Source organism: Streptomyces sp. NPDC047061 (assembly GCF_040643955.1).
Lineage (GTDB): Bacteria > Actinomycetota > Actinomycetes > Streptomycetales > Streptomycetaceae > Streptomyces.
Map to the genome: position 1 here is coordinate 1 of NZ_JBEYVI010000025.1, position 113413 is coordinate 113413.

The following is a 113413-nucleotide window of genomic DNA, read 5'->3' on the forward strand; positions in this document are numbered from 1 at the left end:
GCATGAATGAGAGACGGAAACGACGATACCCACGGCTCGGATTCGACCCGGATTCGACCCCACGAGTTTGTTTAGCCGATAAACATACGCCCTGAACTGCGGAAATGCAGAGCGGCAGACGAGTCGGGCTGTACGCCGGGTTCTGTTCCGGGGGTTCCTCGCGGAGCCCTCGGTGACGGCCATCCATCTAGGGCCGGTGTTGCCACCGGCCTCGTGCGGTCTACCCGGGGGCTCGGGCGGGCAGCCCTCGAACGTCCCCGCAGAAGCACCGGGGTGCTTCCTCTTGACCTTGCTCCGGGTGGGGTTTACCTAGCTGCCCAGGTCGCCCTGGGCACTGGTGGTCTCTTACACCACCGTTTCACCCTTACCGAGGACCGAGGTCCCCGGCGGTTTGCTTTCTGTGGCACTGTCCCGCGAGTCGCCTCGGGTGGCCGTTAGCCACCACCCTGCCCTGTGGAGCCCGGACGTTCCTCGGGAAGCCCCCTAGGGGGACTCCACGCGGCCGTCCGCCCGGCTCGTCTGCCGTGTCGACCATGTTACCGGGCGCTCCGGCCTCTTCGGTGCCGAGGACGCCGTCGCCAGCACCGAACCCGCCAGGATCAGCGCGAAGGACACGGCGATCGTCGGGGTGAAGCTCTCGTTCAGGAAGAGGGCACCTGCCGCGACCGCCACCGCCGGGTTGACGTACGTGATGACCGTCGAGCGGGTCGGGCCTATCTCCTTGATCAGTTCCAGGAAGGCCACGAAGGCCACCGCCGTGCAGAGGACGCCCAGGGCGAGGAGGGAGAGCAGGGCGTTCGTGGAGGGGAGGGAGGTGGGCCAGGTCGCGGCCGCCGCCGGGGCGTAGACCAGGGTCGCCAGGGTCAGGCACGGGGCTATCAGCTGCAGCGTCGGGACGTCCTTCAGGCGGCGGGCCGCTATCAGGGGGGCCGTGGCGTAGCCGATCACCGTGAGGAGGACCTCGCCCAGGGAGCGGGCGTCGCCGCCGGTGAGATGGGGGATGGTGAGGACGGCCACGCCGGCCAGGCCGATCAGGAGGCCTGCGATCCGGCGGGCGCCCAGGTGTTCGCGCTCGCCGCCGAAGTAGCGTGCCGCGACCACCCCGACGATCGGTACGCCCGCTATCAGCAGGCCCGCCGTCGAGCTGGACAGGTGGCGTTCCGCGTCGGTCAGCGTGAACCACGGGCCCATGATCTCTATGCACGCGAAGGCCAGCATCGGGCGCCAGTGGGTGCGGAGGGTGAGCCACAGGCCGCCCTGGCGGATCGCCAGCGGGAGGAGGAGCAGGGCGCCCACCGCGCAGCGCGCGAACACCACCGTCGACGGGGACACCTCGTCCACCGCCACCTTGATCATCAGATAGGGAATTCCCCAGATCACTCCCATGAGGGAGAACAGGAACCAGCCGCGTGCAGTCATGCGCCAAGCATCGGTGTCAGTACCGTGCCGCGTCTTGAACGCTGTTGCGGTACGCCGCCGGGGTCACCCCCAGCACCCGGCGGAACCAGCGGGTCATGTGGGCCTGGTCGGCGAAGCCGACGAGCGTGGCGGCCTCCGCGGGGCGCAGGCCCGCATCCAGGAGGGCACGGGCCCGGGTCACCCGGTACTGGGCCAGCCACGCGTACGGCGGGACGCCCATCGTCGTACGGAAGGTCCGCAGGAGCTGGTAGCGGGAGAGGCCCAGGTCGGCTGCCAGGTCGGCGAGGGAGGGAGGGGCGGTGAGTTCGTCGGCCAGGCGGTCTCGGACGCGGAGGGATATGCCGTGGGCTCCGGGGATCTCATCCCTCGCCGGCCGGGCCGTGGAGTGGCGCCGGGACAGGGCCGTCAGCAGCCAGGGGAGGCGGGTCTCGGCCTCCAGGGGGTCCGGGCAGGCGGCGAGTTCGATGTGGGCCTGGCGGAGGGCCGCGGTCAGTTCCGGGTCGTCGACGACCGGGTCCCGGAAGTGCGGTACGGCGTCCAGCGTGCCGTCCGCCAGCAGGGACGGGGCCACGTACAGGGCGCGGTAGGCGTAGCCGTCGGTCGGGGTGGCCGGGCCGCCGGTGTGCATCTCACCGGGGGCCAGGACGACGATCGCACCGGGGCCGGTGTGGATGTGGCCGCCCCGGTAGCCGATCACCTCGGAGCCGGCGACGCACACCCCGATCGAGAACTCGGCGTGCGTGTGCGGGGCGTACACGTGTTTGTCGAAGCGCGCGGTCAGCATGTCGAGCGGCGGGCCGCAGCGGCCCAGCCGTGCTCTTGTCCACCGTGCGTGTTCAGCCACCTTCGGCACCCCCTTGCGCTAAGGGTGCAACGTCCGCAGGCCCCGTTTCCATGCCGCGTCCAGGTCGGCGTCGTCCGGGAAGCGGCCGTGGATCTCCAGGATCACCATCCCGTGGGCGAACGCCCAGGTGGCGCGGGCGAGGTCGAGATCTCCGCCGCAGGCCCGCAGGAGGGGCAGAGCGGCCCTGTCCTCCAGTCCCGGCGGCAGGAGGGGACGGGGCAGGGGGCGTTCCGTGGCCAGGCAGTACAGGTGGGGGTGGGCCAGGGCGTATGCGCGGTACGCCTCGGCCAGCGCCTCCAGGGAACCGGGGGTGCGGGACGCCGCCGACTCCAGTGCCGCGGCCGACTCCTCCAGCATCTGCGCGATGAGTTCGACCTCTACGGCGTGCTTGTCGGGGAAGTGCTTGTACAGCGACGGCGCCTTGATGCCCAGGCGGTCGGCCAGGGTGCGCATGGTGAGGACGGCGGGGCCGGACTCCTCCAGCAGTTCCCGGGCCGCCGCCACGATCTGCCGTGCCCTTGCCGTCAGGCGCTCAGTCGCGTCAGTCGTGTCAGTCACGCTGGAAACCCTCCATCGTCCGCAGCCCGTACCCGAAAGCGCGATCGTACGAGATGTGGGCCAGCCAGCCGCAGAGGGCGGCGCACGCCGGGGGCCAGGTGAAGCAGGGCTGCGCCGCGTACGCCGCCAGCAGGATCAGCGGCACCAGCGCACGGTGCATCGCGTTGTAGTACGGCACCGCGCGCGGCGGCAGCTGGCCCTTCGCCATCCGGGGTGCCTCGTCCGCGGCCACCAGGAAGGTGAGGTCCGGGAGGATCAGGAAGAGCAGGGCGAGGGCGCCGGCGAGCCAGCCGTGGTTCACGCCTTCGAGGATCGCGAACACCGTCCAGAACAGGGCGGCGGCCAGCCACGCCGCGCGACGCGCCACCGTGGTGGCGCGGAGGGCCGGGGTGACGTTCGTGGTGCTGGTCATGGCTGCCTCCCGAGGGCGCTTCAGCTAACGTCGTTAGCCACGACGGTATAGCTAACGCCGTTAGCCGTCAAGCGGGTGCGGTCACGACACCATCCGCTCCAGCGCGTCGAACGCCGACCCCATCCGCTCCCGGTGGTCCGCGACGATCTCCGCGAACCTGTCGCCCGCCAGCTGGCGGCGCACGGAGGTGACGCACACCGTGCGGTACGCGGCGACGGTCACGGCCGCCACCAGGTCCGGGTCGGCGAGCCCGGCCTCGGCCAGCGCTCCGGCCAGCGCCCGTTCCACCTCCTCGACCGCCTCACGGGCCCGGGCCCGCAGCGCCGCCGAGTCGGCCACGACCGGCCAGAAGCCCGCGAAGTTCTCGCCCACCCCGCCCAGCGGATGCCGCGCGTCGATGAACCGGAAGGCCAGGCGGCGCAGCGCCGCGAGCGGGGCCTCGCCCGGCTCGCGGTCCCGCACCGCCCCCGCGAAGGCCGCGACGGCCTCCGGGATGCGGTCGAGGAACAGGTCCTCCTTACGGGGGAAGTAGTTGAAGACGGTCATCGCCGAGACCCCGGCCGCCCGCGCGACCTCCGCGACCGTCACCTGGTCGAAGCCGCGCTCGCGGAACATCACCGTCGCCACGTTCGAGATCCGCTGCCGCGTCTCCCGCTTCTTGCGCTCCCGCAGGGACTCCCCTGGCCTGTTTTCATCGATCACGAGAAAACTATAGCCGCTCGAAAATTTTAGTGACTACAGTGAAGTCATGAGCGAAAGCATGCGGAGTGCACGGACTGCACGGACTGCACAGAAGAACGACTACGACGTGGTGGTGGCCGGGGGCGGGCCCGTCGGGCTCTTCCTCGCCTGCGAGCTGCGGCTCGGCGGCGCGGACGTGCTGGTCGTGGAGCGGCTGGCCGAGGTGGACGAGACCATCAAGGCGGGCGGGATGAACACGGCGGGCGCGGTGACCCTCTACCGGCGCGGGCTCCTGCCCGACCTCACGGCGGCCTGGGAGCGGAACCGGTGGCGGATGCGGGCCTTCCTCGGGGACCGGGACCAGGGCCAGGACCGGAACCGAGACCAGGGCCAGGACCGGAACCGGGAGCAGAGCCAGGACCGGGAGCAAGGTGCCGGCGCACCCCGGACTCCCCCGAGGACTCCCCCGAAGTTCGCCGGGCACTTCGCCGGGATCATGATGCGCGGCGACCTGTTCGACGACTCCGACCCCGCGTTCGCCGACATCGGCCCCGCCGACGGCGTCGGTCTCGGTGTCCCGCAGGTGGAGCTGGAGCGGATCCTGGGCGCCCGCGCCGAGCGGCTCGGCGTCGAGGTCCGCCGGGGCGTGGAGCTCACCGGCTTCGACGCGGACGCCGACGGAGTCGTCGTGGACCTCGACGGGGACGCGACGGTCCGAACCGGGTGGCTCGTGGGGTGCGACGGCGGCCGGAGTACCGTCCGCAAGCTCGCCGGGTTCGACTTCCCCGGGACCGAGCCGGAGATCACCGGCTATCAGGCGGTCGTCGAGATGAGCGGCGGCGAGCGGCTCGGGGTCGGATGGAACACCACCGACGTGGGGACGTACGTCAACGGGCCCTTCCCCGGCCGGATCCTCACCGTCGAGTTCGACGGGCCGCCCGCCGACCGCTCCGCGCCCGTCACCGCCGAGGAGCTGCAGGCCGCGCTGCGCCGGGTGTCGGGGGTGGACGAGGTGACCATCCACGAGGTGCACTCCTCGACCCGGTTCACCGACAACGCCCGGCAGGCGAGCGGCTATCGCAAGGGCCGGGTGCTGCTCGCGGGGGACGCGGCGCACGTGCACTCGCCGTTCGGCGGGCAGGGGCTCAACCTCGGGCTCGGCGACGCCATGAACCTCGGCTGGAAGCTCGCCGCCGTGGTGCGCGGGCTCGCGCCCGAGACCCTGCTCGACAGCTACACCGCCGAACGGCACCCGATCGGCGCCTGGGTGCTCGACTGGACCCGCGCCCAGATCGCCGTGATGCGCCCCGACCGGCACGCCCGCGCCCTGCGCCGGGTGGTCACCGATCTCGCGCTGACGACGACCGGGACGACGTACCTCGTCAAGCAGATCTCCGGCGTCTGGCAGCACTACGACCTGCCCGGCGACCACCCGCTGACCGGGCAGAGCGCCCCGGACCTGGAGCTTTCCGACGGCACCCGGCTCGGCGACCACCTGCACGCCGGCCGGGCCGTCCTCCTCGACCTCGCCGACGACCCCAGGCTGCGCGCCCGGGCGGAGGGCTACGGCGACCGGGTGGAGGTCGTCACCGTGGGCTGCCCGGGGCGGCCGGAGCTGACCGGTCTCCTCGTCCGGCCCGACGGGTTCGTGGCCTGGGCCGCGGACGGAGACGGAGGCGAAAACGGTCAGGGAGACGGTCGGGGAGACGACCTCGACGACGTCCTGAGCCGCTGGTTCGTCGCCGCCTGAGCCTCGCGTCCGGCGGCTCCCGGACCGCCGCACGACAGCTCACGCGGGCGCGAAGCGCACCTTCGTAGTCCCCGGGTCGGCCTCCGTCAGCCGGACCGGCAGCCGCTCGCCCAGCGGAAGGGGCTCGCCGGCCTCGATCCGGCCTATGACGGCGGGCTGCTGCAACAGCACCTTCCCGACGGTCGGCCGGTGCGGCTCGACCTCCACCACGCACCCGTCGAAGATCTCGCCGACCCGGTCCTTGAGCAGGGCCGCCTCGACGATGTCGACGCATTCCCGCTCCACCGTGCCGGCCCGTCGCGCCCCCTCGGCCATCTGCTTGGGGAGCGTGTCCAGCGCCATCGGCACCCAGTCGGGCGGCTCCTCCCCCGCGGCCGCCGCCAGGCACAGCTCCGAGGCGTAGCGGTCGGCCAGGCGGCGCAGCGGCGCGGTGCAGTGGGCGTAGGGGGCGGCGACGGCCGCGTGGGTGGTGTGCGAGGGGAGGGCGCCGTCCTGGAAGACCGTGTAGCCGGCGCCGCGCAGGAGTGTGGTGCACTCCTGGAGGAAGGCCGCGTGGCGGGGGCGGCGCGGGTTCAGGGAACGGATCAGCGCGGCGTACGAGACATGGTGCGGCCACTCGATGCGCAGCGCGTGCGCGGTACGGCGCAGGCGGGCGACCGCGCCGTCGGGGGCGACCGGGAGGGTGCGCAGGACGCCGGTGCCGTAGGCCAGCATCATCTCGGCGGCGGCCATGCCGGTGAGCAGGGAGATCTGGGCGTTCCAGGCGTCGGCGGGCAGCGGGGCGCGGTAGGTGAGCTCGTAGGTGTGGTCGTACTCGACGATCTCCTGCTCCGGCACGTTGAGGGAGATGCCGCCGCGCTCCACCTCCAGGCGTTCGCGGGCCTCGCCGATCTCCTTGAGCAGGGCGACGGGCTCCTCGGCGGTGCCTTCGTCGATCCGCTTCTGCACGCCCGCGTAGTCGAGCTTGGCCCGGCTGCGGACGAGGGCCCGGCGGACGTCGGCGGTCCGCGTCCGTCCGTCTCCGTCCAGGTCGATGGTCCACAGGACGGCCGGGCAGGTCTGGCCGGGGAGCAGGCTGGCCGCGCCCTCGCTCAGCACGGCGGGGTGCAGCGGGACCTTCTCTTCGGGGAAGTAGAGGGTGTTCACGCGGTGGTGCGCCTCGGAGTCCAGCGCGCCGCCGGGTACGACGAAGGCCGCGACGTCGGCGATGGCGTACCGGACGCGGTAGCCGCCGTCGTGCCGGGACAGGTGCATGGCCTGGTCGAGGTCCTCGGCGGTGGGCGGGTCGACCGTGAAGAAGGGGATGTCGGTCGCGTCGTGCCCGGGCACGGCCGGGAACCTGGCGACGCCCTCGGCCTCCTGGAGGACCTCGGGCGGGAAGCTCTCGGGGACGTGGAGGTCGGCCCGGAGCGCGGCGAGCGCGGCCCGGAGGGGGGCCTCGGGGGCACCCTTGACGCGGATGTGGCGGCTGGGCATAGGACGAGCGTAGTCACAGGACGCCGGTCCGGCCCCTTACGCTGGCGCGAAGCGTTGATGATGAACGTCGTTGGTGAAGAGGAGTACCTGTGCTGGTCCTGCTGCCGCCCTCGGAGGGCAAGGCGTCCTCGGGCCGTGGTGCCCCGCTGAAGCCGGAGTCGCTGTCCCTGCCGGGGCTCGCGGCGGCGCGCGAGGCGGTGCTGGCCGAACTGGTCGACCTGTGCGCCGGTGACGAGGAGAAGGCCCGCGAGGTGCTCGGGCTGAGCGAGGGGCTGCGCGGCGAGGTCGCCAAGAACGCGGCGCTGCGGACGGCGGGCGCGCGGCCGGCCGGGGAGATCTACACCGGGGTGCTGTACGACGCCCTCGGCCTCGCCGCCCTGGACGCCGCGGCGAAGAAGCGGGCCGCGCGGTCGCTGCTGGTCTTCTCGGGGCTGTGGGGTGCGGTCCGGGTGACGGACCGGATCCCGTCGTACCGGTGCTCGATGGGGGTGAAGCTGCCGGGGCTGGGCGCGCTGGGTGCGCACTGGCGGGGGCCCATGGCCGAGGTGCTGCCGGAGGCGGCCGGGTCGGGGCTGGTGCTGGACCTGCGGTCGGCGGCGTACGCGGCCGCGTGGAAGCCGAAGGGGGAGGTGGCCTCGCGGACGGCGACCGTGCGGGTGCTGCACGCGCCGACACGGAAGGTGGTCAGCCACTTCAACAAGGCGACGAAGGGGCGGATCGTACGGAGTCTGCTGGCCGCCGGGATCGCGCCGGGTGGTCCGGCCGAGCTGGTGGAGGCGTTGCGGGAGCTGGGGTACGAGGTGGAGGTGGCGGCGCCTGGGAAGGCGGGGCAGGCGTGGTCGCTGGATGTGCTGGTGACAGAGGTCCACTGACGCCACCGGTGACAGAGGGTCGCTGACGCCACCGGCACCCTGTCGTATTGCAGCATGCGCAACGCTCTTTGCGCGCTCTGCATCGCCTCGGCAGGATGTTCGTCATGCCCACCTCCCTGCTGGACCTCGCGCCCGTCGTGCCCGTCGTAGTGATCGAGGACGCCGACGATGCCGTGTCGCTGGCTCGGGCGCTGGTGGCCGGTGGGCTGCCCACCATCGAGGTGACCCTGCGGACCCCGGCCGCGCTCGACGCCGTCCGGGCGATCGCCGGTGCGGTGCCGGAGGCGGTGGTCGGGGCGGGGACCGTTCTGACACCGGAGCAGGTGACGGAGTGCGTGGCGGCCGGAGCGCGGTTCCTCGTCAGCCCGGGGTGGACGGACGGGCTGCTGGCGGCGATGGCCGCGTCCGGGGTGCCGTACCTGCCGGGGGTGTCGACCGCCTCGGAGGTGGTGGCGCTGCTCGAACGCGGGGTCCGGGAGATGAAGTTCTTCCCGGCGCAGGCGGCGGGCGGCACGGCGTATCTCAGGTCGCTCGCCGGTCCGCTGCCGCAGGCGCGCTTCTGCCCGACGGGCGGGATCGGCCCGGACAACGCGCCGGAGTACCTCGCCCTCCCCAACGTCGGCTGCGTGGGCGGCACCTGGATGCTTCCGGCGGATGCCGTGGCGGCCCGGGACTGGGCCCGTGTCGAGTCGCTGGCCCGGGCCGCGGCGGGACTCGGGCCTGGGCCGAAGGCCGGGCTCAGGGACGCAGGTGGGACGTCTCGTTGAAGAGCCGTACGCTCGCGTTGCCGTCCGCGTAGTACGCCACCGCCGACAGCGAGGCCGCCGACAGTTCCATGCGGAACAGGGACTGGAGCGGGGCGCCGAGGGCGAGTTGCACGAACGTCTTGATCGGCGTGACGTGCGTGACGAGCAGGACCGTGCGGCCGGCGTAGGCCGCGATCAGCTTGTCCCGGGTGGCCGCGATGCGCTCCGCCGTCTCGGCGAAGCTCTCGCCGCCGCCGGTGGGGTGGGCCGACGGGTCGGCCAGCCAGGTGGTCAGGTCGTCGGGGTAGCGCTCGCGGACCTCGCCGAAGGTGAGGCCCTCCCAGTCGCCGAAGTCCGTCTCCTTGATGCCCTCCTCGATCGTGACGTCGAGGCCGAGGCGCTCGGCGACGGCCGCGGCGGTCTGCCGGGTGCGGGTGAGGGGGGAGGCGAGGATCGTCTCGATCGTGCCGCGGCGGGCGAGGGCCTCGGCGGCGCGCTGCGCCTGCTCCCGGCCGACGGGAGAGAGTTCCGGGTCGGTGCCGCCGCTGCCGGAGAAGCGTTTCTGGGGGGTGAGGGGGGTTTCGCCGTGGCGGAGGAGGACGAAGGTGGCGGGGGCGCCGAGGTCGGGGGCCGAGCTCCAGCCGGGGGTCGCCACACGGCTCGCGGCGCGGGTGTCGGCGGTGGTCCTGTCGGCCGTCGTCACAGTGCCGGTGCGTGGGGGCTGGTCGCGCAGTTCCCCGCGCCCCTTTCGGGGCGCTGCCGGTGCGGTTCGTTCCTTCGCGCCCGCATCCAGCTCAGCCATGGACACCGCAGCCGACCACTGCTCGCCCCGCTTGCCCGCGTCCATCGCCTCGTTCGCCAAGCGGTCCGCGTGTTTGTTCTGCTCTCTCGGGATCCACTCGTACGTGACCTGGGCCGCCGGGAGCACCCGGGCCGCCTCCGCCGCCAGCGGCTTCATGTCCGGGTGCTTGATCTTCCAGCGGCCGGACATCTGCTCGACGACCAGCTTGGAGTCCATGCGGACGTGGACGGTCGCGGAGGGGTCGAGGTCGTGGGCCGCGCGCAGGCCGGCCAGGAGGCCGCGGTACTCGGCGACGTTGTTGGTGACGACGCCGAGGTACTCGGCCGCCTCCGTCAGCGTCTCGCCGGTCGCCGCGTCGATGACCACCGCGCCGTAGCCGGCCGGCCCCGGGTTGCCCCGGGAGCCGCCGTCCGCCTCGACGATGAACTCCCTTGCCACGTAAGCCCCTTGAGTGTTCCTGCTGCGGTGTTCCTGGTTCCTACAGACCCGACTCGGACGTGCGCACCAGGATGCGGCGGCAGTTCTCGCAGCGCACCACGGTGTCGGGTGCGGCCGAGCGGATCTCGGCCAGCTCGGTGATGGCGAGCTCCTGGCGGCAGCCCTGGCAGGTGCGGGCGTACAGCTTGGCCGCGCCGATGCCGCCCTGCTGCTCGCGCAGCTTGTCGTAGAGCTTGAGGAGGTCGGCCGGGACCGAGCCGGCGATGACCTCGCGCTCCTTGGTCACCGTCGCCACCTCGGCGTCGATCTCCTCGGACGCGGAGTCGCGGCGCGCGGTGGCCTCGTCGATCCGGCCCTGGACCGCGCCGACCCGCTCGGACAGCTCGGCGACCCGCTCCTGCGCGGACTCGCGGCGCTCCATGACCTCGAGGACGACGTCCTCCAGATCGCCCTGGCGCTTGGCGAGGGAGACGATCTCCTTCTGGAGGTTCTCCAGGTCCTTCGGGGAGGTGACCGCGCCGGAGTCCAGGCGCTGCTGGTCGCGGGCCGCGCGCTGGCGCACCTGGTCCACGTCCTGCTCGGCCTTGGTCTGCTCGCGGGCGGTGTCGCTCTCCTCGGTCTGCCCGGCCACGAGCAGGTCGCGCAGCTGGGTGAGGTCCTTGGTCAGCGACTCGATCTCGGCGTGCTCGGGCAGCGACTTCCGCTTGTGCGCCAGCTGCTGGAGGCGTACGTCCAGGGCCTGGACGTCGAGGAGTCGGATCTGGTCGGCGGGCGCGGCGTTCAGTTGGGGGCTCCAAGGGACGGTGAGTGGCTGGTCCAGGGGTCGGTGACCGTCTTGGAGACGTGCACGCGAAGGTCCCAGCCGTGGCGGTCGGAGATTTCGTCGAGCTGGGCTGCGGCCAGCTCGCACCAGGGCCATTCGGTGGCCCAGTGCGCCGCGTCGAGCAGCGCGAGGGGGCTTTGGGCCACGGCTTCGGAGGCCGGGTGGTGGCGCAGGTCGGCGGTGAGGAAGGCGTCCACCCCGGCGGCGCGCACGACGTCGAAGAGGCTGTCGCCGGAGCCGCCGCTGACGGCGATCGTGCGGACGAGGGCCTCGGGGTCGCCGGCGACGCGGATGCCCTGGGCGGTGGCGGGGAGACGGGCCGCGGCCCGTTCCGCCAGCTCCCGGACGGTGACGGGGTGGTCCAGCTCGCAGACGCGGCCCAGGCCCCGGCGGCCCTCCGGGTCCGTCGGGTCCGGGACCAGGGGGCGTACGACGCGCAGGTCCAGGGCGCCGGCGAGCGCGTCGGAGACGCCCGGGTCGGCGGTGTCGGCGTTGGTGTGGGCGACGTGCAGCGCGATGTCGTTCTTGATCAGGGTGTGCACGGCCCGGCCCTTGAAGTGGGTGGCCGCGACCGTCGTCGTACCGCGCAGGTAGAGCGGGTGGTGGGTGACCAGCAGGTCGGCGCCCAGCTTCACCGCCTCGTCGACGATCTCCTGGACCGGGTCGACGGCGAAGAGGACCCGTGCGACCTCCTGGTCGGGGTCGCCCGCGACCGTACCGACCGCGTCCCAGGACTCGGCCCGTTCGGCGGGCCACAGGTTGTCCAGCGCGGCGATGACTTCTGACAGACGGGGCACGGGGAAAAGGCTACCTGCCTGTTCCACGGGGCTGTACCTGCTCGCCCATGGGAGGCAACGCGCAGCACACCTGCCCCCGTTTCCTCAGGCGAATCGCCGAGTGTGCACCCGTATGTGTGAAGTCGTCGGCGGCCGGTGCCCCGCCTGTGCGTACGAAAACTAGTTTCGTGGCCGGAGGTGACCGAACGATGACGGCCTGTGCGATCGAACCCTCGGCTGCGGACGAGGACGACAGCGCGCCGGGGGCGGGCTGCACCATCACGGTGGACGGGGCGTACGCGGCCCGGCTGGCCCAGCAGGATGGTTCCTGCTTCCCGGAGCGGTGGACGCTGGACGGCCCCGAGCCGTACGCCGTTCCGCTCCCCGGCAACCAGCCGGAGGAGCCGGGCACGGAGGTGCAGCCGATGGGCGACGGGCGGGTGCTCATCCGCCGGCTGGTGGACGGGCGGCACCACTTCGCCCTGCTGTACCCGACCGGGCCGGGCACCGGTGAGCTGCCGCTGGGCGCGGTGGAGTGCCCGGACGGGGGTGCCGACGAGGGCGCCTCGCTGCTGCGGCTGCTGCCGCCGGCGCCGGGGGGTGTGCGGGCGTACGCGCTCGCCGTGGGGCCGCGTTCGTCGGTGGTGTGGCTGGTGGCGGGCGGGGCCTTCGGTCCTGAGCGGCTCGCGGTGGTGCCGGGGCGGTGTTCGGGCGGGGTCTGGCTGGACCGGGACGGGCGGATGCTGGCCCTGGACCGGGAGCTGGGCGGGCGGACCAAGGCGGTCGTGGTCGACCTGGAGCGGGGCGGCGAGGTGTCACCGCTGCTGCAGATCGCGGCGGACAGCGACGACCGGCTGCTGCTCGCCGACCCGGACAGCGGGCTGATCCTGGTCGGCTCGGACGCGCCCAGCCCCGGGCAGGAACGGTTGGGCTGGGGTGTCCTCGGCAGCACGCTGCCGGTGCGCTTCCCGGAGAGCCTGCGGGTGCCGGAGTGCCCGGACTGCGTGGTGACGCCGTTCGCCGTGCAGCCGGGGCAGGTGCTGGTGCCGGAGAGCTGCGGGGTGGCGCTGCGGATCGACGGCCCGCTCGGCAGCTGGGTGGGCGCCTGGCGGCCCAGAGCGCGCAGGATGTGCCATCTCCCGGCGCCGGAGGGGTGGTTGTCCGGCGCCGGGCTGTGGACGCAGGACGGGGTGCTGCGCCTGCCGTACGCCACGGGGGAGGTCCCGTGCGGCGTGGCGGCGGTGGCGGTGCCCTGGGGGGAAACGGGGGGTTCGGGGGAGACGGGGGAAACCAGGGGAACGGGGGAGTACGGGGGGCCGGGGGACGCGGGCCCGGGGGATCCGGTTCATGACGGCGCGGCTGCCGGGGCGTCGGGTACGCCCGGGGAGCAGGCGGAACCGGATCCCCCGGGACCTGTCGTGGCCCGCCCGGTGCCCTTGCAGCAGGCCCCGTTGGCCCGGCTTGTAACGAACTAGCACCGGACGGCGTGCCCGCCTGGATCCGCCCCGTGGTGCGCCCGATAAACTCGGCGCGCTGTAGAAAGATCATGTTGACGGGGTGAATTCTTCCGATGAGCGACGCCAGCACGTCCCAGCCGCTGTCCGCCGACCTTCAGGAAACGGACGGCCACGGCAAGCACCGCGGTCATGTCTCGGGGCAGGAGAGCGAGACGGCCCCCAGCGGCCGGCACCGCAAGCCGGAGCCGGCCGAGACGGCGGCCTGACGGGGGTAGGCAGTTAGGTAGGCAGGGGGCTCACCGGTTGGCTGGTGAGCCCCCTTCTTCATGCCCTGCCCAGTGGTATGTCACATGCCACCCTCGGCGCTATGTGACATATCACTGCCGCTTCAGCCCCAGCACCTCCGCCGCCGCGAACGTCTCCCCCGCCGGCCGGTCCGCGTAGTGCGGGGTGAGCAGGGCGTCGAGTTCGTCGTAGCTGAAGGTGTCCTGCTTGCTGTCGAACTTGGCCTGGACGCGCGGTCGTTCGACGATCGCGACCATGCCGCCGTGGACGACCAGCAGCTGGCCGTTGATCCGCTCGGCGGCCGGGGAGGCCAGGTAGCCGACGAGCGGGGCGACATGCTCGGGTGCGAGCGGATCGAGTCCCTCGGCGGGCTGCTCGAACCCGGCGAAGACGTCCTCGGTCATCCGGGTGCGGGCGCGCGGGCAGATCGCGTTGGCGGTCACGCCGTACTTGGCGAGGGCGAGGGCGGTGGAGGTGGTCAGGCCGACGATCCCGCCTTTCGCGGCCGCGTAGTTGGGCTGTCCGGCGGAACCGGCGAGGAAGGCCTCGGAGGAGGTGTTGACGATCCGGCCGTAGACCTTCGCGCCGCCCGCCGCCTTGGACCGCTCCCGCCAGTGCGCCGCCGCGAAGTGGGTGGTGTTGAAGTGGCCCTTGAGGTGGACCCGGATCACCGAGTCCCACTCGTCCTCGGTCATGGAGAAGACCATGCGGTCGCGCAGGATGCCGGCGTTGTTGACGAGGATGTCCAGCTTGCCGTAGGTGGTTGTCGCAAGCGTGAGAAGGTCTCGCGCCTGTGAGAAGTCCGCGACATCGCCGGTGTGGGCGACCGCCCGGCCGCCCGCCGCGCGGATCTCCTCGGCGACCTGCTCGGCGGGTGCCGCGGAGGCGGCGCCCGAGCCGTCGCGGCCTGGCTGGCCGAAGTCGTTGACGACGACGGCCGCGCCCAGCCGGGCCAGTTCGAGTGCCTCGGCCCGGCCGAGGCCGCGACCGGCTCCGGTCACGATCGCGGTGAGTCCCTCCAGCGGCCTCTCCGGCATCGACATGCGGCGGCTCCTCCTCAGATCTCTATGCAGGTGCGCAGCGCGGTGCCCGTGCGCATCTGGTCCAGGGCCTCGTTGATCTCCGCCAGCGGCACCCGGTGGGTGATCAGGCCCTCCAGGTCGATCCGGCCGGCCCGCCACAGGGCGATGGTGCGCTCGTAGGAGCGGACCACGTCTCCGCCGCCGTACATGGAGGGCAGGATCCGCTTCTCGTCGAAGAACAGCTCGAACATGTTGAGCTGGAGGAAGTCGTCCATGGCGCCCGCGCCGACGACCACGAGGGTGCCGCCGCGCCGGGTGTTCTCGTACGCGGTCCGGGCGGTGGCGGACTTGCCGACGACCTCGAAGACGTAGTCGAAGCCCTCGCCCGCGGTGACCTCCTGCTTGGCGCCGGGCAGTTCGTCGGGCGAGACCGCCTTCGTCGCCCCGAACCGGAGCGCCGACTCGCGCCGCGACTCGACCGGGTCGACGGCGACGATCTCGGCCGCGCCCTTGAGCCGTGCCCCCTGGATCGCCGAGATCCCGACGCCCCCGCACCCGATCACGGCGACCGACGAACCGGCTTCCACGTCGGCCGTGTTGAGGGCCGCGCCGAGCCCGGTGGTGACCCCGCAGCCGATCAGCGCGGCGATGTCGAAGGGCACGTCGTCCGGGATCGGCACCGCGCACCCGGCGTCGACCACGACCTCCTCGGTGAAGGTGCCGGTGCCCGCGAAGCCGAAGATGTCCGCGCCGGAGCGCCGGAAGTTGGGGGTGCCCGCGTTCATGAAACCGGCCAGACACAGCTCGCTCTGCCCGCGCTTGCAGGCGGGACAGGCACCGCAGGCCGGCAGCCAGCAGACGACCACCCGGTCGCCGGGCTTGACCCGGGTGACGCCCTCCCCCACCTCCAGGACCTCGCCCGCGCCCTCGTGGCCCGGCACGAACGGTCCCGGCTGCGGCAGCACCCCGCTCATCGCCGACAGGTCCGAGTGGCACAGCCCTGTGGCGCGCACCCGGATCCGCACCCTGCCGGGCCCGAATCCCACCGCCTCGACGTCGTCGAGGACGTCCAGCTTCTCCTGGCCGATCTCGTGCAGTACGGCTGCGCGCATGGTGCGGCTCCCCTCAACTGCTCAGCTGCTCAACTGATCAAGAGTGTTCGACGATCGTGTCGGCGAGGACCGGCGCGTCCTCCCGCTCCACCGCGCTCACGGCGACCCGGACCTGTCCGTCGCTCCGCCACATGCGGATGCACAGCGTCTCCCCCGGGTACACCACGCCCGCGAACCGGGTCCCGTACGACCGCACCCGGCTCACGTCCCCGTCGAGCAGCGTGTCCACGACCGCCTTGAGCGTCATGCCGTAGGTGCACAGCCCGTGCAGGATGGGCCGGTCGAAGCCGGCGCGCTTGGCGAAGTCGGGGTCGGCGTGGAGCGGGTTGTAGTCGCCGGAGAGGCGGTAGAGCAGGGCCTGGTCCTCGCGGATCGGGCGCTCGACGGTCCGGTCGGGCTCGCCCGCGGGCGGGTCGAGCCGGGTCGAGGGGCCACGGTCGCCGCCCCAGCCGCCTTCTCCTCGTACGAAGATCTGGGCGTCGTTGGTCCACAGCGGGCCGTCGGCGTCGGCGACGTCGGTGCGCATCACCAGGACGGCCGCCTTGCCCTTGTCGTACACGGCGGCGATGCGGCCGGTGGCGGTGGCGGTGCCCGCGGCCGGGATGGGGCGGTGCAGGGTGAGGGACTGGCCGCCGTGCAGCACCTTGGCGAGGTCGACGTCGACGCCGGGCATGGACAGTCCGCTGATCACCCCGGGCGAGCCGGCGCCCGCGACGGTGGCGAAGCTGGGCAGCACGTGCAGCCGCGTCTCCAGGGTGTAGCGGAGTTCGTCGGGGTCGGTGGCGGGGCGGCCCGCGCCGATGCCGAGGTGGTAGAGCTGGACGTCCCGGCGCTCCCAGCCGATCTCTCCCGACCGGGGTTCGGCGGCGAGGGCCTTGGCTGCGTCGATGGGCATACGGCTCCTGAGGTGTCTCAAGACCTCGGCACGGCCGTCCGCACCGTCGGCCGCACCGAGGTCGTCCACGGGGCGGTCCAGGGGGTGTCCGGCGGATCACGTCGGCGTCGCGGGCCCTGGCAGGCGCGGCCGCCGCACCAGTTCCCGCTCGGCCCGGCCGACAGGCGACGTCTCCTGCGGCCAGCCTGATCCGCCGGACCCTCCCTAGAACGCGTTCCAGTCCAGCGCCCCTTGTATAGCCCAGCGCCCGTGACTTGTGAAGTCTCCTGACGGTGTGTCAGTTCGCTTGACGCCCGGGACATTTGTCCTGCCGAAGTCCGTACGTGCGCATCTGCCGGGCGGGCGGCCCGGATCCGTAGCGTCGTACCCATGACGCGGGCACAGTGTGCCGCCGTGTCCTTCGCGGGCACGGCGCCGGCCTTCTGGCCGCCGGTGTTCGGTTCGTACGCTGTGCTGTCGTACCGCCGGTCCGGACGGACCGGCCGACCGGGGGAGCGAGAGATGTACTGGACGCGAGGAGTCCGCCGCCGGCTGCGCGACTGGCGGGCGGCGCAGGAACGGTGGAAGGCGGACATGCGGGCCTTCCGGGCCACGGAGAAGGAGGCACGCCGGACCGGCGCCGGGGTGCCGGAGCAGCCGGGTCCGACGCCGACCCCGTTCTCCCTGCTGCCCTGGCTGCTGATGGGGCTGGGCGCGTTCTCCAACCTGTTCCAGGGCAAGACCGCCGATCCGTGGGTCGGCGGCCTGGGACTGCTCACCTTCAACTCCCTCTACATCTACGTGGCGGCCCGCGCCTTCGTGAAGGAGAAGCGGCAGGCGCCCTCGACCCGGGTGGCGCTGGCCCTGATGGCCGCGGTCACCTGCGGCCTCGCCGGCGGCTACGGCGGCAGCTGGCAGCTGTTCTTCCCGCTGCTCGGGCTGGCGACGGGCGCGGTGCTACGGGGCGAGCAGCTGCGCTGGGCCGGCGCGGCCGTCGCCACGCTGGCGGGTGCGGTCACCGCCGGCCGCGACGGCTGGAACGGCCTGAACATCGGGTACGCCACCTGGATCTCGACCATGGTGACGGCGGCGATCCTCGGTCTCTCCGAGGCGGTACGGGAACTGCGCGCCGCCCGCGAGCAGTTGGCGCACCGGGCCGTCGAGGAGGAGCGGCTGCGGTTCTCCCGTGACCTGCACGACCTGCTCGGCCACACCATGTCGGTGATCGTGGTGAAGTCGGAGGCGGCCCGGCGGCTGGCGCCGCGGGACATGGACGCGGCGCTCGCCCAGATCACCGACATCGAGTCGGTGGGCCGGCAGGCGCTCACCGAGATCCGCGAGGCCGTCACCGGCTACCGCGAGGGCAGCTTCGGCACCGAACTGGACCGGGCCCGCTCGGTGCTGGACGCGGCCGGGGTGGAGCCGGTGGTCGGCCGCTCGGGTGCCCCGCTCGCCCCGCAGACCGAGGCGCTGCTGGGCTGGGTGGTGCGGGAGGCGGTCACCAACGTCGTACGGCACTCCGGCGCGAGCCGCTGCGAGATCACGGTCGACGGCAACGCCGAACGGGTCCGCCTCACCGTCGCCGACAACGGCACCGCCACCGGTCCCGCCGACGGACCCCGTCCGGAGGGCGCCGGCGGGACCGGGCTGAAGGGGCTGACCGAGCGCCTCGCGGCGGCGGGCGGCTCCCTCAGGGCCGGCCCGGCGCCGCGCGGCGGCTTCACGGTCACCGCGGAACTGCCCGTCGAGGCGCTGGAGCTGCTGACCTCAGCGGCTCCTACGGCGCCCACGGCGAGCTGACGGCCCAGCTCACGTCGTCGGTCCAGGACGTGGCGCTGTCCCAGGCGTTGGACCCGCCGTCGCTCGCTATGTAGAGGTTGTAGTTGTAGTGGCGCAGGTATTTCGTCGGGTAGTTGTACGACGCGAAGGACGTGCCCGTACCGCTCTTGCCGGTCGTCGGACAGAACGTGGCGTCCTGTCGGAACGTGGTGGTCCCGTCCATGGGCTGCCGGTAGATCTTGAAGTTGTAGTGGCGCAGGTAGTCGCCGGGATAGTTGCGCGACTCGAAGGAGACGCAGGAGCTGTCGGCGAGGCCGGGGCGGACGATCCAGGTGGCGTCGCTCTTGTCGAGGGCGGAGCTGCCGGAGGTGATGGCGGACAGGATGCCGGCGTTGTTCTGGTGGCGGACGTAGTCGCCGGTGCAGCAGGACGTCGTGGCCCGGAGGGAGATCTCCGAGGCGGAGTCGAGGGTGCCGGTGGAGCCGGTGGCACCGCCGTAGCCGACGGAGACGATGTTGGACTGGACGGTGTCGTCGGCGGCGTCGGTCGGGATGCCGGAGGTCATCACGCCCTCGAAGAACGAGCCGATGGAGCCGTTGCTGTTGTCGCCGCCGGTGCCGAGGACGATCGCGCCCTCCTGGTGCATCGGGGAGTAACCGCTGCTGGTGCTGGGCTCACTGCCGGAATAGGTGGTGGCGAGACCGCCCGATTGTGCGTTTCCCCATTTCAGTGCGAAATGGTCCTGCCCGTTGTTCTTCAGCAACGCGGTGACGAACGGTATCGCCCCGGTGCCCGTGTTGGACGAGTTGGTGCTGTAGCCGAGGTTGGACTGGAACAGCCCGTTCTCCAGGTCCGCCTGCACCCAGGGGCCGGAGCCGTAGCAGGGCGAGAACCAGCACTCGGTGCCGAAGTTGATGGCGTCCATGTGGCCGTTGCCGGTGTCCTGGTTGTTGGTCTCGGCGTTGCCGTAGTCGAAGCAGCAGCTGCCGTTGACATGGGTGCCGGAGGTGACCATGTACATCCCCTCGGCACCGCCGTTGGTGGCGACGCCCGAGGTCGAGTTGTCCCGGTAGCCCATGCCGGCCGAGATCTCCAGGCCGTAGACCTGGTGCCCGCCGACGGTCACCGGCAGCGCGTCCGCCGGGGCGCCGACATCGGCCGCGCCGGCCCCGCCGGCGCCCTCGACCGTGAGGTCGTTGTGCTTGCTGGACTGGTCGTAGATCCTGGTGATGATGCAGGTCGTACCGGCGCAGAAGGAGTTCTGCGCGGCCGCGTTGGCGTAGCCGCCGGTGGCCAGCAGGCCGATGTTGGCCGTGGCGCTGTCCGAGGCGCGCTGCACCTGGTAGAGGGAGCCGCTGTACGACGAGTACAGCGCCCGGACCATGCTGTGCGCGGCGACGCACGGGGTGCCGGCGGCGGCGTAGACGTCACACGGCAGCGAGCTCGCGGCGGACGCCTCGGGGGCGCCGGCCCCGACGACGAGCGCGGCGACGGTCGCGAACGCCGCGAGCACGGACAGCACGGCTCTCCTGACACGCGGCGGACAGGAGCGCAGGACTCGTGCAGGCACTGAGAACACGGTGCACCTCTTCTTGGTTCCTCGTAGGGCGGTGCGGGTTCTTGCCGTCCGGTATCCCGAACGTTGTTCGATCGAAATACCGAACCTATTCAGCTGTCGAAATACCGACCATTCGCCGGCCATTCAGGGAATTGCAGAGGTGATTGTTTGAGCACGGTCAACCGCCGTCAAGCCCTGCGGCGCGGAACAATAACCACTCTTTAATGGCCGGGTCCGGAGCTAGGCTTGGGCTGTGTACGAGCCTGCGAACGAGATGCCCCGGGACCACCGGCCCGCCAAGTCCATCAGGGTGCTGCTCGCCGAGGACCAGGGGATGATGCGCGGGGCTCTCGCCTTACTGCTCGGGATGGAGCCGGACATCGAGGTCGTCGCCCAGGTCGGGACGGGCGACGCGATCACGGACGCGGCGCTGCTGCACCGGCCCGACGTGGCCCTCCTCGACATCGAACTGCCGGGCATCAGCGGCCTGGAGGCGGCGGCGGAGCTGCGCGAGCAGGCGCCGGACTGCCGGGTGCTGATCCTCACCACCTTCGGGCGGCCGGGCTATCTGCGCCGGGCGATGGAGGCCGGGGCGGCCGGGTTCCTCGTCAAGGACGGGCCGGTGGAGGAACTCGCCCAGGCGATCCGGCGGGTGCTCACCGGGGAGACCGTGGTCGACCCGGCGCTCGCCGCGGCCGCGCTCAGCGCCGGGCCGAGCCCGCTCACCGCCCGCGAGTGCGACGTGCTGAAGGCATCGGTGGACGGCGCGACCGTCGCCGACATCGCGGCGAAGCTGCATCTGTCGGAGTCGACGGTCCGCAACTACCTCTCCGCCGCGATCGGCAAGACCGGCACCCGCAACCGCGCGGAGGCGGTACGGGAGGCCCGGCAGCAGGGGTGGCTGTGAGCTACTTGATCACCCCCGCCGTGTTGTTCCCCTGCCCCGCCGGCCCCAGGCACACGAACCAGCCCACCGGGGAGCCGGCGGCGACGGTGGGCCGGACGATGACCTTCGTGCCGCCGTCGAAGTAGCACTCGACCAGCTGAGCGGTCTTGGCGACCCGCCCCACCACGAGCCGGTCGTCCTTCTCGGCGTCGCCCTTCCTCAGCGGCAGGGAGTCGAACACGATGTCCCGGCCCGCCATCCGGTCCCACCGGGTGACGCTGTCGAAGAGCACCTCCCTGGAGCCGCTGCCGTCGCCGTCGTACAGGCTCGCGAAGTACGAAGTCCTGCCGACCAGATGCGCGAGGTCGGGCAGCGCGTCGGCATCGATGCCGAACTTCCGCATCGCGTCCAGCTGCGTGACCGCCTCCGCCTTGTCACGCGGCGCTCCCCATACGGACAACACCACGCGCCAGCGCTTGCCCTGGTCCGTGCCGTGGGCCAGCTCCGTGACCTGAGGCTTCAGCACGTGCCGTACCTGGGTGGCCACCTGTGTCCGGTGCTCCCCGGGCAGCCCCGCGAACGCCAGCGTGGCCCCCGCCGAACCGCCCAGCACCACCACCGCCGTGGCCGCCACCGCCCACCGCCGTGCCCGGCGCCGACGCCCGCCGCGCAGCACCGACTGGACGGGGGCTATACCGATCTCGACCTCGTCCGCGGCGTCCGCGAGGAGGAGGGCGATGTCCGACTCCGTCTGTGTCATGCCGTGGTTCTCCCGGTTCCCGCTCATCACTTGCGCCCTCCCTGCGTCACCGTGTCGGCCAGTCCCGGTATGGCACGGAGTTTCGCGATCCCCTTGGCCGCATTGCTCTTGACCGTGCCGACCGAGCAGCCCATCGCCTCCGCCGCCTGGGTCTCCGTCAGGTCCTCCCAGTAGCGCAGCACCACCGCCTCCCGCTGCCGTGGCGGCAGCTCGGCGAGCGCCTTGAGCAGGGTGCTGCGGTCGTCGGCCTGGGCGATCCGGTCCCCCGTGTCCGGCACCTCGCGCACCAGGCCCGAGTCGTCCTTCGGTGCGAGGAACTCCTTGAGTTTCCTTCTGTGCCTGCGCGCGTGCGCGTTGATCATCACGCGCCGCACGTACGCCTCCGGGTCGTCGGCCGAGCCGACCCTCCGCCAGGCCACGAAGACCTGTTCGAGCGTCGACTGGACCAGGTCCTCGGCGGCGTGCTGCTCCCCCGTGAGGAGAAATGCCGTACGCAACAGCCGCGGCCAGCGGCCGACCATGAAGCTCTGGAACTCCTCGTTCCGAGCGTCCTTCCGCTCCCCCATGGGCACCTCCTAGATACAAGAAGGAGTCCACGAGCCGCCCGGACCGTTGCCCGCCGCGCCAGAATTCTCCGGCCCACTCCGCGACCGCCCTCCGGCCTACGTCGCGACGGCGCCCCGGTCTACTTCGCGAAGACCGTCCGGCGCGGCAGCCACAGCAGCATCAGGACCGCCCCGGCCGGCAGCAGCCCGGTGCTGGTGCGGAAGGCCGCCGCGTACCCCTGGGTCAGGGCGGCCGCCCCGCCGTCCGGGCCCGTCCTGGCCGCCGCGATCGTCGACATCACCGCGAGTCCCAGCGAACCGCCCATCGTCCGCGAGGTGTTGACCAGCCCCGAGAGCAGCCCGGCCTCGGCCGGCGCCGCCCCGGACGTGGCCAGCGCGGCCAGCGGGGTCCTTCGCGCAGGGCGCCCCGCCCTTCGGGGCCGGGGTGAATGCGTGCTCCCGCGGAGCGGGACAGGGATGAGTAGCCGCCAGGGCAATTCCTCGTCTCCGCGCACAGGCCTGAGGGCGGCCTCGGATGGTCGGTGGTGGCAAGTCGAGGGCTTTGTGGCCGGGGATTCCCTGGGGGCATGGTGTGTGGGTCACTCTCATGGGTGATGTTGATCGAAGACATACGTGGGTGGGGAACGGGGTGGCTAGGTTCACGGCATGTCACGTTTCCGGATGTACCCGACGTCTGCGCAGGCGGAGCAGATGCTGCTGCACTGCGCGCACGCCCGGTACGTGTGGAATCTGGCTGTGGAGCAACATGCGTACTGGAGGCCGGGCCGGGGGTCCGGGCCGGGTTTTGCGGAGCAGTGCCGCCAGCTGACCGAAGCGCGTGCCGAGAACGAGTGGCTTGCCGCCGGGAATGCGGACGTGCAGCAGCAGGCCCTGAGGGACTTCGCCAAGGCCAGGAACGCTCGCTTTGCCTCCGGCTTTGGTGAGCCGACCTGGCGCAGGAAGCACGTGCACGAGGGTTTCCGTGTCATCGGTACTGATCGCGTACCCGAGTACGAGCCCGACGGCAGCGCGAAGCTGAACCCGAAGAACGGTAAGCAGGTCATGGGCCGTTCCGTGGTCGTGCAGAAGCTCAACCGGCGGTGGGCGCGGGTGAAAGTGCCCGGCTGTGGCTGGGTGCGTTTCCGTCTCACTCGTGCCGCACTGCCTGCCGCGAAGACGTTCCGGGTCACCTTCTGCAACGGGCAGTGGCATGTGGCGTTCGCCGTCGTCCCCACACCGATCGACGCGCCGACGGCCGACGGGGTCATCGGCATCGACCGGGGCGTTACCATCACGGCCGCTCTGTCCGACGGCCGGAAGCTGAACTGCCCGCAGCTCACGGTCAAGGAGCGCGCGCAGATCCGCAAGCACAAGCGGCGCGCAGTTCGTGCGCCCAAGGGAAGTGGTGCCAGGGCCACCGAGTACGCGAAGGCCGCCCGGTTGAAGGCACGTGAGGCGAACCGGCGCAAGGACTGGTGCGAGAAGACCAGCACCATGCTTGCCCGCACCTACGACGTGATCCGCTTCGAGAAGCTGAACATCAAGAACATGACCCGCTCGGCGAAGGGAACCATCACCGAGCCGGGTAAGAACGTCCGGCAGAAGGCCGGGCTGAACCGGGGCATCCTTGCTCAGGGCTGGGGTCTGCTGAGGCGGCGCACCGAGCAGAAGGCTCCGGGCCGGGTCGAGGATGTGCCCGCGCCGTACACGAGTCTGCGGTGCAGTGCCTGTGGTTGGATCGAGAAGAAGTCGCGCAAGAGCCAAGCCGACTTCGTCTGCGTGTCCTGCGGGTTCACCTGCAATGCCGATGAGAACGCAAGTATCAACGTCGCGGCAGGACAGGGCGGGATCCCCCGCCCCCGGCAAATCAGCCGGTGCCGGAGGGGTGACAGCGGCCATCGGCCGTTCGAGCGCCCGTGAACCTCAACCCACCTGGGTTGGAATCCTCCTCTTTTGAGAGGGGGAGGATGTCAAATGCAGAACATCGCCGACAGTACGGCGGGATATTCGTGGGTCGTCCGCGGCTTCGAGCATGAGTGTCATGCTCCCAGCCCGGCTGCGGTCCTTGTATCGGCTTTTCGGCCCGCCCGGCCCTAGGTCCCCGGTCGTACGGCCCGCTCCTACGGCCTACGCCGCCGTCCGGAACAGCGTCACCACGGCCGCCCCGCCCAGTCCGATGTTGTGCGCGAGCCCCACCCGGGCGCCGGGCACCTGCCGGTCCCCGGCCGAGCCGCGCAGCTGCCAGACCAGTTCGGCGGTCTGTGCGAGCCCGGTCGCGCCCAGTGGATGCCCTTTGGAGATGAGCCCGCCGGAGGGGTTCACCACCCAGCGCCCGCCGTACGTCGTGGCGCCGGACTCCACGAGCTTGCCCGACTCGCCGACGGCGCACATGCCGAGCGCCTCGTAGGTCAGCAGTTCGTTGACCGAGAAGCAGTCGTGCAGTTCGACCACGTCGACGTCCTCGATGCCGAGGCCGGCGCGGTCGTACACCTGGCGGGCCGCCGCCCGGGACATCGGCTGTCCGACGACGTCGATGCACGAGCCGGACGCGAAGGACTCCTCGGTGTCGGTCGTCATCGCCTGCGCGACGATCTCGACGAGCCCGGTGAGCCCGCGCCGTTCGGCGAACCGTTCGGAGACGACCACGGCCGCCGCCGCGCCGTCGGAGGTGGGCGAGCACTGGAGTTTGGTGAGCGGGCGGTGGACGGTGCGGGAGGCGAGGATGCCGGGGACGTCGTACACGTCCTGGAACTGGGCGTACGGGTTGTCCGCGGAGTGCCGGTGGTTCTTGGCGGCCACTGCGGCGAGCTGTGCCTCGGTCGTGCCGTACCGCTCCATGTGCTCGCGGGCCGCGTCGCCGAAGATCTGCGCGGTGGGCGGGGTCATCTCGAAGCCGTGCCGGGCGGCCATGACGCCGTAGTGCCGGGCGACGGGGGAGGTCGAGAAGTCGCCCCCGTCGGCCCCGCTCCCGAGCGCGCCCCTTTTCATCTTCTCGAAGCCGAGGGCCAGGACGCAGTCGGCCGCTCCGCCCTCGACCAGCTGGCGGGCGAGCATCAGGGCGGTCGCGCCGGTGGCGCAGTTGTTGTTGACGTTGTAGACGGGGACGCCGGTGAGACCCAGTTCATAGGCGGCGCGCTGGCCCGCGGTGGAGGGCTGGAAACAGTAGCCGACGGGAACCTGTTCCACCTCGCGGTAGGTGATCCCGGCGTCGGCGAGCGCGGAGCCGCCGGCCTCCCGGACCATGTCCCAGTACTGCCAGTCCCGACTCTCGGGCTTCTCGAACTTGGTCATTCCGACCCCGGCGACATACGCCTTCACAGCAGCCATGACGCGGGAGATTAGAACACGTTCCACAAACAGGCCAGACCCTGACGGTGGATCAGAAACCCATGGGACGGTCAAGGATTCGTTAGCAGCTCGAAGCGACGGAATAGTTGCCTGTGCATACGAGGTTTACCGTGCACTTATCCCGCACGCATGCCGTACTTCCCGTCACTCTCTCGGCCCGGAGGCCCCACCCCATGACGCACACGACCGACCAGCCCACCCGGGGCGCGAGCGGGGCCGTGGTCCCGGTCCTCGCCTTCGCGGGCATCGTGGTCGCGGTGATGCAGACCCTGCTCGTTCCGGTCATCAAGGACCTCCCGCAGCTGCTGGGCACCGAACCCAGCAACGCCACCTGGGTCCTGACCTCGACGCTGCTGTCGGGCGCCGTGGCCACCCCGATCATGGGCCGCCTCGGCGACCTCTACGGCAAGCGGCGGATGCTGGTCCTGAGCCTCGCCGTGATGGTGGTCGGCGCGCTGGTCAGCGCGCTCACCAGTGACCTGCTCACGATGATCGCGGGCCGGACCCTCCAGGGCTTCGCCATGGGCGCGATCCCGCTGGGCATCGGCCTGATGCGCGACATGCTGCCGCGCGAGAAGCTCGGCTCGGCGATGGCCCTGATGAGCTCCTCGATCGGCGTCGGCGGCGGCCTCGCGCTGCCCGCCGCGGCCCTGGTCGCGCAGCACATGGACTGGCACGCCCTGTTCTACGGCGCGGCCGGCCTCGGCGTGCTCTCCATAGCCCTGACCTTCCTCGTCGTACCGGAATCCCCGATGCGCGCGGAGGGCTCCTTCGACGTGGCCGGCGCGATCGGCCTGTCGGCCGGTCTGGTGCTGCTCCTGCTGCCCATCACCAAGGGCAGCGACTGGGGCTGGTCGTCCGGCACCACGCTGGGCCTGTTCGCCGCCTCGGTGGCCGTCCTCCTCCTCTGGGGCGTCTTCGAACTGCGCCACTCCGCCCCGCTGGTCGACCTGCGCACCACGGCCCGCCCGGCGGTGCTCTTCACGAACCTCGCCTCGATCATGGTCGGCGTCAGCTTCTACGTCGTCTCGCTGGTCCTGCCGCAGCTGCTCCAGCTCCCGAAGGCCACCGGCTACGGCCTCGGCCAGTCGATGGTCACCGCCGGTCTGCTGGTCGCCCCGCTGGGCCTGACGATGATGTTCACGGCGCCGGTCTACGCCCGCCTCTCCGCCAAGTACGGCCCGAAGACCACCCTGATCCTCGGCATGCTGATCATCGGCATCGGCTACGGCGCCGGTCTCGGCCTGATGAGCGCGGCCTGGCAGAGCCTGGTCATCGCGGTCGTCCTCGGCGCCGGCATCGGCCTCGCCTACTCCTCCCTCCCGGCGCTCATCGTCGGCGCGGTCCCGGCCTCGGAGACCGGCGCGGCGAACGGCCTCAACACGCTGATGCGGTCCATCGGTACGTCCGTGTCCAGCGCCGTCATCGGCATGGTGCTGGCCAACACGGCGAACCACGTGGGCGGTGTCGCCGTCCCGACCATGCACGGCTTCCGGGTCTCGTTCCTGATCGCCACGGGCGCGGTCGCGGTGGGCCTGGTGCTCGCCCTGCTGCTGCCGAAGCGGAGCCGGCCGGCCGAGGTCGCCCAGCACACGCAGCTGCGGGCCAGCAGCGAGGAGGACGCCGTGCTCGCGGGCGCCGAGGAGGTGCTGCGGGGCTTCCGCGGCCGGGTCCTGGACGCCGCGGGCGTGCCGGTGGCCCGCGCCAAGGTGACCCTGATCGACCGACGGGGGCGGCAGGCGGGGGCGACGCTGTCCGCCGAGGACGGCACGTACGCGCTCGCGGTGCCGGCCGAGGGGGCGTACGTCCTGGCCGCGAAGGCCGCGGGTCACGGTCCGCTCGCCTCGTCGGCGACCCACGCCGGGGACGACCGCGCGGTCGACCTGGACCTGGCGCTGCCGGGGGAGACGGTCAGCGCGTAGCACTCCGTGGGGGTGGCCGCGAGTACGACGCGGTCACCCCCGCTTGCTGCGGGACCCGCGCGCTCCGCTGCGCCGTCTGCCGACTGCGGCGCCGTCGTGGCTGGTCGCGCAGTTCCCCGCGCCCCTTCGGGGCGCTGCCGAGGGCGCCGCGCCCGGTTCAGCCCGCTGCCGCGCGCTCCCCCGCCGGGCGCCTGCGGGCGGTCGGGGTGGTGAGGGACGGTGGCTGCCAGACGCCGTCGGCCCGGTAGAGGTCGGTGCCGGGGGCCACGATGTCGTCGATGCGGTCGAGCACCTCGTCGTCGAGGACCAGCTCGGCCCCCTTGAGGAGCGCGGTGAGCTGGTCCATCGTGCGCGGGCCGATGATCACCGAGGTCACGGCCGGGTGCACCAGCGGAAAGGCGACGGCCAGCTCCGGCAGGGTGCAGCCCGCCTCCTCGGCGAGCGCGACGAGCCGCTCGACGGCCGCGTACTTCGCGGCGTTGCCGGGAGCGGCGGGGTCGAAGCGCTGCGGAGAGAGCTTGGCCCGGCCCGTGGTGAGGTCGACCGGCCGGCCCTCGCGGTGGGCGCCGGAGAGGAATCCGGAGGCGAGCGGCGACCAGGTCAGCACGCCCATGCCGAGGCGCTGCGCGGTGGGCAGCACGGCCCGTTCGATGCCGCGGGCGAGCAGCGAGTACGGCGGCTGCTCCGTGCGCATCCGCATCAGCCCGCGCCGCTCCGCCACGTGATGTGCCTCGACGAGGTCCTCGGCGGGGAACGTGGAGCAGCCGAACGCCCGGATCTTCCCCGCCGTCACCAGGTCGCCGAGGACGGACAGCGTCTCCTCGATGTCGGTGGTGTGGTCGGGGCGGTGCACCTGGTAGAGGTCGATCCAGTCGGTGTCCAGCCGCCGCAGGCTGTCCTCGACGGCCTTGAGGATCCAGCGGCGCGAGTTGCCGCTGCGGTTGCGGCCCTCCCCCAGCGGAAAGTGCACCTTCGTGGCCAGCACCACGTCGTCGCGCCTGCCCTTGAGCGCCTTGCCGACGATCTCCTCGCACTCACCGGCCGAGTACATGTCGGCGGTGTCCACGAAGTTGATGCCGGCGTCGAGCGCCGCGTGGATGACGCGGGCACCGTCCTCGTGGTCGGGGTTGCCGATGCCTCCGAACATCATCGTGCCCAGGCAGTGGGTGCTGACCTCGATGCCGGTCTTGCCGAGGACGCGATAGCGCATGCCGGTGCTCCGTCACAGGTGTGGGGTGGGTTGGCGGCGTCAGTGTAGGTCTTGGAGTGCACTTCAGAGCCAGCCCCCGCGGCCAACTTCCGTGCCACACAACCGGCTTGGCGGGCGTGGCGCGCTCCGGCGGTCCCCGGGCAGCGCCGCCCGGGGCGCGCCGGCGGCGCTGCCGCGCACCCCGGCCGGCCGGCCCGCGGAGCGGGTGCGGCAGCATGGAGGTCCGGACAGTCGTACGAGTCACGTGTCAGGAGTCACGCGTCACGAGTGAGTCGTACGCGTCACGAGTCAGTCGTACGCGTCACAAGTGAGTCGTACGCGTGAGGAGTGAGAGGAAGCCCATGACCGCGGCAGCCCCCAAGCCCGAGATCCTGGCCGCGTTCGAGGCGGCGAAGGGGTTCATGCCCGTCGGTGAGGGGCTCGCCCTGTACGCGGCCGCCGTCGAGGCGGGGCGGCTCGGCCTCCCGTTGCTGGAGGTCGGGACGTACTGCGGGCGCTCGACGGTCCTGCTGGCCGACGCGGCCCGCGCGGCCGGGGTCACCGCGCTCACCGTCGACCACCACCGGGGCAGCGAGGAGCAGCAGCCGGGCTGGGACTACCACGACCCGGAGACGGTCGACCCGGAGATCGGGCTGATGGACACGCTGCCCGCCTTCCGCCGCACCCTGCACCGGGCGGGCCTGGAGGACCACGTCGTCGCCGTCGTCGGCCGTTCCCCGCAGATCGCCGCGTTCTGGAACTCCCCGCTCGGCTTCGTCTTCATCGACGGCGGCCACACCGACGAGCACGCCACCGCCGACTACGAGGGCTGGGCCCCCCATGTGGCCCAAGGCGGCCTCCTTCTGATCCACGATGTCTTCCCGGACCCGCAGGACGAGTTCACCGGGCAGGCCCCGTACCGCGTCTACCTCCGCGCCCTGGGGTCGGGCGCCTTCACCGAGGTCTCGGCCCACGACTCGCTGCGCGTCCTGCGGCGAACGGGGGCGGGGATCTGAGGGCGCGGTTAGAGTCGCAGACGTGTCGTACACAGGACCGGAATTCGATCCCCCGCAGCAGCGCCGGTTCCGGCGGGCGCCGCTCGCCGTCGGTCTCGCCGCGCTGGTGCCCGGTGCACTGCTCGGCTGGGTGCTGTACGAGGGGGTCGGCAAGCCCGGCGGGGGCGGTGCCGGGCAGGCGGGCTCCGCGGTGCCCGAGTCGGCGGCCGCGGCGCCGTCCGACGACGCCAAGGTGCCCGGTGCGAGCCCGAGCGCGAGTGCGGCCCGACCGTTGCGGGGCAAGGTCGTCGTCATCGACCCGGGGCACAACCCGGGGAACTTCCAGCACACGTCCGAGATCAACCAGCAGGTGAACATCGGGACGAACTGGAAGGAGTGCGACACGACGGGCACCTCCACCAACGCCGGGTACACCGAGGCCCGCTTCACCCTCGACGTCGCGCACCGGCTGCGGACCCTGCTGGAGCGGCAGGGTGCCACGGTGAAGTTCACCCACGACGGGGACCGGCCCGCCTGGGGACCGTGCGTGAACAAGCGGGCCGAGATCGGCAACGCCGCGCACGCCGACGCGGCGATCTCCATCCATGCGGACGGCGCCCCGGAGGGCGACCGCGGCTTCCACGTCATCCTCCCGGCCTCCGTGCACTCCGGCGCCGCCGACACCCGCCCGATCCTCGCCTCCTCCCGCGCCCTCGGCGAGCGCGTCGAGACCGACTTCGCGAGGGTCACGGGCAGCGCGCCGTCCAACTACGTCGGCAACGGCACCGGTCTCGACGTACGCAAGGATCTCGGCGGTCTCAATCTGTCAACGGTTCCCAAGGTGTTCATCGAGTGCGGCAACATGCGCGATAGCAAGGACGCGGCACTGTTGACCAGCGGTGCCTGGCGGCAGAAGGCGGCGCAGGGAATCTCTGAGGGAATCGTGAGTTTCCTGCGCGGGTAGGCAACGGCGGGCCCCTCCGGGCGGACACCCTGATCGTTCGGACGATAGTGTCCTTCCTACGATCGATTCCTATGATGAGGGGCAGATCCCCGCGACGCCTCCTCCGCCGACGAGACGACCCACGAAGGACCTGAAGTGAATATCCGCTCCCTCACTAGAGGCGACGGCGCGGTGATCGGAGCAGCGGTGTTGCTGTTCGTCGCGTCGTTCCTCGACACGTTCGACAAGTCCGGCAGCGGTGCCCCGAACGCCTGGGACAACCTCGGCCTGGTGATGAGCATGTACGTCGGCGGCATCGCCGGCGCGGTCCTGATCGTCCTCGCCCGGGCACTGCCGCAGCCGTTCAAGTTCGTCGGCCTCGACCTGGGCCAGATCGGCGTCGGCCTCACCGTGTTCTCCGTGTGGACGGCGTTCTGGTCGACCATCGACCCGCTGGGCGCGTTCAGCGACCAGTTCAACGGCGCCGACATCGGCGCCGGTTCCGGTCTGATCCTCGGCCTGATCGCGACGCTGGTGCTGGCCGCGGCCGCGATCGCCACCCCGCTCGTCCCCGCCCTCCAGGCGGCCCTGGTCCCGGCCCCCAAGCCGCCGGCCCCGCAGCCCTACGGCGCCCAGCCCCCCGGCGGCTACGGCTACCCGGGTGCCGCTGCCCCGCAGCCCGGCCAGCCCTACGGCGCCCAGCCGCAGCCCGGCCAGCCGTACGGCCAGCAGCAGCCCCCGGCCGCCGCGCCGCAACAGCCGCAGCCGGCCGCGGACTTCTCGCCGTTCTGGTTCGCCGTCCCGGTGGCGCGGCCGCTGTTCGCGGAGGACGGCTCGACCGCCCCGATCGCCGAACTGGCGCCCGGCACCTGGTACTTGGCGGTCGAACAGCGCGGTGTCGCGCTGGTGGCCCAGACCCAGGACGGCCGCCGCGGCGTGCTGCAGGACACCTCCGGGATCCAGCGCGGCTGAACAGCCCGGCGCATACGGCCCCTTGCCCTTCCGGGTGAGGGGCCGTTGTCGTACAGTCGCCCGGCGATTGTCCGACGTGCGGTCAGGAGGCGGCCATGCGGCTCGGGTTGGCACTCGGCTACTGGGGGCGCGGGCCCTCCGCGGACCATGTGCCGCTGGCGCGGGAGGCGGAGCGGCTCGGGTACGACTCGGTGTGGACGGCGGAGTCCTGGGGCTCGGACGCCTTCACCCCGCTCACCTGGATCGCCGCGCAGACCTCGACGATCAAGCTGGGTACGGCCGTTGCCCAGATGGCGGCCAGGTCGCCGACCACCACCGCGATGCACGCGCTGACCCTGGACCATCTGTCCGGGGGCCGGATGCTGCTGGGGCTCGGACTGTCCGGGCCCCAGGTGGTCGAGGGCTGGTACGGCCGCCCGTTCCCGACGTCGCCGCTGACCGCGACCAGGGAGTACGTGGACGTCGTACGCCAGGTGCTGCGCCGGGAAGGGCCGGTGGCGGTGGACGGGCGCTACCACCCCCTCCCGTACCGGGGGCCGGACGCGACCGGCCTCGGCAAGCCGCTGAAGCCGATCACCCACCCGCTCCGGGCCGGCCTGCCGGTCCTGCTCGGCGCCGAGGGGCCGAAGAACGTCGCCCAGACGGTCCGGATCGCCGACGGCTGGCTGCCGCTGTACTGGGCGCCGAGCCGGCCCGAGGTGTACGGCCCGGCGGTCGCCGACCTCCCGGAGGGCTTCCTGGTCGCGCCCATGGCGCAGGTCAAGGTCTGCGACGACGTGGCGGCGGGGCTGCTGCCCGTGAAGGCCATGCTCGGCTTCTACATCGGCGGCATGGGCCACGCGGCCCGCAACTTCCACGCCGACCTGATGGCCCGCATGGGGTACGAGGAGGAGGCGCGGCGGATCCAGGAGCTGTTCCTGTCCGGGCGGCGGGAGGAGGCCGTGCTGGCGGTGCCGGACGCGTTCGCCGACGAGATCTCGCTGGTCGGCCCGCGCGAACGCATCGCCGAGCGGCTGGAGTTGTGGCGCAAGGGCCCGGTGACCGACCTGCTGGCCCTGGCACCGGACCCGCACACCCTGCGGGTGCTGGCCGAGCTCAACTCCTAGCGGCTGTCCGGCGTCGGCGGTTCAGCGGAAGACGGCGAGCGGGTCCAGGGTCAGCTCCCGGGCCTGGCGGTTCCAGCTGCGCACCTTGCCCAGGCAGCGAGCCTGGAACTCGACGCCGTCCGGGTACTCCTCGTCCCGGAACTCCTCGCGGACCCCGGAGACCGAGCAGGTCATCCTGACGTGGGCCGGCTCGTCCGGGGCCACCCCGTAGCCGGCCCGCAGCACCAGGGTGCGGTCGCCCAGCCTGCGGGCGGTGAAGCGGCCGGTGACCCAGACGAACTCCGACATCACGTCGCTCAGCGCGACCCGCTCGGCGTGCCGCTCCCGCAGCCGCTCGCCGAGCGCCCGGTTGGGCACGAGCCGGTCGGTGAGCAGGTCGGCGTCGACGACCACGTCCTCCTTGCGCATGGTGTCCATGAGCAGCCTGATCACGGTGATCGGGGTGTTCTGCCTGACGTACTTCGTGACGCGTTCCCGGGTGATGTCCTGGGTCGCGCTCCCGTCCCCGATGCCGAGCCGGCCCCTGAGCCCGAACCCGGTGGTGACGTTGGTGCGGTCGGCGACCTCCTGCTCCAGGGCCGCCGCGAAGCCGCCGCTCTGGAAGAGGTCCATGACCCGCTGCTCGTGCAGGTAGAAGCACATGCCGTGGACGGTCCGCCCGCCCCCGCGGCTGCGCCGCCGGCGGACGAACACCGTCACGCCGTACCCGGCGAGGACCGCCCAGCCCAGGACCGTCAGCGCCCACAGGAGGGCCCACGGCCACCCCCACACGCCCCACCACTCGCTGTCAACGGCAGCCACGGATCTCCTTGAAGGCCTCGGAGAGGGAGGAGAGCCCGGCATCGACCATACGGCCCCCGGTGGCCGTGGCGGCCCGCTCCAGGGCGCCGGCGTCGGCCTCTCCGAACGGAACGGTGAACGTCGGCACCGCCTGGGCCGTGCGGCCGAGTGCCTCGTACCGGCGCAGGAACTCCCCGTACGACAGACCGGAGTTGCTCTCGCCGTCGGTCATCAGGACGATCGCCACGGGCCGTTCGGGCTGTGCGCGCACCGCGTCGGCGGCGATCCGGTAGCCGCGGTCCAGCGCCGACCACACGGCGGTGGCGTCGTCGAAGCCGCCGTCGGCGACCACCCGGCCGAGGGCGCGCAGATCGGCGTCGTCGCGGACGGTCACCGTGCGCTCCTGCAGGACCCGGCCGCCGAAGCGGACGACGGTGAGCCGCTCCCCGCGGTAGAAGCGGGTGAACTTGCCGCCGGCGGACCGGTCGGCGCCGCTCAGCCCCGCGAACGCGGCGCGCAGTCCGGCGATCCGCCTGCCGCGCATCGAGGTGGAGAAGTCCAGCAGGAACACCACCTGGTCGGCGGTCGGGTCGGTGGGATCGCCGTAGTCGTCGACCAGTTGCTCGACGACGGCGAGCCGGTCCGGGAAGGACAGGGCGTTGCCGACGGAGGCGCGCAGCGCGGGTGCCGGGGTGACGTCCGGATTGACCGGCCGCCGGTGCGTCGTCTCCATCAGCCTGCGCTGTGCGTCGGCGCCGAGCAGCCAGTCCACCACCTTGCGGTACGCCTCCCGTTGCGCGGGGTGGAGGAGCAGCAGCGGGAAGTCGGAGAGCACCATGCCGTCGTCGGGACGGACGATCTCCAGGGGTTCGCGGAGCTTCTTCGTGGCGTTCAGGGAGAGCAGTTCGGACTCGTGGGCGATCAGGGCGTTGGCCCGGTCCTGGTGGGCCGGGTAGCCGGCGAGCAGGTCGCGGGAGCTGGCGCCGGTCAGGGTCTGGCCGGAGCGGAAGCCCCGCAGCCGGTCGCAGGAGACGTCCTGTGCGCGCAGTGCGCTGCCGGTGCCGGCCGCCGCCGTGGCCACGCCGACCAGCGCGGCCCGCCCGGTGTCGCTGCGCCGCGGGTCGGCCATCCCGAACCGTACGACGCCCCGGGCGGCCGCGTCCGCGATGTCGGCCCAGGTCAGCCGGGACCCGGGCACCCCCTTGCGGAGCCGCTGGGCGACCGAGGGGGTGAGCCCGACCACGACCGGGGAGCGCATGATCGGCGTCGACTCGGGCCGTGCCGTGCTCTTCCCCGACGCCTGCAGCCGCAGCAGGAACGACCGGTCCGAGACCGGCCAGGCGAGGTCGTACGAAGAGTAAGAGGAGTCCGAGGAGTCCGAGGAGTGCGACGGCGTCCCGGCGGCGGCCGGCTGCCCGGCCAGGTCGGCGGTGGCCTCGTACGACATGTCGAGGCGCACCCCGGTGTCCCGTGCGAGGTCGTCCAGCAGCGGTGCCACGTCGGCGAGTTCGGGGCTGGCGAGGACGCGCAGGGTGACCCGGGCGTCGTCGCCCCCGCCGCACGCGGTGGTGAGGGCGGCGGGCAGGAGCAGGGCGAGGGCCAGGCAGGCGGTGCGAACGGCCCGTGCGTACCGGCTCACTGGTCGTCCTCGACCGGCGGCGGGCAGTCGCCGACGTAGGTGATGATGTCCTCCAGGACGTCCAGGGCGGGCTCGTACACCTTGGTCCGGTCGGTGTTCTGCCGGGGTACCTGGATGCCGTGGTCGCGCAGGTACGCGTTGAGCCGCTCGCTGGTGCCGTCCTCGCCGCTGAACCGCACCCGGAAGCCGAGTTCGACGGCGCGGTCGCGGAGTTCGGGGTCGCTCTGCATCAGGTCGACGAGCCGGTCGCCCTTGGGGCTCAGGGAGATCAGCTGGGGCTCGGTGAGGGCGTAGGGGGTGGGGTAGAGCAGGACGCGGCCGGTGTCCTGCCGGTGGTACCTGTCGTGGTACTCGATCTGGTGGGCCAGGTACTGGTGTTCGTAGATGACCGAGACGGGTGCGATGCTCTCGCCCAGGTCGGAGAAGTAGCTGTCGGCCTGTTCGTCGGCCCACATGCCCTGGAGGTCGATCAGGGGCCTGACCTTCTCGGCGAGCCTGCGCACGGCGGCGGAGGCGGCCTCGGGGTCGTCGGTGTCCGTCGTGCCGGGGGTGGTGTTCCCGCCCGCGACGAAGGACAGGATGCTCAGATAGGTGCCGGCCGAGTTGGACTCGCAGACGCTGGAGGTGCGCACCAGCACCCGGCCGCTGTTGCTGCGGCCGCTGACCTTGTGGTAGCCGATGCCGTTCCAGGTGTCGGCCTTGCGGCCGGAGCCGTCCTTGAGGCTCTTCGGGTCGTCCTTGCCGTCGAGCAGCCCCATGAAGCGGCGCATGTCGAGGTCGTAGTAGAGGGTGTGGTCCGCGTCCGAGCCGGGCTGGGGGTGTGCCACCCCGGCCTTCACCAGGGTCTTGGCGTAGTCCCGGAAGGTCGCGAGGACGAGCGGGGTGACGAAGGGGCGCGCGGACCTCGCGCTCGTGCCGTGCTGCCGGTCGAGGATCATCTTCGCGGCGGGCTGGCCGGACGGGAAGACGACGTCCATGCCCTTGAGGGACTGGGTGGCGATGCCCCGGGAGCCGAGGCGGTGGATGTCCACCCGGATGCCGTGCCTGAGCAGCAGCCGCTGTACCTCGCGGTCCTTGAAGAAGTCGGACTTGGAGGCCATCTTGGCCTCGATGGTGACGACGCTCCGGTAGGGCCGGGGCACGTCGGCGGGGAGCAGCAGGGAGAGCGGGCCGGCCAGGGCCAGCGGAAGGGCGAGCAGGACGCGGCGGGGGAAGCGGCGCCGGGGTCTTCGGCCTATGCCGAGCCGGGGCTCGTCGGCGGTGACGGGTCTGGAGTCGGACACCTGCGCTCCTGCCTCTCCGGGGGCAGGATCATCGGGCACCGCCTCGAACAGTCCCCGCCGGAAGCGTCAACTCCGGCCGAACACGGGGCGAACGGCACACCGGCGCCGCACTACCCACAACTCCGTTCGCTAGTGGGTGAGTTGAGCCGCCGAGGGCACCTGGTCGGTGACCGGCGCTCCCGCGCTCTTCCCGGCTTCCTTCACGCTGTTGATGACGTCGTTGAACGAACTCGCCGCGTTCGGGTCGCCCTTGCGGAGCTTGGCCGGCAGGTCCTTCAGCCCGTCGATCGCGGCGGAGAGCGGTGCGATGGCCTTGGACAGCAACGGGTCGCCCTCGGCGTTCCGCTTGGCGGCCTTGAGCCGGTTGTAGGCGAACCCGCCCGCGGCGGCGGCCTTGATCAGGGCGAAGGTACGGCCGTGGGCGCCCTTCTTGAACTTGCCGGCCTTCCACGGCTTCACGATCCACTGGTAGGTCGCGCCCGCGGCGAGACCCGCGTTGGCGACGAACCGCGTCTTGGCGAGTCTCTGTTTCTGCGCGGACGTACTCGGACTGGGCGTGTCGGCCACCGGGGCCGCCACCATACCGGTGTCGACGGACTTGCTCCGGGTGCTGCCGCCGCAGGCGGTGACACCGGCGACCAGGGCGCAGCAGAGGGTGAGCGTGACGACGAGGCGTCGTATCGGTACGGGCACGGGGTCCTCCCGTGAGTCTCGATGTCCTCCCCGAGCGGTTCCTTCCTCCGGAAGCCTCACCCAGACGGCCGCACCTCGCCACTCGGGGGAACGCCGTTCAGGTTTCAAAGACCCTTCGGCGGCAAGGCGCAGGGTATGTCCTCTGAACGCGGTGCCAATCAGGCCGGTCGGGTCGTCGCGATCGTCGCCGACGTCATGGCCCTCATCCTGGGCCTGTGGATCCTGATGTACCTGTTGGACGCGAACCGGGCGAACAGCCTGGTCCAGTTCGTCCACAACGCGGCCGACTGGCTGGCCGGCTGGTCACACGACCTGTTCACCTTCCACAAGGCGTGGGCGCGGGTGGTGGCCGGCTACGGCCTGGCCGCGGTGGTCTACCTCTTCATCGGCCACGCGATCGCCAACCGCATGCACCGCCACTGACACGAGTGAAAGCGCCCCCGTAAGGGGCGCGGGGAACTGCGCGACCAACCCCCACGGCGCCGCACCCGCCGTACCACAGTTCCCCCCGCCCCACTAGGCGCAACAATCCACCTCAAGTCCGGAAGGCAGCTCCCCGCCCCCGAACACCGCACACGTCGCGTCATGCCCCCCGAGCGCGGCCACCGCCAGCAACAACGACCCCGCCGTCCACGTCGTCAGCTCCCGCGGCCAGATCGCGTCGTCCTCGAAGACGTACCCCGTCCAGTACAGCCCCGACTCGGCGTCCCGCAGATGCTGGATGGACTGGAGGATCTCCAGCGCCCGGTCGGACTCCCCCACCGCCCACAGCGCCAGCGCCAGCTCGGCCGACTCCCCGCCCGTCACCCACGGGTTGGGGACGACGCACCGCACCCCGAACCCGGGCACGACGAACCGCTCCCAGTCCTTCTCGATCCGCGCGCCCGCCTCCGCACCGGTCAACGCCCCGCCCAGCACCGGGTAGTACCAGTCCATCGAGTACCGGTCCTTGTCCAGGAACCGCTCGGGGTGCTGCCGTATCGCGTGCCGCAGCGCGCCCACCGCCAACTCCCAGTCCGGCTGCGGCTCCTCCCGCTGCTCGGCGATGGCGAGCGCACAGCGCAACGCGTGATGGACGGACGAACTGCCGGTCAGCAGCGCGTCCTTGGTCGCCGTGCCGTCGTCCTCGCGGCGCCAGCCGATCTCCCCGCCCGGCTGCTGCAGCCGCAGCACCCACTCGACGGCCGCGTAGACGGCCGGCCACATCCGGTCGAGGAAGGTGTCGTCCCCGGTGGACAGGTAGTGGTGCCAGACGCCCACGGCGAGGTACGCGACGAAGTTGGACTCGCGGGCGCGGTCGGTGACGTCGTCGTGCGCGCCGTCGGCGTAGGCCGCGTACCAGGAGCCGTCCTCGTTCTGGTGCTCGGCGAGCCAGGCGTACGCCCGCTCGGCGGCCGCGTGCTCCCCGGCCGCATCGAGTGCCATCGCGGCCTCGGTGTGGTCCCATGGATCGAGGTGGTGTCCCCGGAACCACGGGATCGCGCCGTCCTCCCGCTGCACGGCGAGGATGCCGCGGACGGTCGCGGCGGCCTGCTCGGCGGTGAGGACCCCGGGCAGGACGAGGTGTTCTGTCCGGGGGGTGGTCACTTGGCGGCCACCCCGGCCTTGTCGGAGACCGCGGCCTTGTCGGAGACCGTGGGCAGGTGCGGCTTGGTGGCGTACACGACGAAGCTCTTGCCCATGACCGGGTTCAGCGCCTGCTCGGCGACGCGCGTGGCCAGCGGCTTCTTCATGATGTCCCAGACCAGCAGCTTGTGGTACGCCCGCACCGGCAGCGCCTTGTCGTTGTCGACGCCGAACGCGCACTTCAGCCACCAGTACGGCGAGTGCAGCGCGTGCGCGTGATGGCTGCCGTACGGCCGCAGACCGGCCTCCTTGATCTTCCCGACCAGCTCGTCCGCCTTGTAGATGCGGATGTGGCCGCCCTCGACCTCGTGGTAGGCGTCGGAGAGCGCCCAGCAGACCTTCTCGGGGCCGTAGCGGGGCACGGTGACGGCGATCCGGCCGCCCGGCTTCAGCACCCGCACCATCTCGGCGAGCACGCCCTTGTCGTCGGGGATGTGCTCCATCACCTCGGAGATGATGACGACGTCGAAGGACTCGTCCGGGAAGGGCAGGGCCAGGGCGTCGCCCTCCATGGCGGTGGCCGTCGCGCCCGCCGGGGCCTCGCCGGCCTCCTTCATCGCCGCGAACCACTTGGCGACCTCGCGGATCTCCTCGGCGTTCTGGTCGAGGGCCACGACCCGGGCGCCGCGCCGGTAGCACTCGAAGGCGTGCCGGCCTGCCCCGCAACCGAGGTCCAGGACGCGGTCGCCCGGCGCGAGCGGGAACCGGGAGAAGTCGACGGTCAGCACGTGGCCCTGCTTTCACTCTCGTCACGAACACCAGCTGAGGCCGCTGAGCGGCCGGGACTGCGGGGCGCGGAGGGGGCGACGGCCGCGGCCTCCGAACGGGCGGACACGGCGGCGCCCGGGCCGCCCGCTCCGCCCGCGGCGCGGGCGATCGCCTCGCGGTAGCGGGCCACCGTGCCCTCCGCGGCGCGCGCCCACGTGTAGTGCCGCAGCACCCGCTCACGGCCCGCGTGGCCGAGCCGCAGCCGCAGCTCCGCGTCGCCCAGCAGCCGGTTCAGCCCGGCGGCCAGCGCGTCCGCGTCGCCCGGCGGTACGGCCAGGCAGGTCTCCCCGTCACGCCCGGCGACCTCGGGGATCGCGCCGCCGGTCGTCGCGACCAGCGGGGTGCCGGTCGCCATGGCCTCGGCGGCGGGCAGCGAGAAGCCCTCGTAGAGCGACGGCACGCAGGCGACCTCGGCCGACCGGACCAGGTCGACGAGCTCGGCGTCGGAGATGCCCTTCACGAACTCGACGGCGCCGTCGAGGCCGTACCGCTCCACGGCCTGCGCGACGGGCCCCTCGGTGGGCCGCTTGCCGACGACGACGAGGTGGGCGGCGGGGTGCTCGGTCCGTACCTTGGCGAGGGCCTCGACGAGGAAGACCAGTCCCTTGAGCGGGACGTCCGCGCTGGAGGTGGTGACGATCCGGCCGGGCACCTGGGGGACGGCCGGATTCGGCGCGAAGAGATCGGTGTCGGCGCCGATGTGGACGACGTGGACGCGGTCCTCGCGGACGCCGAGGTGGTCGACGATCTCCTGGCGGGAGGTGCCGGAGACGGTGAGCACGGAAGGCAGCCGGCGGGCGACCCGCTTCTGCATCCGGGTGAAGGCGTACCAGCGCCGTACGGAGTACCGCCGTTTCCATCCCTCGGCGGCGTCCAGCTCCAACTGCCGGTCGACGGTGATGGGATGGTGGATGGTGGTGACGAGGGGGGCGCCGATGTCCCCCAACAGGCCGTATCCCAGGGTCTGGTTGTCGTGGACGACGTCGAACTCCCCGGCGCGGGCACGCAGATGGCGGCGGGCGCGCAGGGAGAAGGTCAGCGGCTCGGGGAAGCCGCCGGTCCACATGGTGGCCACCTCGAGGGCGTCGACCCAGTCCCGGTACTCGCCCCGCCCGGGCGTCCGGAAGGGGTCCGGGGAGCGGTACAGATCGAGGCTGGGCAGCTCGGTGAGGGTGAGGTCCGGGTATCCCTCGCCGAGGACGTCGAGGACGGGGTACGGCTGGGATCCGATGACCTCGACCCGGTGCCCGAGCCGGGCCAGCTCGCGCGACAGGTGCCGTACGTAGACACCCTGGCCGCCGCAGAACGGGTTCCCTTTATAGGTGAGGAGTGCGATGTCGAGCGGTCGCTCGCCGTCGGCCGCGGGTTCCTCGTCGGCACCCGCCCGCCTGGCCTCAGCGGTCACTCTGGGCCCCCTTCTCCCTGCACTTTCCCGTGAGGTTACGCCGGGACGCTAATCTAGAACAAGTTTCAGACTTGATCGTTCAAGAGGCTCTGAATCTACCGGCAGGTAGGGGCGGAGTGAGCAGTGGATCAGGTGATTCGCGCCACGACGGGAACCCCTGCCATGCTGTCTGATCACTCGCCCTGAGCACTGCCCTCACCGACTGTCACGGACGGGACCCATGCCTGCGGAAGCCAAGGTGGACATCGGCGCCGGATCGGCCACCCCGCCGCTCACCGAGCGGCAGGAGGCCCGGCGCCGCCGGATCCTGCACGCGAGCGCCCAGCTGGCCAGCCGGGGCGGTTTCGACGCGGTGCAGATGCGCGAGGTGGCCGAGTCCTCCCAGGTGGCCCTGGGCACCCTCTACCGCTACTTCCCGTCCAAGGTCCATCTGCTGGTCGCGACCATGCAGGACCAGCTGGAGCACATGCACGGGACGCTGCGCAAGAAGCCCCCGGCGGGCGAGACGGCGTCCGAACGGGTCGCCGAGACCCTGATGCGGGCCTTCCGCGCCCTGCAGCGGGAGCCGCACCTGGCCGACGCGATGGTCCGGGCCCTCACCTTCGCCGACCGCAGCGTCTCCCCCGAGGTGGACCAGGTCTCCCGGCAGACGACGGCGATCATCCTGGACGCGATGGGCCTGACCGACCCGACGCCCGCCCAGCTGTCCGCCGTCCGGGTGATCGAGCACACCTGGCACTCGGCCCTGATCACCTGGCTCTCGGGGCGCGCCTCCATCGCCCAGGTGAAGATCGACATCGAGACGGTGTGCCGCCTGATCGACCTGACGGAGCCGGACGAGGAGCCGTAGGACGGACGAAGGCCCCACAGGGCGCAAGGAGGCCGCCGTGGGGCCGTGGGGCATGCGAAGACCTACGAGACGGGTTCCCTTCGCCGGCATGGTCCGGATCAGGTGATGGGGGTCGCCGTCCGGCCCTACTGCTGCCTTCCGGCCTCTCAGCCCGACCGTCGACGTCGGCACCGGCGGATGCTTCTGCATCTGCGTCACGCCAGAGTCGGCTACTCCGCTCGGACTCCCTCACTCGCCTCGTAGGCTGATTCCAGGATAGAACGCGCGGAGCATATGGGAACCCCCAACGAGGGATTTTTTGGATTTTTCCTGATATAAGCCGACCGGTCGGCTACCCCACGGTCTCCAGCCCGCTCCAGCTCCGCCCGATCGCGGTCTCCCCCGCCCACCGCTCCAGCAGCAGCCGGGCCTCCTGCTCCGGGGCCGCCAGGGACACCTGCTGGGCGCCACCGTGCGCCGAGCGCTGCTGCTCGTGGGTGCCCTCGCTGCAGCAGGCGCAGAGCACCTCCACGCTGCTCGCGGGTTCGGCGCCGAAGTCGTGCTCGACGAAGAGGGCGACCAGCGCGTCCAGGTCGGCGGCTTCGCCCGCGTTCACCGTCACCTCCAGGGTGGGCAGCTCGGAGGCGCGGAAGAGGAGCAGTTCGTCGAAGACGGGGAACTCGCGGCCGTCGACCACCCGGTGCCCCTTGGGCTCGCCGTCGTGCACGACGATCTCCCCGAACCGCCGCCCGCCCGTGACGGGCACGTTCATGATCCGTCCCCGGGTGGGGCAGAGCCGGTCGATCCACACCACCTCGCGCTCACCGCCGGTGTCGAGCCGCACGCAGGCCGCCCCGAACCGCCCGTCGATCTCCCCCTCGCCCTCCGGGAGTTCGATGCCGAAGCCGGTCCAGGCGTCCCGGGCGGTGGCCCAGTCGCCCTGGATGGTGGCCGCGATACCGAGGTTCCAGAACGCCGGGTCACCCTCCCCACGCGGCGCCCGGGCGGCGGCCTCGCGGCCCAGCGCGTACGCCTTCGCCCAGTTGCGCAGGAACTTGTGGGCGAGCGCGGCGTCGTACCACCACACGGCGCTCTGCTTCTCGTCCGGGAAGTGTGCGAGGACCTGCTCGAAGAGCCCGGCGGCGGTCAGCCACTCCTCGGCCTCCCAGGCCTGGTAGGCCTCCTTGATCAGGCCCTTGGCCTCCGACTTGCGCACGCTTCCCGCCCTGCTCGCTCCGTTGAAACCGCAGGAGCGTATCCCAGGGCACCGACACTCCACCGAGTCCGGCCCGGCGGAAAGTGTCTGGCGAGGCACGTCCGCCTGATCGGAGAATCTCCCCCATGGCACTCATCCACCACACCACCCTCAAGCCCACCAAGGTCGAACTCCTCGCCGGCTGGCTCCCCACCCGCCCCTGGTACCACGGCCCGGCCGCGCCGGAGTTGGTGAAGGCCGGCGGCTTCCGGCTGGACGATCCGGCGGGCGAGGTCGGGATCGAGTTCATGGTCGTCACCGCCGGGCCGGGGGCGTATCTCGTGCCGCTCACCTATCGCGGCGCCCCGCTGGAAGGCGCCGAGCACGCGCTCGTCGGCACCATGGAGCACGGGGTCCTCGGCACCCGCTGGGCCTACGACGGCTGCCACGACCCGGTCCTGACCGCCGGGTTGCTCGCGCTGATCGAGGGGCGCACCGAGGCGCAGGCGCAGAGCATCACCGACACCCCGGACCGTGAGGTCGAGCGTTCCTACGCCGGCGAGGGCCCCGTGCCCGGCCTCGGTGCCCCCGTCGACACCGACGAGAGCACCGAGTTCGCCGTACCGGGCGCCGGTCCGGTCCTGCGGCTGCGGCGGGTACTGGAGCCCGGCTCGACACCGCCCGACGGCACGGCCGGGCAGGTCACCGGCGCCTGGCAGCAGCCGGACGGCAACCGCGCCCGGGCGGTGTTCGCGACCCTGGGAAGGATCTAGTCCTCCGGCGGGAACACCGGCTCCCCGCTGCCCAGCAGGGTGATCGTGATCGCTTCCACCGGGCAGCTCTCCGCCGCGTCGAGGACCTTCCCGTTGGCGTCCGTCTCCGGGTCCACGGGGTGGGACTGCATGGCGGAGTCGAGGCGGAAGGAGCCGGTGGCGCGGTGGACGCACTGGGCCGAGCCGATGCAGATCGAACGGTCGACCTCGACGTGCCAGCGGTCGCCCATGGCGGCCCCTCACCCCTCCCAGCCGGCCGGCAGGTGGATCATCTTGTGTTCCAGGAACTCGCCGTACCCCTCCGGGCCGAACTCCCGTCCCAGACCGGAGTTCTTGTAGCCGCCGAAGGGGCCCAGCATGTCGAGGCTGAAGGTGTTCACCGAGTAGGTCCCGGTACGGACCTGCCGCGCGACCTCGATGCCGTGCGCCACGTCCGCCGTCCAGACGCTTCCGCTCAGCCCGTAGTCCGAGTCGTTCGCGATCTTCAGCGCCTCGGACTCGTCGCCGTAGGGGAGCAGGCAGATCACCGGCCCGAAGATCTCCTCGCGCGCGATCCGCATGGAGTTGTCGACGTCGCCGAAGAGGGTGGGCTCGACGTACCAGCCCTTGTCCAGACCGGGCGGCCGTCCGCCGCCGGTGAGGATCTTGGCCCCCTCCTCCTGGCCGATCCGGATGTAGTCCAGGTTCCGCTGCTGCTGGCGGCGCGCGACCAGGGGGCCCACCTGGGTGGCCGGGTCCAGCGGGTCGCCGACCTTCAGGGCGCTCGCCGCGGCGGCGAAGGCGTCGGCGAACTCGTCGTAGCGCGAGCGCGGGACGAGGATGCGGGTCTGGGCGACGCACGCCTGGCCGTTGTTCATCCAGGCCGCCGGGACGATGCCGGCGACGGCGGTGGCCACGTCCGCGTCCGGCAGCACGACGGCCGCCGACTTGCCGCCGAGTTCCAGGGTCACCCGGGTGAGGTTCTTCGCGGCGACCTCCATCACTCGCTTGCCGGCCGCGACCGAGCCGGTGAAGGAGACCTTGTCGACGCCCGGGTGGGACACGAGGTACTCGCTCACCTCGCGGTCCGCCGGCAGGATGGAGAGCACCCCGTCCGGCAGTCCGGCCTCCTTGGTGATCTCGCCGAGGATGTAGGCGTCCAGCGGCGATTCCGGGGACGGCTTGAGCACCACCGTGCAGCCGGTGAGCAGCGCCGGGGCCAGCTTGGCGGCCGCCACGAACTGGGGCACGTTCCACGGCACGACGGCCGCCACCACCCCGACCGGCTCCCGGCGCACCAGGATCTTCCCGAGCACCCCGTCGCGCGTCTCCTCGTACGTGAAGTCACGCGCGACCCTGATCGCCGCGTCCCACACCATCATCGCGCCGAGCGCCTGCGCGAGGACGCTCCAGGAGTACGGCGAACCGTTCTCGGAGGAGATCACCCGGGCGATCTCCTCGTGCCGCACGGCGATCGCGTCCTTGATGCGGGTGACGACCCCGATCCGCTCGTCGAGCGTCATCCGCGGCCAGGGCCCCTCGTCGAAGGCCCGCCGCGCCACCGCCACCGCCCGGTCCACGTCCTCCCGCGAGGCATGCGGCACCCGCCCGAAGACCTCCTCGGTGTGCGGCGAGATCACCTCGATGACGTCCTTGCCCAGGGGGTCGGTCAACTCCCCGCCGATGAACAGCTGTCCGTGTTCCAGGAACTCGGTCATGGCGCCCCGCCACCCTTCCCTGACGATGTCTCAGAACTGATACCAGTTCTAGTTGAAGGAAGCCAGGGGCGGGAACGAATAGGCTCTCACCAGCGCTTTTGCCACTGCTGAAGGGGCGCCCTCGACGCCCCTTCAGGGCTAGGCCTCCGAGGCCGGCCGCCATTCCCGGGCGAGCAGCCCGAGCAGGACCTCGTCCAGGAACTCGCCCATCACCCAGGCCGAGGAGCGCAGGACGCCCTCGCGGACGAAGCCGTTGCGTTCGGCGGCGCCCAGCATCGCGGCGTTGTCCGAGAGGGTCTCGACCTGCAGGCGGTGCAGGCCGCGTACGACGAAGCCGTAGTGGCACAGCACCGCGACCGTGTCGGTGCCGTAGCCCTTGCCGCGGGAGGCCGGCAGCAGACCCATTCCGAGGTGTGCGCTGCGGTTGTGGTTGTCGATGCCCCACAGCACGGCGGAGCCGACCAGCGTGCCGCCCGCCAGCTCCACCACGGAGAACCTGACGCTCCCCTCGTCCTTGTGGTCCACCGAGAGTCGCGGGTCCTGCGAGCCGGGCGCGACCGGTCGCCACGGCCTGTCGTCGGACCGCGAGGAATGGACCACGTCGTTGTAGAGCTCGGCCCGCAGGACCGGGAAGTCCTCCTCGTGCCGGGCCCTGAGCCCGACCGTGCTGCCTGTAAGCATGCGAGCTTCCTATCCGGCCGCGCCGACTGGCGGCAAACGAATATGCGGCCGGGCCCCCTTACTCGTACCGGTACTTCAGCGAATCCGACTCCGTCTGCTCGATGTCGGCGATCGTCAGCTCCGGCATCCTCAGCTGGGCCAGCGTCACCTCGGCCGAGGTCGGCTGGGCGTCCGCCGGCAGCCACTGCTCCGGCTTCCAGGCCCCGCTGCGCAGCAGCGACTTGGGGCAGTGCGGGTAGACCTCCTCGATCCCCACCACGAGCGCGCTGGCCGGCGGCTTGCCCACGGCGGTCAGCTGCGACAGCAGCTCCGGGCGGGTGGAGACGCAGGCCCGGCCGTTCACCCTGAGCGTCGTGGTGCGCCCCGGGATGACGAACAGCAGCCCGGCCCGGCCGGTGGCGACGACGTTCTGCAGGGTGTCCAGCCGCTTGTTGCCGGTCGCGTCCGGTATCGCCACCGTCCGCGCGTCCAGGACGGCGACGAATCCGGCGGGGCCGCCGCGCGGGGAGACGTCGCAGTGGCCCTCGGCGTCCGCGCTGGCGACCAGGACCAGCGACGAGCAGCCGATCAACCGCCGGGTCTGCTCGGTGAGTTCGGTCATCTGCTTGCGTACGGCCGCGGCGCCGGGCAGCTCGTAGGCCCGGCGCAACGCCTCCTGGTCGGGCACGGCGTCGAGGCGGAGCGAGTCGAAGGCACTGCCGGCAAGTGGGAGCGTCATGTCCCCGACCCTAAAGGGCCGACCCGCGGCCGAGCCCGGCCGGTGAGCGCCGGCCGGGCGGAGGCACTCGCGCGAGTCGCCAAGCGCGCAAAGTGCCGTCAAGTGAACTTGCCAGGGGCCAGTCTGACGGTTCATCAGTTCTCGTTATAGTGAGGAACGGCCGTGGGGCCGGCGGGACCGGGCGGGGGCGGAGGAGGGCTGATGACGGACAGTCTGGGCGAGTCGGCGGAGGCGCGGTCGGCGGAGGCGCGATCGGGGGAGGCACAGTCGGGGGTGGCGGTGCGGGATCTCGGCGGGGGTGTGCGGTCGATCGCCGTACCCATTCCGGACAATCCGCTCGGCCACACGCTGGTGTACATGATGGACACCGACCGCGGGCCGGTGCTGGTCGACACCGGGTGGGACGACCCCGGGTCGTGGGACGTGCTGGTGGCGGGGCTGGAGGCGTGCGGTACGGGCGTCGGCGAGGTGCACGGGATCGTCATCACGCATCACCATCCCGACCATCACGGGCTGTCGGGGCGGGTGCGCGAGGCGTCCGGGGCCTGGATCGCGATGCACGCGGCCGACGCGGCGATCGTGCGGCGGGCCCGGGAGACCCGGCCGGATCGGTGGTTCACGTACATGGCGGCGAAGCTGACGGCCGCCGGGGCGCCGGACGAGCACGTGGCGCCCTTGCGCGGCGGACCCCGCCGCCGAAGCGCCCCGCCCGGCCTCGCCCCCGCCCTCCCCGACCGCGAGATCCTCCCCGGCGAACTCCTCGACCTGCCCGGCCGGCGGCTGCGTGCCGTCTGGACGCCGGGACACACCCCCGGCCACGTCTGCCTGCACCTGGAGGAGCAGCACCCCGCCCGGCTACCGGGCCACGGTCGCCTGTTCTCCGGCGACCATCTGCTCCCCGAGATCACCCCGCACATCGGCCTCTACGAGGACCCCGACGACGCGACCGTCACCGACCCCCTCGGCGACTACCTCGACTCCCTGGAACGCGTCGGCCGGCTCGCCCCGGCCGAGGTGCTCCCGGCCCACCAGCACACCTTCACCGACGCACCGGGACGGGTACGGGAGCTGCTGGCCCACCACGAGGAGCGCCTCTCCGGCCTGCTCTCCCTCCTCCGACAACCGCTCACGCCATGGGAGTTGGCCGTGCGGATGGAGTGGAACCGGCCTTGGGACCAGATCCCCTACGGTTCCCGGAACATCGCCGTCTCGGAGGCCGAGGCCCACCTGCGGCGCCTGGTGAAGCTGGGGCGCGCGGAGGCGGTGGCGGGGAGCGAGCCGGTCACGTACGTGGCGGTGTAGGCGGTTCGACGGTCACCGCCCCAACCCGGGCCACCCGAAGCTCAGTTGACGGCGCTCTCGGAGGTGATCAGCATCTCCGCCAGGTCGGCGAGGGTGGCCAGCTGGCGGGGGTTCATCTGCGGGGCGCGGGCCGCCAGGCGGACCAGGCCGCTCTCGCGGAGCCGGGAGAGCGGGTCGGCCTGGGCCTCCAGGCCCTGGAGCACCGGCTGGAGCGCCTCGTACAGCGCCTCCGGCTCGTCGGCGGTGAAGAAACCGGCCGGCAGGCCGAAGAACCGCCGCAGCCGGTCGGTGTGTTCGAGGCTCGGCAGCCCGCTCTTGCGCCACTCGCTCAGCCACTGCCTGCTGGTGCCGGCGATCGCCGCCAGCTCGCCCAGCGAGTACCGCTTGCCGTCGGGGCGGCGCCGGTTCTCGCGGATGAAGTCCAGCCGCTGCCGCACCCGTTCGGCGAGCCCCGCCTCGGGCGCGGCGCCGCCCGCGAGGAGTTCGGCGACCACCCCGACCGGGATCCCGGTGCGGTACGACAGGTCGGCCACGTCCAGCACCTCGGGCAGCCGTCCGGGGCGTCCGGTCAGCTCCCCGAGCCGTTGCAGTGCGCCGGTCAGCGGGGCATGGGCGTCACTCACCAAGGTCCCCCTGGACACGCGTGGTTGGTCGGTCGGCCGAGCAGACGCGAGGCTATCGAATCACCGGTCCCGGCCACCAGACATGACAAGGACCACTGCACAAGGGGGCAGCAATCGTTGACATGTGACGGACCGGCAGGAAAGGATCACGTCACCAGGCCACGGTCGAACCGACCCGCCCCGGGTGCCGCCTATGGGGGAGCGGCATCCGGGGCGACCAGCCACCCCGCCTCCTCCCAGAAGGTGAGGCGAACCGATGCCGCAGCCCGTCCTGCTCCTCGGTGCCGGCCGCCGGCGCGCGTACGACGAGTTCGTGCTGACGCGTGTCGCCGCGGTCCGCCCGGTGCTGCTGGTGGACGCCGCACCGCCGGCCTGGGCACAGCAGTGCCTGGCCGGTCACCTCGCGGCGGACCCCGGCAAGGGCGGCGCGACGGCATCGGCGGTGGTGCGCTTCGCGGCCAGGCACCGGGTCCGCGGCGTGCTGACCCACACGGGCGAGTACGCGGTCGCCGCCGCCACGATCGCCGGGCAGTTGGGGCTGCCCGGCACCTCCCTCGCCGCGGCCGCCGCGTGCAGCGACCCGCCCGCGCTGCGCGCGCTGCTGGCCGGCCGCGCGGTCCCCGTCGACGACGACCCCGGCCCGCCCCGCGTCTCGGCCGAGACGGTCGTCCTCGACGGCGAGATCCGCATCGCCGCCATCACCCGTACGACCCTGGGCCCGGCGCCCGCCCGGCAGCCGCTCCGGCACACCGTGCACGCCCACGACGGCCTGCTGCACAACCGTTTCCTGCGGCTGGCCGTCGACCGCACCGTGCACGCCCTCGGTGTCGGCCGGGGTGTCCTGCACATCGGCCTCACCCTCACCGACCGCGGCCCCCGGGTCACCGACGTCGCCCCACACCTCCCGGGCGACCTGATCCCGCTGCTCGTCAAGCGGGCCACCGGTGTCGACCTCGCCCAGGTCGCGGCCGCCCTCGCCACCGGCGAGGTGCCCGACACCACGCCGACCCGGCAGCAGGCGGCCGCGATCCAGTTCGCCTACCCGGCCGCCACCGGCCGCCTCGACCACCTGGGCCTCTCCCCCGACGCCGCCCACGAGCCCGGCGCCGACCGCATGCTCCTCACCGGGCACGCCGGCGACCACGTCACCGCGGGGCCGCACGCCACCGCCGCCGACCGGCTGGCCCTCTGGGTGGCGGTGGGCGAGACCCCGGCCGACTGCGACGACGCCCTGCGCCGGATGGCCCGCCACCTGTCCGCGGGCATCGCCCCGCTCGCGAACGCGGCCTGAAGGCTCTTCTGCTCCCGCGGACATGTCCCTGCGCCGGCCGGAGGACGGCGACCTGCCGGTCTTCCGGCAGCAGTTGGCGGATCCCGAGTCAGCGGACGGCAGCCGCGTCCAGGAAACACCACGACGACCGTGGCCTTATGGACGCCGGAGATCCGGATCATTCGCCGTCGGCGCCGATGACCGAAACGTCGCTGGTGCGGTTATGGAAGATACGAGAGAGTTCACCCCTCCATTCTGATTCGGCATACCACAAGGGGTGATGTGTATGCGTTTACGGCGCGCGGCGACGGTCATGGCAACGGCCCTGGGGCTGTTCGCCATTTCAGCACCCGGAGCATCCGCGGCCTCCGGGTACTACCTGGTCAACGTGAACAGCGCGAGATGTCTTGCCATCGGCAGCGCGAGCACGGCACAGGGCGCGCATGCGATCCAGTGGACCTGCGAGTCCGGACACGCCGAACAGCAATGGGCATTCACCACGGTGGCTTCGTATACGTACACCATCACGAACGTCAACTCCGGTCAGTGTCTGGCGATCGGAAACGCCAGCAGCACCAACGGTGCCGCAGCTATTCAATGGCCCTGCGAAACAGGTCACGCCGAACAGCAATGGGTTCTCTACAACGACGGGCACCTGCAGAACGTGTCGAGTGGTCTGTGCCTTGCCATTGGTTCCGCCAACACCGCCAACGGCGCCGGCGCCATCCAGTGGAACTGTGAAGGATGGGCGGACGGAACCCACCCGGAACAGGAGTGGGCGCTGGCCACCTGAGGAACTGCACACGAAGACCGGGAGGCGCCGAGTGGGCGCCTCCCGGTCGGAGTCGACGGCGAGGAAAGCGAAGGAACTCGTTTCTTGACAGGAAGTTGAGAAGGAAGCCCCTTCATGGCCTCGCCGTGGGCAACGCTAGCACTCAGCCGGGGATCAGGTCGCGCAGGTTTTCGAGGGTGATGATCCGTGAATCCGGGTGCAGTCCCTCGGGACGTTCGAGCCCGATGTACGTCACGGGATCCTCGGGGACCCGCTCGCCGTCCCACAGGTCCACGGTCGTGGTGTCGCGGGACATCAGGTCGATCAGGTACCCCACCGTCAACTGCTCGCGCTCCACGACGGCGCGCACCAGGTTCGACACGGACACCTGGTTCTCCTCGACCCGGTTGGCCGCCGAGACGCCCCTCAGGTACAGGTGCAGCCACTTCGCGCGCCACCGGCCGTCGTCCCCGCGCTGGAACACCAGCGGCAGCGCCACCCGGCCGGCCCCGCGCAGCTCCGACTTCATCCGCACGGTGCGCGGCTCGAACGGCCGGCCCTTCTGCTCGCCGTCGCGCAGCATGAAGCCGAAGAACGACTCCTCGACCTCCTCGAATCCTTCGCCGGCGTAGATGTTGACCTGCGGAACGACGAATGTGCTGCGTACTCGGTCCAGGGACAGGCTGATGAACTCCGAGGCGCCGTCGGGTGCTTCGGTGATGTCGCCCGAATGCACGCCCCCGACGGCCTTGAGGTTCGTGTAGGAGAGCCAGGAGTCGGTGCTGTAGTCGGCGTGGAGAAGCAGCGCCGACAGGTCGTAGTCGGTCCGGCTCCTGGTCTCCTTCCAGTACACGAAGAAGCGCAGTTGTTCACCGTCGACCTCGGAGAGGGACCCTCGGGGCAGTACGCCGAGCCCGGCCTCGGTCGCCCGGCCGCTGAGCGGAAGCGCCACGTCGAGGATGTCGGGGTCGAGCAGCAGCCGGCCCGGCACCGGGAGCCGACGGCGTATCTCGGTGTCGAGGGCGGCGATCAGGCGATCGCGGTCGGCGGCCGGTACCGGCGGCCGCTGGTCGGAGGTCACCCAGGCGCGGCCCCGGCGGTTGACGAAGATCCGGGGTTCGCCGCTCTCGGCTGCCCGGTTGTGGAAGTGCTCGCGCACCGAGAGCGCGACCCGGCCGGAGACGTCGGGAGCGACCTGCACCGCGGCGGCCACCACCGCGTCCCGTTCCTCCTGGTCGGCGGCGATGCGCAGCAGGAGGTCCAGGGCGCGGAACAGCTTGCCGGGAGCGGACTTCAGCAGCTCCACCGCACCGATGACGTCGAACGCGTCGAGCAGCCTCTCGATCCGGCTGTCGAAGGACCGTGCCTCCTTGTCGCCCCGCGCGACCGCGAACACGTCGGCGGCGTGCGGCCAGCGCGGGTACTCGTGCGGATGGAGTCGCTCGCCGAGCCGCTTGAAGGGTTCCCGGTGCGCGTGCACGTCGGCGAGCTTCGCGGGGTTCGCCGCGACCACGGCGTCGAGACCCGCCAGCAGCCCCCGGCGCAGCGGCCGCGACAGCGCCCGGAACCGGGTCGGCTCCTGCAGCGTCACGTCGCCGCCCGACAGCGCGCAGGCCAGCCGCAGCACGTCGGTGACGGTGTCGAGGAGGAGGTCCGCCCCGACACCGAGCCGGGCCTCGTTGACGACCGCCCGGTTCTCCCGGACCGGGATCGCCTCCGGCTGGGGGCCGAGCGCGCACCGCTCCGCGAGGGCCTTGAGGTCGCGCAGGTCGTCCTCGCCCAGCGGGGTCGCGCAGCCGGCCAGGGACAGGTACAGGTCGGTGAGTTCGTCGTCCAGGTCCCGGCCGAGATGCAGGACGGTGACCCGGTCACCCGCCGAGGCGATCAGTTCGTCCTGCGCCGCCAGCATGTCCTCGTAGGTGTGCTGGTACCGGCCGTACGAGGGGAGACCGAGCAGGTCCAGGACCCCGCTCCGCAGCTGCGCCAGCACCTTCCCGCGCGACTTCTCGTCGCCGAGCGCCTTCGCCACGCACTGCATCCAGAACTCTTCGGTGTCCGGCACGTTCGCCGGGAAGTCGATGAAGTACGCGTTGTGCCGGACGTGGTCGCCCACCATCTCGCTCACGGTGCGCAGCGTCCGTCTGGCGGTGTGCAGGACCGCGGCCTCGGACCGTCCCGACAGCCGCTCCAGCAGTTCCGCCGAGAGTTTGAAGCCCACGGACGTCAGTGCCGCGTCGAACTGCCGTGCGGCGACGGCTCCTTCCCCGTCGGAACCCGCGGGGGAGGGAAGGCGGTGGGTGTGCCGGATGACCAGCGATTCGAGACTGTGCGCCATCCGGGGATGGTCGCAGAGGTGTGCGATCCGGTGCACGAGAATTACGGGGGAAGCTCGTACGAACCACCCTAGAACGCGATCGCCCGTATCAACTCGCCCGCTTCTCCCAGCACTTCGACTTCCTCCCGGCTTTGGTCGGCCCGGGCAGCCGCTCCAGCACCAGTTCGGTACGGGACCCGGACGGCCGCACCCGGGGCGCCGGGTACCCGTGCTCCCGTACGTACGTCATCACGGCGCCCTCGGCGGCGGCGTCCCCCCAGCCGTCCCGGTCCCGGCGCAGCACCCATGCCTCGTCGATCTCGTACACGTCGGCCGAACGCCCCGAGCCGAGCAGTCTCCCCGTCATGGCCTGACCATAACGAAACGGTCCCCGCACAGCCCCCTCTCAGCTTCCGCCGGGCGGCCGGTAAGGTAGCCGGGTCGTCATCACCCGTACGGGGGGAAGCCGGTGCAATTCCGGCGCTGACCCGCAACCGTGAGCCACACCCTCTGTGGCAAGCCGGACCGCCGCGCCCGGGACGTTGATCGGCTCATGTGCGCCGGCGCCCGCCGTCGCACGGCACCGTCGAGGTTTACGGAGCCGAGCCGCCGGGGTGTCCCGTGCTGCCCGGCTCCCCGCAGGGAGAGGCACCCGCCGACCATGACCGTCCTCCGCCGCACCGCCGGGGTGCTGGCCGCCACCGCCGTCATCGGTACCGCCACGCCCGCGACGACCGCACTGGCCGCCGACATGGCCGCCGGCACCGCGTCCCCCTCGCCCTCCGCGTCGGCGGTCCTCCCGTCGGGGCTGTACGGCGGTTCGGACCCGAAGTACGACGGCGTCTGGCGCCAGTCCCTCGCCCTGCTGGCCCAGCGCGCGGTGGGGGTCACCCCGGCCGCGAAGGCGGTGGACTGGCTGGCCGGACAGCAGTGCGCGAACGGCTCGTTCGCCGCGTTCCGCGCCCAGCCGACGGCGGCCTGTGACGCCAAGGTGACCGTGGACACGAACAGCACGGCGGCCGCCGTACAGGCGCTGAAGGCGGCCGGCGGCCACGACGCCGCCGCGGACAGGGCCGTGAACTGGCTGAAGTCGCAGCAGAACACGGACGGCGGCTGGGGCTACGCCCCCGGCTCGGCCAGCGACACCAACTCCACCGGCGTGGTCGTCGGCGCGCTCGCGGCGGCCGGCGCGAGCGCGGACAGGTCGCCGTACGCCCTCCTCGCCAAGTGGTCCCTCCCCTGCGACGAGGACGGTGGCGGCGCCCTCGCCTACCAGCCGGACAAGCAGGGGAAGCTCGCCGCCAACGCGGACGCGACCGCGGCCGGGGTGCTCGGCGCCCTCGGCAAGGGGTTCGTGACGACGGCCGGGAAGGCGTCGGCGGAGGGCAGCCATGCCTGCGCGGACTCCGCCAAGGCCCTCACCCGGGAGGCGGTGGCCCGCAACGGTGCCGCGTACCTGGCGGACGCCACCTCCGCCAAGGGCCACCTCGTCTCCGCGCTGCCCGGCGCCGAGCCCCAGCCGGACTACGGCAACACCGCCGACGCGGTCGTCGCCATGGCCGCGCAGGGCTGGACGAAGCCGGCGAAGAAGCCGTACGCGTGGCTGGAGGCGCACGCCGTGCCGTGGGCGGAGCAGAGCGGGCCCGCGGCCTACGCCGAGCTGATCCTCGCCGCGCACGCGATGGGCGCGGACCCGCGCGACTTCGGCGGGACGAACCTCGTGACGGCGCTGAACGCGACGGGTCCGGCGCCGCAGGCGGCCACGGCCGCCGCGAAGCACACCGAGGAGAAGAAGTCGGGCAACAGCGTGTGGTGGATCGTCGGCACCGGTCTCGTCGGAGGTATCGGCATCGGCTTCCTGCTCAGCGGCCGCCGGAAGCAGCAGCAGCTGTGACCGCGGTCCGCCGGGCCGCGCTGCTGCTCCTGGCCGCGCTGACGCTGTGCGCGGCGGCCGCCGGGCCGGCGGCGGCCACCGGTTACCGCTACTGGTCCTTCTGGGAGCGGGACGGCGCGCGCTGGACGTACGCCACGCAGGGCCCCTCCACCGCGCGGCCCGCCGACGGTTCGGTCGAGGGTTTCCGCTTCGCGGTGAGCGAGGACTCGGCGGACGCGTCGCGGCCGCGCGGCACGGCGGACTTCGGGACGATCTGTGCCGGCACGCCCGCCGTGGCGGGCCGGAAGCGGGTGGGGCTGGTCGTCGACTTCGGCACGGCGGCGGACGCGTCCCCGGGAGAGCGGCCGCCTGCGCGGCGGACGGCCTGTGCGGTGGTGTCCGAGGACGCGACGACGGCGGAGGCGCTGGCGACGGTGGCGAAGCCGCTGCGGTACGACACGAACGCGTTGCTGTGCGCGATCGGGGGATATCCGGAGCGGGGGTGCGGGGAGAAGGTGGCCGCGGGGGGTACGTCGGACAGCGGGCCGTCGGTGGGGCTGCTGGCGGGTGCGGGAGTCGTCGCGCTTCTCGCCGCGGGGGCCTTCTGGCAGGCGCGGCGGCGCAGGAATGGGTGACATCGCGGGTCGGTGGGGGCCGGCCGCGCAGTTCCCCGCGCCCCGCACGGGGCGCAAGCGCGGGCGAGTGTCCCTGCACCCCGGCGCCTGGTGGCTCTGGTCGCTCTCTCTCGGGGTCGCCGCGTCCCGTACCAGCAACCCCCTCCTCCTCGCCCTTCTCGTTGCGGTCACCGCCTACGTCGTGGCCGTCTGCCGGAGCCGGGTCGCCCCCTGGTCCCGCTCCTACGCCGCCTTCGCCAGGCTCGCCCTCGCCGTCCTCCTCGTCCGCCTCGCCTTCACCGTCGTCCTCGGCTCCCCCGTCCCCGGCGCGCACACCCTCGTCACCCTCCCCGAAGTGCCGCTCCCGCACTGGGCCCAGGGCATCCGGCTCGGCGGCCGGGTCACCGCGGAGGCGCTCGTCTTCGCCCTGTACGACGGCCTCAGGATCGCCACCCTCCTGGTCTGCGTCGGCGCCGCGAACGCGCTCGCCAACCCGGCCCGGCTGCTCAAGTCCCTGCCCGGTGCCCTGTACGAGCTGGGCGTGGCCGTGGTCGTCGCGCTCACCTTCGCACCGCACCTGGTGGCCGACGTGCAGCGGCTGCGGGCCGCCCGGCGGCTGCGCGGCCGCCCCGACTCCGGCATCCGCGGCCTGCTCCAGGTCGGACTCCCGGTCCTGGAGGGCGCGTTGGAGCGTTCGGTCGCCCTCGCCGCCGCGATGGACGCGCGCGGGTACGGCCGCAGCGCCGACGTCCCGGACCGGGTCCGCCGTACGACGGCCGTGCTCACCCTCGGCGGCCTGCTCGGCATCTGCGCGGGAACGTACGGGCTGCTCACCGCTGAAGGCAGCGGCTACGGAATGACCTTGCTGCCGGCCGGGGTGGCCGCCGCGCTGGCGGGGCTGCGGCTCGGCGGCCGGCGTTCGCCGCGCACCCGGTACCGGCCGGACCCGTGGGACGCGCGGGCCTGGCTGGTGTCCGGGGCCGGCGCCGCGGTCGCCGCCCTGCTCACCCTGGCGTCCGTCCGTGATCCGGACGCCCTGCATCCCGGGGTCGTACCGCTGGTCGCCCCCACGCTTCCGCTCTGGCCCGCGGCCGCCGTGCTGCTCGGCCTGCTGCCCGCTCTCATCGTTCCCGGGGATCCCAAGGACCCCAGGGAGGAGCCGTCGTGATCCGTTTCGAGGACGTCTCCGTCACCTACGACGGCGCGGACCGACCCGCTGTGCAGGATGTCGACTTCGAGGTGCCGGAGGGTGAACTCGTCCTCCTGGCCGGCCCGTCCGGCACCGGGAAGTCGACGGTTCTGAACTCCGTGAGCGGGCTCGTGCCGCACTTCACCGGCGGCACCCTGGGCGGGCGGGTGACGGTCGCCGGCCGGGACACCCGCACCCACCGGCCGCGCGAACTCGCGGACGTCGTCGGCACGGTGGGCCAGGATCCGCTCGCCCACTTCGTGACCGACACCGTGGAGGACGAACTCGCCTACGGGATGGAGTCGTTGGGGATCGCCCCGGCGGTGATGCGGCGGCGGGTGGAGGAGACCCTCGATCTGCTGGGGCTCGCCGAGCTGCGGGACCGGACGATCGCCACGCTCTCGGGCGGGCAGCGGCAGCGGGTCGCGATCGGGTCGGTGCTCACCCCGCATCCCGCGGTCCTGGTGCTGGACGAGCCGACCTCCGCGCTCGACCCGGCCGCCGCCGAGGAGGTGCTGGCCGTGCTCCAGCGGCTGGTGCACGACCTGGGGACGACGGTGCTGCTGGCCGAGCACCGGCTGGAGCGGGTCGTGCAGTACGCCGACCGGGTCGTGCTGCTGCCGGGGGACGGGGCCGCGCCGGTGTGCGGGACGCCCGCCGAGGTGATGGCCGTGTCGCCGGTGTGTCCGCCGGTGGTGGAGCTGGGGCGGCTGGCCGGGTGGTCGCCGCTGCCGATGACCGTACGGGACGCCCGGCGGCGGGCGGCGGCGGCCGGGTTGCGGGAGCGGCTCGCCGGGCGGGTCCCGGAGCAGCGGCCCGTTTCCGGTCGCGGGGGTGGTCGTGTGAGCGGTTCCGCGGTCGGCGCGGCGGCTCCGCTCGCCGAGGTCCGTTCCCTCGCCGTCCGCCGGGGCCGGGTCGACGCGCTGTGCGGCGTCGACCTCACCGTCGCCCCCGGGGAGACCGTGGCCCTCATGGGGCGCAACGGCGCCGGGAAGTCCACGCTGCTGGGCGCACTGGTCGGGCTCGTCGAGCCGGGCTCCGGCGCGGTGCGGGTCCGCGGCGCGGTCCCGCACCGCACGCGCCCGCGTGACCTCGTGCGCCTGGTCGGACTGGTCCCGCAGGAACCGCGTGACCTGCTGTACGCCGACACGGTCGGGGCCGAGTGCGCGGCCGCCGACCGGGACGCGGGGGCGGATTCCGGGACCTGCCGCGGGCTCGTGTCCGACCTGCTGCCCGGGGTCGCGGACGACACGCACCCCCGTGATCTCTCCGAGGGGCAGCGGCTCGCCCTCGCGCTCGCCGTCGTCCTCACCGCCCGCCCGCCGCTGCTCCTGCTCGACGAGCCGACCCGGGGCCTGGACTACGCGGCGAAGGCCCGGCTGGTGGGCGTGTTGCGCGGGCTCGCCGCCGACGGGCACGCGATCGTGCTGGCCACGCACGACGTGGAGCTGGCCGCGGAGCTCGCGCACCGGGTGGTGCTGCTCGCGGAGGGCGAGGTCATCGCGGACGGGCCGACCGGCGACATCGTCGTCTCCTCGCCGTCCTTCGCCCCGCAGGTGACGAAGATCCTCGCGCCGCAGCGGTGGCTCACCGTGGCCCAGGTCCGGGAGGCGCTGACATGACCGGCGCACCCCCTCCCCGTATCCGGTCGCGTCCCCGGGCGAGGTCCCGCGCCGAGAACCCCGTGCGGCTGGGCCCCCGCTCCCTCGCCGCCCTGCTCCTCGTCAGCGCCGTCGGCGTGGTCGCCGTCGGCTGGCCCTTCCTCGCCCCGCCCTCCTCCCGGATCGCCTCGCACGCCCAGGACGCACCCTGGCTCTTCGCGGGGCTGCTGGTGCTGCTGGTCGCCGTGCTGGCGGCGACGATCGCCGAGTCGGGACTCGGTCCGAAGGCGGTCGCCATGCTGGGCGTGCTGGCCGCGACCGGGGCGGCGCTGCGGCCGGTCGGCGCCGGCACCGCCGGGATCGAGCCGATGTTCTTCCTGATGGTGCTGAGCGGGCGGGTCCTCGGGCCGGGCTTCGGGTTCACCCTGGGCTCGCTCACCATGTTCGCGTCGGCGCTGCTCACCGGCGGGGTGGGGCCGTGGCTGCCGTTCCAGATGCTGGCGATGGGCTGGTTCACGATGGGGGCCGGCCTGCTGCCGGGCGCCGGTCGGCTGCGCGGCCGCGGGGAGCTGGCGCTGCTGGCGGGGTACGGCTTCGTGGCCGCGTTCGCCTACGGCACGGTCGTCGACCTGGCGGGCTGGCCGCTGCTGGCCGGCACCGCCTCGAACCTCGCCTTCGACCCGCACGCCGGGCCCGCCGCCAACCTGGCCCGTTTCCTCGCCTACAGCCTGGCCACCGCCATGGGCTGGAACCTGGGCCGGGCCCTGTGCACGGTCGTCCTCACCCTTCTCCTCGGTCCGGCGCTGCTGCGGGCGCTGCGCCGGGCCACCCGGCGGGCCGCCTTCGAGACCGCGGTCACATTCGACGGTCCCGGGACGTGAGGCGCCGTACGCGCCAGGTGACCGGACCGGTGAAGCACCCCACATGACCCACGTCACCTACGATCCGGAACAGTAGTCAGACTTTTCCCTTTTGTCCGTTTCGCGACCCTAGCTGACCTGCGGTTTGAGAGCCACGCCACACAACGGACCATCGACGCGTATGCGACCACCACTAGTAAACGGGGTGATTGCGGACAGGTTTCCGGCCTGCTTGTCTGGACGACGTCGCCAGGCGCCACGAGCCCACAGCGGGCCGCGGCGCCGACGCATACGGACGGCCCTCACGGGTGGTTCCGGAGCACGGCGACTCCCTGTCCCCGACGAAAGAGGTTCTCCGTGTCCGTGTCCTTCATCCGCCGCATCGCTTCCCCGAAGAAGGCCCTCACCACCGCCGCCGTGGCCGCTGCCGCCGCCGGCATGGCCCTGACCGCGGCGCCCGCCCAGGCCGCCACCACGTCGGCCTCCTCGGCCCAGTCGATCGCGCACAAGATGATTCCGGACGCCGCACAGTTCAACGCGTTCAGCAAGATCGTGTCGCACGAGAGTGGCTGGAACATCTCCGCCACCAACTCCTCCTCCGGCGCCTACGGCCTGGTCCAGGCCCTGCCCGGCTCGAAGATGGCGTCCGCCGGCTCCGACTGGAAGACCAACCCGGCCACCCAGATCAAGTGGGGTCTGGACTACATGAACTCCCGCTACGGCAGCCCGACCGCCGCCTGGAGCTTCTGGCAGGCCAACGGCTGGTACTGAGCCGCCGACCCGCGCGCGCCCGCGGTCGATCGCGGCCGAGCCGCGCAGCCGCCGCTGATCCCCGGCACCGCGCGCCCCTGAACTCCGGCACCCTCGCCCCTCCTCCTGGGCGAGGGTGCCGACGCATGTCCGGACAGGGCGCCGACACAGGTGCGGCCGCGCTGCCGCGGCATGTCCGGCCGTGGTGCCGACGTGCGGTCCGCCGTGGTGCCGACGCACGGCCCGCCGTGGTGCCGACGTACATCCGGCCGTGCTGCCGACAGGCGGCCGACCGTGGTGCCGACAGGCGGCCGACCGTGGTGCCGACACCCGTCCGGCCGTGCCGCCGACGTGCGGTCCGCCGTGGTGCACTGGGCCCGGAGCCAGCCCACCCGCCGGACCGCCGGAGGAACGATGACGACGGCCACCCCGCCCCGCGACCCCGAGACCCGCGGTGTGCGGCTGGTGGCCGTGCTGCTGGCGCTGATGCTGGTGAGCGGCCTGATCGACGCCGTCAGCTATCTCGGCCTGGGCCATGTCTTCACCGCCAACATGACCGGCAACGTGGTGATCCTCGGCTTCGCGGCCGCCGGGACGCCCGGCTTCTCCGTCCCCCACTCGGCGACCTCGCTGGCCGCCTTCATGCTGGGCGCGGCGATGGGCGGCCGGGTCGCGGCCCGGTTCGCCGTCGGCTCCCGGCGCCGGTGGATGCGGGTGACGCTGGCGGCGGAGGCGACCCTGGTGGCCGGGTCGGCCGTGCTGGCCTTCGCCGGCTCCGGCACGCCGGCGACCAGGTACGTCCTGATCGCGCTGACCGCCTTCGCGATGGGGCTGCGCAACGCGAACGTCCGCAAGCTGGGCGTGCCCGACCTCACGGCGACCACGGTCCTCACCACCACCCTGACCGGACTCCTCTCCGAGTCCCGCCTCGGCGACGGCACCAGCCACCGCTCCCCGCGCCGGGCGGCAGCGGTCGTCGCGCTGTTCGCCGGCGCGGTGCTGGGGGCATGGCTGATCAGCGACCACAGCCCGGGGGTGCCGCTGCTCGTCGCGGCCGCCGTGTCCGGGGTGCTGGCGGTGGTCGCGTCGGGCAGGGAGTGACAGCGCGTCTCGGGGGAGGCAGGAACGGGGGCGTAGGGAGGGGGTGCTCCTGCCTCCCTCGGGACGGGCCGGCGGCGCCGGGAGCCGTCGGCCCGCGTCCGGAGGGGGTTACGACGTCGTGACCCCTACGTCGTGACCCGGAGGTGTTTCACGCCGTTGATCCACGCCGAGCGCAGCCGGTCCGGGTCGCCGACCAGCCGGAGGCCCGGCATCGCGTCGGCGATCGCGTTGAAGATCAGGTCGATCTCCAGGACGGCGAGGGACTTGCCGAGGCAGTAGTGGGGGCCGCCGCCGCCGAAGCCGAGGTGGGGGTTGGGGTCGCGGGTGATGTCGAAGGTGTCGGGGTCGGCGAAGACCTCGGGGTCGTGGTTGGCGGAGGCGTAGAAGACGCCGACCCGGTCGCCCTTGCGGATCAGTCTGCCGCCCAGTTCGGTGTCCTGGGTGGCGGTGCGCTGGAAGGAGTTGACCGGGGTGGCCCAGCGGACGATCTCCTCGGCGGTGGTCGCGGGGCGCTCGCGCTTGTAGAGGTCCCAGGCGTCGGGGTGGGTCAGGAACGCGTGCATGCCGTGGGTGATGGCGTTGCGGGTGGTCTCGTTGCCGGCCACCGCGAGCATCAGCACGAAGAACCCGAACTCGTCGGAGTTGAGGTTGCCCTCGTCCTCGGCGGCGACCAGCGTGGAGACGATGTCCTTGGCCGGGCACTGCTTGCGGTCGGCCGCCATGTTCATCGCGTAGGCGATCAGCTCGGTGGCGGACTCGGCGCCCACCTCCTCGGTGATCGCGTACTCCGGGTCGTCGTACGAGATCATCTTGTTGGACCAGTCGAAGATCTTGGCCCGGTCGTCCTGCGGGATGCCGATCAGTTCCGCGATCGCCTGGAGGGGGAGCTCGCAGGCGACCTCGGTGACGAAGTCGAAGGGGCCGGAGTGGGCGCGGGCGGCGTCGACGATCGACCCGGCGCGGGCGCGCAGCCGCTCCTCCAGGGCGCGGATGGAGCGCGGGGTGAAGCCGCGCTGGATGATCTGGCGGACCCGGGTGTGCTCGGGCGGGTCCATGTTCAGCAGGATCAGCCGCTGGGCGTCGATCGCGTCCCGCTGCATGTGCTCGGTGAAGCGGATGATCGCCGTGTTGAGCCAGGACGAGAAGATCTCGGGGTGCGTGGAGACGTACTTGACGTCAGCGTGCCGGGTGACGGCCCAGTAGCCGTCGTCCTGGAAGCCGGCGAGGCCGTGCGGCTGTTCGATCCAGCGGACCGGTTCGGCCTGCCGCAGTTCGGCGAACTCCGGGAGCGGCACCCGGTGATGGAGCAGGTCGGGGTCGGTGAGGTCGAACCCGTCGGGCAGCGCGGGACAGGGCATGAGCGACTCACTCCCACCGTGTACGAGCCTGGACATGTGGTTCCGACGCGTGCTGGCGACGCGTTCTGACGGTCCATCAGAAAGGACCGGTTGCCGTGAAGGTAATAACGGGTTCTACAAGTCGCAAGGGGCACGGTCCCCCCAATTGCATGCACCCCCCTTGCGGTTGTGGACGGACTGTCAGCAGACTGCACGCAGAACTAGTACGCGTTCTAGTTCTGCGTGGCGGGCCGGGCCGGGACGCCCCTGCGCCGCGCGGGTGACCGAGGAGAGGACCGAGCCCCCATGGCCGCGGAACCCGTGATCGTCGAAGCCGTACGCACCCCCATCGGCAAGCGCGGCGGCGCGCTCGCCAACCTGCATCCCGCCTACCTCCTGGGCGAGACCTACCGTGAACTCCTCGGCCGTACCGGCATTCCCGCCGACGCGGTCGAGCAGATCGTCGGCGGCACGGTGACCCACGCCGGCGAGCAGTCCATGAACCCCGCGCGCACGGCCTGGCTGACCATGGGACTGCCGTACGAGACCGCGGCCACCACCGTCGACTGCCAGTGCGGCTCCTCGCAGCAGGCCTCGCACATGACCGCCAACATGATCGCCGCCGGGGTCGTCGACGTCGGGATCAGCTGCGGGGTCGAGGCGATGTCGCGGGTGCCGCTGGGCTCGGGCTCCAAGCACGGTCCGGGCAAGCCGTTCCCCGACGAGTGGAACGTCGACCTGCCCAACCAGTTCGAGGCCGCCGAGCGCATCGCCCGCAACCGGGGCCTGACCAGGCAGGACGTCGACGCGCTCGGGCTGCTCTCGCAGGAGCGGGCGGCGCACGCCTGGGCCGAGGAACGCTTCAAGCGGGAGTCCTTCGCCGTCCAGGTGCCGACGACGGAGGAGGAACAGCACGCGGGGCAGGGCATGTGGCGCCTGGTAGACCGGGACGAGGGGCTGCGCGACACGTCGGCGGAGGCGCTGGCGGGCCTGAAGCCGGTGATGCCGACGGCGGTCCACACGGCCGGCAACTCCTCCCAGATCTCCGACGGCGCCGCCGCCATCATGTGGGCGTCCAAGCGGATGGCCCGCGCCCTCAAGCTCCGCCCCCGGGCCCGGATCGTCGCCCAGGCCCTGGTCGGCGCCGACCCGCACTTCCACCTCGACGGCCCGATCGACGCGACCCGCGCCGTCCTCGGCAAGGCCGGCATGACCCTCAAGGACATCGACCTCGTCGAGATCAACGAGGCGTTCGCGTCCGTGGTGCTCAGCTGGGCCCGGGTCTTCGAGCAGAACCTGGACAAGGTCAACGTCAACGGCGGCGCGATCGCCCTCGGCCATCCGGTGGGGGCCACCGGCGCCCGCCTGATCACCACCGCCCTGCACGAACTGGAACGCACCGACAAGGAGTTCGCCCTCATCACGATGTGCGCGGGCGGCGCCCTGGCAACCGGGACGATCATCCAGCGCCTCTGAGAAACGCCCCGAAGTTCAGCGCCCCGAAAGGGGCGCGGGGAACTGCGCGACCAGCCACGACGGCGCCGCGGCCGAACGACGACGCATCACCCGGGAGCCAGCACCGTCACCGGCTCCCGGTCCCCCCTGTCGGCCCCCGCCCCCCGCAGGGCCCGCGGCCCCTGCAACAGATACCCCACCCCGAAGCCCGCGCCGACCACCGCCGCGCCGCCCACCGCGTCCAGGACCCAGTGGTTGCCGGTGCCGATGATCGCCGACACCGTGAGGAGGGGGTGGATCAGGCCGAAGGCCTTGAGCCACCACTTCGGGGCGACGACGGCGATGACGATCCCGCACCACAGGGACCAGCCGAAGTGCAGCGAGGGCATCGCCGCGTACTGGTTGGTCAGCTGGGTGAGCGTGCCGTAGTCCGGCTTGGCGAAGTCCTGCGGGCCGTGCACGGTGTCGATGATCCCGAGGCCCGGCATCAGGCGGGGCGGGGCCAGCGGGTAGAGCCAGAAGCCGATCAGGGCGAACCCGGTGGCGAAGCCGAGGGCGGTGCGCGCCCAGCGGTAGTCGACCGGGCGGCGGACGTAGAGGACGGCGAGGACGGTCAGCGGGACGACGAAGTGGAAGGACTCGTAGTAGAAGTCGAGGAAGCTCCGCAGCCAGCCGATGCCGTACACGGTGTGGTTGGCCCAGTGCTCGATGTCGATGTGCAGGAACCGCTCGATGTCGTGGATCTGGTGCCCGTGGCGCTCGGCCCGGGCCCGCCCGGACGTGCCGGTCCCGTCCCCGGCGGCGGCGAGCCGGATCTGCTGGTAGGCGAAGTAGACCAGCCGCATCGCGACCAGTTCGAGGAAGAGGTTGGGGCGGGTCAGCACCCGGCGCAGGGACGCGGCCAGCGGGACCTGCCGGAAGCGGGCCGGGACCGGCTCCGCGTAGTCCGTCGGGATCGGCCGCAGGAACTCCGGGGCGCTGCGGGACAGGAAGGGGACGACCGTGGCCGCGGCCAGGGCGGCGAGCAGGATCGTGTTGTCGCGCACGGGCACGAAGAGCGACTGGTTCGGCAGCATCGCCTTGGCGGGCAGCGTCATCACGAGGACGACCACCACCGGCCACACCGGCCGGTCCGCGGCGCGCCGCCCGGCCCGGCCGACCACCGCGAGCAGCACCCACAGCAGCTGGTGCTGCCAGGCGGCGGGCGACACCGCCACCACCGCGCAGCCGGTGATCGCGACCGCGAGCAGCAGCTGCCCGTCGCGGGCGTAGCGCACCGCCCGGCGCAGCGCGAGGACGGCCACGGCCGCGGCGAGCGCCAGGAACAGGACGATCTCCAGCGGGCCGCTCAGCCCGAACCGCAGCAGGGCACCGTGCAGCGACTGGTTGGCGAGCGCGTCGGCCTCGCCGCCGAGGCCGACGCCGGCCATGTGGTGGACCCAGTAGGTGTACGAGTCGTGCGGCATCGCCGCCCAGGCCAGCACCGTGCAGGCGGCGAAGGTCGCGCCGGTGGCGAGGGCGGCCCGGCGGCGGCCGGTGAACCACAGCAGCGGGGCGAACAGCAGCAGGGCCGGCTGGAGGGCGGCGGCCAGGCCGATGCACACCCCGCTGTCGCGCTGCCCGCGGGCGGCGAAGCAGCCGAGCAGGACGAGCAGGACCGGGATGATGCTGGTCTGGCCGAGCCAGAGGGTGTTGCGGACCGGCAGCGACAGCATCAGCAGGCTGATCGCGACCGGCGCGGCCAGCAGCGAGGTGCGGCGGCTCGCCGGCTGGGGCAGCGCCCGGGCGGCGACCAGGCCGAGGGCGACCACCAGCAGCAGCGTGCCGAAGGTCCAGCCCCAGCCGAGGGCCTGCTCGGCGGCTCTGGTGAGCGGCTTGAGCACGAGCCCGCCGAAGGGGGTGCCGGTGAACTGCGTCGAGTCGTACAGGGAGCCCTTGACGTGCAGCACGCCGTCCGGGCCGACCCAGGTCTCCAGGTCCGTCAGCCGTTCCCCGCTCGGGGTGCTGAGGACGGCGGCCACCTGCCGTACGGCGAGGATCGCGGCCACCGCCCACAGGCCGAGCCGGGCCATTCTGAACCGCGCTCCGGCCTCCGCCCCGCCGAAAGCCTCCCCCTGCCGTCCTCCGTGCTCCACGTTCGCCACGCCCCGCCGGCCTCCCGCCCCGTCCCGCGCATCGTTCTGAGAACCCTAAGAGGCTCCCACCGCCTCTGGACAGAGACGCAGGCAACCCCCTCGTCACCTGACGTCCGCCCGTCTTTTGTCCGGAAGACGACAGTGCGCGAGGGGTGGGGTCGCCTCCACGGAGCGCGACAAGGATCACAGTGCGCGGCCCGCATACGGCCGCGGGAGCGGGCAGACGTCCCTGCGCACAGCGCGTTTGGCTGCACTGTGCAGGTAAACGCGTACGTGACGTAACGCCCCCAAGTACTCCTATCGTCACTTTCCGGCTCGTCCGCCGCCGTACGGGCCGCACCCCCCTGTCCCCCACGAAAGGTAGGCGAGCCCCGTTTTGGCGACCGCCACAGCCGTCATCCCGTCCCCCCGCACAGCCACCGCCCCCGGTCCGGCCCCCACCGTCACCGACCCCGCGCTGGTGAGGCGCGCCGTGAAGGCGGCCGCGCTCGGCAACGCCATGGAGTGGTTCGACTTCGGCGTCTACAGCTACATCGCGGTGACCCTGGGCAAGGTCTTCTTCCCGTCCGGCAGCCCGACCGCCCAGCTGCTGTCCACGTTCGGCGCCTTCGCCGCGGCCTTCCTGGTCCGCCCGCTCGGCGGCATGGTCTTCGGACCGCTCGGCGACCGCGTGGGCCGCCAGAAGGTCCTCGCCGTGACCATGATCATGATGGCGGCGGGCACCTTCGCGATCGGCCTGATCCCGTCCTACGCGACGATCGGCGTCGGCGCCCCGCTGCTCCTCCTGGCCGCCCGGCTGGTGCAGGGCTTCTCCACCGGCGGCGAGTACGCGGGCGCGTCCACGTTCATCGCCGAGTACGCGCCGGACAAGAAGCGCGGCTTCTTCGGCAGCTGGCTGGAGTTCGGCACGCTGGCCGGCTACATCGGCGGCGCCGGCCTGGTGACCCTGATGACCGCGCTGCTCTCCTCCGACGACCTGACGTCCTGGGGCTGGCGGATCCCGTTCCTGATCGCGGGCCCGATGGGCATCATCGGCCTCTACCTGCGGATGCGCCTGGAGGAGACCCCGGCGTTCGCGGCCGAGGTGGAGAAGTCCGAGCGGTCCCGCCCGAAGGTCCCCCTGCGCGAGATGATCACCGGCCAGTGGCGGGCCCTGCTCCTGTGCATGGCCCTGGTCCTGGTCTTCAACGTCACGGACTACATGCTGCTGTCGTACATGCCCAGCTATCTCACCAGTGAGCTGAAGTACGACGAGACGCACGGCCTGCTGGTCGTCCTCGGCGTGATGGCGCTGATGATGGTCGTCCAGCCGTTCGCCGGAGCCCTGACCGACCGCGTCGGCCGCCGCCCGGTGATCGCGGCGGGCTGCGCGGGCTTCCTGGCCCTCTCCGTCCCCGCCGTCCTCCTGATCCGCCAGGGCAGCCTGCTCGCGGTCGGCCTCGGCATGGGCGCCCTGGGCCTCCTCCTGGTCTGCTTCACGGCGGCGATGCCGGCCGCCCTCCCGGCCCTCTTCCCGACCCGGGTCCGCTACGGCTCCCTGTCGATCGGCTTCAACATCTCGGTCTCCCTGTTCGGCGGCACGACGCCGCTGGCGGTGACGGCCCTGATCGGAGCGACGGGGAACCTGATGATGCCCGCGTACTACATGATGGCCGCGGCAGTGATCGGCGGCTTCGCGGCCTGGCGCATGGCGGAGACGGCAGGACAGCCCCTGCCCGGTTCAGCACCGTCGGTGGAAGCGCCCCGATAGAAGCGGTTGCGGTCGTGGACGGCTGCGGGTGTGTGGGGGCTGGTCGCGCAGTTCCTCCCCCAGCCTTCGGCCGGGGGTACCCCCAGCGCCCCTTCGGGGCGCTTCTGTGGGCGCATCCCCTACGGTTCCGTCGTCTCCGACTCCAGTGCCGTACGGGTGGCCGTTCCGTACACCCCCGGCTCGTCGGTCAGGATCCCCCGCGCCAGCTGGTACGTCCGCACCGCGTCCTCGGTCGTGCTGTCGTAGTGGCCGTCGGCCTTCCCCGTGTAGAGGTTCAGCTGGGCCAGCCGCTGCTGGAGTTCCGTCACCTCCGCCCCGGTGTCGCCGGGGCGGAGGACCGGGGGCGAGGTGGGCTGCGCGGAGGCCGCCGCACCCGTCGTCGACGCGGACTCGGTCGGTGTGGCCGAGCGGGAGGCGGTCCGGGACGGGGCGGCACTCGACGGCGCGGGGGACGGGGAGTGCGACGCGCTGGGGCTCGCGGACCCGGACGGCGCCGAGGAGGAGGGCGCGGATCCCCGCGACGTCACCGGCGCCGCGGCCGAGGGTGACGCCGTGCTCGGGGTCACGTCCGGGACGCTCTGCCGTACGTCCGCCGGTGCCGCCCGGTCCCGCGTCGGCGTCGCGCGGGCGAACATCCCGCTCGCGAACCCCGCCACGGCCAGGATCCCGGCCACCGCCCCGGCGACCGCCAGGAGCAGGGCCCACCGGGGACGCCGGCGAGGAGCTTCCGGCGCTTGTGGCACCGCGTCGAGGGCGTCGGCGGGCACCGCCCGCAACGGCACGGTCGCCTCGGCCGCGACCGGCACAACCGGCGGCCCCGCCGCCACCGGCAGCGGCGCGGTCTCCCCGCCGTCGCCGTCGGCGTAGGCACCGGCGTCCGGGTCCGTGTCGCCCGCGATGGCGACGTACGGCCGTATCCGCAGCGGGTCGAAGTCCTCCGCGGCCGCCTGTTCGGCCGTGCGCGCGTCGCGCAGGGCGTCGGAGGCGCGCTGGTTGCAGTCGCAGGAGGGGGAGCCGTCCGGCCCCTTGGGCGTCCCGCACTCCGGGCACTGATGGCCCCCGGTGGTATCCGTCACGGCGTTCCTCCCTCCCCTCACGAACTCCACAGATTATGCAGAGCGTCCACACGTACGTTCGCCGAAACCTCCCGTCTCCCTCCCGTGTCACAGGTCCTGAAGCGGACTCGACGGGCCATACCGGGTGACACCGTCCACGATGGAAGATGGCCGAAAGCCCCGGGAGGTCTCCATGGCCCTGGAAACGACGCACACCCCGGCGAAGGACGCGGAACGCGTACCCGGCAATGTGCTGGTCCCGATCGGCGCGCTGCTGCTCGGGCTGCTGCTGGCCGCGCTGGACCAGACGATCGTGTCGACGGCCCTGCCGACCATCGTCAGCGACCTCGGCGGGCTCGAACACCTTTCCTGGGTGGTCACCGCCTACCTGCTGGCCTCCACCGCCGCCACCCCGCTGTGGGGCAAGCTCGGCGACCAGTACGGGCGCAAGCGGCTCTTCCAGCTCGCGATCGTGATCTTCCTCGTCGGGTCGGCGCTGTGCGGGATGGCCCAGGACATGGGCGAGCTGATCGGCTTCCGCGCCCTGCAGGGGCTGGGCGGCGGCGGGCTCATGGTGCTGTCGATGGCGATCGTCGGGGACATCGTGCCGCCCCGCGACCGCGGGCGCTACCAGGGGCTGTTCGGCGCCGTGTTCGGCACGACCAGCGTGCTCGGGCCGCTGCTCGGCGGACTGCTCACCGAGCAGCTGAGCTGGCGCTGGGTGTTCTACGTCAACCTGCCCGTCGGCGTCGTCGCGCTCGCCGTGATCGCCGCCGCACTGCACATCCCGCGCCGGAGCGCCCACCACGTCATCGACTACCTCGGCACCTTCCTGATCGCCGCCGTCGCCACCTGCCTGGTGCTGGTGGCCTCGCTGGGCGGGACGACCTGGGCGTGGGGCTCGCCGCAGATCATCGGGCTCGCGGTCCTCGGGGTCGTCCTCGCCGTCGCCTTCGTGGCCGTCGAGCGGAGGGCCGCCGAACCCGTGCTCCCGCTCAAGCTCTTCGGCATCCGCACCTTCACCCTCGCCGCCGTGATCAGCTTCATCGTCGGGTTCGCGATGTTCGGCGCGATGACCTATCTGCCGACCTTCCTCCAGGTCGTGCAGGGCATCTCGCCGACCCTGTCGGGCGTGCACATGCTGCCGATGGTGATCGGCCTGCTGCTGTCGTCGACGATCTCCGGGCAGATCGTCAGCCGTACCGGGCGCTGGAAGGTGTTCCCGGTCGCCGGCACCGGTGTGACCACCCTCGGGCTGCTGCTCCTGCACCGGCTCGACGAGCACAGCTCGACCGCCGCGATGAGCGGCTGCTTCTTCGTCTTCGGCCTGGGCCTCGGGCTGGTCATGCAGGTACTGGTGCTGATCGTGCAGAACTCCGTGTCGTACGAGGACCTCGGCGTCGCCACCTCCGGCGCGACCTTCTTCCGCTCGATCGGGGCCTCCTTCGGCGTCGCCGTCTTCGGTTCCGTCTTCGCGAGCCGGCTCGCCGACAAGCTCACCGACGCCTTCCGGGGCGTCCGGCTCCCGCCCGGCGCCACCCCGGACACCCTCAAGGCCGACCCGCGGGGCATCGCCGCCCTGCCGCCCGCGCTGCGCCCGGCGGCCCTGCACGCGTACGCGTCCTCGATCACCGACGTGTTCCTGTACGCCGCCCCGGTCGCCCTCCTCGGCTTCGTCCTCGCCTGGTTCCTCAAGGAGGACCGGCTGCGCGGCTCGGTCACCGCGCCGGACGCGTCCGAGACCATCCCGCCCAACCCGGTCCAGCGGTCGTCCTACGACGAGTGCTCCCGGGCGCTGTCCCTGCTCGGCACCCGGGAGGGGCGCCGGGAGGTCTACCGGAAGACAAACGAACGGGCCGGGTACCAGGACCTGCTGCCGGCGTCCGGCTGGCTGCTGCTGCGGATCCGCCGCTACGGCTCGGTGGAGCCGGGCAGGCTCGCCGAGCGCGGCCCGGTCCCGATGACCATCGTCCTGGCGGGGGCCCGCCAGCTGGAGGAGCGGCATCTCGCCGACCGCCTGGGCCTCGACCTGACCCTCACCGGCCAGGGCCGGGAAGTCGCCGAACGGCTCGCCAGGGCCCGCGAGGAGTCCCTGGCCGAACTCCTCGGCGACTGGTGGACCCCGGACCGGCCGACCGACCTGGACCGCCTGGTCCGGGAGCTGACCGACGAGCTGTGCGGCACCGAACGCGAGCAGCCGCAGCACCCGGCGGCACGGCGGATCAGCTGACGAGTTCCTTGCGGAACCAGTGCCCGGCGTAGACGTCGTCGTTGTGCGGCCCGGTCTCCGTGTAGCCGAGCCGCGCGTAGAGGGCGCGGGCCTCCACGAGGTCGGTGCGGGTGTCCAGCAGGATCCGCGCGGCTCCCAGGGCACGGGCCGCGTCCTCGGCCGCCGTGACGAGGAGCGCTGCGCCGCCCCGGCCGCGCAGCCCCTCGTGCACGAAGACCCGGGTGAGTTCGGCGGTGGCCGGGTCCAGGAGCCGTACCCCCGCGCTGCCGGCCGGCTCACCGTCGTACCGCGCGACAAGCAACCGTCCGGTGGGCGGGGCCAGTTCGGCGCCCGGGCGGGCGGCGATCTCCCGCTCCAGCTCGGCCGGGTCGGTGCGACGGCCCTCGTGGAGCAGGTACCAGCGGTCGCTGACCTCCGTGTAGTAGGCCCGCCACAGGGCGCGGGCGGCGGCGGAGTCCGGCGGTTCCGGGGTGATCGTCCAGGAGGTCGAGGTCATGGACCGTAATCCCAGGGGGACTTGACCCGCCCGTGCAACCGGATATGCGTGGCCGGGGGGCAGCTCAGCCGTGGGCGTCCGGTTCCGGTTCCGCCGTGGCCGCCTCGGCCGCCGCCCGGCGCTCCCGCCACTCGCGTACGACCTCCTCGACGTCGTACGGCTTCTTGCCCAGCGGTGGGCCGGGCGGCGGCTTGAACATCATGTCGCGGATCCTGACGTTGACGTCCTCGATGATCCTGCGGACGATCCGCTCCGAAGGTGCCGTGTAGGCGGCCGCCAGCGCGTCCTCGGCCTCCTTGCGCAGGGCGAGCGTCGGCGGCAGCATCGCCAGGCCCTCACGGGCCATCTTCCTTTTGATCCACCACATTTCGTCGTACGACGAGTCCAGGCCGGCGGGCAACGGTTCGCCCAGGCCCGGAAGTTGGTCGAACTCGCCGCGCCGCTGCGCGTCCCCGATCTGCTTGTCGACCCAGGACTCGAACGGTACCCCGGGTGGCTTTCGCTCGGTCATGACTCCATTGTGCCGGACGCGGCCCGGCCGGGCGTTTTATCATGCGCCGGAGATCCAGTAAGGATTCAGGAAACCGCGCAGGGGGAACGCACGTGCTCGAACTCACCATGGCCTCCGTGTCCGGAGAAGCGGGCGAGACGGCCGGAATGCTCATGGCCGACGCGCCGAGCGACCCGGGCGCCGTGCTGCGGGTGGGCCGCGACGCCTCCGTCTGCCGGCTCGCCACGCCCGACGACTGGCTGTTCGTCTCCCGGGTGCACCTGGAGTTCCTGTGCGGGCCCGAGGGCGGCTGGCAGGTCACCTGGCTGCGCGGCTCCCAGCCCGAACCGTCCTCCGAGGTGCTGCTGAAGGTCGGGGAGTACGCCCAGGCCATCACGTACGGCGGGACCGTCGCGCTGCCCCGGGGCGGCTCCGGCGAGATCGTCGTCCGGGACCGCACCGCCCCGCGCAGCGTCAACGTGGGCTTCTACCACGAGGGTTGAGCCACGCCCTCGCGGTGACCCGGCCGGGTCAGTCGAGGACCCGCGCCAGTGCGAAGCCGTCGTAGCCCTTGCTGCCGACCGTCTGGATCGCCGTGCCGGTCAGCCTCGGGTGGGCGGCGATCAGCTCGATCGCGGCGCGGGTGCCGACCACGTCCGGTTCGGCGCTCTCCGCGTCGACGACCCGGCCGCCGCGCACCACGTTGTCGATGACGATCAGGCTGCCGGTGCGGGTGAGCCGCAGCGCCCACTCCACGTAGTGCGGGTTGTTGGCCTTGTCGGCGTCGATGAAGACCAGGTCGAAGGGGGCCGGGTTCTCGTCGGCGAGATTGGGCAGCGACTCCAGGGCGGGGCCGACCCGCACCTCGACGATCTTCTCCAGGCCCGCCCGGGCGATGTTGCGAACGGCGATCTCGGCGTGCCGGGCGCTGTACTCCAGCGAGATCAGCCTGCCGTCGGCGGGCAGGGCGCGGGCCAGCCAGATGGTGCTGTAGCCGCCGAGGGTGCCGATCTCCAGGATGTTCCGGGCATCCTGGATCTGTGCGAGGAGCTGGAGCAGTTTGCCCTGGTTGGCGGTGACGTTGACGTGCGGGAGCTCGTTCGCCTCGCTTTCCCGCAGGGCCGCCTGGAGCGCCTCGTCGTCCGGTGACAGGTGGCTGGTGAAGTAGAAGTCGACGTCGTCCCAGAGCTGAGTGCCGCTCATGCGTCCGCTGCCTTTCGCCTATGCAGATGGCTGTCCGGTGACAGCTACCTGGATAGCACTACTGAGGCAGTGGGCGCGCCGGTGATCCACCGCCCCGGTGCCGGACGGAACTCAGCCGATCGGCGCAGGGGGCGTCGGCGGGTACGACGGCGGGGGCGGCGGCTCGACCGGCGGGGGCGGCGGGGACGGGCGGCGGGAGCGCCGTACGACCGCCAGGGACGTGACCGCGACGACCAGCAGCAGCGTGCCGCCGACCGTCAGCAGCCACGCCGGCATCCCGGCCACCTCGCGCAGCCGGTCCTCGTAGATCACCTGCTGGAACGGGGTGTCCGAGGACGCCTGCCGCAGCACGTGGTCGGCGGAGATCCGGGACGGGTACGGGAACTCCTGGCCGATCGCCGTCAGGTACGGGGCGCCGGCGGCCAGCTCGGCCAGCTCGCCGGTGGGGCGGCTCAGACGGCCGGCGTAGACGACCCGCGGGGGATCGCCGCCGATCGCCGAGCGCGGCTCCATGCGGTGCGCGGCGAGGACGTACAGGCCCAGCGACTGCGGGGTGGCCGCGAGCCGGGACAGCCGCATCGGGTAGACGGGGCGTTCGCTGGCGAAGGCGAGGTGGAGCGGGTCGAGGGCGCCGCGCAGTGCGGTGTCCGCGGTCTCGGGGGCGAGTCTGACCGCGACGTACTCCCAGTGGTCCGCGACGTAGGACCGGAGCGCGGTGTTCAGGCGGGCCGGGAAGGGGAAGCCGTTGCTGCGCAGCCAGCCGCCGAGGGCGCCGGAGTCGGTGGCGGTCAGCTGGGCCACGTCGAACGGGCCGAGCCGCTGGCGGTCGACGACGCCGACGCCGGGGGCGGTGGCACCGGCGCCGGGCGGGCCGGTGGAGGTGTCGTCGCCGGTGGTGAGGGGCCAGTCGCCGTCCTCGGGCCAGAAGTGGGAGCGGGTCCGGTGCACCGGGGCGGTGAGGGTGTGCAGCTGGTCGAAGAGGGCCGGGTCGGCGAGGGCGACGGTGGCGCGGTGCGGGACGGGCATGATCCAGCCGACGGCGTCGGCGTCGCCGTCCACCGTCAGACGCATCACGATCTGTTCGCGGGTGCCGTCCCAGCGCAGTACGGATTCCTCGCGGCCGACGGTGACCTGCTGGGCGGCGTCGGGGACGAGGGCGCCGCAGGCGCAGGCGAAGGCGGGGGCGGCGAGCCAGCCGAGCTGGATGCCGGCGAGGATGAGGAGGACCGCGAGCAAGCGTGTGCGTCGGCGAGGTCTCCGCTGGCCGATCATGAACCGATGCCCTCCGCCTGTGTGTGGATCACCGACTACAGACGGTATAGCGGAGGGCATGGTTCCTGCGCCCGTTCCGGACAGCCACCGTCTGTCTACCGACGGTACGCACGGGGGGTACGGATCGTTCGAACGGTGCAGGTGGGTGGGGGCCGGGAGGGGGGTGACCGCCGTCGGTCGGCCGCCGGCCGGTGGGGGCTGAGCGCGCAGTTCCCCGCGCCCCTTACGGGGCGCCTGTAGTTCCCTAGCTGCGGGCAGGCGTGCCGCAGGGCGGCACGGGTGGGCGCTGGGGGTCCCCCCGGCCGAAGGCTGGGGGAGGCACCCGGCAAGCGCCGGTAAGCGTCCCCACCCCCCGGCCTCAGGCCACGCCGACGTGCACCCGGAGCGAGCCGTCCGCCACCGCTTCCACCCTCACCCCGGTAAGGTCCCGCACCACCACGTCCGGCCCGTGCACCCCGGCCCGCGCCCCGACGCCCACGACCCGCATCCCGGCCGCCCGCCCCGCCGCGATCCCCGCGCCCGAGTCCTCGAACACCACACAGTCCGCCGGAGCGACCCCCAGCTCCGCCGCCCCCTTCAGAAAGCCCTCGGGGTCCGGCTTGCTGGCACCCACCGACTCCGCGGTCACCCGCACCGCCGGCATCGGCAGCCCGGCCGCGGCCATCCGTGCCGTCGACAGTGCCACGTCCGCCGAGGTCACGAGCGCGTGCGGCAGCCCCGCCAGGGACGCGAGGAAGGCCGCGGCGCCCGGGATCTCCACCACGCCGTCCATGTCGGCGGTCTCCTCCGCCAGCATCCGTGCGTTGTCCGCGAGGTTCTGCTTCACCGGCCGGTCCGGCAGCAGCACCGCCATGGACGCATGCCCCTGGCGCCCGTGGACGACCTTCATGACCTCGTCGCCGTCCAGCCCGTGCCGCTCGGACCAGCGCCGCCAGATGCGTTCCACGACGGCGTCGGAGTTGACGAGGGTGCCGTCCATGTCGAGCAGGAGGGCGCGGGCGGTGAGGACGGTGGCCGTCATCGGGCAGCTCCTAGTGCACAGGCCGAAAGCAGGCCGGGAAGAACAAGGCGGCCCCGCCCGCCGGTCAGGGAAAACGGGCGGGAGCCACTTTGTTTCCCCACGGTACAAAACAGAACGCCGATCCCGCCACCGCCTTCGCCGACCGTTCACCGAGTCTTCAGCTCGGCCGATCACACCGGACCGGGCCACAGCACGCCGGAACGGGTCGCAGCACGCCGGAAACGCCGGAACGGATCGCAGCGTGCGGGAACCATGCCGGAAACGCCGGCACGGGGCCGCAGCGCGCCGACAGCCCAGGCGCACGCGGCAGGCCGGGGCACAGCCACAGGGAGCCCCGCCCGGCCAGAGCTCGACCGGGACACGGCCGGGGCACGTCCCAGCCGCGGCCGGCTCAGCCCGCGACCGCCTCCCACAGGCTCCACACGCCCAGCGCCAGCATCAGCACCGCCGCGATCTGCGTGATCAGCCGCAGCGGCACCTTCTTCATCAGCGCCTTGCCGCCGACGATGCCGAGTCCGGCCACCGCCCACAGGCCGAGCACCGCGCCGAGGCCGACGGAGATCGGGTCGTCGTAGCGGGCCGCGAGGTTCGCGGTCATGATCTGCGTGAGGTCCCCGAACTCGGCGACCAGGATGAGCATGAACCCGGTGCCGGCGACCTTCCAGAAGGACTGGTCGGCCGGCTTGCGGATCTCCTCTTCCTCCTCGTCCTTCTTCAGCAGCAGCACGGCCGCGCCGCCGAGGAAGAGCACACCGGTCAGCGCGTGCACGATCTGCTGCGGGAGCAGGGTCAGGACACTGCCGGCCGCGACGGCGAGCACGACATGCAGCAGGAAGGCCGCGGCGACACCGGCGAAGACGTACGACGCCCGGTAGCGCGTGCCCAGGACGAGGCCGGCGAGCGCGGTCTTGTCGGGCAGCTCGGCGAGGAAGATGACGCCGAAGACGAGCGCCGTCACGGTGATGCTGATCAAGGGTCCTCAATCGGTCGGGGCCACCCCACCGAGAGCACCGCACTTCGCAGACGATCACCTCGGCACGGCAGCGCACAAGGTCACCCGTGCCGTACGACACAGGCGTGCACTGCTTGCCGAAGGTCTCGCTGGCGTCCCTGACCGAGATGGCCGAGGTCCGCCTCCGGGCGCCGGCTCAGACGAGCTGAGCAGTATGTCGACGGTCCGGCGAAGAGCTACTCCCCTTCAACGCCGCCAAGACTACGTGAGCACGCCACCGATCCCAAGGCCGCCGCCCCCACCTGTGAGTCACGTCGCACACCTTGTCGTGTCATGAACACGTCACTAACTTCTTACCGAATGCTCACCCATCGGCAACACGGCAGCGCGAGCATTCCCTCGCTCGCGCTCCAACACCCCCACCCCACAAGGGAGTTCGCATGCCGAAGTTCTACGCGCGTCGACGGCTCAGCATACTCGCGGCCTTCACCGGACTCATAGCCTCCGCCGCACTGTTCAACTCCCCGAGCGCCTCCGCCGCCCTGCCCACCCCGGTCAGCGCCTCCACCGCCCGCACCTACCTCGCCTCCCTCACCGTGGCGACCGAGGTCAGGACCGGCTACGAGCGCGACCTGTTCCCGACCTGGGACACCATCAGCGGCACCTGCAACACCCGTGAGTGGATCCTCAAGCGCGACGGTACGAACGTCGTCACCAACTCCGCCTGCACCGCCACCAGCGGCAGCTGGTACTCCCCCTACGACGGCGCCACCTGGACCGCCGCCTCCGACGTCGACATCGACCACCTCGTGCCGCTGGCCGAGGCCTGGGACTCCGGTGCCCGCAACTGGACCACCGCCCAGCGCGAGGCCTTCGCCAACGACGTCACCCGCCCGCAGCTCCTCGCCGTCACGGACAACGTGAACCAGTCCAAGGGCGACCAGGACCCGGCCACGTGGATGCCGTCCCTCACCTCCTACCGCTGCACCTACGTCCGCGCCTGGGTCCAGGTGAAGTACTACTACGGCCTCTCCGTGGACTCCGCCGAGAAGAGCGCGCTCACCAGCTACCTGTCCGCCTGCTGAACCGGCCGACCGTCGCGCGGTCCCGCTTCCCCCGCGTTCCGGCCACGCACCGCCCTCACCACGGCTCTCCTTCCGGCTCTCTCTCCGGCTCTCTCCGGCTCTCTTTCCGGCGTCGGAACCTCCCCGCCGGCCTCCGTCGTTCCGTACCGTACGGGGCGACGGAGGCGAACCGACCGAGGAAGAGAGCGGGGCGATCGTGGCCGGACTGCGCCTGGGACCGCTGCTGAGGTACACCGACGGCTCGTCGGCGACCGTCTGGGTCGAGGCGAGCCGTCCGTGTACCGCCGAGGTCCGCTGCCCGGACGGCGCGGGCGGCACCGCGCGCACCTTCCAGGTGGCCGGCCACCACTACGCCCTGGTCCCGGTCACCGGTCTGACACCGGGGACGTCACCGACGTACGACGTCCTCCTGGACGGCACGCACGTGTGGCCGCTGCCCGACTCCCGTTTCCCTCCCTCGGTGATCCGTACCCGGACCGAGGGCGACAGCCTGGACGTCGTCTTCGGCTCCTGCCGCTGGGCGGCGCCGCCCGCCGACGGCCACGACCCGGTCGGCCCGGACGCCCTGGACAGCCTCGCCGCGCGCATCGCCGCCGGCGGCCGACGGCCGGACGTGCTGCTGCTGTTGGGCGACCAGGTGTACGCCGACGAGACCTCCGCGGCCACCCGGCGCTGGCTGGCCGCCCGCCGCGGACTCGCCGACCCGCCCGGCGCCGAGGTCGCGGACTACGAGGAGTACACCCGCCTCTACTACGAGTCCTGGCTGGACCCGGAGGTGCGCTGGCTGCTCTCCACCGTGCCCAGTTGCATGATCTTCGACGACCACGACGTCATCGACGACTGGAACACCTCCGCGGCCTGGCTGGCCGACCTGCGCGCCACCCCCTGGTGGCAGGAGCGGCTGCTGAGCGGGCTGATGTCGTACTGGGTCCACCAGCACCTGGGCAACCTCTCCCTGGCCGAGCTGGCCGCCGACCCCCTGTACGCCGCCGTGTGCGACTCACCGGACGGCACGGAGGAGTTGCGCGCCTTCGCCGCCGAGGCCGACGCCGATCCGGCCTCGGTGCGGTGGAGTTACCGGCGTGACCTCGGGCGGGTGCGGCTGCTGATGGTGGACACCCGGGCGGCGCGGGTGCTGGACGAGCAGAGCCGGGCCATGCTCGACCCCGGCGAGGCCCAGTGGCTGCGCGAACAGGCTCTGGACGGACGGGAGTCGTACGACCACCTCCTGGTCGGCACCTCGCTGCCCTGGTTGCTGCCGCACCTCATACACGACGTCGAGACCTGGGACGCGGCACTGTGCCGGGGCGAACGCGGGCCCCGCTGGGCGAGGTTCGGGGAACGGCTGCGCCGCGCGGCCGACCTGGAGCACTGGGCGGCCTTCCCGGCGTCCTTCGCCGAGCTGGCCGCCCTGCTCGCCCGGACCGGCTCCGGGCCCGGGGCGCCCGCCTCCATCTGCGTGCTCTCCGGAGACGTCCATCACGCGTACGTCGCCGAGCCCGCGTGGCCCGCCGGGTCCGCACCCGACTCCCGTGTGCTGCAACTCACCTGCTCCCCCGTCCACAACTCCGTGCCGTCGACGATCCGGGCCGGCTTCCGGTTCGGCTGGAGCGCCTTCGCCCGGTTCCTCGGACGGCGGTTCGCCCGGCACGGGCGCTGTACACGGCCGCCGGTGACCTGGCGGAGGAAGGGCGGACCGTGGTTCGGCAACCAGCTCATGACGCTGACGCTGCACGGCCGTTCGGCCCGGCTGCGGCTGGAACGGGCCCGGCGGAACGGGACCCTGGAGACCGTGGAGGAGTCCGTCCTCACCACCCCATGAGGGGGAATTGAGGGACAACTGGGGCGCGTGGGGGCCGCGTTGGCAACTGTTAACCGCGACGGCATGATGAGGCGGACCGTCCGCTTCCCGATCCCGTGCGGGCGGTGTTCCTGCCCTGCGCCCCCACCCGCCCGGGAGTCACGTCTTTGTCCTCCTCCCCCCACGAGCCCGCCCAGGAACCGGTCCAGGAGCCCCGGCCGGTCTCCGTCGCCCTGGTCGGCGCCGGCCCCCGCGGCACCAGCGTCCTGGAACGCCTCTGCGCCTCCGCCCCCGAACTGCTGCCCCCGGGACGGCGACTCACGGTCCATGTGATCGACCCGGCGCCACCGGGCCCCGGCCGGGTCTGGCGTACGACGCAGTCGGCGCAGCTGCTGATGAACACCGTGGCGAGCCAGGTCACCCTGTTCACCGACGACAGCGTGGACTGCGCGGGTCCCGTCCTGCCCGGCCCCAGCCTGCACGCGTGGACGGCCGGTGCGCTGGGCCCCGACGACTACCCGACCCGCGCCCACTACGGCCGCTACCTGGAGTGGGTGTTCGCGCGGACGGTCTCCCGGGCACCGGCGGCGGTCCGCGTCGAGACGCACCGCGCCCGCGCCGTACGGCTCGACGACGCCCCCGACGGCCGCCAGACCCTCACCCTCGACGACGGCCGCACGCTGCCCGGCCTGGCGGCGGTGGTGCTGACCCAGGGCCACCTCCCGGCGACGGCGTCCGCCGGGCAACGCCGGCTCTCCGCCCACGCCGCCCGGCACGGCCTGCGGCACATCCCGCCCGCCAACCCCGCCGACGTCGACCTCGCCCCGCTCGCGCCCGGCGAGCCGGTACTGCTGCGCGGCCTGGGCCTCAACTTCTTCGACCACCTGGCCCTGCTGACCACCGGCCGGGGCGGCCGTTTCACCCGCACCCCCGACGGCACCCTCCGCTACACCCCCTCCGGCCGCGAGCCCCGCCTGTACGCGGGCTCCCGGCGCGGCGTCCCGTACCAGGCACGCGGCGACAACGCCAAGGGCCCGTACGGCCGCCACACCCCGCTCCTGCTCACCCCCGAGGTGATCGCGGGCTTCCGCAAACGCGCGGACTCCGGCGCGGCGCCCGACTTCCTCACGGAGATCTGGCCGCTGGTCGCGAAGGAGGTGGAGACGGTCTACTACGCGGCCCTGACCGGCGACCCGGAGTTCCCCGGGCGCTTCCTCGCGGCCGACGGCGAGCACGCGGAGACGGCCGTACTCGACGCGCACGGCGTGCCGGAGCCGGACCGCTGGTCCTGGGAGCGCCTCCAGCACCCGTACGGGGACCGGGAGTTCACCGGTCCCGAGCAGTGGCGGACCTGGCTCCTGGGGTACCTGCGCGAGGACGCGGCACAGGCCGCCCTCGGCAATGTGCGGGGCCCGCTCAAGGCCGCCCTGGACGTGCTGCGCGACCTGCGCAACGAGATACGGCTGATCGTCGACCACGGCGGCCTGGCCGGTGCCTCCCGGCGGGCCCACCTGGACGGCTGGTACACCCCGCTCAACGCCTTCCTCTCCATCGGCCCGCCCCGCCGCCGTGTCGAGGAGCTCGCCGCGCTGCTGGCGGCAGGCGTGGTGGACGTGCTGGGCCCAGGGCTGGAGGTGGGCCCCGGGGACGGCGCCTGGGTGGCCCGCTCCCCCGCCGTACCCGGCTCGGCGGTCCGGGTGACCACCCTCGTCGAGGCCCGCCTCCCCGAGCCGGACCTGCGCCGCACCGCCGACGCGCTGCTGGCCGGGCTGCTCCGCGTGGGCGCGTGCCGCCCGCACGTGGCGGACGGCCACGAGACCGGCGGCATCGACGTGACACCCCGCCCGTACCGCGTCGTCGGCCGTCACGGCCGCCCGCACGCACGGCGGTTCGCCTTCGGGGTGCCCACGGAGGGGGTGCACTGGGTGACCGCGGCGGGGGCCCGGCCGGGCGTGGACTCGGTGACCCTGTCCGACGCCGACGCGATCGCCCGGGCGGTACTGCGGACGGCCGCGGCGGAGCCGCGATCACGGCCGGGGGCGGCCCCGGAACGCCCGACGGCGGCCGAACGGCACACACCGGTCACCGTATGACAGCACAGGACGACACATGACACCGCGCGACACCGCATGACACCCCATGACACCGCATGACACATGCCTGACCCACCGCCGATAACCCTTTGCCGAACATACGAAGCCCCCGTGACACTCCTGTCACACCCCCCGCGTACGCTGTATGGCTGTCGTCGGGGGGCGCATCAGGACAATCGCGGGGGAACCGTCGTGTGGGAAAGCATGGGGTCGCTGGAGGCCGGGCCATGGATATACGCCATGGTGGCCCTCTCCGTACTCCTTGATGTGTTCCTGCCGGTCCTGCCGAGCGGCGTGCTGGTCATCACCGCGGCCACGGCAGCGGCGGCCGGTTCCGGAGCGTCGGCCGGACAGGTCCCGCCGCACGTCCTGCCGGACTTCCTGGCGCTGACCCTCTGCGCGACCACCGCGTCGGTCCTCGGCGACCTGGTCGCCTACCGGCTGGCCCGGCGCGGCGGCGCCCGCCTGGACCGCGCGATCGCCCGCTCCCGGCGGCTGAGCCGCGCGCAGGAACGTCTCGGCGACGCCCTGTCCCGAGGCGGCGGCGCACTGGTGGTGCTGGCCCGCTTCGCCCCGGCCGGCCGCTCGATCGTCTCCCTCGGCGCCGGCGCCACCCACCGCAGCGTCCGCGACTTCCTCCCCTGGTCCGCCCTCGCGGGCCTGACCTGGGCGGTCTACAGCGTCGCCCTCGGCTGGCTCGGCGCCCAGTGGCTGGGCGGAACCTGGCTGGCGACGGCGGTGTCGGTGGCAGCCCTGTTCGGCGCGGGAGCGGGCGCGGGGTACCTGATGCGAAGACGCCCTGCGTCAACTACTCGGCCGTGAACGACCGAGCTTGTCGGCCCGGTTCGGTACGGCTTTGTTTATGCTCCCGACTGCCCCCTACGACAGGGCGGTCACGGGTCACATCTACCGGTCCCCGCTCAGGCGGGGACCGGGTCGGGCATGTTGACGAATACCCACGCCGTGGCCCCGCGTTTGGCGATGTTGGCCCCGGCGACGTGGTCGGCCGGCCCAGCGAGGCCGCACCGACGACAGTGAAAATGGTCCCGGGTGCGCCGGTTGGCGCGCTCGGTGTGGCCGCAGCGCGGGCAGCGCTGCGAGGTGTAGGCCGGGTCCACCTCGATGAACGGCACCCCGGCACGCTTCGCCTTGTAGGCGAGGAACGCGCCGAGCTGGTGGAACGGCCAGGAGGACTGGCGTGCTCGCTGGTCGCGCGGAACCGTGACCCGCTCGCGGATACCGCCCAGTTCTTCCAGGGCGATACCGCGTCCGGTGCGTTGGGCGACAGCAACGACAGTCTTGGCGATCTTGTGGTTGACGTGGGTGGCGTGCCGTGACTCGCGGCGCGCACGCTTATGGAGAAGCTGTTTCGAGGATCGTGTGCGCTTGGCCTGGATCTCTGCCTTCTTGCGGGCCTGCCAGCGCCGGTACCGCCCGAGGCGGTGGCCGGAGTGGTTGTCGCCGTCGGAGGTGGTGGCGAGGTTGGTGATGCCCCGGTCCACGCCGATGAAGCCCTTCGGCGCGAACACTTCCGGCTCGGCCAGGTCGATGGTGGCGACCAGGAACAGTTTCCCGTCCCGTGCTGTCAGGTCTGTCTCGCCCTTGCGAGACTCGGCAAGTTGCTTGAGCGCGCCGGGGGAACACGCGAACCGTACGTTCTTGATCCGGCCGTCCAGGGTCCAGATCGACACGGTCCGCGCGTCGTAGTTCCACGACAGGCAGCGGTCGTCGTAGGTGTGCGCCGCGTCCGAGCGGAAGACGACCGGTTTGGACTCCGCCTTGCGGCGGCGCCGGGATCCCTCGGGACCGAGGTTCCCGGCCCTGATGTTCGCCCGCAGCGTCGCATACGCGTCGGCGACCCGCTTGATGACGTGCTGCGCGGCCTGCGCCCCGAACCCGCGGGCCTTCAGCTCGCCGTAACACAGCCCGCGCAGCTCCCGCACCGAGCCCTTGAGGCCGAAATGCTCGAACGAGACCGCCGACACCCAGGTGGCCGCCTCGTTCGCCGCGCGCAGGGTCCGCTCGACCAACGGCGCCTGCGCGGCATCCGGGACGAGTTTCACCTGCACGACGAGTTTCACGATCACTCAACGTACACACACATACGATCACCCATCGCACGTTCCACCTTGTTCACCCGACCAGGTGAACCCTTCGCGTAGGCACCAGCCCCCAGAGCGACACCCGGCCGCTCCGCGGCCGAACACCCAGGAGCGATGCGGCGGCGCTCCGCGCCGCCCGGCTCAGGGTGCAATTCCTCCCGGGTCTGAAGACCCGGGGTTCCTTGCAAGATCAGGCTGAATCCGAACCGCGCCGAACCGCACCGCGCCGCGCCCACCCCGCAAGCGCCGGTGAGCGTCCCCGCCCCCTCAGCTCCCACCCACGGCCGTCTGCCCCCGCACCTCCAGTCCCCCCAACAACGCGGCGGTGGCCTCGGCGACCGCGTCCACCGCCCGCTCGAACACCTCCCGGTTGTGCGCGGCCGGCGCCCGGAACCCGGACACCTTCCGCACGTACTGCAACGCGGCAGCACGGATCTCGTCCTCCGTGGCCTCCTCGGCCAACTGGGGCGGACGCAGGGTCTTGATACTCCGGCACATGTCCCCAGTCTCCCGCAGACCCCCTCCTTCCTGCGAGGATCTTCCAGAGGCGGCCACCGTTCCCGGGGCCGACCGACGAGAGGACCACTCCATGCCGAACAGCCCCGCCGGCCCGGCCGACCCGAACAGCCCGGCCACGCCGAACGCCCCCACCCCTCACCCCACCCCCACCCTCACCGTCGCCGTCCTCGGCCCCGGCGGCGTCGGCGGCCTCCTCGCCGCCCTGCTCTCCCGCTCCGGCCACCGCGTCCTCTGCCTCGCGGGCGAGGAGACGGCACACACGCTCCGTACCACCGGCATCCACGTCCGCAGCCCCCAGTTCGGCGACTTCACGGCCCCCGTCGAGGCCGACACGGCCCTGCGCGAACCGGTCGACGCCTGCCTCGTCACCGTCAAGGCCACCGCCCTGGACGCGGCCCTCACCCGGATCCCGCCCGCGGCCCTCGGCGACGCCCTCCTCGTACCGTTCCTGAACGGCGTGGAACACCCCGCACTGCTGCGCGCCCGCTACGCCCCCGACCGCGTGGCCCCGTCCGTGATCCGCGTCGAGTCGACCCGCACGGCCCCCGGCCAGGTCGAACACAGCAGCCCCTTCACGGAGATCGACCTGGCCGGCGCCAAGGTCCCCCACCCCCGCCTGGAGTCCCTCGCCGAAGCCCTCACCGCCGCGGGCCCGACCACCCGCGTCCTGGACGACGAAACCACCACGCTCTGGGCGAAGATGGCGTTCCTCGCCCCGTTCGCCCTCCTCACCACCCGCTACGCCCTCCCCCTCGGCGAGGCCCGCACCCGGCACCGCGAGGAACTGGCGTCCCTCGTCGCGGAGACGGCGGCGGTCAGCCGTGCCTGCGGCGCCCCCGTCGACCCGGCCCGGGCACTGGCCCGGTACGACGCCTTCCCGCCCGCCGCCAAGTCCTCGATGCAACGCGACGCGGAGGCCGGCCGCCCGCTCGAACTCGACGCGATCGGGGGCGCGTTGCTGCGGGCGGCGGACCGGCACGGCGTACCGGTGCCGGTGACGGCCCGCATCGTCAGGGAGCTGCGCGAGGCCGGAAGCTAGCGGCTGCCGCGCCCAGGGGCACGCCCGGGGGTCCGGGCGGCGGCGACGAAGGCGGCCATCTTCTCGCGGCTCTTGACCCCCGGCGCGGTCTCGACGCCGCTGGAGACATCCACGCCGTAGGGCCCGAACGCCTCGATGACACCGGCGACGTTGTGCTCGTCGAGGCCACCGGCGATCACCACCCTCCCCGGTACATCCCCGACCCAGTCGGGGATGTCCGCGAACACGCCGCTGCCGGCGCTGGCGTCATAGAAGAAGTACTGGAGCGCCTCCGGCTTCTCGGGCGGGGTGCCGGAGGCGAGGGCGAGGTTCGGGATGTCGGCCGTCTCGTAGATCTGGATGACGTCGAAGTGGTCGGCGACGGCGGCCGTCTCGGCGTGGGTCAGGGCCACGGCGAAGACGGGGATCCGTCCCCGGGCATGGTCCGCGAGCGCCACCGCCCGCTCGGGCGGGCAGTACCGCTTGCTCTTCGGGGTCACCACGATCCCGACGGCGTCGTACCCCAACTCGACGGCCCAGTCGATCTGCTGCTCCTGGGTGAGCCCGCACACCTTCACGAACGCCGCCTGCCGCTGCCCGCTCATCCTGTACTCCCTGCTCCGTTCTCCCGCCCGGCGGGAACCCGATCGTGCCCTCCAGCTTCTCAGTCTTCACCCCCGGGCGTTGTCAGTGGCGGCTGACAGGATCACCGGCATGACGGACACGAGCGGCGACTGGCGGTCGCTCCTGGTGCGGTGGAGCCAGGAGTGGGCGGACGCGCAGGACGGGGACAGGCCGGCGCGGGACGACGAACCGATGCGGACGCGCTGGCTGGGGTTCCCGCCCGCGCCGGAGGACCGGATACAGGCCCTGGAGGAGCGGCTCGGTCACCGGCTGCCGCCGTCGTACCGGACATTCCTCACGGTGAGTGACGGCTGGCGGAACGCGGGCGGTTTCATCTGGGTGCTCGCCGGTACCGGCCAGGTCCGCCCGCACGAGGACGCGGCGGGCCTGTCCGAGGACTTCCCCGGGGAACTGGACGACGACCCCACCCCCGAGGACGAGCTCCTCGCCGGGATGTGGGGGCGGGCACTGCAGCTGGACGTCGAGTCGGATGCCGTCTACGTCCTGCTGGACCCTGGGGACGTGGACGAGGCGGGTGAGTGGGCCGTGTACACGTGGGCGCCGTGGCACGGAGACGTACCGACGCGGTACGGCTCGTTCCGTACCTTCATGGAGGCGATGTACCGCCAGTTCCACCACCTGGCGGTGAGCCACTCGGAGCGGGGCGGGCCGGTGTTCGACAACACGACGACACGGGCCCTGGACGCGTCCGTGACAGCCGCGCGGCTGGACGCCCTGGGCGGCAGGTACGAGCAGGCGGCGACGACCCTCGCGGACGCGGTCGCCTTCGGCAGGCCACGCGCGCCGGGGCTCCACGACCAGATCCGCCGGCTGCTCGGGGAGACGTACCTGGTCTCCTTCCGCGGCCTAACGGCCGACCCGGAGTACGCCCCGGAGATCGTGCCCGTATTGGCGGCCGAACACGCCCGCATGCGCCGGGACGGCGACCTGGCGGCCCACGACCTGCCGGGTGCCTCCGAGGCAATACGCGAGGCAGCGGCCGACGCCCTGCGGCACATACGGGAAGGCACCTACCGATACACCGCCGACGACCCCTTCGGCCGAGCCGTCGAGGAGGCCCGGGAACTGGCCCGCTGGGGCGACACGGACGCGGCCTGGCACACCCTGCGCGCGGCCCTGCCCGACTGGCGCCCACTCGGCCCCGAGCACCTCGCCCCGGTCGGCCTGCTCGCCGACCCGCTCCTCGGCCCCCTGATCACACCCGACCGCGGCCGGGAACTCCTCGCCACGCCCCGTGCCGGACAGCCGGGCGCCGCCCCGCCGCCCACCGCCGACCTGGACCCCCCGGGTCTGGCCTGGCTGGCCGACGAAAGCCCCGGCACCTTCCTGACCTCGTACCGCTTCCTCCTCGTGGAGGCCGTGGCACCGCCCCGGCTGCCGTCCCTCGTCACCGCCACCGATGACGGATGCGCCACCCTCAACGCCCTGGCGACACCGCGGGACGCCCGGATGCGTTTCCGCGCCGCCGAGAGCGTCCCTCCCTGGGCGGACACGGCACTGACCGCCGTCGGCCGGGCGGGCCCCGGCTGGAGCTTCGCGTTCGAGGCGCGGCCGGGCGGCAGCTTCGACGAACGGCGCTTCGTCTCCCCTGGCCTGGCCGCCTCCCGGGGCACCCGCACGGTCACGGTGTGGAGCGAGCCGCCACGTGACCAGCGCCCTGGCATCCTCTTCCTGTCCGTGGCCGAGAACGGCGAGGAACGGTACGGCTTCACCGCCCGCGGCACCATGACCGAGCACCGGGGTCCGGTCCCGGAGTCCCTCCGCTTCCCGCCGGACGGACCCGACGAGCACCGGCGGCACGAGCGCCGCACCCTCGAGGCCCTCACGACCGAACTCGGCGTCCACCTACCGCGGTTCGCCCTCACCCGAGGCCGCCTGCACACCCTCCGCACCCGCCCCTGGAACCGTGCCCCGGGCCCGGGCGAGGCGTACCTCACCGTCCGCTTCGTGCCGTACCGGCCGTAGCGGAGTCTCCCGCCTACGCCCCTGGGCTGCCGCTCGCGTCACCGTGGCGGGCACGGACCCCTGTCGGACGCGTCCACGGTATGAGTGCCGGGACGCGGGCGCGGTAGGCGTCGTAGGCGGCGCCGAACCGGCCGGCCATGAGCGCGTCCTCGGTCCGCACCCGGCTCAGCAGCCACGGGACGGCGACCGCCAGGGGGCACGGCGGCGCTGCAGGGGCTGGTCTCCGGGAGTTGCCTGGTGGCGCCGCTGATCGGCCTCACGGGCGGAGCGGGGTGACAACGTGGTCGGACGGTGCCGCGCATCGAACACATGAACCACGCGAACAAACTCGCCACCTAAAATCGAACAGGCGTACCATTACCGCGTGGCTGCGACCTATGACTTTCCGAGTGACCTCCTCGCCGGTCAGGAGGAGCTGCATCAGGTCCGGGCCGAGCTGTCGGCCCTGCTGAAGCGGCTTCCCTGGTCGGTCGAGCCGCTGGACGGATTCAGCGACGAGGGCGGCTGGCGCAAGGTGGAGCGCCCCGCCTCCCCGGGCTGGACCGAGGACGAACAGGCGGAGGTGGAGAAGCTGCGCCGCCGCGAGCACGAACTCGCGGTCTTCGTCAGCGGCCACCGCTTCTGGGCGGAGGTCACGGCCCCGGACCGCATGGACGCCCGAAGCCGCCTCAAGCACGCCCACGAGACGGACTGAGAACAGAAGAGGACCCCGGCCGCGGCGGCCGGGGTCCTCTGATCACGTGGGCGCGGACGGTTTCGAACCGCCGACATCCTGCTTGTAAGGCAGGCGCTCTACCACTGAGCTACGCACCCGAGACGAGTCGACAGCCTACATTGCCAGGGGCGCTGTCCCGCAAACCCGTTTCCGGACCGAGCGCGCGTACCCGCGCCGGCCGGCCGTGCGTGGCCTCGCCGCCCCGGTGCTCCCGGACCATCCCCGGTTGATCGTCCTCACCGCGAACTGACCGGCCCGTGTGTTCGTCTTTCACCAGTGGGAGAATTGCAGCAACCGCCAGGACACAGGGCGCACCGCGGTACGGGAGAGGGAGCAGTGACGGGGACATCGGCGACTTCGGCGGTATCCGATCGGTCGTACTCGCCTCCCGTACGGGCCCGGCGTACGCCGCTTCGGGATGTTCTCGGGCTGGTGAGCCTGCCGTTGCTGGCCGTGCTGGTGGTGCCGGGGGCGTTCGCCGGTGGCGGGACCCGGCGGTGGTTCGGGGGGCGGGCGGAGAGTCAGCGGGCGGAGGCGCAGGCGGCCAAGGACGCCGCGGCCGCCGCGTTCTACGAGCTGGACACCGCCCAGCGGGATCTGCGGATCTCCATAGAGACCATCTCCGCCGTCGACGACTCGCCGGCGGCCCGTCGTGCCGTCTCGGACTTCGAGGCGCTGGGGCGGCGGATCGACGAGGTGAGCAACCGGTACATCGAGGCCATCGACGCCTACGACCTGGACCGGGACGATCTGGAGGCCGGGGTCGCGGCGCGGGCGCGTGGGCAGATCTCCGGGGCGAAGGACGAGCTGGTCCGGGTGAAGGGGGAGCTGGACCGGTTCGGGGAGTCGCTGGGGCCGTTGCTCGGGAAGGCCGAGACTCAGTTGGCGCGGCTGGCGCCCGCCGTGGAGCGGGCCCGGCAGGCGCTGCTGGCGGCCAGCAACGCGCTCGATGCCGTGCGGAAGACGCAGATCAGGGCGGATGAGCTGGCGGCCCGGCTGGCCGCGCTGTCGCCCGAGCTGACCCGGCTCAACCAGGGTGCGGGGCAGCACGGTGTGCAGGCGACGCTGGAGCGGGCCGGGCGGGTGCAGCGGGAGGCCGAGGCGATCCGGGTCGAGGCGGAGCGGTTGCCGGAGAAGGCCGCGGAGATCGATCACCGGCTGGTGAGCCTGCGGACCCGGGCGCAGGCGCTGACCACCCGGGCCGGGCAGGTGGACCCGGTGCTGAGCGAGCTGCGGCGGCGGTTCTCGGCGGCGTGCTGGCAGGATCTGCAGCAGGTGCCGCAGCAGGCCGTGGAGAACGTCCGGCAGGCCGAGGTGAAGCTGCGGGAGGCGCAGGCCGCGCGGGACGCGCAGAAGTGGGCGGACGCCACCTCGCTGCTGTCCACGGTACGGGCGCTGCTCAACAGTACGGACGAGGCGGTGTCGGCGGCCGGTGACCGGCTGGGCAGGCTCAACGCGGTGCAGAAGGATCCGCAGGCGGAGATCGATCGGACGCGGTTCGCGATCCGGGACGCGCAGCGGCTGGCGATGGCGGGGCGGACCAGTCCGGATCCGCGGCACGCGCGGCTGCTGGACGACGCGGTGGCGCGGCTGGACCGGGCGGTCAGGACGCTGGAGGGGCGGCATCCCGACTACTGGCACTTCCTGACGGAGACGGAGGCGGTGCGGCAGTCGGTCGCGCGGGCGGTGGCGCAGATCCGGGAGGACCGGGGCACCGGTCACCCGTGAGCCTGCGTGCGTCTGTGAGCCTGCGTGCGTGTGTGCCTGTGAGCCGTTGCCGTCCTCCCGGTGCGGGCGGATATTGGGAGGGCGGTCCGTAATCCAGGCCCGCAGTCCAGATGGGGAGGCGGAGATGGCCTCACACGCAGCGCACTCGGGGACGTCGGGGACCTCGCGGCGGCGGATCGTCTTCGACGAGGCACTGCCCGTCGACCACCGCCTGAACAGGGTCTACCGGATCGGGGCGGGCCTGATGGGCCTGTTCCTGCTGGCGTTCGGGATCCTCGGGCTGACCAACAACATCGGTTTCTTCGACACGGGCGGGAACAGCGCGATCGGCCTGAACACCAACGGTGCGCTGAGCGTGCTGTCGATCTGTGTCGGGCTGCTGCTGTTCGCCGGGATGGTGATCGGCGGGAACTTCGCGTCCACGCTGAACATGGTGCTGGGTGTGCTGTTCATCCTGAACGGCTTCCTGTTCCTGGGCCTGCTCGACACGGACTCGGACTTCCTTGCCTTCAAGATCCAGAACGTGCTGTTCAGTTTCGTGGTGGGTCTCGTGCTGATGGTGTTCGGGATGTACGGCCGGGTCAGTACGAACCTGCCGCATGACAACCCGTACTGGCGGGCCCGCCACCCCGAGGCGGAGCAGCGGGCCGAGCCGGAGGCTCAGGTGCGGTAGGCGTAGTAGTACGCGTTCGGGTACGACGCGATGAGGCTCGCCAGCGACCTGCGGTAGGTGTTGTTGGAGTGGTATGTCACATACGGGATGCCGTTGGCCTTGTACGTGACGATCATCGTGTGGTCCTTCGACCCGTCCCGGTCGAAGTCCATCTGGATGACGTCGCCGACCTCCGCCTGGTAGACGTTGGCGAGCGGGGTGGTCCGCTTGGAGTTCTGGGCGAACCAGGACCACTCGTTGACGCCGACGAACGAGTCGGACTGGATGTCGGCGGTGCCGAACCACTTCGTGTAGTCGTAGACGTAGCCCGGGACGTGCTTCCAGCCGCCGGCCTTGAGTGACTGGCTGACGAAGTTGGTGCAGTCGCCGCCGTCCGCGTGCCCGTTGAAGTTCGGGTAGGCGGTGTTGTAGTTGCTCCAGTACGTCTCGGCGTAGGTGGCCATCGCCTTGTAGTCGTACGTGCCGCCGGTGAGCGTCTTCGGCACGGCCACCGGGTTGCGCGTGGTGGCCGCGCGCGGGGCGTCCGGCGTGGTGTTGCCGTCGTCGCCGGTGGCGGGCGCCTTGACCGAGGGCTTGGACAGCGTGTTGACGGCGAGGCCGCCGTCGTCGGTGTCCTGGATGTTCGTCAGCTGCCAGGTGCCCTGCCGGTCGGCCTTGAAGGTCAGCTCGTGGTGGGCCTGGAAGCCGGTGGTCTTCGGCGTGCCGGAGGCGGCCTTGGTGTAGGTCAGCGTCGTGGTCTCGGTGACGTCGGCCTTGGCGGTGCGGCCGGTCACGCGGGTCGCGTCGAGCGTGACCTGGGTGCTGCCGGCGCTGTACTTCTCGCCGGCCTTGGCGATGCTGTTCTGGCGGCCGCGCAGCTGGGTCAGCGCTGCGTCCTCGTCGCGCGACTGGGTGCTGGAGAGGCGGACGTCGCCGGAGAAGCGGGACGTCTGCTGCTTCTGCGAGGCACCCTGCACGAGGGCCTGGGTGCGGTCGGTGAAGACCGCGTCGGCCAGCTTCTGGAAGGTCGCCTTGGTCGCGGCGTCCACGGTCGGGTCGTCGACGACGGCCGCGCCCGCGCTCCAGTTGGGCACGAGGGCGACGCCGGCGACGACCGAGGCGGCCGCCGCCGTGACTATGGCCGCACGGCTGCGCTTACGGCTCAGTTTTCTGGATTTCAATGATGTTCCCCTCTACGCCGGTACACCTCTACCGGGCGACGGCATCTTCGCACGGCGTGTGTGACTCCTGTGAAGGGGGTTGCACGATTGGAATCCGCTTGCTGCCGCGTCGAATTGAACCGCCGTCGAGGAGTTGGTACGGCGCTCGCTTCACGGTGCCCACTTCACGGCACTCACTTCACGATGCTCGACCAGTCCGACGGGGCCTGGGCGGGGTCCAGGCTGCGCAGCCGGGCGAGGGTGGCCGGGTCCTGGGCGTCCATCCAGTCGGCGAGTTCCTTGAAGGAGACGCACTTGACGCCCTTCTTGGTGCATATCTTCGGGATGATCTGGTCGATGGCCTTCATGTAGATGCCGCCGTTCCAGTCCTCGAAGTGGTTGCCGATGAACAGGGGGGCGCGGCTGCCGTAGTAGACGCGGTTGAAGCCGTTCATGTAGGCGTCGACGGTCTGCTGCTCCCAGGTGGCGTACTGGGACGGGTCGCCGTCGGTCTCGCCGTTGGACTGGTTGTAGAGGAAGTTGAAGTCCATCGAGAGGGACTGGATCTTGTCGCCGTACGGCACCATCTGGAGGGGGAAGTTCCAGAGGCCGTCCTTCTTGGAGGGCCATATCTGGAGGTCGCCCGGGGAGCTGGCGTCGTACTTCCAGTTGTAGCCGTACTTCTGCAGGGCCTTCAGCAGGTTGGGCTGGCCTTCCAGGCAGGGGGCGCGGCCGCCGACGACCTCCTGCTTGAAGTCGAAGGGCAGGGCGGGGATGTCCTTGAAGCCGGTGTTGGTCTTCCAGTTCTCGGCGAACTTGTAGAACTGGTCGATCTCGCTCTTCCACTGCGCGACGCTCCACTCGCCGCCGCCCTTGGCCTCGCAGAAGTGGCCGTTGAAGTGGGTGCCGATCTCGTTGCCGTCGTTGTAGGCCTCGCGGAGCTGTTCCAGGGTGGTGCGGATGTGCTCGTCGGTGGCGTAGTCGATGGCGGCGTCGCCGGGCTGGTGCATCGGGCCGGTGTAGAGGCTCTTCTTGCTCTTGGGCAGCAGGTAGATGCCGGTGAGGAAGAAGGTCATGTGGGCGTTGTACTCCTTGGCCAGCTCCCGGTAGTGCGAGAAGAGATGGTCGGAGCCCTCCAGCGCACCGTCCCAGGAGAAGACCACGAACTGGGGTGGCTTCTCGCCCGGCTTGAGCTTCACGGGCTTCAACTGGTCCTTCTGCGGCCCGGTGTACGACGTCGAGCCGTCGCCGAGGATCTTGGTCTTGCCGTCCCACTTCGGCGAGGCCGACGCGGACGGGGAGGCCTTGGTGGTCCCGGCGGCGGTGGGCGCGGTGTCGTCCTGTCTGGTGAGCACCAGATAGCCCGCGACGAGGGAGGCCACGACCAGGAAGGCGGCCAGGGTCATGACCTCCGGGCGGGCGGGACGGCGGTCACGGGCGGGCGCCTTGCGGCGGTGGCCGCCGGTTGTCGGCTTCGTGCGGGGCTTCATGCTCGGCTCATTCTGCGGGTGGGTGGCGTGGGGAGCGTCGGGGCCTCGGGGGTCAGTCGAGGCCCATGGCCTGTGCCCAGACCGTGTAAGGGACGTTGTCGGTGCCGGATCCGGCGATTCCCTTGAGCGGGAGCGGCTCCAGGGACTTGTTCAGGTCGATGCGGTAGACGACGACCGACGTCGTCACTTTCGAGAGCGTGCCGGTGTACCAGGCGGCGGTGTCCTTGCCGTCGGCGTAGGTGCTGCCGGCCTTCCCGGCCGCCGCGTTGGTGAGCGCGGGGGTCGGATGGGCGAGGCGGAACGATTCGGTGAGTGCCTGTTCGACGTCCTCGGCCACGTCGTCGCGGACCGCGCGGGTCGGCCGGGAGGTGTCCATGACGACCCGGTGGCCGTTGCGGGTGATCTTGGAGACCGAGTACGGCTCCGTGTGGTCGCCGCCGGCGGCGAAGGTGGCGTATCCGCTCGCCATCCGGATCGCGCTCGGTGTGGAGCTGCCCATGGAGAGCGCGGGCACCTGGGGTCCCATGCTCTCGGAGAGCAGTCCGGAGGCCACCGCGGTGGAGCGCACCTTGTCGAGTCCGGTGTCCACGCCGAGTTGCATGAAGGGGGTGTTCACCGACTGGGCGAGGGCGTTGGCCAGGCTGATCGGCCCGTAGGACTTGTCGTCGTCGTTCTTGGCGTAGACCTTCTTGCCGCTGCGGTCCCAGTACGGTCCGTCGGGTGTGGTGACCGTGACCTTGTCGTCGCCGTCGTAGAGCGTCTCGGGCAGGACGTCGGTGGCGGCCCCGCCGCGTTCCTTGTGGATGCCGTTCTGGAGCCCGGCCGCGTAGACGAACGGCAGGAAGGCGCTGCCGGCCGGGACGGTGGTGGCGTTGGACTCGTTGTAGCCCTGGGTCCGGTGGTCGGGTCCGCCGTACACGGCGACGATCCGTCCGTCGGTGGCGACCGAGGCGGCGCCGTAGTGAGCGGCCGCGGCGTTCTTGGGGTCGCTCGCCTTGGCGTCCTTGCGGGCCTTGGTGACGGCCTTGGTGAGGGTGCCTTCCTTCTTCCGGTCGAAGGTGGTGTAGATCTGGTATCCGCCCAGGTCGAACTGTTTGTCCGAGATGTGGGCGGATTTCTTGGCGTACTGCTGGGCCAGTTCCACGAGGTAGTCGCTCTGACTGCCGGTGTCGTACACCTTGTTGGTCGCGATCGGTTCGGGGAACTTCGTGTACTTGGCCCGCTCGGCCGGCGACAGCTTGCCGATCTTGACCATCCGGTCCAGGATCCAGGACCAGCGTTCGACCGCCCGCTTGTGGTTGGCCTTGCTGAGCGTCGGGTCGTAGAGCCCGGCGCCCTTGAGCAGGGAGGCGAGCATGGCGGCCTGGCTGGCGTTCAGCTGGCCGACGTCCTTGCCGTAGTAGGCCTGGGCGGCGCGCTGGATGCCGTACGTCCCCCGGCCGAACCAGCTGGTGTTGAGGTAGCCCTCGAGGATCTGGTCCTTGCTCATCTTGTTGTCGAGCTTGAGGGAGATCATCGCCTCGGTGAATTTACGGCTTACCGTCTGGTTCTGCGTGAGATAGACGTTTTTCACGTATTGCTGGGTAATGGTCGAGCCGCCCTCGGTGTCCCCTTCGCCGACCGTGCGATAGAGGGCCCGGGCTATGCCTTTGACCGATATACCGGGGTCGGTGTAGAAACTCTCGTTCTCGGCCGCGAGCACCGCCCAGCGCACGTCCACGGGTATGTCCTTGAGCGGCATGTCCTGCCGCTGCACCCAGCCGGTCCGGGCCATCGGCGTCCCGTCGGACCAGAAGTAGACGTTGTCCTGCTGGGTGGCGTACGTGTTGAGGTTGCTGGGGATGTCCGTCGCCGCGTAGGCCACCACGAGGAACAGCCCGGTCAGCCCGATGCTCCCCAGCCAGGCCCCCAGCCACTGCCGCCAGGACGGCACCCAGCGCCGCCAGCCGGTCCGGCCGGGGCGCGGGTACATCGGCCGCAGCTTCCGCGCGTACGGCAGCAGGGGCTCGATGCGGGGCCCCACGAGAGCCCCGACCCGCTCCCGGACGCCGACGACACGCTCACGCGTGGAGGGCCGCGCGCTGCGCCGCCGCTCGGCACGGCCGCCCGAGGCCGCCGACTCCGGCTCCGGCCGGCGCTGTTCGGGCACCCGGATCTGCATCGTGACGTCCGCGCGCAGGGCGCCCACGTTCAAGTGCAGGGTCTCGTCGTGCACCGGCAGATCCTGCTTCTTCCCCCGCGCCCCCTCACGAGACGCCGGGGTGTCGCCCGCGCCGCGGCGCGCACCCTCTTTCTCCCCCGTCTGCGCGGCGTCGGTCTCGGCGGCCCGCAGGGCGTGCAGCTCCTTCCACAGAGCCTCCGCCTTGCGCCGCGCGGCCTCCTGCGCACGCTGAGCGTCGTCGCCCTTCTGCCACAGAGCATGCTCCGCGCGCAGGCCGTCGACGTTCAGATGCAGGGTCGCGTCCGGCTCGAACGGCTTCCGATCCCGGGATCGGGCCTGGTCACGGCCGCCCTCCGGGTCGCCCGTCCGCTCCGATGCGTCCGTCACGACTGCGTCTCCCCTCGCACTCGGTCTTGCGCGCGTGGTCGGACACGACGGGGGGGCAGGGCCGCGGTGGGCGCGGCGCTACGAGCCCCCCTCTTCCCCCGGTCTTTCGGCTCCTCGCGGCCAGCTCAAATTATCAGCGATCTTTTCAAAATCTCCGCACAAGTATCGGACAGAAAGGAACACTCATGAAATTCTGAGGTGAAGTGATGCCCATCACTCTCGCATCACTGCCGCTAGCCTGTCCCTCATGCCCCGCTACGAGTACCGCTGCCGCACCTGCGGCGACACATTCGAACTGTCCCGCCCCATGGCCGAGTCATCGGCTCCGGCAGCATGCCCGGAAGGGCATCAAGACACGGTAAAGCTCTTGTCGACGGTGGCGGTGGGCGGCTCGGCGTCCGCGCCCGCCCCCCGCTCCGGCGCCCCCGCCGCCTCCGGTGGCGGTTGTTGCGGCGGCGGCTGCTGCGGCTAACTCCCCTGCCGGACCGTCTTCAGGAATTCGCGCAGGATTCGCTCACCGGCGAGCACCCCTCGCTCGGGCAGCGCGGCGATGGCCGGCCCGGTCCACCCGGCGTCGGCCAACTCCCCGTGCCCCGGCCGCCAGCCGCGGTCCGCGGCCAGCAGGAGGTCGGCGTCGAGCAGCGAGTCCCCGGCGGCCACCGTCAGCTCGGCCCCGGTCCGGCGCGCGACCTCCCGCATGGCCGCGCTCTTCGTCAGCGGCTTCGGCACGGCGTAGATCTTCCGGCCCTGCAGCGACACCGTCCAGCCGCGGTTCTCCGCCCACACCGCGAGGCACTTCACCCACTCCTCGGGCAGCAGCTCCCGCTCGACGACCAGGTAGGCGAACAGGTCCTCGGCGACCCGGTGCTTGCGCAGCCACACCGGATCGGCGTGCTCCGCCAGATAGGCCCGCACCTCGTCCAGCGGGGCGCACTCGTCGGCCAGCCGCGCCAGCACCCGTCCGTGCCAGTCCGCGTCGGACACCCCGTCGACCAGCAGATGCCCGCCGTTGGCGCAGATGGCGTACTGCGGCGCGGGCCCCGGCAGGTTGATCCGCTCGTACTGCTTACGGGTCCGCGTCGTGGTCGGCACGAAGACGGCCGCGTCCCCCAGCTCGGTCAGCAGCTGCGCGGACGTCTCCGTCATGTACGACAGCGGCCTGCTCTCGTGCACCTCGACGCAGAGCAGCCGGGGCGCCCGCGCGTCCGGCATGGTCAGCGCCAGGGCACCCGCGGAGTAGATGAGCGTGCGGTCGAGGTCGCTCGCGACGAGCACCGCCATCAGACGTTCACCGCCCGGCCGTCGGCGCCGGTCGCCCCGCGCGTGTACTTCGGGTGGATCAGCCCCACGCAGGTGTACGGCAGCTCGCCGACCTCCTCCACCGGTACCCCTCTCTGCTCCGCAAGCAGCCGCACATGGTCGAGGTCGGGGCCCGCCCCGGCCCGCGCCAGGATCTTCCAGGGCACCCGGCGCAGCAGCACCCGGGTGGTCTCGCCGACGCCCGGCTTGACCAGGTTCACGTCGTGGATGCCGTACTCCTCGCTGATCCGCTCCACGGCCGCCCAGCCCTCCCAGGTCGGCGTGCGGTCGGCGACCGCCAGCTCCTTCACGGCCGCGTCCACGGGGTCGACCACCTCGGTGAACCGCGCCGCGACCGCGTCCAGGAAGGCCACCGACACGTCGGCCCCGGCCAGCTCGCGGTAGAACTTCGCGCCGTGGAAGTCGTCGGGGCCCACCAGGTCGGCGCGCAGCACGGTCCGCGAGATCAGCCCGGAGACGGTCGAGTTGAGGCAGGCGGAGGGGATCAGGAAGTCCTCCCGGGTGCCGTACGTCCGCACGCACGACCCGGGGTCCGCGAGCACCGCGATCTCCGGGTCGAACCCGGAGACGCCCGCCCGCTCCTCGAACTCCTCGACCGCGTCGGCCAGTTCCCGGGTGATGGCGCCCTTGCCCGTCCACCCGTCCACGAACACCACGTCCCGCGGGTCGTGGTGCGCGGCCAGCCAGCGCAGCGCGTTGGCGTCGATGCCGCGGCCGCGCACGATCGACACCGCGTAGTGCGGCAGGTCGAGGCCGTAGCGGAACTGCGCCCAGCGGCGCATCAGGACGCCCACCGGGGTGCCGGCCCGCGCCAGCGACACCAGCACCGGCCGCGGCGACCGCTCGGCCAGCACGGTCTCGGTGACGACCCCGACGGCCTGCGCGAGCCGCGTCGCGGAGGCCTCCAGAGCCGTGTGGAAGAGGGCCTGGTACCGCTCGCTCGGCTGGTACTCCACCGGCAGCGACTCGGCGTAGTGCGCGCCGCCGCTCTGGATCGCCTCCTCGCGCTCCTCGGTCGGCGCCTCCAGCGTGACGTCCGAGAGGTCCTGGAGCAGCCAGCCGACGTCCTCCGCCGGGTACGAGGAGAAGGCGGGGCCGCGGAGGGGCTCGGGCAGCATGGCGGGGCTCACTTCGGGTAGCGGGGGGACGTACGACGGTACAACCGCGAGCAGGACGTGCGGGGCATGCGCGCCGAGCCGGTCGAGGAGGCCGTCCGGGGCGTGCAGTTCGGGGGTGTCGCCGGCCGAGTCGACGAACAGGACGACGGCGTCGAAGCCGGCGCCCGCGACGTTGTACGCGTAGCGCTCGCCGGGGCCGTCGGCGGGGTTGTCGTGGGCCGGGAAGACGAGGCGGCTGCGGATGGCGTAGCCGGGGTCGTCGACGGCCAGGACGGGTGAGCGGGTGGTGGTCGAGTACCGCACCTCCGCGGTGACCAGGGCCTCCAGCTCGCGGGCGACCCTGAGGGGGGCGTACATCAGCTCCTCGAAGCCGAGCGTGAGCACGCGGCGGGCGTCGGCGGGGAGCGCTTCGGCGACCCGCGCGGCTATCAGGGGGAGGGCCGTTTCGAGGCGTATGCGGTGGGCCGGGGTGAAGCCGTGCCGTCCGCCGTCGGGGAGGCCGGGGGGCCAGTGCAGGTCGATGCGGGTGAGGTGGCTGCGGTGGGGGGTGGTCCGGTTGTCGCCCGGGTGCGGGCCGGTGGGGGCTTGTCGCGCCCGCGCGGCGGTAGCCGCAGATTCAACACAGCCCCGCGCCCCCAGGTGGGTGAGGGCAACGCCCTCAAGGGGCGCGGGGAACTGCGCGCTCAGCCCCGACGGCGCCGCACCCGCCCGCTCACCCCTCGCGGCACTCTCCTCGTACCGCGCCACCAGCTCCTGGCCCTTTTCCAGCACACCCTCGGGCAGCTTCACGGTCCCCGACGCCGCGGCCACCAGGTCCACCCTGGCGCCGATCTCACCGGCGAAATCCACCAGGCGCCCGGCGTCCTGCGGTGACCGCATGTCCACCAGCGCCACCACCACGTACCGCTGCCGCGGATAGCGGGCGTGCAGGTCGCGGATCGTGTTCAGGACCGTGTTGCCCGTGGAGAACTCGTCGTCGACCAGGACCAGGGGGCCGTCGCCGGCGAGCAGGGCCGGGTCCTCGGGGAGCAGCAGGTGGGACGTGGCGTGGGAGTGGGACTCCTCGAAGCCGCCGGCCGGGGTCACCCCGGGGACCGGGCGGCGGGTGGAGTGGAGATAGGGGGCGAGGCCGACCCCGTCCGCCACCGAGTGCCCGAGGCCCGTGGCCGTCTCGGCGTACCCCAGAACGACGGCCCGCCCGGCCTCCTCCTCACCGAGCAGGTCCCGCACCCGTCGGCCGAGGGCGAAGCCGTGCCCGTACACCACCGCCGGCGACTGCGGTACGTGCTTGCCGAGCACGTTGGAGACCAGGAGGTGGGCCCGTCTGGGGTTGCGGCGCAGGGCGAGGCCGAGGAGGGCCGTCAGACCGTCGTCGCCCACGAGTTCGACGCCGAGCCGCTCGGCGACCCAGCTGCCGGACCAGACCCCGTTGTTCGCTGCGATGTTCATACGATCCCTGTGTCGTCCCGTCGCGCCCGTCAACCCGGTATCCCGGCGGCGAGCAGCTCCACGAAGCCGACGTCCTCGTTGGCCACGCCGAACACCTCGGCGCGGAGCATGGTCCGCTCGGCCCAGGCGCGGTGCGGCTTCACCTCGTTCATCTTGTTCGTGTAGGCCGAGCGAAGTACACCCCCGCCGCCCCGTTCCGGCCGCAGGATGTCCTGGGCGTCGGAGAACTCCTCGTGACTGACGACGGACAGCGCGTGCACGGGGATGACGTGGGACGGGTGGATGCAGGTCTTGCCGAGCAGCCCGTTGGCCTGGTCGAGGGAGATCTCCCTCAGCAGGCCGTCCATGGCGTGCTCGATGAGCCGGTTGCGCAGTTCCACGGCCTGCTCCTCCAGGAAGGGGCTGGTCCGCAGCATCGGCTTGAACATGCGCTCGGGGACCCGGAAGTACTCCCACACCGGACCGGTCACCGTGAACCCGGTGCCGTCGGCCCGGCCCAGCATGTTCACCACGTCGGCGATGACGGAGGCGATGATCTGCACGTCGTAGGCGGTCATGTCGGGGGCCCGCCGCAGCCCGTAGGACGAGCAGAAGTCGGTGACCCCGAGGCGCAGCGCCAGCACCTTGTCGCGGTACTTGTCGACGGCGCGGGCGATGCCCTCCAGGGCGTCCACGCGCGTCTCCCGGTACATCAGCTCGGGAGTCTCCAGCACGGGCATGCCGAACAGCCGGCGGCCGCTGCGCAGCGTGGCGCCGTCCAGGGCCTGCAGGAAGGGGATGCCGCGCTCCTCGGTGAACTTCGGGAACACGAATCCGGACAGCAGCGACACGCTCGCGCCCAGCCGTCGCACCAGGTCGGGGATCTGCTCGGGCTCCCGCACCCGGATGAACAGCAGCGGCAGCTCCACGCCCGCCCGCTCCCGCTCGGCCAGGTCGGCGAACTGCCGCACGAGGTTCTCCTCGCCGGCCTCCACGTCCTCGTCGCCGATGGAGTCCTCCAGGCACAGCACCATCGAGACCACGCCGAGCCCCGCCTGTTTGACGATGTCGTCGGCGAGCCGCGGCCGGGTGGCCGGGCTGTACAGCGTGGCACCCAGGGCCGCGGAGAGCACGCGGGCCGGGGAGTCGGCGGTGAACTCGCACGGCTCCTGATGGAAGAGGCGCTGCCGCACCTCAGGTGCGATGTGCCCGAAATGACGCATAGAACTCCCCCGTGGCGTGGGCCGAGCCTGTGAAATTGGTAAAGGGTGGCCGGTAATAGTACGTACAAAGCCATGTCGAGGGTTCCCGCAGGGCATGAATTTCAGGTAACCCGCCTGTGTCGGTCGCGAGGCCCCCCGCGTTGTCGTGACCAGGACCGAGAGGGCAGGATGACCGCATGACGCACGCGATGCTGAAGGGGTCGAACGTCCCCGTGGAAGCCACCACGGTCCGGGCCGTGCTGCGCTGGACGCCCGGGCAGGGGGTTCCGGACGTCGACGCCTCGGCGCTGCTCCTCGGCCCCGACGGACGTGTGCGCTCCGACGAGGACTTTGTCTTCTACAACCAGCCCCGGCACCCCTCCGGGAAGGTCTGGCGGCTCGGCAAGAAGCGGGTGGCCGAGGGCCTCACCGACACGATCCAGACAGATCTCCCCGGTGTCGAGCCCAACGTCGGCCGAATCCTGCTGGTCGCATCGGCGGACGGCATCCCGTTCGAACACGTACCGGCCCTGCGCATCCTGCTGTACGACGCCGCATCGCCCGACGCCGAGGCCCTGGCCCATTTCGACATCAAGCCGGAGACCGGTGCCGAGACGGCCCTGATCTGCGGCGAGCTGTACCGCAGGGGCGAGGGCTGGAAGTTCCGCGCGCTGGGCGAGGGCTACAGCAACGGTCTCAAGGGCCTGGCCACGGACTTCGGCATCTCGGTGGACGAGTCGGAGCCGATGGAGGAGCCGTCGGCGTCCATGCCGCTCCCGCCCGAGCAGCCGACATCAGTGCCCACCCAGCCGACGTACGGCTACCCCCAGCCCGCGTACACCCAGCAACAGCCCCAGCAGTCGGGCTACGGCTACCCGCCGCCGGCCCCGATCCCGGTGGCGACGATCCCGAACTCGGACTTCAGGCTGCCTCCGCAGGGGCCGCAGTTCGTCGGGCGCTAGCTGGATGTTCTTGGGGGTTCTTGGGGGTTCTTGGGGGGCGAACTACTTCTCCACCTTCGTCTTGTAACCCCGCCCCCACTGCAGCCCCCACCCGTACAGCCGGTCCAGCTCCCCCTGGAAGCCGTACACGAACTTCACCTCACGCCGGACGACCAGCTCGCCCTTCACGTTCTCGATCATCACGACCGCGCAGGACCGGGCCTGCGGGTGCCGTTCGTCGAGGCCTATCTCGATGCGCGGCCCGTTGCTCGGGTACAGCGTGACGATCGCGTGGGTGCGGTCGAACGCCGGCGTCTGGTCGTAGATGTACACGAACACCAGCAGCCGCTTGATCTCGTCCCGGTGGTCCAGGTTGACGTACATCGTCTCGCCGGACGCCGACCCGAACCGGTCGTCGCCGCTGAGCTTGACGTACGGCGGTGCGTTCACGTCCCCGAGGAGGCCGCCGAGCGGCTGGACGACCCCCTTCGTCCCGTCGGCCAGCTCGTACAGCGCACCGAGGTCGAGGTCGACGTTGACCATGCTCTGCCCGTGTCCCATCACCTCCGGCGGCTTGAGCGCCTTGAAGGGGTGCCGCAGCAGGCTCGTGCGCTGTTCGCCGTCGAAGTCGGACGTGCGCATCCGCCAGGTGAGGTTGACCCGCAGGTTGCCGGTGGCCGCGCCCTGCTTGGTGAGGGACACCTGCTGGTGCCGCCTGGTGAGCTCGATGGAGTTGGACGCGGCGCTGCCAGAGTCGAACTCGGCCGCCCGCCCGCCCAGCAGCCCGTCGAAGAAACCCATTCCCGCCCCCACAGACTCCGGTCAACGTCTGAGGCCTTTCCGGCGCATCGTGCCGCAGACGCGGGGTGTGGCACGCACATCTGCCGCGTTGTCGTCGGTCGCCGACGCTCCGCGTCGACTCCCTCCTCCGCCTTGCAGCTGCACGCACCACACCCCGCTCACCGGCGCCGGTCAGAACCGTCGCTTTCCTGCGGCCCGATCCGCCGGAAAGGCCCAGGGCGGCCGACCGGGTCGGCCGCCCTGAACAGAGCGTTCCTCGTGCAGAAGGGTGTCACACCCTTCTTTTCGGTCGGTCAGACTCCGGACGAGACTTCAGCCTTCTCGTCCGATCCCGCTTTTCCCTCGGCCGCCTCCAGCCGCTGGTTGCGGCGGACGGAGGACCAGAACGACCAGCCGATCAGGACGACGCCGACCAGGCCGGTGATGACCTCGTTGATCTGGTACTGGATGGTGACCATGAGGATCACGGCCAGCGCGCCGATCGCGTAGTGGGCGCCGTGCTCCAGGTAGACGTAGTCGTCCAGGGTGCCCTGCCGGACCAGGTACACGGTGAGCGAGCGGACGTACATCGCGCCGATGCCGAGGCCGAGGGCCATGAGGACGATGTCGTTGGTGATGGCGAAGGCGCCGATCACGCCGTCGAAGGAGAACGACGCGTCCAGGACCTCCAGGTAGAGGAACATGAAGAACGCGGCCTGGCCGGCCAGCAGGACCGGGGATTTCTTCTTGCCGGTGCGTTCGGCCTCTTCCTCCTCCTCGTGCTCGCGTTCCTCCTCGGCTTCGAGGCGGTCCTCGAAGAAGCCGGAGAGGCCGCCGACGATCATGTAGGTGATGAGGCCGGCGATGCCGGCGATCAGGACCGTCTGCGCCTTGTCGGTGTGGCCGCCGCCGTGCTGGTGGGCGTGGGTGGCGAAGGTGAAGGAGGTGATCAGCAGGACGATCAGGGCGATGCAGACCGCCAGCATGTCGACCTTGCCGAGCTTGGCGAGGGGGCGCTCGATCCAGCGCAGCCACTGGATGTCCCGGTCCTCGAAGATGAAGTCGAGGAAGATCATCAGCAGGAACATGCCACCGAAGGCCGCGATCGCCGGGTGGGCGTCGGTGACCAGTTCCTGGTAGCGGTCCTTGTTGTTGAGCGCGAGGTCGACGGCCTCGATGGGGCCCATCTTGGCGGTGACCGCGACGATGACGACGGGGAAGACCAGCCGCATGCCGAAGACCGCGATGAGCACGCCCACCGTGAGGAAGATCTTCTGCCAGAAGGCGTTCATCTTCTTCAGGATTCCGGCGTTGACGACCGCGTTGTCGAACGACAGGGAGATTTCGAGGACGGCGAGGATGGCCACGATGCCGAAGGCCTCCCAGCCCCCGTAGAAGACCGCGGCGACCAGGCCGAGCGCGGTGATCGCGAACGACCAGCCGAAGGTTTTCAGAAGCACTGGCTACCCAATCGTGTGTGTACGGGTCTCGCTCGCGCCGTACCCGGCTTTACCTACTGTTGACCACGAAGTGTAGAGGGCGTCGGTGTCCTGCGGCCCGGGCGGCCCCCACATCCGGCTGTAAAGGTCCTATGAGACGTTCACGCCGAAGTCGAGTGCGATGCCGCGCAGCCCGGACGCGTAGCCCTGGCCGACGGCCCGGAACTTCCACTCGTTCTGGTAGCGGTAGAGCTCGCCGAAGATCATGGCGGTCTCGGTGGAGGCGTCCTCGGACAGGTCGTAGCGGGCGAGTTCCTGGCCGTCGGCCTGGTTGACGACCCGGATGAAGGCGTTGGAGACCTGGCCGAAGGTCTGGCCGCGCTCGTCGGCCATGTGGATCGAGACCGGGAACACGATCTTGTCGCAGTTGGCCGGCACCTTGGGCAGGTCGACCAGAATCGATTCGTCGTCGCCCTCGCCCTCACCGGTGAGGTTGTCACCGGTGTGCTCCACGGAGCCTTCCGGGCTCTTGAGCTGGTTGTAGAAGACGAACCACTCGTCGCCGAGGACCCGCCCGCCCTGGCACAGCAGGGCGCTGGCGTCCAGGTCGAAGGGGGCGCCGGTGGTGGAGCGGGCGTCCCAGCCGAGTCCGATCATGACGTTGGTGAGGTTCGGTGCGGCCTTCGAGAGGGAGACATTGCCCCCCTTGGCGAGCGTGACGCCCATGTGCTGGTCCTCCCCTAGCGGTGGTTCTCCGGTTGTCCTGCGCGTCCGGCGCCGACCGTAAACGGTGCGACGCCGGACAGTGCGGACTTTCGAACGCCCCGGGGCGTTCGCACGGCTCAGACGTTGACGCCGAAGTCCTGGGCGATGCCGCGCAGGCCGGAGGCGTAGCCCTGGCCGATGGCGCGGAACTTCCACTCCGCGCCGTTGCGGTACAGCTCGCCGAAGACCATCGCGGTCTCGGTCGAGGCGTCCTCGGACAGGTCGTAGCGGGCGATCTCGGCGCCGCCGGCCTGGTTGACCACGCGGATGAACGCGTTGCGGACCTGGCCGAAGGACTGCTGGCGGTTGTCGGCGTCGTAGATCGACACCGGGAACACGATCTTGTCGACGTCGGCGGGGACCGTGGCCAGGTTGACCTTGATCACCTCGTCGTCGCCCTCGCCCTCACCGGTGAGGTTGTCGCCGGTGTGCTCCACCGAGCCCTCGGGGCTCTTGAGGTTGTTGAAGAAGACGAAGTTCTGGTCGCTGGCGACCTTGCCCGCCGTGTTCAGCAGCAGTGCGCTGGCGTCCAGGTCGAAGTCGGTGCCGGTGGTGGTCCGGACGTCCCAGCCCAGACCGACGAGGACCGCGGTCAGGCCGGGGGCCTCCTTCGTCAGCGATACGTTGCCGCCCTTGCTGAGGCTGACTCCCACGAGTCCTCCCATGTGTGGTCCAGGGGCCGGGAGCCCCCGTCGTGCTTCGGATACCGGATCAACGACTCGATCCTAGTGACGGGTTCCCGCCGCACGCAGGCCCTGGACCCCGAAGAATCACGGGGTGTCGGCCGGATCTCCCCCTAGGGGATCCGAAGGCGGGGGTTTGAAGGCGGGGGTTTACAGGGCGTCGAGCGCCGTCACGTACTCGTCGAGGTCCCGGGCGTCGGGCAGTGCGTTGACCACGGTCCACCGCACGACGCCCTCCTTGTCGATGACGAAGGTGCCGCGGACGGCGCAGCCCTTGGCCTCGTCGAAGACGCCGTAGGCGCGCGAGGTCTCGCCGTGCGGCCAGAAGTCGCTCAGCAGCGGGTACTCCAGGCCCTCCTGCTCGGCGAAGACGCGCAGGGTGTGGATGGAGTCGTTGGAGACGGCCAGCAGCTGGGTGTCGCGGTCCTCGAACTTCGGCAGGTTGTCGCGCAGCTCGCACAGCTCGCCGGTGCACACCCCCGTGAAGGCGAACGGGTAGAAGAGCAGCACCACGTTCTTCTCGCCGCGGAAGTCGGACAGCTTCACGGTCCGGCCGTGGTTGTCCTTGAGCTCGAAGTCGGGTGCCTTGTCGCCGACCTGGATCGCCATCGTCCTGCATCCCATCGTCAGGGGCTGTTCGGGTGAGGACACCCTATGCGGCGAAAACGGCGATCACTGCGGACCGGCGGACGGACCCGGGCAGGTCCGTCCGCCGGCGAGGCTCGGTCGACGGGGGCTCAGCGCTTCTTGGCGGCGCCCTTCGGCGTGTTCAGCCGGCTGCCGTTCCAGTCCTTGCCCACGCTGACGCTCTTGGTCTGCGAGAGGCCGGCGGTGGTCACCGCGTCACCGATGTCGCTCGGCTCGATGTAGCCGTCGCGGCCGGTCTTCGGTGTCAGCAGCAGGATCGCGCCACCCTCTTCGAGGTAGCTGAGGGCGTCGACCAGCGCGTCCGTCAGGTCGCCGTCATCCTCGCGGAACCAGAGCACCACGGCGTCGGCCACGTCGTCGTAGTCCTCGTCCATCAGCTCGCTGCCGATGGTCTCTTCGATGGACTCGCGGAGCTCCTGGTCGACGTCGTCGTCGAAGCCGATCTCCTGGACCACCTGGTCTGGCTGGAACCCCAGCCTGACGGCAGGGGTGGTCCGCTCCTCCGCGTGGTCCGCGGTCGCGCTCACGGGTTGCCTCCTGATCATGTCTTGGTGATGAACTCAGCCACGCGCGTGCGCGAAGCATTGGCCGTAGTCCACACGGGCGGGACGGATCGCGCAAGTACCCGGCCGTTCAGACCGCCGAAACGGTGACGATCCCGACCGTGTCGCCGCAACTCCCGGCACCGTATCGCGGACGCCTGTGACACACACCACTCCCTTTTGCCCGCTATGCACCTATCGCAATCATCTTCACATGCGAGCGTCGAACGAGTTTGCCAAGCGCGTCACACCCTGGGCGTATCGTTGCGTTTTGGCCGGTCCCGAGTTACCTCACGGTAGAGATGACGTGCGCTGCCCCGGGGTGGACGATGGACAGCGGCGCAGGCCAAGCGCAGGAAAACCGAGAAAAGCGGAAAAAAAACAGGGAATCAGTGGCCCTCTGACAGGTAAGGAACAGCGTGGCTTCCGGATCCGATCGCAACCCGATCATCATTGGCGGCCTTCCGAGTCAGGTTCCTGACTTCGATCCCGAGGAAACCCAGGAGTGGCTCGACTCGCTCGACGCCGCGGTGGACGAGCGCGGCCGGGAACGGGCCCGCTATCTGATGCTCCGCCTGATCGAGCGCGCCCGCGAGCGGCGCGTGGCGGTGCCCGAGATGCGCAGCACGGACTACGTCAACACGATCCCGACCCGGGCCGAGCCGTTCTTCCCGGGCAACGAGGAGATCGAGCGCAAGGTCCTGAACGCGACCCGCTGGAACGCCGCGGTGATGGTCTCCCGCGCCCAGCGCCCGGGCATCGGCGTCGGCGGCCACATCGCCACCTTCGCGTCCTCGGCGTCCCTCTACGACGTGGGCTTCAACCACTTCTTCCACGGCAAGGACGACGGCCACGGCGGCGACCAGGTCTTCTTCCAGGGCCACGCCTCCCCCGGCATCTACGCGCGCGCGTTCCTGCTCGACCGGCTCAGCGAGGCCCAGCTGGACGGCTTCCGCCAGGAGAAGTCGAAGTACCCGGACGGCCTCTCCAGCTACCCGCACCCGCGCTCGATGCCGGACTTCTGGGAGTTCCCGACGGTGTCGATGGGCCTCGGCCCGATCGGCGCGATCTACCAGGCGCGGATGAACCGCTACATGCACGCGCGCGGGATCGCCGACACCGCCAAGTCGCACGTCTGGGCGTTCCTCGGCGACGGCGAGATGGACGAGCCGGAGTCGCTCGGCCAGCTGTCCATCGCCGCCCGCGAGGGTCTGGACAACCTGACCTTCGTCGTCAACTGCAACCTCCAGCGGCTCGACGGCCCGGTGCGCGGCAACGGCAAGATCATCCAGGAGCTGGAGTCCGTCTTCCGGGGCGCCGGCTGGAACGTGATCAAGCTGGTCTGGGACCGCACCTGGGACCCGCTGCTCGCCCAGGACCGCGACGGCGTCCTGGTCAACAGGATGAACACGACCCCCGACGGTCAGTTCCAGACCTACGCCACCGAGTCCGGCGGGTACATCCGCGACCACTTCTTCGGCGACGACCAGCGGCTGCGCGCCATGGTCGAGCACATGACCGACGACCAGATCCTGCACCTGGGCCGCGGCGGACACGACCACCGCAAGATCTACGCGGCGTTCAAGGCGGCCACCGAGCACCGGGGCCAGCCGACGGTCATCCTGGCCAAGACGATCAAGGGCTGGACGCTGGGCCCGAACTTCGAGGGCCGCAACGCCACGCACCAGATGAAGAAGCTGACGGTCGCCGACCTCAAGGGCTTCCGGGACCGTCTGCACCTGCCGATCTCCGACAAGGAGCTGGAGTCCGGCCTGCCGCCGTACTACCACCCGGGCCGGAACTCGGAGGAGATCCAGTACATGCACGACCGCCGCAAGGGCCTCGGCGGTTACGTCCCGACCCGCGTCGTGCGCTCCAAGCCGCTCGCACTGCCGGACGACAAGACGTACGCGACCGTGAAGAAGGGCACGGGTCAGCAGTCGATCGCGACCACGATGGCCTTCGTCCGCCTCCTCAAGGACCTCATGCGGGACAAGGAGCTCGGCCGCCGCTTCGTGCTGATCGCGCCGGACGAGTACCGCACCTTCGGCATGGACTCGTTCTTCCCGAGTGCGAAGATCTACAACCCGCTCGGCCAGCAGTACGAGGCCGTCGACCGCGACCTCCTCCTCGCCTACAAGGAGTCCCCGACCGGCCAGATGCTGCACGACGGCATCTCGGAGGCGGGCTGCACGGCCTCGCTCATCGCGGCCGGCTCCGCCTACGCGACGCACGGCGAGCCGCTCATCCCGGTCTACGTCTTCTACTCGATGTTCGGCTTCCAGCGCACCGGCGACCAGTTCTGGCAGATGGCCGACCAGCTGTCGCGCGGTTTCGTCCTGGGCGCCACCGCCGGCCGTACCACCCTGACCGGCGAGGGCCTCCAGCACGCCGACGGCCACTCCCAGCTGCTGGCCTCGACGAACCCGGCCTGCGTCGCCTACGACCCGGCGTACGCGTACGAGATCGCGCACATCGTCCAGGACGGCCTGCGCCGCATGTACGGCGGCGACGCGGAGCACCCGCACGGCGAGGACGTCTTCTACTACCTGACCGTCTACAACGAGCCGATCCAGCACCCGGCCGAGCCGGCCGACGTGGACGTCGAGGGCATCCTCAAGGGCGTCCACCGGATCAGCGCGGGCACGGCGGGCACGGTCGCCGCGCAGATCATGGCGTCGGGCGTGGCGGTCCCCTGGGCGATCGAGGCCCAGAAGATCCTCGCCGCGGACTGGAACGTCAAGGCCGACGTCTGGTCCGCCACCTCCTGGAACGAGCTGCGGCGCGAGGCCGTGGCCTGCGAGCAGCACAACCTGCTGCATCCGGAGGAGGAGCAGCGGACGCCGTGGGTGACGCAGAAGCTGAGCGGCGCCGAGGGTCCGTTCGTGGCGGTGTCCGACTGGATGCGCTCGGTGCCGGACCAGATCGCGCGCTGGGTGCCGGGCACGTACCAGTCGCTGGGCGCCGACGGGTTCGGCTTCGCCGACACGCGGGGCGCGGCGCGGCGCTTCTTCCACATCGACGCGCAGTCGATCGTGGTCGCGGTGCTGACCGAACTGGCCCGTGAGGGCAAGCTCGACCGCTCGGTGCTCAAGCAGGCCATCGACCGCTACCAGCTGCTGGACGTCTCGGCGGCGCACCCGGGCGTGGCGGGCGGCGACGCGTAACCGCTGCGCTCGGCTTCGGCCGGGCAGGTGGTGGGGAGCTGCGGGCCCGGTGGGGGCCGGTCGCGCAGTTCCTCCCCCAGCCTCCGGCCGGGGGTACCCCCAGCGCCCCTACGGGGCGCTTTCGGGGCGCCGATGATGCCTACGATGCCCACATGGAACGACAGTCGGCACAGGCCCGTTGGGAGCAGGTCAGTCAACGGCCGTTGCTGGCACTCGCGGTGGCCTTCGCCGTCGCCTACGCCCTGCCGATCGTGGACCGTTCGGCCGGGCACGTCCTCACCTCCGTGTGCACGGTGGCGGAGTGGGTGGTGTGGGGTTCCTTCGCCGTGGACTACCTCATACGGCTGGCTCTCGCGCCCCGCCGCCGGGAGTTCGTGCGGACGCACTGGATAGACCTGTGCGCGGTGGTGCTGCCGATACTCCAGCCGCTGCGGCTGCTGCGGCTCGTCGCGACGCTGATGCTGGTGGGGCGGCGGGCGCGGATGGCCTCGCAGATCCGGCTGACGACGTATGTCGTGGGCGCGGTGGTCGGGCTGCTGATGTTCGGTTCGCTGGCCGTGCTGTCGGTGGAACGCGACTCGCCGAACGGGAACATCCGGACACTGGGTGACGCGCTGTGGTGGTCGTTCACGACGATGACGACGGTGGGGTACGGGGACCACGCGCCGACGACGGGACTGGGCCGGATGATCGCGGTGGGCCTGATGCTCTCCGGGATCGCCCTGCTGGGTGTGGTGACGGCGAACATCGCGACGTGGTTCATCGCACGGTTCGAGAAGGACGACGTGGAGGAGCGGCGGCAGACGGAGGCGATCGGGATGCTGACCGAGGAAGTGCGGGCGCTCCGGGCCGAGGTCGCCGCCCTGCGCGAGGGGGTGGCAGCGGGGGGCGGGGTACGCTCACCGGCGCTTGCCGGGTGCCGCTGCGCCCACCCGTGCCGCCTGGGGGTCCCCCCAGGCTTTTAGGGCTCTGGGGGAGGCACGACTGCCCGCAGCTAGGACGCGCCCTGTAAGGGGCGCGGGGCTGCATCAATATGCGGCTCCGCCGCGTGGGCGCGACCAGCCCCCACCGGCCCGCAGCCGGGCGCGCTGCCCCCCTCCAGCAGCGCGCCGCAGCCTGGACAAGCCCTCCGGATATGCCCTGCGGAGGACGTCACCCACTGTGACCTGCGGCGCGTGCCGAGGGCGAGGAATCTTTAGCGGAGTCACCCTGATAGGTGAACTCCGCCTGATTCGGCATCAGATGTGGCCCACGCCCGCGCCGCCCTCCGCGTTCTCGCCGCGCTTGGTGAGCAGCGCGACCAGGATCGCCACCGCCGCCACACCCGCCGCGACGAGCGAGGCGAGGCTCATGCCGGAGATGAACGTGTCGTGGGCGACGTCGGTGATCTTCGCGGCGATCTCCGCGGGCGTCCCCTTGGCGACCGGTGCGACACCGACCTGGACGGCTTCCGAGGCCTGCGCCAGCTGCGCGTCGGTCAGCTTCGGCAGCCCCGCGGCGGCCCAGTTGCCCGCCAGGTCGCCGTCGACCTTGGAGGCCATCACGGCGCCGAGGACGGCCGTACCGAGGCTGCCGCCGATCTGCATCGCGGCCTGCTGGAGACCGCCGGCGACCCCGGAGAGCTCCATCGGGGCGTTGCCGACGATGACCTCCGTGGCGCCGACCATGACCGGGGCGAGGCCGAGGCCGAGCAGGGCGAACCAGAGGGACATGAGCGCGCTGCCGGTGTCCGCCTTCAGCGTGGACATGCCGTACATGGCGATCGTGGTCGCCGCCATGCCGCCGGCCAGCGGGATGCGCGGGCCGAGCTTGGTGATCGCGGCGCCGGCCAGCGGGGAGCCGACGATCATCATGCCGGTGAGCGGGAGGAGGTGGAGACCGGCGTCGACCGGGTCCATGCCGTGCACGTTCTGGAGGTAGAACGTCACGAAGAACAGGCCGCCCATGAAGGCGATGGCCATCAGGACCATGAGCACGACGCCCGCCGAGAGCGGGACGGAGCGGAACAGGCCCAGCGGGATGAGCGGCTCCTTGACCTTCGTCTCCCAGAAGGAGAAGAGGGCGAAGCCGAGGACCGACGCGGCGATGAAGGTCCAGGTCCTGCCGTCGCCCCAGCCCCAGCTCGGCGCCTTGATGAGCGCCCAGACCAGGCAGAACATCGCGCCGGAGAGCAGGCCGATGCCGGGCAGGTCGAAGGAGCGGGGGGCGTTGTCGGCGCGGTGGTCGCGCAGGATCAGCACGCCGAGGGCGAGGGCGCTCAGGCCGACCGGCACGTTGATGAAGAACACCGACTGCCAGCTGACGTGCTGCACCAGCACACCGCCGAGGATCGGGCCGCCCGCGGTGGAGGCGCCGATGACCATGCCCCAGATGCCGATCGCCATGTTGAGCTTCTCGGCCGGGAAGGTGGCCCGCAGCAGGCCGAGCGCGGCCGGCATCAGCAGCGCGCCGAACAGACCCTGGAAGACGCGGAAGGTGACGACCAGGCCGATGCTGTCGGAGAGGCCGATGGCCCCGGAGGCGGCGGCGAAGCCGACGACGCCGATCAGGAAGGTCTGCCGGTGGCCGAAGCGGTCGCCGAGCTTGCCCGCGGTGATCAGGGAGACCGCGAGGGACAGGAAGTAGCCGTTGGTGATCCACTGCACCTGGGCGAAGGTGGCGCCGAGGTCCTTCTGGATCGCGGGGTTGGCGATGGCCACGATGGTGCCGTCGAGGGCGACCATCATGACCCCGACGGCGACGGTTATCAGGGTGAGCCAGGGGTGGCCGCGCAGGCCGGTGGCCGACGGCTGCTCCGGCAGTGCCGCCGGCGCCCTGTCCCCCGACCCCGTCGTGTCGATCGTGGTCTGACTAGTCATGTGTGCGAGGCTAGTGACAGCCACTGACAGTTGACAAACAAATTCACTAGTCAGTAACTGTCAGGCATGGAAACGCTGCGCGAACGCAAGAAGCAACGCACCCGGGACGCGCTGCTGCGCTCCGCGCTCGAACTGTTCGCGACCCGGGGCTACGAGCACACCACAGTCGACGAGATCGCCGAGTCCGTCGACGTCTCGCAGCGCACCTTCTTCCGCTACTTCGCCAGCAAGGAGGACGTGGCCTTCTTCGTGCCGCGGCTCACCGAGGCGCACTACGTCGAGGCGGTGCGCCGGCGCCCGCCCGAGGAGACCCCGCTGGAGGCGCTGCGCCGGTCCGTCATGGACAGCTGGGACACCATCGAGGAGGCCATCGAGCGGTACGTCCCGGTCGAGCTGTTCCTGCGCACGTACAAGATGATCGAGGCGACCCCCGCCCTGTTCGCCGCCCATCTGCGGCGGCAGGCGGAGACGGAGGAGGAGATCGCGCGGATCGTCGCCGAGCGCGAGGGCCTCGACCCGGACACCGACCCCCGGCCCCGGCTCGTGGTCGCCGTGTTCGGCGCGGTCATCCGGGTCACCGAGCGGCACTGGTCGGTCGGCGAGGACTTCAGCGTCACGGCCATGCGCGAACTCACCGCGTCGTACCTCGATCAGGTGGGACCGGCACTCGCCGGGAACTGGCGCGCGGGCTGAACCCGTCCGTATCTCCGTCCACACGGGCCTGAGACAGGCCTCACGTTTGCCGAAACGTGATAACTGTCACTCCGTTACCGCGAGACCCCTTCGTTCTCCTAGTGTGTCCTCCCAGTGACTTCCTTCGACACCTCCCCGCCTCTCAACGTCTGGCGCATGCTGCTTGCCCTGGCCGTCGTGTTCGTGATGCTCGCGACCACCGGCTG

At 71.7% G+C, this 113413-nt stretch carries 100 protein-coding genes, 1 tRNA gene, 1 other RNA gene, 3 pseudogenes and 1 riboswitch (1 of these 106 cut by a window edge); of the genes and pseudogenes, 45 read left to right on the plus strand and 60 right to left on the minus strand.

Going from position 1 to position 113413, the window contains the following annotated elements:
- Positions 1–115: 115 nt before the first annotated feature.
- The 6 genes and pseudogenes from rnpB to ABZ887_RS30295 all read right to left on the minus strand — a co-directional run bounded on the left by rnpB (position 116) and on the right by ABZ887_RS30295 (position 3935).
- Positions 116–518: RNase P RNA component class A (gene rnpB / locus ABZ887_RS30270), an RNA gene on the minus strand.
- Positions 519–636: 118 nt separating this feature from the next.
- Positions 637–1419 (minus strand): annotated as a pseudogene (locus tag ABZ887_RS30275) (DMT family transporter); the annotation flags it as partial.
- A 16-nt stretch (positions 1420–1435) separates the two neighbouring features.
- Positions 1436–2203, minus strand: coding sequence for an AraC family transcriptional regulator (locus tag ABZ887_RS30280; protein ID WP_361296324.1), 768 nt, complete (start codon positions 2201–2203; stop codon positions 1436–1438).
- 78 nt (positions 2204–2281) lie between these two features.
- Positions 2282–2821 (minus strand): TetR/AcrR family transcriptional regulator, encoded by a 540-nt coding sequence (locus tag ABZ887_RS30285; RefSeq protein ID WP_361295899.1) that lies wholly within the window; start codon positions 2819–2821, stop codon positions 2282–2284.
- Positions 2814–3233: a DUF4260 family protein gene (locus ABZ887_RS30290; protein ID WP_361295902.1), complete on the minus strand. Its 420-nt coding sequence runs from the start codon at positions 3231–3233 to the stop codon at positions 2814–2816. Before ABZ887_RS30290 ends, ABZ887_RS30285 begins: the two co-directional genes overlap by 8 nt.
- A gap of 81 nt (positions 3234–3314) precedes the next feature.
- Complete coding sequence (locus tag ABZ887_RS30295) at positions 3315–3935, minus strand: TetR family transcriptional regulator (RefSeq protein WP_361295905.1); 621 nt, start codon at positions 3933–3935, stop codon at positions 3315–3317.
- 46 nt (positions 3936–3981) lie between these two features.
- Here ABZ887_RS30295 and ABZ887_RS30300 point away from each other — a divergent pair, with 46 nt between their 5' ends.
- Positions 3982–5664 (plus strand): FAD-dependent monooxygenase, encoded by a 1683-nt coding sequence (locus tag ABZ887_RS30300; RefSeq protein ID WP_361295908.1) that lies wholly within the window; start codon positions 3982–3984, stop codon positions 5662–5664.
- Between the two features lie 39 nt (positions 5665–5703).
- Here the strand turns inward: ABZ887_RS30300 and ABZ887_RS30305 are convergent, their stop codons facing one another.
- Positions 5704–7140, minus strand: coding sequence for an RNB domain-containing ribonuclease (locus ABZ887_RS30305; RefSeq protein ID WP_361295911.1), 1437 nt, complete (start codon positions 7138–7140; stop codon positions 5704–5706).
- A gap of 89 nt (positions 7141–7229) precedes the next feature.
- Between ABZ887_RS30305 and yaaA the strand changes: the two genes are divergently transcribed.
- Complete coding sequence (yaaA, locus tag ABZ887_RS30310) at positions 7230–8012, plus strand: peroxide stress protein YaaA (protein WP_361295914.1); 783 nt, start codon at positions 7230–7232, stop codon at positions 8010–8012.
- A gap of 104 nt (positions 8013–8116) precedes the next feature.
- Positions 8117–8779 (plus strand): bifunctional 4-hydroxy-2-oxoglutarate aldolase/2-dehydro-3-deoxy-phosphogluconate aldolase, encoded by a 663-nt coding sequence (locus tag ABZ887_RS30315; protein WP_361295917.1) that lies wholly within the window; start codon positions 8117–8119, stop codon positions 8777–8779.
- On the opposite strand, the gene ABZ887_RS30320 is transcribed toward ABZ887_RS30315, so the two are convergent.
- From ABZ887_RS30320 to ABZ887_RS30330, 3 genes are read right to left on the minus strand one after another with little or no spacing between them, the layout of a single operon-like run.
- Complete coding sequence (locus ABZ887_RS30320) at positions 8751–9998, minus strand: bifunctional RNase H/acid phosphatase (protein WP_361295920.1); 1248 nt, start codon at positions 9996–9998, stop codon at positions 8751–8753. The two genes, ABZ887_RS30315 and ABZ887_RS30320, sit on opposite strands and share 29 nt — an antisense overlap.
- Positions 9999–10038: 40 nt before the next feature.
- Entirely contained in the window at positions 10039–10782 is a 744-nt protein-coding gene (locus ABZ887_RS30325; protein ID WP_361296327.1) for a C4-type zinc ribbon domain-containing protein, read from the minus strand.
- Positions 10779–11618, minus strand: coding sequence for a Nif3-like dinuclear metal center hexameric protein (locus ABZ887_RS30330; RefSeq protein ID WP_361295923.1), 840 nt, complete (start codon positions 11616–11618; stop codon positions 10779–10781). Before ABZ887_RS30330 ends, ABZ887_RS30325 begins: the two co-directional genes overlap by 4 nt.
- Before the next feature lie 188 nt (positions 11619–11806).
- On the opposite strand from ABZ887_RS30330, the gene ABZ887_RS30335 reads away from it, so the two are divergent.
- Both ABZ887_RS30335 and ABZ887_RS30340 read left to right on the plus strand, forming a co-directional pair.
- A complete protein-coding gene (locus tag ABZ887_RS30335; protein ID WP_361295926.1) occupies positions 11807–13072 on the plus strand; it encodes a hypothetical protein in 1266 nt (421 codons plus the stop codon).
- 95 nt (positions 13073–13167) lie between these two features.
- Positions 13168–13320, plus strand: coding sequence for a hypothetical protein (locus tag ABZ887_RS30340; protein ID WP_361295929.1), 153 nt, complete (start codon positions 13168–13170; stop codon positions 13318–13320).
- Positions 13321–13431: 111 nt separating this feature from the next.
- Here the strand turns inward: ABZ887_RS30340 and ABZ887_RS30345 are convergent, their stop codons facing one another.
- From ABZ887_RS30345 to ABZ887_RS30355, 3 genes are read right to left on the minus strand one after another with little or no spacing between them, the layout of a single operon-like run.
- Positions 13432–14382, minus strand: a complete 951-nt coding sequence (locus ABZ887_RS30345; protein ID WP_361295932.1) for a 3-oxoacyl-ACP reductase — start codon at positions 14380–14382, stop codon at positions 13432–13434.
- 14 nt (positions 14383–14396) lie between these two features.
- Positions 14397–15473, minus strand: a complete 1077-nt coding sequence (locus ABZ887_RS30350; protein ID WP_361295935.1) for a Zn-dependent alcohol dehydrogenase — start codon at positions 15471–15473, stop codon at positions 14397–14399.
- Between the two features lie 37 nt (positions 15474–15510).
- The gene (locus ABZ887_RS30355; protein ID WP_361295938.1) at positions 15511–16368 is read right to left on the minus strand and encodes a MaoC/PaaZ C-terminal domain-containing protein; all 858 of its coding nucleotides are present in this window, start codon (positions 16366–16368) and stop codon (positions 15511–15513) included.
- A gap of 501 nt (positions 16369–16869) precedes the next feature.
- Here ABZ887_RS30355 and ABZ887_RS30360 point away from each other — a divergent pair.
- Positions 16870–18147, plus strand: a complete 1278-nt coding sequence (locus tag ABZ887_RS30360) for a sensor histidine kinase (protein ID WP_361296330.1) — start codon at positions 16870–16872, stop codon at positions 18145–18147.
- Here the strand turns inward: ABZ887_RS30360 and ABZ887_RS30365 are convergent.
- Complete coding sequence (locus ABZ887_RS30365; protein ID WP_361295941.1) at positions 18125–19696, minus strand: alpha-L-arabinofuranosidase B; 1572 nt, start codon at positions 19694–19696, stop codon at positions 18125–18127. The genes ABZ887_RS30360 and ABZ887_RS30365 overlap by 23 nt on opposite strands.
- A gap of 262 nt (positions 19697–19958) precedes the next feature.
- Here ABZ887_RS30365 and ABZ887_RS30370 point away from each other — a divergent pair, with 262 nt between their 5' ends.
- Positions 19959–20591, plus strand: a complete 633-nt coding sequence (locus ABZ887_RS30370; RefSeq protein ID WP_361296333.1) for a response regulator transcription factor — start codon at positions 19959–19961, stop codon at positions 20589–20591.
- Position 20592: 1 nt separating this feature from the next.
- On the opposite strand, the gene ABZ887_RS30375 is transcribed toward ABZ887_RS30370, so the two are convergent.
- The 3 genes and pseudogenes from ABZ887_RS30375 to ABZ887_RS30385 form a co-directional block, all read right to left on the minus strand.
- A complete protein-coding gene (locus ABZ887_RS30375) occupies positions 20593–21330 on the minus strand; it encodes a hypothetical protein (protein ID WP_361295944.1) in 738 nt (245 codons plus the stop codon).
- Between the two features lie 26 nt (positions 21331–21356).
- The gene (locus tag ABZ887_RS30380; protein ID WP_361295947.1) at positions 21357–21896 is read right to left on the minus strand and encodes a SigE family RNA polymerase sigma factor; all 540 of its coding nucleotides are present in this window, start codon (positions 21894–21896) and stop codon (positions 21357–21359) included.
- A gap of 119 nt (positions 21897–22015) precedes the next feature.
- A pseudogene (locus tag ABZ887_RS30385) lies at positions 22016–22285 on the minus strand (MFS transporter); the annotation flags it as partial.
- A gap of 256 nt (positions 22286–22541) precedes the next feature.
- Between ABZ887_RS30385 and ABZ887_RS30390 the strand changes: the two are divergent.
- Positions 22542–23795 (plus strand): transposase, encoded by a 1254-nt coding sequence (locus ABZ887_RS30390; RefSeq protein ID WP_361295950.1) that lies wholly within the window; start codon positions 22542–22544, stop codon positions 23793–23795.
- Positions 23796–24002: 207 nt separating this feature from the next.
- On the opposite strand, the gene ABZ887_RS30395 is transcribed toward ABZ887_RS30390, so the two are convergent.
- Complete coding sequence (locus tag ABZ887_RS30395) at positions 24003–25202, minus strand: lipid-transfer protein (protein WP_361295953.1); 1200 nt, start codon at positions 25200–25202, stop codon at positions 24003–24005.
- A gap of 194 nt (positions 25203–25396) precedes the next feature.
- Here ABZ887_RS30395 and ABZ887_RS30400 point away from each other — a divergent pair, with 194 nt between their 5' ends.
- Entirely contained in the window at positions 25397–27145 is a 1749-nt protein-coding gene (locus ABZ887_RS30400) for an MFS transporter (protein WP_361295956.1), read from the plus strand.
- A gap of 157 nt (positions 27146–27302) precedes the next feature.
- Here the strand turns inward: ABZ887_RS30400 and ABZ887_RS30405 are convergent, their stop codons facing one another.
- Positions 27303–28355, minus strand: a complete 1053-nt coding sequence (locus ABZ887_RS30405; protein WP_361295959.1) for an aldo/keto reductase — start codon at positions 28353–28355, stop codon at positions 27303–27305.
- Positions 28356–28696: 341 nt separating this feature from the next.
- Here ABZ887_RS30405 and ABZ887_RS30410 point away from each other — a divergent pair, with 341 nt between their 5' ends.
- The 4 genes from ABZ887_RS30410 to ABZ887_RS30425 all read left to right on the plus strand — a co-directional run bounded on the left by ABZ887_RS30410 (position 28697) and on the right by ABZ887_RS30425 (position 32350).
- Positions 28697–29350, plus strand: coding sequence for a class I SAM-dependent methyltransferase (locus tag ABZ887_RS30410; protein WP_361295962.1), 654 nt, complete (start codon positions 28697–28699; stop codon positions 29348–29350).
- A gap of 22 nt (positions 29351–29372) precedes the next feature.
- Complete coding sequence (locus tag ABZ887_RS30415) at positions 29373–30293, plus strand: N-acetylmuramoyl-L-alanine amidase (RefSeq protein ID WP_361295965.1); 921 nt, start codon at positions 29373–29375, stop codon at positions 30291–30293.
- Between the two features lie 135 nt (positions 30294–30428).
- On the plus strand, positions 30429–31244 hold the full coding sequence (locus ABZ887_RS30420) for a hypothetical protein (protein WP_361295968.1): 816 nt from the start codon (positions 30429–30431) through the stop codon (positions 31242–31244).
- Between the two features lie 95 nt (positions 31245–31339).
- On the plus strand, positions 31340–32350 hold the full coding sequence (locus ABZ887_RS30425; protein ID WP_361295971.1) for an LLM class F420-dependent oxidoreductase: 1011 nt from the start codon (positions 31340–31342) through the stop codon (positions 32348–32350).
- 21 nt (positions 32351–32371) lie between these two features.
- On the opposite strand, the gene ABZ887_RS30430 is transcribed toward ABZ887_RS30425, so the two are convergent.
- The 4 genes from ABZ887_RS30430 to ABZ887_RS30445 form a co-directional block, all read right to left on the minus strand.
- The gene (locus ABZ887_RS30430; protein WP_361295974.1) at positions 32372–33151 is read right to left on the minus strand and encodes a hypothetical protein; all 780 of its coding nucleotides are present in this window, start codon (positions 33149–33151) and stop codon (positions 32372–32374) included.
- Positions 33138–34769, minus strand: a complete 1632-nt coding sequence (locus ABZ887_RS30435; RefSeq protein ID WP_361295977.1) for a VWA domain-containing protein — start codon at positions 34767–34769, stop codon at positions 33138–33140. The genes ABZ887_RS30430 and ABZ887_RS30435 overlap by 14 nt, the downstream gene beginning before the upstream one ends.
- Positions 34766–36052: a hypothetical protein gene (locus ABZ887_RS30440; RefSeq protein ID WP_361295980.1), complete on the minus strand. Its 1287-nt coding sequence runs from the start codon at positions 36050–36052 to the stop codon at positions 34766–34768. Before ABZ887_RS30440 ends, ABZ887_RS30435 begins: the two co-directional genes overlap by 4 nt.
- Before the next feature lie 129 nt (positions 36053–36181).
- Positions 36182–36745, minus strand: a complete 564-nt coding sequence (locus tag ABZ887_RS30445) for a hypothetical protein (protein WP_361295983.1) — start codon at positions 36743–36745, stop codon at positions 36182–36184.
- Positions 36746–36880: 135 nt separating this feature from the next.
- Here ABZ887_RS30445 and ABZ887_RS30450 point away from each other — a divergent pair, with 135 nt between their 5' ends.
- Complete coding sequence (locus tag ABZ887_RS30450; protein WP_361295986.1) at positions 36881–37168, plus strand: hypothetical protein; 288 nt, start codon at positions 36881–36883, stop codon at positions 37166–37168.
- A gap of 93 nt (positions 37169–37261) precedes the next feature.
- Here the strand turns inward: ABZ887_RS30450 and ABZ887_RS30455 are convergent, their stop codons facing one another.
- The 3 genes from ABZ887_RS30455 to ABZ887_RS30465 are packed head-to-tail and all read right to left on the minus strand — an operon-like array spanning position 37262 to position 40544.
- The gene (locus ABZ887_RS30455; protein WP_361295989.1) at positions 37262–38332 is read right to left on the minus strand and encodes a prenyltransferase; all 1071 of its coding nucleotides are present in this window, start codon (positions 38330–38332) and stop codon (positions 37262–37264) included.
- A complete protein-coding gene (locus tag ABZ887_RS30460; RefSeq protein ID WP_361295992.1) occupies positions 38329–39099 on the minus strand; it encodes a class I SAM-dependent methyltransferase in 771 nt (256 codons plus the stop codon). Before ABZ887_RS30460 ends, ABZ887_RS30455 begins: the two co-directional genes overlap by 4 nt.
- Positions 39093–40544: a glycosyltransferase family 4 protein gene (locus ABZ887_RS30465; protein WP_361295995.1), complete on the minus strand. Its 1452-nt coding sequence runs from the start codon at positions 40542–40544 to the stop codon at positions 39093–39095. Before ABZ887_RS30465 ends, ABZ887_RS30460 begins: the two co-directional genes overlap by 7 nt.
- A gap of 220 nt (positions 40545–40764) precedes the next feature.
- Between ABZ887_RS30465 and ABZ887_RS30470 the strand changes: the two genes are divergently transcribed.
- Positions 40765–41394, plus strand: a complete 630-nt coding sequence (locus ABZ887_RS30470; RefSeq protein ID WP_361295998.1) for a TetR family transcriptional regulator — start codon at positions 40765–40767, stop codon at positions 41392–41394.
- 331 nt (positions 41395–41725) lie between these two features.
- Here the strand turns inward: ABZ887_RS30470 and ABZ887_RS30475 are convergent, their stop codons facing one another.
- A complete protein-coding gene (locus ABZ887_RS30475; RefSeq protein WP_361296001.1) occupies positions 41726–42589 on the minus strand; it encodes a tetratricopeptide repeat protein in 864 nt (287 codons plus the stop codon).
- Between the two features lie 125 nt (positions 42590–42714).
- Between ABZ887_RS30475 and ABZ887_RS30480 the strand changes: the two genes are divergently transcribed.
- Positions 42715–43341 (plus strand): 1,4-alpha-glucan branching protein, encoded by a 627-nt coding sequence (locus ABZ887_RS30480; RefSeq protein ID WP_361296004.1) that lies wholly within the window; start codon positions 42715–42717, stop codon positions 43339–43341.
- Here the strand turns inward: ABZ887_RS30480 and ABZ887_RS30485 are convergent.
- The 4 genes from ABZ887_RS30485 to ABZ887_RS30500 all read right to left on the minus strand — a co-directional run bounded on the left by ABZ887_RS30485 (position 43338) and on the right by ABZ887_RS30500 (position 46437).
- Positions 43338–43571 carry a ferredoxin gene (locus ABZ887_RS30485; protein WP_217551542.1) on the minus strand — a complete coding sequence of 78 codons (234 nt, stop codon included), beginning with the start codon at positions 43569–43571 and terminating at the stop codon, positions 43338–43340. The two genes, ABZ887_RS30480 and ABZ887_RS30485, sit on opposite strands and share 4 nt — an antisense overlap.
- A gap of 9 nt (positions 43572–43580) precedes the next feature.
- A complete protein-coding gene (locus ABZ887_RS30490; protein WP_361296007.1) occupies positions 43581–45038 on the minus strand; it encodes an aldehyde dehydrogenase in 1458 nt (485 codons plus the stop codon).
- Between the two features lie 138 nt (positions 45039–45176).
- On the minus strand, positions 45177–45719 hold the full coding sequence (locus tag ABZ887_RS30495; RefSeq protein WP_361296009.1) for a GNAT family protein: 543 nt from the start codon (positions 45717–45719) through the stop codon (positions 45177–45179).
- Between the two features lie 58 nt (positions 45720–45777).
- Complete coding sequence (locus ABZ887_RS30500) at positions 45778–46437, minus strand: MSMEG_1061 family FMN-dependent PPOX-type flavoprotein (protein WP_361296012.1); 660 nt, start codon at positions 46435–46437, stop codon at positions 45778–45780.
- Positions 46438–46638: 201 nt separating this feature from the next.
- Between ABZ887_RS30500 and ABZ887_RS30505 the strand changes: the two genes are divergently transcribed.
- Positions 46639–47739 carry an MBL fold metallo-hydrolase gene (locus ABZ887_RS30505; protein ID WP_361296015.1) on the plus strand — a complete coding sequence of 367 codons (1101 nt, stop codon included), beginning with the start codon at positions 46639–46641 and terminating at the stop codon, positions 47737–47739.
- Positions 47740–47780: 41 nt separating this feature from the next.
- Here the strand turns inward: ABZ887_RS30505 and ABZ887_RS30510 are convergent, their stop codons facing one another.
- Positions 47781–48362 (minus strand): XRE family transcriptional regulator, encoded by a 582-nt coding sequence (locus tag ABZ887_RS30510; protein ID WP_361296018.1) that lies wholly within the window; start codon positions 48360–48362, stop codon positions 47781–47783.
- A gap of 256 nt (positions 48363–48618) precedes the next feature.
- Between ABZ887_RS30510 and ABZ887_RS30515 the strand changes: the two genes are divergently transcribed.
- Together ABZ887_RS30515 and ABZ887_RS30520 are read left to right on the plus strand one after the other, a co-directional pair.
- Positions 48619–49653 (plus strand): hypothetical protein, encoded by a 1035-nt coding sequence (locus ABZ887_RS30515; protein WP_361296021.1) that lies wholly within the window; start codon positions 48619–48621, stop codon positions 49651–49653.
- A gap of 292 nt (positions 49654–49945) precedes the next feature.
- On the plus strand, positions 49946–50425 hold the full coding sequence (locus tag ABZ887_RS30520) for an RICIN domain-containing protein (protein WP_361296024.1): 480 nt from the start codon (positions 49946–49948) through the stop codon (positions 50423–50425).
- 142 nt (positions 50426–50567) lie between these two features.
- On the opposite strand, the gene ABZ887_RS30525 is transcribed toward ABZ887_RS30520, so the two are convergent.
- On the minus strand, positions 50568–52739 hold the full coding sequence (locus ABZ887_RS30525) for a TerD family protein (RefSeq protein ID WP_361296027.1): 2172 nt from the start codon (positions 52737–52739) through the stop codon (positions 50568–50570).
- A 133-nt stretch (positions 52740–52872) separates the two neighbouring features.
- Positions 52873–53085, minus strand: a pseudogene (locus ABZ887_RS30530) (aminoglycoside phosphotransferase family protein); the annotation flags it as partial.
- Between the two features lie 54 nt (positions 53086–53139).
- Positions 53140–53271, plus strand: a riboswitch (cobalamin riboswitch).
- A 108-nt stretch (positions 53272–53379) separates the two neighbouring features.
- Between ABZ887_RS30530 and ABZ887_RS30535 the strand changes: the two are divergent.
- The 7 genes from ABZ887_RS30535 (at position 53380) to ABZ887_RS30565 (ending at position 60706) form a co-directional block, all read left to right on the plus strand.
- Positions 53380–54612, plus strand: a complete 1233-nt coding sequence (locus tag ABZ887_RS30535; protein WP_361296030.1) for a prenyltransferase/squalene oxidase repeat-containing protein — start codon at positions 53380–53382, stop codon at positions 54610–54612.
- Positions 54609–55226 carry an SCO2322 family protein gene (locus ABZ887_RS30540; protein WP_361296033.1) on the plus strand — a complete coding sequence of 206 codons (618 nt, stop codon included), beginning with the start codon at positions 54609–54611 and terminating at the stop codon, positions 55224–55226. Before ABZ887_RS30535 ends, ABZ887_RS30540 begins: the two co-directional genes overlap by 4 nt.
- A complete protein-coding gene (locus ABZ887_RS30545; protein ID WP_361296036.1) occupies positions 55219–56373 on the plus strand; it encodes a CbiQ family ECF transporter T component in 1155 nt (384 codons plus the stop codon). Before ABZ887_RS30540 ends, ABZ887_RS30545 begins: the two co-directional genes overlap by 8 nt.
- Positions 56370–58016 carry an ATP-binding cassette domain-containing protein gene (locus ABZ887_RS30550; protein WP_361296039.1) on the plus strand — a complete coding sequence of 549 codons (1647 nt, stop codon included), beginning with the start codon at positions 56370–56372 and terminating at the stop codon, positions 58014–58016. The genes ABZ887_RS30545 and ABZ887_RS30550 overlap by 4 nt, the downstream gene beginning before the upstream one ends.
- Entirely contained in the window at positions 58013–58876 is an 864-nt protein-coding gene (locus ABZ887_RS30555) for an ECF transporter S component (protein ID WP_361296042.1), read from the plus strand. The genes ABZ887_RS30550 and ABZ887_RS30555 overlap by 4 nt, the downstream gene beginning before the upstream one ends.
- Before the next feature lie 336 nt (positions 58877–59212).
- Positions 59213–59626 (plus strand): transglycosylase SLT domain-containing protein, encoded by a 414-nt coding sequence (locus tag ABZ887_RS30560; RefSeq protein ID WP_361296045.1) that lies wholly within the window; start codon positions 59213–59215, stop codon positions 59624–59626.
- Positions 59627–60019: 393 nt separating this feature from the next.
- Positions 60020–60706: a YoaK family protein gene (locus tag ABZ887_RS30565; RefSeq protein WP_361296048.1), complete on the plus strand. Its 687-nt coding sequence runs from the start codon at positions 60020–60022 to the stop codon at positions 60704–60706.
- Between the two features lie 125 nt (positions 60707–60831).
- Here ABZ887_RS30565 and ABZ887_RS30570 read toward each other — a convergent pair whose 3' ends face one another.
- Positions 60832–62064 carry a cytochrome P450 gene (locus tag ABZ887_RS30570; protein ID WP_361296051.1) on the minus strand — a complete coding sequence of 411 codons (1233 nt, stop codon included), beginning with the start codon at positions 62062–62064 and terminating at the stop codon, positions 60832–60834.
- Positions 62065–62349: 285 nt separating this feature from the next.
- Between ABZ887_RS30570 and ABZ887_RS30575 the strand changes: the two genes are divergently transcribed.
- A complete protein-coding gene (locus ABZ887_RS30575) occupies positions 62350–63519 on the plus strand; it encodes a steroid 3-ketoacyl-CoA thiolase (protein WP_361296054.1) in 1170 nt (389 codons plus the stop codon).
- 86 nt (positions 63520–63605) lie between these two features.
- Here ABZ887_RS30575 and ABZ887_RS30580 read toward each other — a convergent pair whose 3' ends face one another.
- The gene (locus tag ABZ887_RS30580; protein ID WP_361296056.1) at positions 63606–65642 is read right to left on the minus strand and encodes a bifunctional glycosyltransferase 87/phosphatase PAP2 family protein; all 2037 of its coding nucleotides are present in this window, start codon (positions 65640–65642) and stop codon (positions 63606–63608) included.
- A 388-nt stretch (positions 65643–66030) separates the two neighbouring features.
- On the opposite strand from ABZ887_RS30580, the gene proP reads away from it, so the two are divergent.
- Positions 66031–67383, plus strand: a complete 1353-nt coding sequence (proP, locus tag ABZ887_RS30585) for a glycine betaine/L-proline transporter ProP (RefSeq protein WP_361296336.1) — start codon at positions 66031–66033, stop codon at positions 67381–67383.
- A gap of 119 nt (positions 67384–67502) precedes the next feature.
- On the opposite strand, the gene ABZ887_RS30590 is transcribed toward proP, so the two are convergent.
- Positions 67503–68459, minus strand: a complete 957-nt coding sequence (locus ABZ887_RS30590; protein ID WP_361296059.1) for a peptidoglycan-binding protein — start codon at positions 68457–68459, stop codon at positions 67503–67505.
- A gap of 172 nt (positions 68460–68631) precedes the next feature.
- Between ABZ887_RS30590 and ABZ887_RS30595 the strand changes: the two genes are divergently transcribed.
- Entirely contained in the window at positions 68632–70668 is a 2037-nt protein-coding gene (locus ABZ887_RS30595) for an MDR family MFS transporter (RefSeq protein ID WP_361296062.1), read from the plus strand.
- Here ABZ887_RS30595 and ABZ887_RS30600 read toward each other — a convergent pair.
- Together ABZ887_RS30600 and ABZ887_RS30605 are read right to left on the minus strand one after the other, a co-directional pair.
- Complete coding sequence (locus ABZ887_RS30600) at positions 70661–71164, minus strand: GNAT family N-acetyltransferase (RefSeq protein ID WP_361296065.1); 504 nt, start codon at positions 71162–71164, stop codon at positions 70661–70663. The two genes, ABZ887_RS30595 and ABZ887_RS30600, sit on opposite strands and share 8 nt — an antisense overlap.
- 64 nt (positions 71165–71228) lie before the next feature.
- A complete protein-coding gene (locus tag ABZ887_RS30605) occupies positions 71229–71675 on the minus strand; it encodes a DUF1992 domain-containing protein (protein WP_361296068.1) in 447 nt (148 codons plus the stop codon).
- A gap of 92 nt (positions 71676–71767) precedes the next feature.
- Here ABZ887_RS30605 and ABZ887_RS30610 point away from each other — a divergent pair, with 92 nt between their 5' ends.
- A complete protein-coding gene (locus ABZ887_RS30610) occupies positions 71768–72157 on the plus strand; it encodes a hypothetical protein (protein ID WP_361296071.1) in 390 nt (129 codons plus the stop codon).
- A gap of 28 nt (positions 72158–72185) precedes the next feature.
- On the opposite strand, the gene ABZ887_RS30615 is transcribed toward ABZ887_RS30610, so the two are convergent.
- From ABZ887_RS30615 to ABZ887_RS30630, 4 genes are all read right to left on the minus strand, one after another.
- Positions 72186–72857, minus strand: a complete 672-nt coding sequence (locus tag ABZ887_RS30615) for an O-methyltransferase (RefSeq protein ID WP_361296074.1) — start codon at positions 72855–72857, stop codon at positions 72186–72188.
- A gap of 111 nt (positions 72858–72968) precedes the next feature.
- Positions 72969–74093 carry a DUF2330 domain-containing protein gene (locus tag ABZ887_RS30620; RefSeq protein WP_361296077.1) on the minus strand — a complete coding sequence of 375 codons (1125 nt, stop codon included), beginning with the start codon at positions 74091–74093 and terminating at the stop codon, positions 72969–72971.
- A gap of 394 nt (positions 74094–74487) precedes the next feature.
- On the minus strand, positions 74488–75150 hold the full coding sequence (locus tag ABZ887_RS30625; protein ID WP_361296080.1) for an HAD-IA family hydrolase: 663 nt from the start codon (positions 75148–75150) through the stop codon (positions 74488–74490).
- Positions 75151–75541: 391 nt separating this feature from the next.
- Positions 75542–76123, minus strand: a complete 582-nt coding sequence (locus ABZ887_RS30630) for a TMEM165/GDT1 family protein (RefSeq protein ID WP_361296083.1) — start codon at positions 76121–76123, stop codon at positions 75542–75544.
- A gap of 419 nt (positions 76124–76542) precedes the next feature.
- Between ABZ887_RS30630 and ABZ887_RS30635 the strand changes: the two genes are divergently transcribed.
- From ABZ887_RS30635 to ABZ887_RS30650, 4 genes are all read left to right on the plus strand, one after another.
- Positions 76543–77187 carry an HNH endonuclease family protein gene (locus ABZ887_RS30635; RefSeq protein WP_361296086.1) on the plus strand — a complete coding sequence of 215 codons (645 nt, stop codon included), beginning with the start codon at positions 76543–76545 and terminating at the stop codon, positions 77185–77187.
- A gap of 196 nt (positions 77188–77383) precedes the next feature.
- The gene (locus tag ABZ887_RS30640; protein ID WP_361296089.1) at positions 77384–79009 is read left to right on the plus strand and encodes an alkaline phosphatase D family protein; all 1626 of its coding nucleotides are present in this window, start codon (positions 77384–77386) and stop codon (positions 79007–79009) included.
- Between the two features lie 146 nt (positions 79010–79155).
- Entirely contained in the window at positions 79156–81081 is a 1926-nt protein-coding gene (locus ABZ887_RS30645; RefSeq protein ID WP_361296092.1) for an FAD/NAD(P)-binding protein, read from the plus strand.
- Between the two features lie 192 nt (positions 81082–81273).
- Positions 81274–81903, plus strand: a complete 630-nt coding sequence (locus ABZ887_RS30650; protein WP_361296095.1) for a VTT domain-containing protein — start codon at positions 81274–81276, stop codon at positions 81901–81903.
- A gap of 98 nt (positions 81904–82001) precedes the next feature.
- Here ABZ887_RS30650 and ABZ887_RS30655 read toward each other — a convergent pair whose 3' ends face one another.
- Both ABZ887_RS30655 and ABZ887_RS30660 read right to left on the minus strand, forming a co-directional pair.
- A complete protein-coding gene (locus ABZ887_RS30655) occupies positions 82002–83162 on the minus strand; it encodes a transposase (RefSeq protein ID WP_361296098.1) in 1161 nt (386 codons plus the stop codon).
- 288 nt (positions 83163–83450) lie between these two features.
- The gene (locus ABZ887_RS30660) at positions 83451–83681 is read right to left on the minus strand and encodes a DUF2277 domain-containing protein (protein ID WP_361296101.1); all 231 of its coding nucleotides are present in this window, start codon (positions 83679–83681) and stop codon (positions 83451–83453) included.
- Positions 83682–83772: 91 nt separating this feature from the next.
- On the opposite strand from ABZ887_RS30660, the gene ABZ887_RS30665 reads away from it, so the two are divergent.
- Positions 83773–84741: a 2-dehydropantoate 2-reductase gene (locus ABZ887_RS30665; RefSeq protein WP_361296104.1), complete on the plus strand. Its 969-nt coding sequence runs from the start codon at positions 83773–83775 to the stop codon at positions 84739–84741.
- Here the strand turns inward: ABZ887_RS30665 and ABZ887_RS30670 are convergent.
- The gene (locus ABZ887_RS30670) at positions 84738–85325 is read right to left on the minus strand and encodes a hypothetical protein (protein WP_361296107.1); all 588 of its coding nucleotides are present in this window, start codon (positions 85323–85325) and stop codon (positions 84738–84740) included. The genes ABZ887_RS30665 and ABZ887_RS30670 overlap by 4 nt on opposite strands.
- A gap of 109 nt (positions 85326–85434) precedes the next feature.
- Here ABZ887_RS30670 and ABZ887_RS30675 point away from each other — a divergent pair, with 109 nt between their 5' ends.
- Together ABZ887_RS30675 and ABZ887_RS30680 are read left to right on the plus strand one after the other, a co-directional pair.
- Positions 85435–87330 (plus strand): SMI1/KNR4 family protein, encoded by a 1896-nt coding sequence (locus ABZ887_RS30675; protein ID WP_361296110.1) that lies wholly within the window; start codon positions 85435–85437, stop codon positions 87328–87330.
- 364 nt (positions 87331–87694) lie between these two features.
- The gene (locus ABZ887_RS30680; RefSeq protein WP_293997776.1) at positions 87695–88024 is read left to right on the plus strand and encodes a hypothetical protein; all 330 of its coding nucleotides are present in this window, start codon (positions 87695–87697) and stop codon (positions 88022–88024) included.
- A 47-nt stretch (positions 88025–88071) separates the two neighbouring features.
- Here the strand turns inward: ABZ887_RS30680 and ABZ887_RS30685 are convergent.
- A tRNA-Val gene (locus tag ABZ887_RS30685) sits at positions 88072–88143 on the minus strand.
- A gap of 238 nt (positions 88144–88381) precedes the next feature.
- Between ABZ887_RS30685 and ABZ887_RS30690 the strand changes: the two genes are divergently transcribed.
- Together ABZ887_RS30690 and ABZ887_RS30695 are read left to right on the plus strand one after the other, a co-directional pair.
- Entirely contained in the window at positions 88382–89773 is a 1392-nt protein-coding gene (locus ABZ887_RS30690; protein WP_361296114.1) for a hypothetical protein, read from the plus strand.
- Positions 89774–89897: 124 nt separating this feature from the next.
- Entirely contained in the window at positions 89898–90446 is a 549-nt protein-coding gene (locus ABZ887_RS30695) for a DUF4383 domain-containing protein (protein ID WP_361296117.1), read from the plus strand.
- Here the strand turns inward: ABZ887_RS30695 and ABZ887_RS30700 are convergent.
- From ABZ887_RS30700 to ABZ887_RS30710, 3 genes are all read right to left on the minus strand, one after another.
- Positions 90434–91606 carry an amidase domain-containing protein gene (locus tag ABZ887_RS30700; RefSeq protein ID WP_361296120.1) on the minus strand — a complete coding sequence of 391 codons (1173 nt, stop codon included), beginning with the start codon at positions 91604–91606 and terminating at the stop codon, positions 90434–90436. The genes ABZ887_RS30695 and ABZ887_RS30700 overlap by 13 nt on opposite strands.
- Before the next feature lie 173 nt (positions 91607–91779).
- Positions 91780–93075, minus strand: coding sequence for a hypothetical protein (locus ABZ887_RS30705; RefSeq protein WP_361296123.1), 1296 nt, complete (start codon positions 93073–93075; stop codon positions 91780–91782).
- A gap of 52 nt (positions 93076–93127) precedes the next feature.
- Positions 93128–95236, minus strand: coding sequence for a transglycosylase domain-containing protein (locus tag ABZ887_RS30710; RefSeq protein WP_361296339.1), 2109 nt, complete (start codon positions 95234–95236; stop codon positions 93128–93130).
- Positions 95237–95870: 634 nt separating this feature from the next.
- On the opposite strand from ABZ887_RS30710, the gene ABZ887_RS30715 reads away from it, so the two are divergent.
- The gene (locus ABZ887_RS30715) at positions 95871–96095 is read left to right on the plus strand and encodes a zinc ribbon domain-containing protein (RefSeq protein ID WP_361296126.1); all 225 of its coding nucleotides are present in this window, start codon (positions 95871–95873) and stop codon (positions 96093–96095) included.
- Here the strand turns inward: ABZ887_RS30715 and ABZ887_RS30720 are convergent.
- From ABZ887_RS30720 to ABZ887_RS30730, 3 genes are read right to left on the minus strand one after another with little or no spacing between them, the layout of a single operon-like run.
- Positions 96092–96904, minus strand: coding sequence for an HAD family hydrolase (locus tag ABZ887_RS30720; protein WP_361296129.1), 813 nt, complete (start codon positions 96902–96904; stop codon positions 96092–96094). The two genes, ABZ887_RS30715 and ABZ887_RS30720, sit on opposite strands and share 4 nt — an antisense overlap.
- On the minus strand, positions 96904–99510 hold the full coding sequence (locus tag ABZ887_RS30725) for a phosphoribosyltransferase (protein WP_361296132.1): 2607 nt from the start codon (positions 99508–99510) through the stop codon (positions 96904–96906). Before ABZ887_RS30725 ends, ABZ887_RS30720 begins: the two co-directional genes overlap by 1 nt.
- Positions 99511–99539: 29 nt before the next feature.
- Positions 99540–100712 carry an HpcH/HpaI aldolase/citrate lyase family protein gene (locus tag ABZ887_RS30730; RefSeq protein WP_361296135.1) on the minus strand — a complete coding sequence of 391 codons (1173 nt, stop codon included), beginning with the start codon at positions 100710–100712 and terminating at the stop codon, positions 99540–99542.
- Between the two features lie 176 nt (positions 100713–100888).
- Between ABZ887_RS30730 and ABZ887_RS30735 the strand changes: the two genes are divergently transcribed.
- On the plus strand, positions 100889–101653 hold the full coding sequence (locus tag ABZ887_RS30735; protein WP_361296138.1) for a TerD family protein: 765 nt from the start codon (positions 100889–100891) through the stop codon (positions 101651–101653).
- Positions 101654–101695: 42 nt separating this feature from the next.
- Here ABZ887_RS30735 and ABZ887_RS30740 read toward each other — a convergent pair whose 3' ends face one another.
- The 6 genes from ABZ887_RS30740 to ABZ887_RS30765 form a co-directional block, all read right to left on the minus strand.
- Positions 101696–102433, minus strand: a complete 738-nt coding sequence (locus ABZ887_RS30740) for a Tellurium resistance (protein ID WP_361296141.1) — start codon at positions 102431–102433, stop codon at positions 101696–101698.
- A gap of 293 nt (positions 102434–102726) precedes the next feature.
- Complete coding sequence (locus tag ABZ887_RS30745) at positions 102727–103872, minus strand: DUF475 domain-containing protein (RefSeq protein WP_361296144.1); 1146 nt, start codon at positions 103870–103872, stop codon at positions 102727–102729.
- 129 nt (positions 103873–104001) lie between these two features.
- Positions 104002–104577, minus strand: a complete 576-nt coding sequence (locus ABZ887_RS30750; RefSeq protein ID WP_361296147.1) for a TerD family protein — start codon at positions 104575–104577, stop codon at positions 104002–104004.
- Positions 104578–104693: 116 nt separating this feature from the next.
- On the minus strand, positions 104694–105269 hold the full coding sequence (locus tag ABZ887_RS30755) for a TerD family protein (RefSeq protein ID WP_361296150.1): 576 nt from the start codon (positions 105267–105269) through the stop codon (positions 104694–104696).
- A gap of 180 nt (positions 105270–105449) precedes the next feature.
- Entirely contained in the window at positions 105450–105908 is a 459-nt protein-coding gene (locus ABZ887_RS30760; RefSeq protein ID WP_361296153.1) for a peroxiredoxin, read from the minus strand.
- Positions 105909–106036: 128 nt separating this feature from the next.
- A complete protein-coding gene (locus ABZ887_RS30765; RefSeq protein WP_361296156.1) occupies positions 106037–106474 on the minus strand; it encodes a DUF3052 domain-containing protein in 438 nt (145 codons plus the stop codon).
- A 434-nt stretch (positions 106475–106908) separates the two neighbouring features.
- Between ABZ887_RS30765 and aceE the strand changes: the two genes are divergently transcribed.
- Both aceE and ABZ887_RS30775 read left to right on the plus strand, forming a co-directional pair.
- Entirely contained in the window at positions 106909–109656 is a 2748-nt protein-coding gene (aceE, locus tag ABZ887_RS30770; RefSeq protein ID WP_361296159.1) for a pyruvate dehydrogenase (acetyl-transferring), homodimeric type, read from the plus strand.
- Between the two features lie 152 nt (positions 109657–109808).
- Positions 109809–110621 carry a potassium channel family protein gene (locus ABZ887_RS30775; RefSeq protein ID WP_361296162.1) on the plus strand — a complete coding sequence of 271 codons (813 nt, stop codon included), beginning with the start codon at positions 109809–109811 and terminating at the stop codon, positions 110619–110621.
- A 273-nt stretch (positions 110622–110894) separates the two neighbouring features.
- Here ABZ887_RS30775 and ABZ887_RS30780 read toward each other — a convergent pair whose 3' ends face one another.
- On the minus strand, positions 110895–112514 hold the full coding sequence (locus ABZ887_RS30780; RefSeq protein ID WP_361296165.1) for an MFS transporter: 1620 nt from the start codon (positions 112512–112514) through the stop codon (positions 110895–110897).
- A gap of 66 nt (positions 112515–112580) precedes the next feature.
- Here ABZ887_RS30780 and ABZ887_RS30785 point away from each other — a divergent pair, with 66 nt between their 5' ends.
- Positions 112581–113207: a TetR family transcriptional regulator gene (locus ABZ887_RS30785; RefSeq protein ID WP_361296168.1), complete on the plus strand. Its 627-nt coding sequence runs from the start codon at positions 112581–112583 to the stop codon at positions 113205–113207.
- 114 nt (positions 113208–113321) lie between these two features.
- On the plus strand, positions 113322–113413 hold the beginning of the coding sequence (locus tag ABZ887_RS30790) for an alpha/beta hydrolase (RefSeq protein WP_361296171.1). 1126 nt of this gene lie beyond the right edge of the window; 92 of the gene's 1218 nt are visible here — the first part of the coding sequence; its start codon is at positions 113322–113324; the stop codon falls past the right edge of the window.

Coding starts and splice junctions, on each gene's coding strand:
- ABZ887_RS30280 (WP_361296324.1), bottom strand. CDS start 2,203: ATGCTGACCGCGCGCTTCGACAAACACGTGTACGCCCCGCACACGCAC.
- ABZ887_RS30290 (WP_361295902.1), bottom strand. CDS start 3,233: ATGACCAGCACCACGAACGTCACCCCGGCCCTCCGCGCCACCACGGTG.
- ABZ887_RS30300 (WP_361295908.1), top strand. CDS start 3,982: ATGAGCGAAAGCATGCGGAGTGCACGGACTGCACGGACTGCACAGAAG.
- ABZ887_RS30305 (WP_361295911.1), bottom strand. CDS start 7,140: ATGCCCAGCCGCCACATCCGCGTCAAGGGTGCCCCCGAGGCCCCCCTC.
- ABZ887_RS30315 (WP_361295917.1), top strand. CDS start 8,117: ATGCCCACCTCCCTGCTGGACCTCGCGCCCGTCGTGCCCGTCGTAGTG.
- ABZ887_RS30335 (WP_361295926.1), top strand. CDS start 11,807: ATGACGGCCTGTGCGATCGAACCCTCGGCTGCGGACGAGGACGACAGC.
- ABZ887_RS30340 (WP_361295929.1), top strand. CDS start 13,168: ATGAGCGACGCCAGCACGTCCCAGCCGCTGTCCGCCGACCTTCAGGAA.
- ABZ887_RS30345 (WP_361295932.1), bottom strand. CDS start 14,382: ATGTCGATGCCGGAGAGGCCGCTGGAGGGACTCACCGCGATCGTGACC.
- ABZ887_RS30350 (WP_361295935.1), bottom strand. CDS start 15,473: ATGCGCGCAGCCGTACTGCACGAGATCGGCCAGGAGAAGCTGGACGTC.
- ABZ887_RS30355 (WP_361295938.1), bottom strand. CDS start 16,368: ATGCCCATCGACGCAGCCAAGGCCCTCGCCGCCGAACCCCGGTCGGGA.
- ABZ887_RS30360 (WP_361296330.1), top strand. CDS start 16,870: ATGTACTGGACGCGAGGAGTCCGCCGCCGGCTGCGCGACTGGCGGGCG.
- ABZ887_RS30370 (WP_361296333.1), top strand. CDS start 19,959: ATGCCCCGGGACCACCGGCCCGCCAAGTCCATCAGGGTGCTGCTCGCC.
- ABZ887_RS30375 (WP_361295944.1), bottom strand. CDS start 21,330: ATGACACAGACGGAGTCGGACATCGCCCTCCTCCTCGCGGACGCCGCG.
- ABZ887_RS30380 (WP_361295947.1), bottom strand. CDS start 21,896: ATGGGGGAGCGGAAGGACGCTCGGAACGAGGAGTTCCAGAGCTTCATG.
- ABZ887_RS30390 (WP_361295950.1), top strand. CDS start 22,542: ATGTCACGTTTCCGGATGTACCCGACGTCTGCGCAGGCGGAGCAGATG.
- ABZ887_RS30395 (WP_361295953.1), bottom strand. CDS start 25,202: ATGGCTGCTGTGAAGGCGTATGTCGCCGGGGTCGGAATGACCAAGTTC.
- ABZ887_RS30400 (WP_361295956.1), top strand. CDS start 25,397: ATGACGCACACGACCGACCAGCCCACCCGGGGCGCGAGCGGGGCCGTG.
- ABZ887_RS30405 (WP_361295959.1), bottom strand. CDS start 28,355: ATGCGCTATCGCGTCCTCGGCAAGACCGGCATCGAGGTCAGCACCCAC.
- ABZ887_RS30410 (WP_361295962.1), top strand. CDS start 28,697: ATGACCGCGGCAGCCCCCAAGCCCGAGATCCTGGCCGCGTTCGAGGCG.
- ABZ887_RS30425 (WP_361295971.1), top strand. CDS start 31,340: ATGCGGCTCGGGTTGGCACTCGGCTACTGGGGGCGCGGGCCCTCCGCG.
- ABZ887_RS30450 (WP_361295986.1), top strand. CDS start 36,881: ATGTCCTCTGAACGCGGTGCCAATCAGGCCGGTCGGGTCGTCGCGATC.
- ABZ887_RS30470 (WP_361295998.1), top strand. CDS start 40,765: ATGCCTGCGGAAGCCAAGGTGGACATCGGCGCCGGATCGGCCACCCCG.
- ABZ887_RS30480 (WP_361296004.1), top strand. CDS start 42,715: ATGGCACTCATCCACCACACCACCCTCAAGCCCACCAAGGTCGAACTC.
- ABZ887_RS30485 (WP_217551542.1), bottom strand. CDS start 43,571: ATGGGCGACCGCTGGCACGTCGAGGTCGACCGTTCGATCTGCATCGGC.
- ABZ887_RS30490 (WP_361296007.1), bottom strand. CDS start 45,038: ATGACCGAGTTCCTGGAACACGGACAGCTGTTCATCGGCGGGGAGTTG.
- ABZ887_RS30495 (WP_361296009.1), bottom strand. CDS start 45,719: ATGCTTACAGGCAGCACGGTCGGGCTCAGGGCCCGGCACGAGGAGGAC.
- ABZ887_RS30500 (WP_361296012.1), bottom strand. CDS start 46,437: ATGACGCTCCCACTTGCCGGCAGTGCCTTCGACTCGCTCCGCCTCGAC.
- ABZ887_RS30505 (WP_361296015.1), top strand. CDS start 46,639: ATGACGGACAGTCTGGGCGAGTCGGCGGAGGCGCGGTCGGCGGAGGCG.
- ABZ887_RS30515 (WP_361296021.1), top strand. CDS start 48,619: ATGCCGCAGCCCGTCCTGCTCCTCGGTGCCGGCCGCCGGCGCGCGTAC.
- ABZ887_RS30520 (WP_361296024.1), top strand. CDS start 49,946: ATGGCAACGGCCCTGGGGCTGTTCGCCATTTCAGCACCCGGAGCATCC.
- ABZ887_RS30525 (WP_361296027.1), bottom strand. CDS start 52,739: ATGGCGCACAGTCTCGAATCGCTGGTCATCCGGCACACCCACCGCCTT.
- ABZ887_RS30535 (WP_361296030.1), top strand. CDS start 53,380: ATGACCGTCCTCCGCCGCACCGCCGGGGTGCTGGCCGCCACCGCCGTC.
- ABZ887_RS30545 (WP_361296036.1), top strand. CDS start 55,219: ATGGGTGACATCGCGGGTCGGTGGGGGCCGGCCGCGCAGTTCCCCGCG.
- ABZ887_RS30555 (WP_361296042.1), top strand. CDS start 58,013: ATGACCGGCGCACCCCCTCCCCGTATCCGGTCGCGTCCCCGGGCGAGG.
- ABZ887_RS30565 (WP_361296048.1), top strand. CDS start 60,020: ATGACGACGGCCACCCCGCCCCGCGACCCCGAGACCCGCGGTGTGCGG.
- ABZ887_RS30570 (WP_361296051.1), bottom strand. CDS start 62,064: ATGCCCTGTCCCGCGCTGCCCGACGGGTTCGACCTCACCGACCCCGAC.
- ABZ887_RS30575 (WP_361296054.1), top strand. CDS start 62,350: ATGGCCGCGGAACCCGTGATCGTCGAAGCCGTACGCACCCCCATCGGC.
- ABZ887_RS30595 (WP_361296062.1), top strand. CDS start 68,632: ATGGCCCTGGAAACGACGCACACCCCGGCGAAGGACGCGGAACGCGTA.
- ABZ887_RS30600 (WP_361296065.1), bottom strand. CDS start 71,164: ATGACCTCGACCTCCTGGACGATCACCCCGGAACCGCCGGACTCCGCC.
- ABZ887_RS30605 (WP_361296068.1), bottom strand. CDS start 71,675: ATGACCGAGCGAAAGCCACCCGGGGTACCGTTCGAGTCCTGGGTCGAC.
- ABZ887_RS30615 (WP_361296074.1), bottom strand. CDS start 72,857: ATGAGCGGCACTCAGCTCTGGGACGACGTCGACTTCTACTTCACCAGC.
- ABZ887_RS30625 (WP_361296080.1), bottom strand. CDS start 75,150: ATGACGGCCACCGTCCTCACCGCCCGCGCCCTCCTGCTCGACATGGAC.
- ABZ887_RS30635 (WP_361296086.1), top strand. CDS start 76,543: ATGCCGAAGTTCTACGCGCGTCGACGGCTCAGCATACTCGCGGCCTTC.
- ABZ887_RS30660 (WP_361296101.1), bottom strand. CDS start 83,681: ATGTGCCGGAGTATCAAGACCCTGCGTCCGCCCCAGTTGGCCGAGGAG.
- ABZ887_RS30665 (WP_361296104.1), top strand. CDS start 83,773: ATGCCGAACAGCCCCGCCGGCCCGGCCGACCCGAACAGCCCGGCCACG.
- ABZ887_RS30670 (WP_361296107.1), bottom strand. CDS start 85,325: ATGAGCGGGCAGCGGCAGGCGGCGTTCGTGAAGGTGTGCGGGCTCACC.
- ABZ887_RS30675 (WP_361296110.1), top strand. CDS start 85,435: ATGACGGACACGAGCGGCGACTGGCGGTCGCTCCTGGTGCGGTGGAGC.
- ABZ887_RS30695 (WP_361296117.1), top strand. CDS start 89,898: ATGGCCTCACACGCAGCGCACTCGGGGACGTCGGGGACCTCGCGGCGG.
- ABZ887_RS30705 (WP_361296123.1), bottom strand. CDS start 93,075: ATGAAGCCCCGCACGAAGCCGACAACCGGCGGCCACCGCCGCAAGGCG.
- ABZ887_RS30710 (WP_361296339.1), bottom strand. CDS start 95,236: ATGCAGATCCGGGTGCCCGAACAGCGCCGGCCGGAGCCGGAGTCGGCG.
- ABZ887_RS30715 (WP_361296126.1), top strand. CDS start 95,871: ATGCCCCGCTACGAGTACCGCTGCCGCACCTGCGGCGACACATTCGAA.
- ABZ887_RS30720 (WP_361296129.1), bottom strand. CDS start 96,904: ATGGCGGTGCTCGTCGCGAGCGACCTCGACCGCACGCTCATCTACTCC.
- ABZ887_RS30725 (WP_361296132.1), bottom strand. CDS start 99,510: ATGAACATCGCAGCGAACAACGGGGTCTGGTCCGGCAGCTGGGTCGCC.
- ABZ887_RS30730 (WP_361296135.1), bottom strand. CDS start 100,712: ATGCGTCATTTCGGGCACATCGCACCTGAGGTGCGGCAGCGCCTCTTC.
- ABZ887_RS30735 (WP_361296138.1), top strand. CDS start 100,889: ATGACGCACGCGATGCTGAAGGGGTCGAACGTCCCCGTGGAAGCCACC.
- ABZ887_RS30740 (WP_361296141.1), bottom strand. CDS start 102,433: ATGGGTTTCTTCGACGGGCTGCTGGGCGGGCGGGCGGCCGAGTTCGAC.
- ABZ887_RS30750 (WP_361296147.1), bottom strand. CDS start 104,577: ATGGGCGTCACGCTCGCCAAGGGGGGCAATGTCTCCCTCTCGAAGGCC.
- ABZ887_RS30760 (WP_361296153.1), bottom strand. CDS start 105,908: ATGGCGATCCAGGTCGGCGACAAGGCACCCGACTTCGAGCTCAAGGAC.
- ABZ887_RS30775 (WP_361296162.1), top strand. CDS start 109,809: ATGGAACGACAGTCGGCACAGGCCCGTTGGGAGCAGGTCAGTCAACGG.
- ABZ887_RS30780 (WP_361296165.1), bottom strand. CDS start 112,514: ATGACTAGTCAGACCACGATCGACACGACGGGGTCGGGGGACAGGGCG.
- ABZ887_RS30785 (WP_361296168.1), top strand. CDS start 112,581: ATGGAAACGCTGCGCGAACGCAAGAAGCAACGCACCCGGGACGCGCTG.